The organism is Corynebacterium nasorum (assembly GCF_030229765.1).
GTDB classification, from domain to species: Bacteria; Actinomycetota; Actinomycetes; order Mycobacteriales; family Mycobacteriaceae; genus Corynebacterium; species Corynebacterium kefirresidentii.
Map to the genome: position 1 here is coordinate 1 of NZ_JASPGY010000002.1, position 115,343 is coordinate 115,343.

General features: G+C 60.6%; 103 protein-coding genes, 6 tRNA genes and 1 pseudogene (1 of these 110 running past the window's edge). 43 read left to right on the plus strand and 67 right to left on the minus strand.

Going from position 1 to position 115,343, the window contains the following annotated elements; all coding sequences use genetic code 11:
• Positions 1-134: 134 nt before the first annotated feature.
• The 5 genes from QP904_RS01940 to QP904_RS01960 form a co-directional block, all read right to left on the minus strand.
• Positions 135-207: transfer RNA gene (locus QP904_RS01940), tRNA-Phe, on the minus strand.
• Positions 208-226: 19 nt separating this feature from the next.
• Positions 227-300, minus strand: a tRNA-Asp gene (locus QP904_RS01945).
• Between the two features lie 83 nt (positions 301-383).
• Complete coding sequence (locus QP904_RS01950; RefSeq protein WP_023019852.1) at positions 384-698, minus strand: DUF4288 domain-containing protein; 315 nt, start codon at positions 696-698, stop codon at positions 384-386.
• 84 nt (positions 699-782) lie between these two features.
• Positions 783-856 (minus strand) — tRNA-Asp (locus QP904_RS01955).
• A gap of 35 nt (positions 857-891) precedes the next feature.
• Positions 892-967 (minus strand) — tRNA-Glu (locus QP904_RS01960).
• Positions 968-1,049: 82 nt separating this feature from the next.
• On the opposite strand from QP904_RS01960, the gene QP904_RS01965 reads away from it, so the two are divergent.
• Positions 1,050-1,382, plus strand: coding sequence for a metal-sensitive transcriptional regulator (locus tag QP904_RS01965; RefSeq protein WP_023019853.1), 333 nt, complete (start codon positions 1,050-1,052; stop codon positions 1,380-1,382).
• A gap of 31 nt (positions 1,383-1,413) precedes the next feature.
• Here the strand turns inward: QP904_RS01965 and QP904_RS01970 are convergent.
• Positions 1,414-1,486, minus strand: a tRNA-Lys gene (locus QP904_RS01970).
• A 108-nt stretch (positions 1,487-1,594) separates the two neighbouring features.
• On the minus strand, positions 1,595-3,097 hold the full coding sequence (gene scpC, locus QP904_RS01975) for a succinyl-CoA:acetate CoA-transferase ScpC (protein ID WP_200288676.1): 1,503 nt from the start codon (positions 3,095-3,097) through the stop codon (positions 1,595-1,597).
• A 191-nt stretch (positions 3,098-3,288) separates the two neighbouring features.
• On the opposite strand from scpC, the gene dusB reads away from it, so the two are divergent.
• Together dusB and phoU are read left to right on the plus strand one after the other, a co-directional pair.
• A complete protein-coding gene (dusB, locus tag QP904_RS01980; RefSeq protein WP_200288675.1) occupies positions 3,289-4,434 on the plus strand; it encodes a tRNA dihydrouridine synthase DusB in 1,146 nt (381 codons plus the stop codon).
• Positions 4,435-4,535: 101 nt separating this feature from the next.
• Positions 4,536-5,264, plus strand: a complete 729-nt coding sequence (gene phoU, locus QP904_RS01985) for a phosphate signaling complex protein PhoU (RefSeq protein WP_023019856.1) — start codon at positions 4,536-4,538, stop codon at positions 5,262-5,264.
• 70 nt (positions 5,265-5,334) lie between these two features.
• Here phoU and pstB read toward each other — a convergent pair whose 3' ends face one another.
• The 5 genes from pstB to mshD form a co-directional block, all read right to left on the minus strand.
• Positions 5,335-6,108, minus strand: a complete 774-nt coding sequence (pstB, locus tag QP904_RS01990) for a phosphate ABC transporter ATP-binding protein PstB (RefSeq protein ID WP_023019857.1) — start codon at positions 6,106-6,108, stop codon at positions 5,335-5,337.
• Between the two features lie 52 nt (positions 6,109-6,160).
• The gene (gene pstA, locus QP904_RS01995; protein WP_049360033.1) at positions 6,161-7,075 is read right to left on the minus strand and encodes a phosphate ABC transporter permease PstA; all 915 of its coding nucleotides are present in this window, start codon (positions 7,073-7,075) and stop codon (positions 6,161-6,163) included.
• A 14-nt stretch (positions 7,076-7,089) separates the two neighbouring features.
• The gene (pstC, locus tag QP904_RS02000; protein ID WP_023019858.1) at positions 7,090-8,136 is read right to left on the minus strand and encodes a phosphate ABC transporter permease subunit PstC; all 1,047 of its coding nucleotides are present in this window, start codon (positions 8,134-8,136) and stop codon (positions 7,090-7,092) included.
• Positions 8,137-8,257: 121 nt separating this feature from the next.
• Positions 8,258-9,361 carry a phosphate ABC transporter substrate-binding protein PstS gene (gene pstS / locus QP904_RS02005; RefSeq protein ID WP_179386949.1) on the minus strand — a complete coding sequence of 368 codons (1,104 nt, stop codon included), beginning with the start codon at positions 9,359-9,361 and terminating at the stop codon, positions 8,258-8,260.
• Positions 9,362-9,575: 214 nt separating this feature from the next.
• The gene (mshD, locus tag QP904_RS02010; RefSeq protein ID WP_284798074.1) at positions 9,576-10,493 is read right to left on the minus strand and encodes a mycothiol synthase; all 918 of its coding nucleotides are present in this window, start codon (positions 10,491-10,493) and stop codon (positions 9,576-9,578) included.
• A 33-nt stretch (positions 10,494-10,526) separates the two neighbouring features.
• Between mshD and QP904_RS02015 the strand changes: the two genes are divergently transcribed.
• Positions 10,527-11,354: an LmeA family phospholipid-binding protein gene (locus tag QP904_RS02015; protein ID WP_200288673.1), complete on the plus strand. Its 828-nt coding sequence runs from the start codon at positions 10,527-10,529 to the stop codon at positions 11,352-11,354.
• Here QP904_RS02015 and QP904_RS02020 read toward each other — a convergent pair.
• Positions 11,338-12,375 carry a diacylglycerol/lipid kinase family protein gene (locus QP904_RS02020; protein ID WP_284798069.1) on the minus strand — a complete coding sequence of 346 codons (1,038 nt, stop codon included), beginning with the start codon at positions 12,373-12,375 and terminating at the stop codon, positions 11,338-11,340. The two genes, QP904_RS02015 and QP904_RS02020, sit on opposite strands and share 17 nt — an antisense overlap.
• Before the next feature lie 53 nt (positions 12,376-12,428).
• On the opposite strand from QP904_RS02020, the gene QP904_RS02025 reads away from it, so the two are divergent.
• On the plus strand, positions 12,429-13,124 hold the full coding sequence (locus QP904_RS02025; protein ID WP_023019863.1) for a heme-binding beta-barrel domain-containing protein: 696 nt from the start codon (positions 12,429-12,431) through the stop codon (positions 13,122-13,124).
• Here QP904_RS02025 and QP904_RS02030 read toward each other — a convergent pair.
• Complete coding sequence (locus QP904_RS02030; protein ID WP_284835434.1) at positions 13,121-13,984, minus strand: aminodeoxychorismate lyase; 864 nt, start codon at positions 13,982-13,984, stop codon at positions 13,121-13,123. The two genes, QP904_RS02025 and QP904_RS02030, sit on opposite strands and share 4 nt — an antisense overlap.
• A gap of 30 nt (positions 13,985-14,014) precedes the next feature.
• On the opposite strand from QP904_RS02030, the gene ygfZ reads away from it, so the two are divergent.
• Both ygfZ and QP904_RS02040 read left to right on the plus strand, forming a co-directional pair.
• Complete coding sequence (gene ygfZ, locus QP904_RS02035) at positions 14,015-15,079, plus strand: CAF17-like 4Fe-4S cluster assembly/insertion protein YgfZ (protein WP_284835435.1); 1,065 nt, start codon at positions 14,015-14,017, stop codon at positions 15,077-15,079.
• Positions 15,080-15,219: 140 nt separating this feature from the next.
• Positions 15,220-15,414: a DUF3073 domain-containing protein gene (locus tag QP904_RS02040; RefSeq protein ID WP_023019866.1), complete on the plus strand. Its 195-nt coding sequence runs from the start codon at positions 15,220-15,222 to the stop codon at positions 15,412-15,414.
• Positions 15,415-15,500: 86 nt separating this feature from the next.
• Here QP904_RS02040 and purM read toward each other — a convergent pair whose 3' ends face one another.
• Genes purM through QP904_RS02055 form a run of 3 tightly spaced genes read right to left on the minus strand, consistent with a single transcriptional unit; the run spans position 15,501 to position 18,483 of the window.
• Positions 15,501-16,553, minus strand: a complete 1,053-nt coding sequence (gene purM / locus QP904_RS02045; protein WP_023019867.1) for a phosphoribosylformylglycinamidine cyclo-ligase — start codon at positions 16,551-16,553, stop codon at positions 15,501-15,503.
• A gap of 18 nt (positions 16,554-16,571) precedes the next feature.
• Positions 16,572-18,068, minus strand: coding sequence for an amidophosphoribosyltransferase (gene purF / locus QP904_RS02050; RefSeq protein WP_284835436.1), 1,497 nt, complete (start codon positions 18,066-18,068; stop codon positions 16,572-16,574).
• A gap of 10 nt (positions 18,069-18,078) precedes the next feature.
• Positions 18,079-18,483 carry a sterol carrier family protein gene (locus QP904_RS02055; protein ID WP_248100189.1) on the minus strand — a complete coding sequence of 135 codons (405 nt, stop codon included), beginning with the start codon at positions 18,481-18,483 and terminating at the stop codon, positions 18,079-18,081.
• A 33-nt stretch (positions 18,484-18,516) separates the two neighbouring features.
• Here QP904_RS02055 and QP904_RS02060 point away from each other — a divergent pair, with 33 nt between their 5' ends.
• Together QP904_RS02060 and QP904_RS02065 are read left to right on the plus strand one after the other, a co-directional pair.
• On the plus strand, positions 18,517-19,527 hold the full coding sequence (locus QP904_RS02060; protein WP_248100187.1) for an acyl-CoA thioesterase: 1,011 nt from the start codon (positions 18,517-18,519) through the stop codon (positions 19,525-19,527).
• A gap of 134 nt (positions 19,528-19,661) precedes the next feature.
• Complete coding sequence (locus tag QP904_RS02065) at positions 19,662-20,822, plus strand: asparaginase (protein WP_248100185.1); 1,161 nt, start codon at positions 19,662-19,664, stop codon at positions 20,820-20,822.
• Between the two features lie 56 nt (positions 20,823-20,878).
• Here the strand turns inward: QP904_RS02065 and QP904_RS02070 are convergent, their stop codons facing one another.
• Entirely contained in the window at positions 20,879-21,970 is a 1,092-nt protein-coding gene (locus QP904_RS02070; protein WP_311201252.1) for a LysR family transcriptional regulator, read from the minus strand.
• Between QP904_RS02070 and QP904_RS02075 the strand changes: the two genes are divergently transcribed.
• Entirely contained in the window at positions 21,969-22,955 is a 987-nt protein-coding gene (locus QP904_RS02075; protein WP_248100183.1) for an SLAC1 family transporter, read from the plus strand. The two genes, QP904_RS02070 and QP904_RS02075, sit on opposite strands and share 2 nt — an antisense overlap.
• Before the next feature lie 143 nt (positions 22,956-23,098).
• Here the strand turns inward: QP904_RS02075 and trhA are convergent, their stop codons facing one another.
• The 7 genes and pseudogenes from trhA to purS all read right to left on the minus strand — a co-directional run bounded on the left by trhA (position 23,099) and on the right by purS (position 30,692).
• Positions 23,099-23,809 carry a PAQR family membrane homeostasis protein TrhA gene (gene trhA / locus QP904_RS02080; protein ID WP_374048529.1) on the minus strand — a complete coding sequence of 237 codons (711 nt, stop codon included), beginning with the start codon at positions 23,807-23,809 and terminating at the stop codon, positions 23,099-23,101.
• A gap of 109 nt (positions 23,810-23,918) precedes the next feature.
• Positions 23,919-25,008: pseudogene (locus QP904_RS02085) on the minus strand (type ISP restriction/modification enzyme); the annotation flags it as partial.
• On the minus strand, positions 24,996-25,484 hold the full coding sequence (locus QP904_RS11880) for a hypothetical protein (RefSeq protein WP_396127264.1): 489 nt from the start codon (positions 25,482-25,484) through the stop codon (positions 24,996-24,998). The gene QP904_RS11880 and the pseudogene QP904_RS02085, both read right to left, overlap by 13 nt.
• 94 nt (positions 25,485-25,578) lie before the next feature.
• Positions 25,579-27,219 carry a histidine phosphatase family protein gene (locus QP904_RS02090; protein ID WP_248100181.1) on the minus strand — a complete coding sequence of 547 codons (1,641 nt, stop codon included), beginning with the start codon at positions 27,217-27,219 and terminating at the stop codon, positions 25,579-25,581.
• A 223-nt stretch (positions 27,220-27,442) separates the two neighbouring features.
• Entirely contained in the window at positions 27,443-29,752 is a 2,310-nt protein-coding gene (purL, locus tag QP904_RS02095) for a phosphoribosylformylglycinamidine synthase subunit PurL (protein ID WP_284835437.1), read from the minus strand.
• Positions 29,753-29,765: 13 nt separating this feature from the next.
• Positions 29,766-30,449 carry a phosphoribosylformylglycinamidine synthase subunit PurQ gene (gene purQ / locus QP904_RS02100; protein WP_239236715.1) on the minus strand — a complete coding sequence of 228 codons (684 nt, stop codon included), beginning with the start codon at positions 30,447-30,449 and terminating at the stop codon, positions 29,766-29,768.
• On the minus strand, positions 30,450-30,692 hold the full coding sequence (purS, locus tag QP904_RS02105) for a phosphoribosylformylglycinamidine synthase subunit PurS (RefSeq protein ID WP_049360085.1): 243 nt from the start codon (positions 30,690-30,692) through the stop codon (positions 30,450-30,452). It abuts the gene before it with no gap.
• A gap of 231 nt (positions 30,693-30,923) precedes the next feature.
• On the opposite strand from purS, the gene QP904_RS02110 reads away from it, so the two are divergent.
• Complete coding sequence (locus tag QP904_RS02110) at positions 30,924-33,689, plus strand: ExeM/NucH family extracellular endonuclease (RefSeq protein WP_284835438.1); 2,766 nt, start codon at positions 30,924-30,926, stop codon at positions 33,687-33,689.
• Positions 33,690-33,902: 213 nt separating this feature from the next.
• Here QP904_RS02110 and QP904_RS02115 read toward each other — a convergent pair whose 3' ends face one another.
• The 5 genes from QP904_RS02115 to purD all read right to left on the minus strand — a co-directional run bounded on the left by QP904_RS02115 (position 33,903) and on the right by purD (position 40,575).
• On the minus strand, positions 33,903-34,586 hold the full coding sequence (locus tag QP904_RS02115) for a DUF2334 domain-containing protein (protein WP_023019880.1): 684 nt from the start codon (positions 34,584-34,586) through the stop codon (positions 33,903-33,905).
• A 56-nt stretch (positions 34,587-34,642) separates the two neighbouring features.
• Positions 34,643-36,766: a S9 family peptidase gene (locus QP904_RS02120; RefSeq protein WP_284835439.1), complete on the minus strand. Its 2,124-nt coding sequence runs from the start codon at positions 36,764-36,766 to the stop codon at positions 34,643-34,645.
• A 52-nt stretch (positions 36,767-36,818) separates the two neighbouring features.
• Complete coding sequence (locus tag QP904_RS02125; protein ID WP_034655979.1) at positions 36,819-37,712, minus strand: phosphoribosylaminoimidazolesuccinocarboxamide synthase; 894 nt, start codon at positions 37,710-37,712, stop codon at positions 36,819-36,821.
• 116 nt (positions 37,713-37,828) lie between these two features.
• Positions 37,829-39,259: an adenylosuccinate lyase gene (gene purB, locus QP904_RS02130; protein WP_284835440.1), complete on the minus strand. Its 1,431-nt coding sequence runs from the start codon at positions 39,257-39,259 to the stop codon at positions 37,829-37,831.
• Between the two features lie 41 nt (positions 39,260-39,300).
• A complete protein-coding gene (gene purD, locus QP904_RS02135) occupies positions 39,301-40,575 on the minus strand; it encodes a phosphoribosylamine--glycine ligase (protein WP_284835441.1) in 1,275 nt (424 codons plus the stop codon).
• A 35-nt stretch (positions 40,576-40,610) separates the two neighbouring features.
• On the opposite strand from purD, the gene QP904_RS02140 reads away from it, so the two are divergent.
• Positions 40,611-41,042, plus strand: a complete 432-nt coding sequence (locus QP904_RS02140; RefSeq protein ID WP_023019885.1) for an HIT family protein — start codon at positions 40,611-40,613, stop codon at positions 41,040-41,042.
• Here QP904_RS02140 and QP904_RS02145 read toward each other — a convergent pair.
• The 3 genes from QP904_RS02145 to QP904_RS02155 all read right to left on the minus strand — a co-directional run bounded on the left by QP904_RS02145 (position 41,039) and on the right by QP904_RS02155 (position 45,193).
• Positions 41,039-42,544 carry a sensor histidine kinase gene (locus QP904_RS02145; protein WP_284798039.1) on the minus strand — a complete coding sequence of 502 codons (1,506 nt, stop codon included), beginning with the start codon at positions 42,542-42,544 and terminating at the stop codon, positions 41,039-41,041. The two genes, QP904_RS02140 and QP904_RS02145, sit on opposite strands and share 4 nt — an antisense overlap.
• Positions 42,545-42,556: 12 nt before the next feature.
• On the minus strand, positions 42,557-43,261 hold the full coding sequence (locus tag QP904_RS02150; RefSeq protein WP_023019887.1) for a response regulator transcription factor: 705 nt from the start codon (positions 43,259-43,261) through the stop codon (positions 42,557-42,559).
• 186 nt (positions 43,262-43,447) lie between these two features.
• Positions 43,448-45,193, minus strand: coding sequence for a pyruvate dehydrogenase (locus QP904_RS02155; protein WP_239205519.1), 1,746 nt, complete (start codon positions 45,191-45,193; stop codon positions 43,448-43,450).
• Between the two features lie 172 nt (positions 45,194-45,365).
• On the opposite strand from QP904_RS02155, the gene QP904_RS02160 reads away from it, so the two are divergent.
• Complete coding sequence (locus QP904_RS02160; protein WP_284835442.1) at positions 45,366-46,877, plus strand: MFS transporter; 1,512 nt, start codon at positions 45,366-45,368, stop codon at positions 46,875-46,877.
• Entirely contained in the window at positions 46,843-47,397 is a 555-nt protein-coding gene (locus tag QP904_RS02165; protein WP_284835443.1) for a TetR/AcrR family transcriptional regulator, read from the plus strand. Before QP904_RS02160 ends, QP904_RS02165 begins: the two co-directional genes overlap by 35 nt.
• A gap of 27 nt (positions 47,398-47,424) precedes the next feature.
• On the opposite strand, the gene QP904_RS02170 is transcribed toward QP904_RS02165, so the two are convergent.
• A tRNA-Thr gene (locus QP904_RS02170) sits at positions 47,425-47,497 on the minus strand.
• A gap of 151 nt (positions 47,498-47,648) precedes the next feature.
• Here QP904_RS02170 and thrE point away from each other — a divergent pair.
• The 5 genes from thrE (at position 47,649) to otsB (ending at position 52,601) form a co-directional block, all read left to right on the plus strand.
• Complete coding sequence (gene thrE / locus QP904_RS02175) at positions 47,649-49,385, plus strand: threonine/serine exporter ThrE (RefSeq protein ID WP_284835444.1); 1,737 nt, start codon at positions 47,649-47,651, stop codon at positions 49,383-49,385.
• Between the two features lie 86 nt (positions 49,386-49,471).
• On the plus strand, positions 49,472-49,831 hold the full coding sequence (locus QP904_RS02180; protein ID WP_023019892.1) for a hypothetical protein: 360 nt from the start codon (positions 49,472-49,474) through the stop codon (positions 49,829-49,831).
• A 14-nt stretch (positions 49,832-49,845) separates the two neighbouring features.
• The gene (locus tag QP904_RS02185) at positions 49,846-51,288 is read left to right on the plus strand and encodes an alpha,alpha-trehalose-phosphate synthase (UDP-forming) (protein WP_248100138.1); all 1,443 of its coding nucleotides are present in this window, start codon (positions 49,846-49,848) and stop codon (positions 51,286-51,288) included.
• Positions 51,285-51,803 carry an META domain-containing protein gene (locus QP904_RS02190; protein WP_284835445.1) on the plus strand — a complete coding sequence of 173 codons (519 nt, stop codon included), beginning with the start codon at positions 51,285-51,287 and terminating at the stop codon, positions 51,801-51,803. The genes QP904_RS02185 and QP904_RS02190 overlap by 4 nt, the downstream gene beginning before the upstream one ends.
• Positions 51,804-51,821: 18 nt before the next feature.
• Positions 51,822-52,601, plus strand: coding sequence for a trehalose-phosphatase (gene otsB / locus QP904_RS02195; RefSeq protein ID WP_284835446.1), 780 nt, complete (start codon positions 51,822-51,824; stop codon positions 52,599-52,601).
• A gap of 25 nt (positions 52,602-52,626) precedes the next feature.
• On the opposite strand, the gene QP904_RS02200 is transcribed toward otsB, so the two are convergent.
• The gene (locus QP904_RS02200; RefSeq protein WP_200288651.1) at positions 52,627-53,724 is read right to left on the minus strand and encodes a LacI family DNA-binding transcriptional regulator; all 1,098 of its coding nucleotides are present in this window, start codon (positions 53,722-53,724) and stop codon (positions 52,627-52,629) included.
• Between the two features lie 80 nt (positions 53,725-53,804).
• On the opposite strand from QP904_RS02200, the gene QP904_RS02205 reads away from it, so the two are divergent.
• The 5 genes from QP904_RS02205 (at position 53,805) to QP904_RS02225 (ending at position 58,289) form a co-directional block, all read left to right on the plus strand.
• On the plus strand, positions 53,805-54,773 hold the full coding sequence (locus QP904_RS02205) for a metal ABC transporter solute-binding protein, Zn/Mn family (protein ID WP_200288650.1): 969 nt from the start codon (positions 53,805-53,807) through the stop codon (positions 54,771-54,773).
• Positions 54,773-55,474 (plus strand): metal ABC transporter ATP-binding protein, encoded by a 702-nt coding sequence (locus QP904_RS02210; RefSeq protein ID WP_023019898.1) that lies wholly within the window; start codon positions 54,773-54,775, stop codon positions 55,472-55,474. Before QP904_RS02205 ends, QP904_RS02210 begins: the two co-directional genes overlap by 1 nt.
• Positions 55,452-56,366, plus strand: a complete 915-nt coding sequence (locus tag QP904_RS02215; protein ID WP_200288649.1) for a metal ABC transporter permease — start codon at positions 55,452-55,454, stop codon at positions 56,364-56,366. The genes QP904_RS02210 and QP904_RS02215 overlap by 23 nt, the downstream gene beginning before the upstream one ends.
• 11 nt (positions 56,367-56,377) lie before the next feature.
• Complete coding sequence (locus QP904_RS02220) at positions 56,378-57,214, plus strand: CE1 family esterase (protein WP_239208066.1); 837 nt, start codon at positions 56,378-56,380, stop codon at positions 57,212-57,214.
• A gap of 64 nt (positions 57,215-57,278) precedes the next feature.
• Complete coding sequence (locus QP904_RS02225) at positions 57,279-58,289, plus strand: HNH endonuclease signature motif containing protein (protein WP_284835447.1); 1,011 nt, start codon at positions 57,279-57,281, stop codon at positions 58,287-58,289.
• 16 nt (positions 58,290-58,305) lie between these two features.
• On the opposite strand, the gene rlmB is transcribed toward QP904_RS02225, so the two are convergent.
• The 5 genes from rlmB to QP904_RS02250 are packed head-to-tail and all read right to left on the minus strand — an operon-like array spanning position 58,306 to position 62,490.
• Complete coding sequence (gene rlmB / locus QP904_RS02230) at positions 58,306-59,253, minus strand: 23S rRNA (guanosine(2251)-2'-O)-methyltransferase RlmB (protein ID WP_023019902.1); 948 nt, start codon at positions 59,251-59,253, stop codon at positions 58,306-58,308.
• A 23-nt stretch (positions 59,254-59,276) separates the two neighbouring features.
• On the minus strand, positions 59,277-60,665 hold the full coding sequence (gene cysS / locus QP904_RS02235; RefSeq protein ID WP_284835448.1) for a cysteine--tRNA ligase: 1,389 nt from the start codon (positions 60,663-60,665) through the stop codon (positions 59,277-59,279).
• A 44-nt stretch (positions 60,666-60,709) separates the two neighbouring features.
• A complete protein-coding gene (ispF, locus tag QP904_RS02240; RefSeq protein WP_086588190.1) occupies positions 60,710-61,192 on the minus strand; it encodes a 2-C-methyl-D-erythritol 2,4-cyclodiphosphate synthase in 483 nt (160 codons plus the stop codon).
• Complete coding sequence (gene ispD, locus QP904_RS02245) at positions 61,185-61,934, minus strand: 2-C-methyl-D-erythritol 4-phosphate cytidylyltransferase (RefSeq protein ID WP_284835449.1); 750 nt, start codon at positions 61,932-61,934, stop codon at positions 61,185-61,187. Before ispD ends, ispF begins: the two co-directional genes overlap by 8 nt.
• Positions 61,906-62,490 (minus strand): CarD family transcriptional regulator, encoded by a 585-nt coding sequence (locus QP904_RS02250; RefSeq protein ID WP_005325718.1) that lies wholly within the window; start codon positions 62,488-62,490, stop codon positions 61,906-61,908. The genes ispD and QP904_RS02250 overlap by 29 nt, the downstream gene beginning before the upstream one ends.
• Positions 62,491-62,681: 191 nt before the next feature.
• Here QP904_RS02250 and QP904_RS02255 point away from each other — a divergent pair, with 191 nt between their 5' ends.
• Positions 62,682-63,269 (plus strand): hypothetical protein, encoded by a 588-nt coding sequence (locus QP904_RS02255; protein WP_200288644.1) that lies wholly within the window; start codon positions 62,682-62,684, stop codon positions 63,267-63,269.
• A 73-nt stretch (positions 63,270-63,342) separates the two neighbouring features.
• On the plus strand, positions 63,343-64,704 hold the full coding sequence (radA, locus tag QP904_RS02260) for a DNA repair protein RadA (RefSeq protein ID WP_239208070.1): 1,362 nt from the start codon (positions 63,343-63,345) through the stop codon (positions 64,702-64,704).
• Positions 64,705-64,707: 3 nt separating this feature from the next.
• Here the strand turns inward: radA and QP904_RS02265 are convergent, their stop codons facing one another.
• Both QP904_RS02265 and QP904_RS02270 read right to left on the minus strand, forming a co-directional pair.
• Positions 64,708-65,400 carry a hypothetical protein gene (locus QP904_RS02265; protein WP_284835450.1) on the minus strand — a complete coding sequence of 231 codons (693 nt, stop codon included), beginning with the start codon at positions 65,398-65,400 and terminating at the stop codon, positions 64,708-64,710.
• A gap of 63 nt (positions 65,401-65,463) precedes the next feature.
• Positions 65,464-66,078 (minus strand): carbonic anhydrase, encoded by a 615-nt coding sequence (locus QP904_RS02270; RefSeq protein ID WP_284835451.1) that lies wholly within the window; start codon positions 66,076-66,078, stop codon positions 65,464-65,466.
• 35 nt (positions 66,079-66,113) lie between these two features.
• On the opposite strand from QP904_RS02270, the gene QP904_RS02275 reads away from it, so the two are divergent.
• The gene (locus QP904_RS02275; protein ID WP_284835452.1) at positions 66,114-66,974 is read left to right on the plus strand and encodes an iron-sulfur binding domain-containing protein; all 861 of its coding nucleotides are present in this window, start codon (positions 66,114-66,116) and stop codon (positions 66,972-66,974) included.
• Between the two features lie 56 nt (positions 66,975-67,030).
• Here QP904_RS02275 and QP904_RS02280 read toward each other — a convergent pair whose 3' ends face one another.
• Positions 67,031-67,201 (minus strand): DUF4236 domain-containing protein, encoded by a 171-nt coding sequence (locus tag QP904_RS02280; RefSeq protein WP_080970400.1) that lies wholly within the window; start codon positions 67,199-67,201, stop codon positions 67,031-67,033.
• Positions 67,202-67,343: 142 nt separating this feature from the next.
• On the opposite strand from QP904_RS02280, the gene QP904_RS02285 reads away from it, so the two are divergent.
• Complete coding sequence (locus QP904_RS02285; protein ID WP_284835453.1) at positions 67,344-68,471, plus strand: lipase family protein; 1,128 nt, start codon at positions 67,344-67,346, stop codon at positions 68,469-68,471.
• Positions 68,472-68,553: 82 nt separating this feature from the next.
• Here QP904_RS02285 and QP904_RS02290 read toward each other — a convergent pair whose 3' ends face one another.
• Positions 68,554-71,289: an ATP-dependent Clp protease ATP-binding subunit gene (locus tag QP904_RS02290; protein ID WP_284835454.1), complete on the minus strand. Its 2,736-nt coding sequence runs from the start codon at positions 71,287-71,289 to the stop codon at positions 68,554-68,556.
• A gap of 222 nt (positions 71,290-71,511) precedes the next feature.
• On the opposite strand from QP904_RS02290, the gene QP904_RS02295 reads away from it, so the two are divergent.
• Positions 71,512-72,708 carry a serine/threonine protein kinase gene (locus QP904_RS02295; RefSeq protein ID WP_284835455.1) on the plus strand — a complete coding sequence of 399 codons (1,197 nt, stop codon included), beginning with the start codon at positions 71,512-71,514 and terminating at the stop codon, positions 72,706-72,708.
• Positions 72,709-72,774: 66 nt separating this feature from the next.
• On the opposite strand, the gene QP904_RS02300 is transcribed toward QP904_RS02295, so the two are convergent.
• Complete coding sequence (locus QP904_RS02300) at positions 72,775-74,196, minus strand: MDR family MFS transporter (RefSeq protein WP_239208073.1); 1,422 nt, start codon at positions 74,194-74,196, stop codon at positions 72,775-72,777.
• Positions 74,197-74,307: 111 nt separating this feature from the next.
• Between QP904_RS02300 and QP904_RS02305 the strand changes: the two genes are divergently transcribed.
• From QP904_RS02305 to crtI, 3 genes are read left to right on the plus strand one after another with little or no spacing between them, the layout of a single operon-like run.
• Positions 74,308-75,744, plus strand: coding sequence for a GuaB1 family IMP dehydrogenase-related protein (locus QP904_RS02305; protein WP_200288638.1), 1,437 nt, complete (start codon positions 74,308-74,310; stop codon positions 75,742-75,744).
• Between the two features lie 25 nt (positions 75,745-75,769).
• Positions 75,770-76,645 carry a phytoene/squalene synthase family protein gene (locus QP904_RS02310; protein WP_239205475.1) on the plus strand — a complete coding sequence of 292 codons (876 nt, stop codon included), beginning with the start codon at positions 75,770-75,772 and terminating at the stop codon, positions 76,643-76,645.
• Between the two features lie 10 nt (positions 76,646-76,655).
• Entirely contained in the window at positions 76,656-78,185 is a 1,530-nt protein-coding gene (gene crtI / locus QP904_RS02315; RefSeq protein WP_284835456.1) for a phytoene desaturase family protein, read from the plus strand.
• A 4-nt stretch (positions 78,186-78,189) separates the two neighbouring features.
• Here crtI and QP904_RS02320 read toward each other — a convergent pair whose 3' ends face one another.
• Together QP904_RS02320 and lysS are read right to left on the minus strand one after the other, a co-directional pair.
• Entirely contained in the window at positions 78,190-79,008 is an 819-nt protein-coding gene (locus tag QP904_RS02320; protein ID WP_239205471.1) for a hypothetical protein, read from the minus strand.
• A gap of 237 nt (positions 79,009-79,245) precedes the next feature.
• Positions 79,246-80,823 carry a lysine--tRNA ligase gene (gene lysS, locus QP904_RS02325; RefSeq protein ID WP_086588204.1) on the minus strand — a complete coding sequence of 526 codons (1,578 nt, stop codon included), beginning with the start codon at positions 80,821-80,823 and terminating at the stop codon, positions 79,246-79,248.
• Between the two features lie 190 nt (positions 80,824-81,013).
• On the opposite strand from lysS, the gene QP904_RS02330 reads away from it, so the two are divergent.
• The 6 genes from QP904_RS02330 to QP904_RS02355 all read left to right on the plus strand — a co-directional run bounded on the left by QP904_RS02330 (position 81,014) and on the right by QP904_RS02355 (position 88,888).
• Positions 81,014-83,116: a PhoX family protein gene (locus tag QP904_RS02330; RefSeq protein ID WP_200288635.1), complete on the plus strand. Its 2,103-nt coding sequence runs from the start codon at positions 81,014-81,016 to the stop codon at positions 83,114-83,116.
• A 221-nt stretch (positions 83,117-83,337) separates the two neighbouring features.
• On the plus strand, positions 83,338-85,050 hold the full coding sequence (locus QP904_RS02335) for a carbon starvation CstA family protein (protein ID WP_284835457.1): 1,713 nt from the start codon (positions 83,338-83,340) through the stop codon (positions 85,048-85,050).
• Positions 85,034-85,291 carry a cory-CC-star protein gene (locus tag QP904_RS02340; protein WP_239205465.1) on the plus strand — a complete coding sequence of 86 codons (258 nt, stop codon included), beginning with the start codon at positions 85,034-85,036 and terminating at the stop codon, positions 85,289-85,291. Before QP904_RS02335 ends, QP904_RS02340 begins: the two co-directional genes overlap by 17 nt.
• On the plus strand, positions 85,282-86,223 hold the full coding sequence (locus QP904_RS02345) for an ArsA family ATPase (protein WP_023019923.1): 942 nt from the start codon (positions 85,282-85,284) through the stop codon (positions 86,221-86,223). The genes QP904_RS02340 and QP904_RS02345 overlap by 10 nt, the downstream gene beginning before the upstream one ends.
• A 51-nt stretch (positions 86,224-86,274) precedes the next feature.
• Positions 86,275-87,573 carry a C1 family peptidase gene (locus QP904_RS02350; protein ID WP_284835458.1) on the plus strand — a complete coding sequence of 433 codons (1,299 nt, stop codon included), beginning with the start codon at positions 86,275-86,277 and terminating at the stop codon, positions 87,571-87,573.
• A 13-nt stretch (positions 87,574-87,586) separates the two neighbouring features.
• Positions 87,587-88,888 carry a C1 family peptidase gene (locus QP904_RS02355; RefSeq protein ID WP_239205461.1) on the plus strand — a complete coding sequence of 434 codons (1,302 nt, stop codon included), beginning with the start codon at positions 87,587-87,589 and terminating at the stop codon, positions 88,886-88,888.
• On the opposite strand, the gene QP904_RS02360 is transcribed toward QP904_RS02355, so the two are convergent.
• Genes QP904_RS02360 through dacB form a run of 13 tightly spaced genes read right to left on the minus strand, consistent with a single transcriptional unit; the run spans position 88,885 to position 100,246 of the window.
• A complete protein-coding gene (locus QP904_RS02360; RefSeq protein ID WP_284835459.1) occupies positions 88,885-89,505 on the minus strand; it encodes a GNAT family N-acetyltransferase in 621 nt (206 codons plus the stop codon). The genes QP904_RS02355 and QP904_RS02360 overlap by 4 nt on opposite strands.
• Positions 89,505-90,407 (minus strand): pantoate--beta-alanine ligase, encoded by a 903-nt coding sequence (locus tag QP904_RS02365; protein ID WP_239208082.1) that lies wholly within the window; start codon positions 90,405-90,407, stop codon positions 89,505-89,507. The genes QP904_RS02360 and QP904_RS02365 overlap by 1 nt, the downstream gene beginning before the upstream one ends.
• Positions 90,404-91,078 carry a 6PGD fold domain-containing protein gene (locus QP904_RS02370; RefSeq protein WP_239205455.1) on the minus strand — a complete coding sequence of 225 codons (675 nt, stop codon included), beginning with the start codon at positions 91,076-91,078 and terminating at the stop codon, positions 90,404-90,406. Before QP904_RS02370 ends, QP904_RS02365 begins: the two co-directional genes overlap by 4 nt.
• A complete protein-coding gene (locus QP904_RS02375) occupies positions 91,079-92,116 on the minus strand; it encodes a DUF6779 domain-containing protein (protein ID WP_239208083.1) in 1,038 nt (345 codons plus the stop codon).
• A gap of 5 nt (positions 92,117-92,121) precedes the next feature.
• Complete coding sequence (locus QP904_RS02380; protein ID WP_023019930.1) at positions 92,122-92,595, minus strand: DUF3180 domain-containing protein; 474 nt, start codon at positions 92,593-92,595, stop codon at positions 92,122-92,124.
• A complete protein-coding gene (folK, locus tag QP904_RS02385) occupies positions 92,592-93,077 on the minus strand; it encodes a 2-amino-4-hydroxy-6-hydroxymethyldihydropteridine diphosphokinase (protein WP_023019931.1) in 486 nt (161 codons plus the stop codon). The genes QP904_RS02380 and folK overlap by 4 nt, the downstream gene beginning before the upstream one ends.
• Entirely contained in the window at positions 93,077-93,457 is a 381-nt protein-coding gene (folB, locus tag QP904_RS02390) for a dihydroneopterin aldolase (protein ID WP_284835460.1), read from the minus strand. Before folB ends, folK begins: the two co-directional genes overlap by 1 nt.
• Before the next feature lie 3 nt (positions 93,458-93,460).
• Positions 93,461-94,423: a dihydropteroate synthase gene (folP, locus tag QP904_RS02395; RefSeq protein ID WP_284835461.1), complete on the minus strand. Its 963-nt coding sequence runs from the start codon at positions 94,421-94,423 to the stop codon at positions 93,461-93,463.
• A gap of 36 nt (positions 94,424-94,459) precedes the next feature.
• A complete protein-coding gene (gene folE, locus QP904_RS02400) occupies positions 94,460-95,053 on the minus strand; it encodes a GTP cyclohydrolase I FolE (RefSeq protein ID WP_023019934.1) in 594 nt (197 codons plus the stop codon).
• Positions 95,053-97,410 (minus strand): ATP-dependent zinc metalloprotease FtsH, encoded by a 2,358-nt coding sequence (ftsH, locus tag QP904_RS02405; RefSeq protein WP_284835462.1) that lies wholly within the window; start codon positions 97,408-97,410, stop codon positions 95,053-95,055. The genes folE and ftsH overlap by 1 nt, the downstream gene beginning before the upstream one ends.
• Before the next feature lie 12 nt (positions 97,411-97,422).
• Positions 97,423-98,010 (minus strand): hypoxanthine phosphoribosyltransferase, encoded by a 588-nt coding sequence (gene hpt / locus QP904_RS02410; RefSeq protein WP_284835463.1) that lies wholly within the window; start codon positions 98,008-98,010, stop codon positions 97,423-97,425.
• Positions 98,011-98,022: 12 nt separating this feature from the next.
• On the minus strand, positions 98,023-98,970 hold the full coding sequence (gene tilS / locus QP904_RS02415; protein ID WP_284835464.1) for a tRNA lysidine(34) synthetase TilS: 948 nt from the start codon (positions 98,968-98,970) through the stop codon (positions 98,023-98,025).
• Positions 98,960-100,246, minus strand: coding sequence for a D-alanyl-D-alanine carboxypeptidase/D-alanyl-D-alanine endopeptidase (dacB, locus tag QP904_RS02420; RefSeq protein WP_284835465.1), 1,287 nt, complete (start codon positions 100,244-100,246; stop codon positions 98,960-98,962). The genes tilS and dacB overlap by 11 nt, the downstream gene beginning before the upstream one ends.
• Before the next feature lie 82 nt (positions 100,247-100,328).
• Here dacB and QP904_RS02425 point away from each other — a divergent pair, with 82 nt between their 5' ends.
• From QP904_RS02425 to QP904_RS02445, 5 genes are all read left to right on the plus strand, one after another.
• On the plus strand, positions 100,329-100,802 hold the full coding sequence (locus tag QP904_RS02425) for an inorganic diphosphatase (protein WP_200289009.1): 474 nt from the start codon (positions 100,329-100,331) through the stop codon (positions 100,800-100,802).
• Positions 100,803-101,054: 252 nt separating this feature from the next.
• Positions 101,055-101,876, plus strand: a complete 822-nt coding sequence (locus QP904_RS02430) for an endonuclease domain-containing protein (protein WP_284835466.1) — start codon at positions 101,055-101,057, stop codon at positions 101,874-101,876.
• A 55-nt stretch (positions 101,877-101,931) separates the two neighbouring features.
• On the plus strand, positions 101,932-102,228 hold the full coding sequence (locus tag QP904_RS02435; protein WP_284835467.1) for a rhodanese-like domain-containing protein: 297 nt from the start codon (positions 101,932-101,934) through the stop codon (positions 102,226-102,228).
• A gap of 37 nt (positions 102,229-102,265) precedes the next feature.
• Positions 102,266-102,724, plus strand: coding sequence for a MarR family winged helix-turn-helix transcriptional regulator (locus tag QP904_RS02440; protein ID WP_284835468.1), 459 nt, complete (start codon positions 102,266-102,268; stop codon positions 102,722-102,724).
• The gene (locus QP904_RS02445; RefSeq protein ID WP_284835469.1) at positions 102,725-106,627 is read left to right on the plus strand and encodes a Pls/PosA family non-ribosomal peptide synthetase; all 3,903 of its coding nucleotides are present in this window, start codon (positions 102,725-102,727) and stop codon (positions 106,625-106,627) included. It begins immediately after the preceding gene.
• A 22-nt stretch (positions 106,628-106,649) separates the two neighbouring features.
• Here QP904_RS02445 and QP904_RS02450 read toward each other — a convergent pair whose 3' ends face one another.
• From QP904_RS02450 to QP904_RS02480, 7 genes are all read right to left on the minus strand, one after another.
• Complete coding sequence (locus QP904_RS02450; protein ID WP_239208093.1) at positions 106,650-108,296, minus strand: metallophosphoesterase family protein; 1,647 nt, start codon at positions 108,294-108,296, stop codon at positions 106,650-106,652.
• 106 nt (positions 108,297-108,402) lie between these two features.
• Positions 108,403-109,575, minus strand: coding sequence for an alpha/beta hydrolase (locus QP904_RS02455; RefSeq protein WP_284835470.1), 1,173 nt, complete (start codon positions 109,573-109,575; stop codon positions 108,403-108,405).
• A 245-nt stretch (positions 109,576-109,820) separates the two neighbouring features.
• Positions 109,821-110,720, minus strand: coding sequence for a polyphosphate kinase 2 (gene ppk2 / locus QP904_RS02460; protein ID WP_023019951.1), 900 nt, complete (start codon positions 110,718-110,720; stop codon positions 109,821-109,823).
• 171 nt (positions 110,721-110,891) lie between these two features.
• A complete protein-coding gene (locus tag QP904_RS02465; protein WP_023019952.1) occupies positions 110,892-111,026 on the minus strand; it encodes a hypothetical protein in 135 nt (44 codons plus the stop codon).
• Positions 111,027-111,070: 44 nt separating this feature from the next.
• Positions 111,071-111,244: a hypothetical protein gene (locus tag QP904_RS02470; RefSeq protein WP_284835471.1), complete on the minus strand. Its 174-nt coding sequence runs from the start codon at positions 111,242-111,244 to the stop codon at positions 111,071-111,073.
• 669 nt (positions 111,245-111,913) lie between these two features.
• Positions 111,914-113,560 (minus strand): chaperonin GroEL, encoded by a 1,647-nt coding sequence (gene groL, locus QP904_RS02475; RefSeq protein WP_086588229.1) that lies wholly within the window; start codon positions 113,558-113,560, stop codon positions 111,914-111,916.
• Positions 113,561-113,792: 232 nt separating this feature from the next.
• Positions 113,793-115,343 carry the 3' portion of an OPT family oligopeptide transporter gene (locus QP904_RS02480; RefSeq protein WP_239208097.1) on the minus strand. The gene runs 420 nt beyond the window's last position, so 1,551 of the gene's 1,971 nt are visible here — the last part of the coding sequence; its start codon lies off the right edge, out of view — the gene reads right to left on this strand; the stop codon is at positions 113,793-113,795.

Genomic DNA, 115,343 nt, shown 5'->3' on the forward strand with positions numbered 1-115,343 from the left:
CTCAATCGGCATTCAAAAAGGCCAAATCTAACCCCCGCGACACGCCGAGCCAGACACACATTTTGACCCTTAACCCGTGTTCCATGCACCTATACTAAAGCAAAAATGGCCCCTCTTAAGAGGAGCCATTATTGTGGCCAGAGCCAGGATCGAACTGGCGACCCCACACTTTTCAGGCGTGTGCTCTACCGACTGAGCTATCTGGCCAGAAACCCGAAGGTTTCCGCGACCTTGACGGGACTTGAACCCGCGACCTCCGCCGTGACAGGGCGGCGCGCTAACCAACTGCGCCACAAGGCCATTTTAAATTATGTGTGCTCTCTGGCACGGATAGTTACTTTACAGAAGACTCCCAACACTCACCAAATCAGCACGTCATAACACTATTCGGGAGCCTGAAGAGGATCGCTTCCTCCTAATTTCATCTCAAAGCGCTCATAGTCTTCCAGTGCGGCAAAGTGTCGCGAGTAAAGGTCGCAATCTCGGTCCACATAGCCATACAGGGCCGGAGCAACATCTACAATGTGGCGCAACTTCAGCTCTTCATACTCTTGCTCGTGAGCTCGGTTAGCAACTTTGTGGTGCGCCTCCTCCTCAGAATCTGCGTAGACGAGGAAGAAGTCTTCCCGGTAGAAATTCCTAAGCTCCGAATCCTGCGACACGAGCTCAAAGACGACAATCCCTACGTATGGTTCCACAGTGCTGACTCTCCTAATTCCTTAGTTGGCGCCAGCGTACCAAAACAAAAAGCAGCAATCGTAGAAACGATTGCTGCTTTTCTGCGACCTTGACGGGACTTGAACCCGCGACCTCCGCCGTGACAGGGCGGCGCGCTAACCAACTGCGCCACAAGGCCAATCGAATATTTAATTCGTACCAACACTTTCATGTTGGTACCCCCAACGGGATTCGAACCCGTGCCGCTGCCGTGAAAGGGCAGTGTCCTAGGCCGCTAGACGATGGGGGCCCGTCGCGCTATGGCGACTTCTAGAAATATACTGGAGACCTCACCTAGTTACAAAATCGCTCCCCCAGAAAGATTAGGAACCATGTCTGACCAGCATCAAACGTGCTCCTGTCACGAGCCGCACGTGCACGGATATAACGCAGATTCACAAAGTAAAGATCGCTACCTCGCACGGCTCAAACGTATTGAGGGCCAAACACGCGGCATCCATCGCATGATCGAGGAAGACCAGTATTGCATTGACATTATTACCCAGATTTCGGCCGTGAAGTCAGCGCTAGAAAATGTCTCACTCGCGCTCCTAGAAGACCATATCGAGCACTGCGTGGCCGGTGCTGCCGCCGAGGACGGCGAAGTGGCCACGGAGAAGCTAGAAGAGGCGATGCGCGCCATCAAGAAGATGGTGAAAAACTAAAAGGAGCCACCCTACCGGGTGGCTCCAGTTGTGGGCCCTGTGGGGATCGAACCCACGACCTGCGGATTAAAAGTCCGTAGCTCTACCAACTGAGCTAAAGGCCCAACGTCGTTACATCTTAGCTTGCGACATTTGCAAAGTCCTAATTAGGGGGCGTCGGCAAGCGAAAGGCGCCCAGCTCACCGCTGAGCGCCCGCCAGGACACAGTTAGATTAGCCGCGCATATCGCCCTTTTCCATGAAGTTCACCTGGAAGTCGAAGGCGGTCTTCAAATCGTGCGGGGTGTGCTGGAACTTGTTTTCCTTGGCACGCTTGAAGTAGTCCTCCAGCAGCGGACGGTAGTCCGGGTGAGCGACAGAGATAACCTTCTCCACGCGCTCCTTCGGAGCCAGTCCGCGCAGGTCAGCTGCTCCATACTCGGTAATGATGACCATGGTGTCGTGCTCGGTGTGGTCCGTGTGAGACACGAAAGGAACCAGCGCGGAAATGGCGCCATCCTTGGCCACGGACGGCGAGACGAAGGTGGAGATATAGGCGTTGCGGGTGAAGTCACCCGAGCCACCGGTGCCGTTCATGATTCGGGAGCCGGAGACGTTGGTGGAGTTGATATTGCCGTAAATATCGGCCTCAATCATGCCATTGGAAGAAATCAGGCCAACGCGGCGAATGACCTCTGGGTGATTGGAGACCTGCTGTGGGCGAAGAATGATGTGCTTGCGGTAGCGCTCTGCCTCCGCGTTCATCTTCTCGGCATACTCCGGGGAAAGGGCAAAGGAGGTAGCAGAGGCCATGGTCATCTTGCCGGCGTCAATTAGATCAAGCATGCCATCCTGGATAACCTCGGTGTAGGCTTGGATATTTTCAAACTTGGAATCCAGGAGGCCAGCCATCACGGCATTTGGCACGTTGCCCACGCCGGACTGCATGATGAACTTGTCATACTCAAGGCGGCCGGCAGCCACCTCACCCTCAAGGAACTCGATGAAGTTTGCAGCGATCTTTTCCGAGATCTCGTCCGGCTCCTTAAACGGCGCGTTGCGGTCGGGGGCATCGGTCTTGACCACTGCGACCACCTTCTCCTCCGGCACCTCCATGTAGGTGGTACCGATGCGGTCACCCGGCTTGGTGATAGGGATCGGCTGACGGTTCGGCAGCTTTTCAATGCGGTAGATATCGTGCATGCCCTCGAGGTTGATGGACTGCCACTCATTAATCTCGATGATGATCTTATCCGCAGCCTCAATGTATTCGAGGTTATTGCCCACGGCGGAGGACGGGACGACGTGGCCTTCCTCGGTGATGCGCACAGCCTCGATGATGGCTACCTGGAAATCACCGTAGAAGCCCTCCTCTACTTGCTGGCCAGAGTGAGACAGGTGAATGTCCTGGTAGAGCGCGGTTCCGTCATTGAACTGCTTACGCAAGGTGGGATCGGAGTTATAAGGAGAGCGGAAGCGAATCGCCTCAGCTTCCGCGAGGACGCCATCGCAATCCGGAGCAGTAGAGGCACCAGAGAAGACATCGATCTTAAATTCCTCGCCCTTTTCGTGCAGGGCCTTGGCCTTTTCTGCAATGGCGGTAGGCAGGCCCTTAGGGTAGCCAGCGCCGGTAAAGCCGGAAATGCCTACGCGATCACCGTGGTTTACGTGCTGAGCAGCCTCTTCTGCCGAAACTACGAGCTTTTGAAACGGGGCATACGCGATTCTTTCGGACAAGGGTAATCCTCCTTCATCGAGAGACTAGCCAAAATAACGGCCGTCCTAATTAGTTACACAGACCACATTAGCGAATCTTTGCAAGATTTCCACCACATTTGTGTGACCCCCACCCCATAAAACGGAAATAAGGAACGCCACCACTGTGGCCCTAGTTGCTATTTTGGCCCGTCAACTAGCACAATTGGGGCGTGAATTTGCGCATTGGACACTACGATCTCTCCTCCCCCGTCATCCTCGCCCCGATGGCGGGGGTAACCAACGTTGCTTTCCGCACGTTGTGCCGCGAGCAGGAATTGGCGCGCACTGGCACGGTTTCCGGCCTCTACGTCTGTGAGATGGTCACCGCCCGCGCGCTAGTAGAGCGCAATGAAAAGACGCTGCACATGACAACCTTTGCTCCGCAGGAGGATCCCCGATCACTGCAGATTTATGCGGTGGATCCGGAATATACTTACAAGGCAGCAAAGATGATCGTGGACGAGAACTTGGCGGACCACATTGATATGAACTTTGGCTGCCCGGTTCCCAAGGTGACCCGTCGCGGCGGTGGATCCGCTTTGCCTTATAAGCGACGCCTCTTTGGCAATATTGTCTCCGCCGCCGTCAAAGCTACTGAGGGCACCGACATCCCAGTAACGGTAAAGATGCGCGTAGGCATTGACGATGAACACCATACGCATCTTGATGCGGGGCGCATCGCCGTCGAATCCGGCGCCGCCGCCGTTACCTTGCATGGCCGTACCGCCGCCCAGCGCTATTCCGGTGAAGCACGGTGGGACGAGATCGCCCGACTAAAAGAGCACCTAGCAGACACTGGAGTCCCGGTTTTGGGCAATGGCGATATCTTCCGCGCCGAGGATGCGCGCCGCATGATGGAACAGACCGGTTGCGACGGCGTGCAGGTCGGGCGCGGCTGCCTCGGCCGCCCGTGGCTCTTTGCGGAGCTCGGCGCTGCCCTTCGCGGCGAGTCCATCCCAGCTGAGCCCACCCTGGGTGAGGTTACCCAGGTTATTCTCCGCCACGCAGAGCTACTCGCAGAGCACGATGGCGAGGATAATGCTTCCCGCGACATTCGCAAACACATTGGCTGGTACCTGCGCGGCTTCCCAGTCGGCGGCCAAGTACGCGCGGGCTTGGCCAAGGTGGATTCCCTCGACGCACTGCGAGAGCTCCTAGCCCCATGGGCAGATTCCGACGCCTTGGCTGCCGACGCCGACGGTGCCCGAGGCCGCCAAGGTTCGCCTTCCAAGGTGGCATTGCCAGATGGCTGGCTCGACGATCCGGAGGATGAATGCGTTCCCGTCGCCGCAGATATTATGAATTCCGGCGGTTAACCTTATTAGGGCATCAGAGCACCCTGGGGTATATAGGTATCGTGCATTTATCTTCCACTTAAGTTGCGCGGGAATGGAAAGTTTTCGCTATTATTTCTGGCATGCGTGCTGCCTACAGGGAACACTTAGACAACTTCTCCCATGACCTCATCGTCATGTGCGATACCGTGCGCACCATCATGGATAAGGCCTCACAGGCGCTAATCCAGGGCGTTTTGGAATCTGCCGAAGAAGCTCTCACTATGACTGAGGAGCTCGATGAGATCCGCACTCGATGCTCGGAGCGCGCCGTAAAACTTTTAGCACTAGAAAACCCCATGGCGCAGGATCTCCGCCAAGTTGTCTCTTCCATCTATATCGTGGAAGACCTCTACCGAATGGGAAAGCTTGCCCAACACATCGCGGATTCCGCACGCCGCCGCCACCCCGATCCCGTGGTGCCTGCGAACTACATGGGCTACTTTGAGGAGCTGTACCGTCTCACTGAAGAGATGGGTTCTGTGCTGCACAATATTCTCGTTACTCCCGACGCGGATCTATCCGTGAACCTTCGCGCCGATGACGACGCCGTGGACGATATCAACTCTCATCTTTTGCGCCTCCTGACCCAGCGCGAGTGGGAAGGATCCGTCCGAGAGGCAGTGGAGACCTCGCAGATTACGCGCTATTACGAGCGCTATGCCGACCACTGCGTTTCGGTTGCCGGCCACATTATCTATTTGATCACTGGGCTGCTGCCCCACGACTATGCCAAGAAGCTAGAAGAGAGCAAGAAGGACGCGGAGTTCGAGGCCCGTATGGCCGAGCTGGAGCGTCAGTTCCGCCGCTAAGGAATAAAAACTAAGAAACGGGGCCGGTTCGAATGAACCGGCCCGTTTTCTCGGACAATCTCTCTACTCTTTAGCCAAAGCGGCCAGAGATATAATCCTCGGTCTCCTTCTGGGAAGGATTCTCGAAGATCTTGGTGGTGTCATCGAACTCCACCAGGTGACCCGGCTTGCCGGTTGCTTCCAGGGAGAAGAAGCCGGTCTTATCGGACACACGGGCTGCCTGCTGCATATTGTGGGTCACGATGACGATGGTGAAGTTCTCCTTCAGCTCGTGGATAAGGTCCTCCACGGCGAGGGTGGAAATCGGGTCTAGGGCGGAACAAGGCTCGTCCATGAGCAGCACCTCTGGCTCCACGGCGATGGCGCGGGCGATGCACAGACGCTGCTGCTGACCACCGGAAAGGCCGCCGCCCGGCTTGTCCAGGCGGTCCTTGACCTCGTCCCACAGGTTGGCGCCGCGCAGGGACTTCTCCGCGACTTCCTTGAGCTTCTTCTTGTTCTTCTCACCGGAAAGCTTGAGGCCAGCCACGACATTGTCCTCAATGGACATCGTGGGGAACGGGTTAGCCTTCTGGAAGACCATGCCGATGGTGTTGCGTACGGATACTGGGTCAACCTTTGGTCCGTAGATATTGGTGCCATCGAGCAGGATTTCACCCTTTACCGAGGCGCCGGGAATGACCTCGTGCATACGGTTGATGGTGCGCAGCACGGTGGACTTACCGCAGCCGGAAGGGCCGATGAATGCGGTCACGGCCTGGGCCGGGATCTGCATATTCACGTTCTGCACGGCGTGGAAGTCGCCGTAGAAAATGTTCACGTCATTGAGCGCGAGCTTAGACATTTGGGAGTTTCTCCTCTAGCAAGTGTATGGCGGAATCGAGTGTTACGGCGTTTTACTTCTTAACCGAGAACTTTGCGGACACGATGCGGGCCGCAATATTGAGGACGGCGATGAGGATAACCAGCGTCAAAGCTGCACCCCAGAGCTTGTCCAGCACGGCTGGCTGAGCGCCAGCCTTGTACATATCCAGCATCATCAACGGGAGCGAGGACTGAGATCCCTTGAAAGCGTCCCAGTTGATGACGGAGGAGGAGCCAACCAAGACCAGCACCGGCGAGGACTCACCCATCACACGGGCAATCGCCAGCATGATGCCGGTGACAATGCCGGACAGGGCGGTAGGCAGAACGATACGGGCGATGGTCTTCCACTTTGGTACACCGAGCGCGTAGGACGCCTCACGCAAGTCCATTGGGACCACGCGCAGCATCTCTTCGGTATTGCGCACCACAATCGGAATCATCAGCAGTACCAGGGACAGCGCCACGGCGAAGCCGGAGCGGCCGAAACCGAAGAGGGTGATCCACATGGCGAAGATGAACAGAGCCGCAACAATGGACGGCACACCAGACAGGATGTCCACCATAAAGGTGGTGACGCGGCCAAGCCATCCACCCTTGGAGTACTCCACCAGGTAAATAGCGGTGAAGATGCCGATGGGAATGGAGATGACGGAAGCCAAAATGGTTTGCACGAAAGTACCCACGATTGCGTGGGCAGCACCGCCGCCAGCCGAGCTATTCATGATGCCGCGCTGGGAGGCGGTCCACCACTCAGGGTTGAGGATTACGCCACTACCGCGGGCGATGAGTTCCCACAGAACCCACACCAGCGGGACCATAGCCAAAATCATTGCGCCCCAGACCACTGCAGTGGCGATGTTATTGGTCATCTTGCGGGAGCCGGAGATGTCCAGGAATGTCGCGCCGCCTTGGGAGGCAGGCTTGGCATTAGTTGTCGTAGTCATTGATCCTCCCCTCCTTACTTCTTCTTCACGATGGCGCGGGCAATTGCGTTGACCACGAAGGTCAGCAAGAACAGCATGAGGCCGGCGGCGATGTAGGCACCAGCGCGCATCTCGTTACCGAACTCGGCAGATGCCAGGGCGATGGCCGTGGCGAAGGTCGTGCCGCCATCGAAAAGCGAGAAGCGGAAGTCAATCAGCGGGGAGACGACCATGTACAGCGCCATGGTCTCACCCAGCGCACGGCCCAGGCCGAGCATGGAGCCTGCGATATAGCCGGACATGCCGAATGGCAGCACGGTCATGCGGATAACTTCCCAACGGGTAGCGCCCAGCGCCAGGGCGGATTCCACCTGGCCTGGAGGGGTCTGCACGAAGACCTCGCGGGCGGTGGCCGCGATGATTGGCAGAATCATCACGGCGAGCACGATGCCACCGGTAAACAAGTTGCGGCCGGTAGCAAAAGAGGGCGAGTTATCGAAGACATGGAAGAGGAAGAAGCCGCCGGCCCAAGACTCCATCCAGGAGTAGAAGCCGGATAGCGCCGGGCCGAGAACCTGCCAGCCCCACAGACCATAAACAATGGAAGGAACCGCAGCGAGCATGTCCACCAGGAAGCCGAGAGGTTTGACCAAGCGGGCAGGCGCGTAGTTGGACAGGAAGATGGCAATGGCCAGGGCCACCGGCATAGCCAGCAGGAGGGCGAAGACGGAGATAAGGACGGTGGTACCGAACATGGTCGGGATACCGAACTTCATCGCAGAAGTATCGGTGGTCTCCCAACGGCCACCATAGGTAAAGAAACCCAAGATGCCGCCGTCGTTGACTCCCAGGGCGGGAACTGCACGCCACAGCAGGAAGGCGGCAATAGCCGCAATCATGACGGTAATAAGTGTTGCCGAAGCAGTGGACAGGAACTCAAAGACACGATCGCCTGGGCGCTTTACGCCGCTATTGGAGCTGGTGGTAGCTACTTCTTCGTGTCCGCTGGTGGAGACTCGCTCGGCAGCGGTGATATTCGCGTCCGCCTGCTCTGGAGCCGTGGTGAGATTATTGTCTGCCATGAGACTGTTAATCCTTTTCAGCGTTGAAAATGGAAAATATCGTTACATACCTGCGCCCCCAAAGCGCGAATCGTGTGCGGCAGTGGGGGCGGGAGATATTAAGCTTTTACAGCTTTAGCGCTTACTGCAAAGCGTCAACAGCAGCCTTCAGCTTGTCCAGGTGAGCACCCTCAACCGGGATGAAGCCTTGCTCAGCCAGCTGGTCGTCCTGGTGATCCAGGACGGTGGTGAAGAAGGACTTGACCAGCTTGGAGGTCTCCTCATCGTAGCCCTTGGAGCAGACGATGTTGTAGGTAGTCAGGATGAGCGGGTATGCACCCTCGTTATCGGAGGAGAACAGTGCCTCAGAGTCAACAACCATGTTGTGCTCGGAGTCGGTCTTCTTGAACTCCAGGTTTTCCAAAGCCTTGTTGACGGACTCGGTGGAGAGCTCAACTGGGCCGTGGCCGAAGTCAATCTTGGCCTTCTTAACGCCTTCGCCTTCCTTCTGGTCTGCAAAGCCAGCCTCGACGTAGGTGATAGCACCGTCGATGCTTGCAACCTGGTCAGCAACGCCGGAGGAACCGTTAGCGCCCTCACCAACAGAATCCGGGAACTGCTTGCCCTCGGAGTCCCAGTCGCCCGTAGCGGCCTTCAGGAACTTCTGGAAGTTTGCGGAGGTACCGGACTCGTCGGAACGGAAGATGACGGTGATGTCCTTGTCCGGCAGGTCGGTGCCCTCGTTGTCAGCAGCGATAGCCTTGTCGTTCCACTTCTTGATTTCGCCCTTGAAGATCTTGCCCAGGGTCTTGGTGGAAAGGTTGATCTCGGTGTCACCCAGGTTGTAGGCGATTGCAACCGGGCCGATGGTGGTTGGCAGGTGCCATGCCTCGTTGCCGTCGCAACGCTTAGCGGCAGCCTCGACCTCGCCCTCGTCTTCCTTCAGGGCGGAGTCAGAACCAGCGAAGTCAGCCTGGCCGTTGGTGAAGGCCTCAACGCCGGCGCCGGAACCGGAAGCATTGTAGGACAGGGAAGCGTCTGGGTGATCCTCGGAGAACGCGGTTTGGAAGTAAGACATTGCGTTCTGCTGGGAGGATGCACCGTCGCCGACGAGCTCGCCGGAGACGTCCTCGCCGCCAGCGGAATCGGAGGAGGAGCCAGACTCCTCAGAGCAAGCTACGAGAGCGGTAGAGGTTGCGGCTACGATGCCGAAGATTGCGGCGGTGCGCTTGAAGTTGCGAATCACGGGAAAACCCTTTCCGGTGCAGATCAGAGATTGATTGTCCGAGGAAACCGCATCTCCTAGAGAGATATTTCCCGCATCCCGCTTCGCTTTCTGGGGCGAGATGCAGGTGCGCAGGTGCGGTTAACTCACAAGGTGTAAAGCTATCCGCAGGATCTGACCAAAAGGGTGCCAATAGGTGAACACTGAGTGAACAAACACGGCTCACCCCATGACTTTAATCACATACACCCCATACGACGTGTTCTTCATCAACTTTAAAGCCCAGGCGCTCATATGCTTTCAGCGCCGGATCATTGTCCGCTTCCACATAAAGAATTACCCGCTGAGCACCCTTTTCCACCATGCGACGCAGACCAATCTGCAGCAGCGGTCCACCCAATTTCTTGCCGCGATAGTCCGCAGCCAAGCCCACCACGTAGACCTCACCGAATCCCGGGGCTTCCTCCGCATGCCATTTGGTCCAGTGGAAGCCGGCTAGGACCGGATCTCCTGCCGTATCCCACAAGAAGAGCAGGTCAGCGGGATCAAACCAATCCGCCTCCATGCCGCGGTGCAGGCGATCTATATCCCAGCCACCTTGCTCAGGGTGCCAGGAAAAAGCCTCATTATTTGCCTTGAGCCACTGCTCCTCCACAAACTCCTGCCCCCATTTTGCTACCGACTCGGAGTAATTGAGCGCCGTCAAAGGCACGTCCTCGGGACGGGCGACAGCAGCGAGCTCTTCTCCCCCAATACCCATAACCACTAGCTTACGGGTGACCTGCAGACCTCGGGAGTGTGCCAGGGCCTGTGCGGCCGGCAGGTTCCCGTGGGCCCAGGCCTGGAGATTGGGGGTTTCCGCGGCGGCGTCGTAAAGCAAGGCCCCATAGCCCTGTCCGCGGAAATCTGGGGCGATAAATAGCTCGGCGGTGGAACCATCCAGCCCAGCCACGCCGCACGGCTTCTTATCTACCCACGCCACCAAGTGGCGATGCTGCAGGCGGGAATCAGTGAGGCCATTAAGGAACTGCTCTGAAAGGGGCGCCATTCCATCCACACGTTCGGCCTGCTCAGCAAGCTCTTCTAGGCGGCTCGCCAGCTCCGGGGAGTCCGGCAGGTTTTCTTCCGTGATACTAAAGGCATTGCTAGTCATAGACCCCAGAATACGTAGGGTAAGAATGAAGGGGTGAGTGTTCTAAGAATTGACCGGCGCATCGTACACATCCTCCTCGTGGTGTGCGTATTCATTGCGGCCTGGGTGGCGGATGCCTGCGTGGCTATGCACACGGAACACAAGGTGGCACAGGCCGTAAAAGCCAATTCACGGCTGGAAAATACGCCAGATGTCTTTATCGGTGGCACCCCCTACGTGTGGGCTGCGGCCTCGAAGGAAATTCCCTATTTGGAGGTCAAGGCGCTCGACGTGGAGGTGCCCAAGCTGGGAATGGTCAATGCTTCGACCGTACTGCGCGATATTACGGTGACCCCAGAACAAGTAATGAACGGCGATATTGAGGGCGCGCCTGTTTCTACCTACTCGCGCGGCATTTCCTTAGACGGGGTGGCGTTGGGCCGCCTGCTGGGAATTACCGATCTATCCATTGCCAACCCAGACGATATCTCCCCTTCCGGTGGCACCTCCGCGGAAGCTGAGCTGACAGGCACCCTGCCTGGCGATACTCACAAGTCCACCGCCAAAGTCACCCTCCGCTTAGTCGGGCCGGAGTTTCGCATGCAGGTCTATGACACCGATGACGAGCGCCTGCAAAAGGCCTTTTCCCTCAACTTTGATACTCGCCAGCTTCCGCTTCCGGCCCAGGCTACCGCGGTAAAAATGCAGGGCGGCACCATCTCCTTCGAAATACAGCGCCGCAATATCAAGGTGCAGCTGGCCCAACTCTCTCCTCTGGAGATTGAAGGCTCGGAGCAAAAGGCCGTGGAAGAGGCAGAAAAGAAAGCCGCCGACACCAAGCACCGGGTGGGACCTGCGCCGCAGGCTAGCGCAGGCGGATAAAGTCCCGGAGCACTTCCTTCATCGTGCGCTTATGGACTTCTCTCCTATCCTGCGGGGCGAATACCTCGATGGCTTCCTTTACGGAGGCTAAGGTAACGGCATCGAAGCGCCCCTCAGATTCCCCGTCGGCCTGGAAGCGCTGCGGTTCGCGGCAGACCAGTTCGACGCGCATGGCATCGTCGAAGGCCACGGTCTTTTCTTTGGTGAGCTTATTGAGCCATCCACGTTTATCGGCACCAAAGAGGTGCAGCAGGCCGACGACGCCGCCAAGTCCGCTAAACTCCTCCAGGCCAAAAAGAGCAAGGCCCTCATCAAAAGAATTGCGCGGATTGGTCACAACCGGCAGAGGGCCTAGGAAGGTCCACGGGTTGGTATTGGAGGTAAACATGAGCGGCACATCGTCTTTGCGCAGCTGCTCGCCGATGCTGGATTCGGCCTTAACCGCAATATGCGGTGGATTCTTCCGCGCGCGGCTCCACGCCCGAATGGCAACATTGAGATAGCGCAGTGGAGTGGCAGAAAATCCTTGCTCGCGCGCCCGGTCCACGCGCGCCAAAACATCCGCATCCAAGCCGAAGCCGGCATTGACGGCAAACCAGCGATCGTTCCACGTGCCCAGGTAAATGGTGCGACGGAGGTTGCGCTCCAGCATGCGCGCCAATACGTGAGTGGCTTCCACCGGAGTGTTGGGAAAACCTAGAGCGCGCACGAAAACATTGGCAGACCCGGTAGGAATTACGGCCAACGCGGGGATGGAGTGGGGGTCGGGGCGCTGCCCATCGGCCGGGCCGAGGAGCCCGTTGACTACCTCGTTGACGGTCCCATCTCCGCCTACAGCGATAATGACGTCATAGTCATCCCTGGTCATTCCCTTGACCATCTCTTCGGCGTGGCCGGGGTGGTGCGTAAATTGCACCTTCAGGCGCAGCCCCTCCACCGCTTGTAGGCAAGGAACGATTTGGCGGAAAAGGGCGTTGGTTTGTGAGGTCGAGTTGGGATTCGAGATCATCAATGCATGCACGAGGCCCAAGTCTAGTAGTTAAATAGGCGGGTTCACGACTAGGCTGGACGCCCATGAGCGAAAATAAAAATGAAACCACTCCCGAAAACATCGAAACCACCGCGGCTTCCCACCCGGAAAATGATCCGGGAAAGCTCAACGGCAACGATGCCGTGAACCAGGCCGCCGAGCAGTGGAAAGACGCCGCTAGCCGCAATATCCCCGCTCTCGAGCTGGGCGATACCCCGGTACCGGACGATACCGCTAACCTGCGCCAGGGCCCATCGCTGCACGACGGCCTGCTAGGACTGCTCCCCCTCGTGGGCGTCTGGCAAGGCGAGGGCCAGGCACACGATACGCAGGGCCAGGAATATACCTTTGGCCAGCAGCTGGTCATCGCCCACGATGGCGAGAATTACCTCACGTTTAGCTCCCGTACCTGGAAGATTGATACCGAGGGCAAGCCGGAAGGCCCCTCCGTGCGCGAGACCGGCTTCTGGCGCATTTCTGAAAAGGATGAAATCGAGGTCACTTACACCTCTTCCAACGGCATTGTGGAAATCTTCTACGGCGAGCCGTTCAATGACCGCGCATGGCAGCTGGAGTCCGCCTCCACCATGGTCACCGAAACCGGACCGAAAAACCTGGGGCCGGGCAAGCGCATGTACGGCCTGATGCCCAATAACAACCTGGGCTGGGTAGACGAGCGCATGGTTGATGGGGAAATGCGCCCCTACATGTCCGCGGAGCTCACCCGTATCGCTGGCTAGTCCCCCAGCGCTTTATCAATAAGGTCTCGAATGACGTCCACGTTATCCGGGGCCTTTAATTTTTTGCCATTAAGCCGGGTGACCCGGGCGGCAACGCGCACCGAGGACACCAGCCACACTGAGTCCGCCTTTTCCAGATACTCCACGGTGAGCGGCTTGGCTTTGCAGCGATAGCCCTCCTTAGTGGCGTGGGCGAAAAAGGCCGCCTGCGTGGTTCCGGGAAGGATGCCGCGGCCGGCGGCGGTGCGCAGTTTCTCTCCCTTGACGGCCACCACGGTCGAGGTTGCGCCCTCGAGGATTTCTCCGGTGTCTGGGTCGGTGAGGATGAGATCCTCAAATCCCTTCTCGCGCGCCATACGCAACATCGCCATCGTGGCCGCATAGTTGAGCGTCTTGGCGGGTAATTCCTCCGCTACGTGCCACAGGCGCGGGCTGGTCATGACGGCTACGCCGTGCGCGCGCTGTTCTAGGACCCTTTCCTCGATGGGTTGAACCACGACCCAGGCGCTCGGCCTTCCCGTAGAGGCGCGCCCGCGGGTATAAGTCCAGGTGCATTTGGCATCCCCTGTCTCATCCCCGCAGAAGTCCGCAATCGCGAGACGCGTGGCTTCTTCCCACTTCTCCATAGGCGGTTCTGGCAGATTCATGGTGCGCGCTGAATCGCAGAAGCGTTGCGCGTGCCGCTGCAGGTTGGCGGCTTTTCCTCCGCGTACGAGCAGGGATTCAAAAATGCCATCGCCGCGGGTGACCGCGGCATCATCCGCATAGACGAGAGGCAGCGTGGGCATGTGCCTGCGTACCGACCCTCCAAAGGGCTCCACAACGTAGATGACCGGCTCTTTTCGCGGCGAGAACTTCATACCTTTGATTATGCCCTACCATCGGTAGTTGTGAGTTATTCTTCGCCTCTTCTGCAACGCACCGGTGCCGCGGAGCACCAGGACGCAACCGTACTCGATGCCCAAGGCGTGGCCTGGCACTATGGCAATCCGCTGGGTGAGCAACGAGCTGCCGATGGCGGCACCATAGTCATCGACCGTTCCCAACGCCGCGTCATCCGTGTCAGCGGCAAGGACGCCGCCGAGTTTCTTAATAATTTGCTTTCGCAAAAGCTGGATACCGCCCCCGTGGGCTTTAGCGCCGGCGCCCTTGACCTAGACATCCAAGGACATATCCTCCACCACATGGATATCGTCCGCACCGAAGACGCCTTTCTTATCGACGTCCCCGCGGCCCAATTCGACTCCCTTTTCAAGTTCCTCACCATGATGATCTTTTGGTCCGAGGTCACCGTAGAGGAGGCTGATATCGCCATCCTCACCCTCCTGGGTGAAACCGATATTCCCCTACCACCCATGGTGGAGTTTTCCCGCCAGGTTCAGTGGACCGGAATCAATCGCGTTGACCTGGGAGTTCCGCGCGAATCCTTGGTTGAGGCAACGAAGCTCTTGGAGGAATCCGGCGCGCGACTGGCCGGGCTTATGGCGTTTACCGCCGAGCGTGTGCGGGCCCGTGAGCCGGAGCTGGCAGCGGATCTAGATAATAAATCCATCCCCCACGAGGTACCGCAGTGGATTAGCCGTAGCGCAGATAATCCGGCCCACGTCCACCTCAATAAGGGCTGTTACCGCGGTCAGGAAACGGTAGCGCGCGTGGAAAACCTCGGCCGCTCCCCTCGCCTATTGGTGCAGCTGCACCTCGACGGCTCAGCCCCGCAACGGCCGAATGTGGGCGATGACATTACTTTCAATGGACGTAAGGTAGGCCGCATTGGCACGATTGTGGATGACTGCGATTTTGGCCCCATTGCCCTAGGCCTCGTGAAGCGCTCTGCGCTGGACGCCGGCACCCTAGAGGTGGGCGATACGGCGGCTTCCATCGATCCTTCTTCCATCCCCGAAGATGAGGGCCCCAAGGCCGGACGTGAGGCGGTAAACCGGCTGCGCGGACGTTAGATCTCCCACTAGCTAGGGGGCGGTGCGGAATTTTTTCGTCACACAGGCTATTGTGTCTTACAGGAAGATACTCAATAGACAAGTCGATGGGGCGCCCAAGAATCCCTGGCGCGCCCTACTAACCCAAGGGGGTCATGCACATGGGACGCGGACGCGCAAAGGCAAAGCAGACCAAAGTTGCACGCCAGCTCAAGTACAACTCACCCGAGATGGATATCGAGTCCCTACAACGGGAACTCGCCGCACAGCAAGAGGGTGACTCCCGCGATTATGAAGAGGATGACCCATACGCCGACTACGTCGATGAATGGGATGACGACCGCGACGAACGCTAATCTTCCGCTCGCCGCCGGATAGTTCAAGGGCCCTAGGATTTCCTAGGGCCCTTCCTCATGCCCTCCCCTGGCGGGGCAAGACACTTTTAGAAATTTGGGTGCTCGCCGTGCATGAGCACGCGCGGCTCCTCGCCAGAGGCGGAGCGAACGGTGCCCAACTCCCACGCATCGATGTGGCGCGCGGTAAGCATTGCTAGGGCGCGGTCGCGGTCTTCAGGGTTGACCACGGCAATCATGCCCACGCCCATATTGAAGGTCTTCTCCATCTCAGCCAGCTCCACCTTGCCCACTGAGGAGATGAGCTTGAAGATCTGACCCGGGGTCCACGAAGCGCGGTTGATATCGGCTGCGAGACCCTCTGGAATGACGCGCTCGAGGTTGCCAGCCAGTCCACCACCGGTGACATGGCAGAAGGTGGATACTGAGCACTCACTGGCCAAAGCCAAGCAGTCCTTGGCGTAGATGCGGGTAGGCTCCAACAACTCCTCGCCGAGGGGGCGACCAAGCTCTTCCACGTGGCCGTCGAGAGGCATGCCAGCCTGCTCCAGCAGGACGTGGCGGGCCAAAGAGTAGCCATTGGAGTGTAGGCCGGAAGACCCCATGGCGATGAGCACGTCACCATCACGGACCTTATCGGGGCCGAGCACGCCATCAGCCTCAACGACGCCCACCGCGGTGGCGGAGACATCGTATTCATTTTCTTCCATCATGCCGGGGTGTTCGGCGGTCTCGCCGCCCAATAGCGCGGCACCGGCCTGCACACACCCCTCGGCGATGCCCTTGACTACCTCGGCCACCTTTTCCGGCACGACCTTGCCCACGGCAATGTAGTCCTGCAGGAAGAGTGGCTCCGCGCCGCAGACGACGAGATCATCGACGCACATGGCGACCAAATCGATGCCGATGGTGTCGTGCTTGTCCATGGCCTGGGCCACGGCCAGCTTGGTGCCAACGCCATCGGAACCCGCGGCCAAGATGGGCTCCTTATAATCGCCGAGCTTAAACAGGCCGGCAAAGCCGCCGAGGCCGCCAAGGACCTCCGGGCGGGTGGCCCGCTTGGCGTGCGGGGCGAAAAGCTCAACGGCGCGGTCGCCCTCTTCGATGCTGACGCCGGCTGCGGCGTAGGTGTTGTCACTCATGGTTTCAAAAGTCCTTTGTTATTCGGTGCCGAGCAGGGTGCGCACGGCGTCTGCATTGGGGTTTCCGGCGGGCAGGCCGAGCGGGTACTCGCCCGAGAAGCAGGCAGTACAGAGCTCGGAACGGGGCTGCTCTGTAGCAGCCACCATTTCCTCGATGGAGACAAAGCCCAGGGAATCAGCGCCGATGGTGTCACAGATAGTGGCGCAGACGGTTTCCGGATCGTCGGAGGGGCTGGCATTGGCAATCAGCTCGCCCGGGGAGGCGAAGTCGATGCCATAGAAGCACGGCCACTTCACCGGCGGGGAGGCGATGCGCACGTGCACCTCAGCGGCGCCGGCCTCGCGCAGCATGCGGATGAGAGCGCGCTGGGTATTGCCGCGAACGATGGAATCATCCACCACGACCAGCTTCTTGCCGTTAATGACCTCGCGCAGCGGGTTGAGCTTCAAGCGGATGCCCAGCTGGCGCAGGGTCTGAGTCGGCTGGATGAAGGTGCGGCCCACGTAAGCGTTTTTGACCAAACCATGGGCGAAGGTAATGCCAGATTCGCGGGCGTAGCCCACGGCGGCTGGATTACCGGATTCGGGAACCGGGATGACGAGGTCCGCGCCCTCGGCCGGGTACTCGCGGGCTAGGCGGCGCCCGATGTCCACGCGGGAGGCATTCACGGAGCGACCCTTGATATCGCTATCTGGACGGGCCAGATAGACGTATTCGAAGACGCAACCGTGACGCTTGGCCGGCGCGAAGTTTACGGAGCGGATGCCGGCCTCATCGATGGCGACGAGTTCGCCGGGCTCAATTTCGCGGATGAACTGGGCGCCACAGATATCGAGCGCGCAGGTCTCGGAAGCTACTACCCAGCCCTTGGCCAGGCGGCCAAGGACAAGCGGGCGCACGCCGTGTGGGTCGCGGGCGGCGTACATGGTGTGCCCATCAGTAAAGGTCAAGCAGAACGCGCCCTTAACGCGCGGGAGCAGATCGCGGGCGGAGTCGAAGACGGAGGTGTCTTCATCCACGCCGTCGGCAAGCAGCATGGACAAGCACATGGAGTCAGAAACGGATTCCTCGTGCGGCTTGATGAGGCCGCGTTGCACGGCCTCCTCGCGCAGCTCCAGGTAGTTGACCAGATTGCCGTTGTGCCCAAGGGCAATGTCTACCCCGGTGGAGGAGGTAGAAAACATGGGCTGCACGTTGGACCATTCCTTGCCGCCGGCGGTGGAATAGCGCGTGTGCCCCACCGCTACGTTTCCTTGCAGGGCAGACAGGGTGGATTCATCAAAGATATTGGCCACCAGGCCCATGTCTTTGAATACGACGATGCGGTCATCATCGCCCACCGCGATGCCGGCGGCCTCCTGGCCGCGGTGTTGCAGGGCGAAGAGCCCAAAGTAGGTTAGCTTGGAGACTTCCTCCCCGGGAGCCCAAACGCCGTAGACGCCGCACTCTTCGCGGGGCTCCTGCTCATTGTGATCGTCAAGATTGGTGATACTAGGAGTATGTACTTCTACCACGGCGTTGAGTTTAGCCTGTCGCGCCGCCGGAAACTAACGGAATGAGCGGCAACCACTGCGCGATTTCGCCCGCGCGGGAGCCAGAAGCATCCACGCGACCAGTACTTACGGCCTCCTCCCAGTCCGCCAATCCGGTGGCAAGGCGCAGCCAGGTTTCCGGATCAGTCTCCACCACATTGGGTGGGGTGCCGCGGGTATGGCGGGGTCCCTCAATGCATTGCACCGCAACAAATGGGGGTACGCGCAGCTCCACGGAGTGACCCGGCGCGTCGGCTTCGAGGGTGCGAGCGGTGCGCCGGACGGCGTCGGCAAGCAGGGTCCTACCTGGCTTATCATGCTCCGCCGGGGCGGCAATCCAGTCTTTGATGGCCATGACGGCCGCGCGGGTGGCAGCGGGATCGACGGGCTTTTTCATAGCTACATCATAACTACTGTTATCTTGTTGTTTATGTCACCTACGCCTTCCGTTGCGGAAAATCAGAAATCGCCGGCGCTGACGCTGCGCTTTATGGCATCGCCAACCGACGTCACCATGGCCGGCGCCCCCGGCATCAGCGGCGGACGCGTCCTGGAATGGATTGATAAGGCCGCCTATGCCTGCGCCGTGCAGTGGTCCGGCCAATACTGCGTGACCGCATACGTGGGCCATATCCATTTCACTCGGCCGATCCCCTCCGGGCACATCGTGGAGGTACGCTCGCGCATCGCCATGACCGGCCGGTCTTCCATGCACATCGTCAATGAGGTGCTTTCGGCTGACCCGCGCGAAGGCATCTTCACTCGCGCCTGCGATTGCCTGGTCATCTTCGTAGCCAAGGACCCTGCCACTGGCAAGTCCACCCCGGTGCCGCCCTTCGTGCCGGAAACCGATGAACAGTGCCGCGTAGAAGAAGCAGCCAAGTCCCGCATTGAGCTGCGCAAGGCCATCGAGGCGGAGATGGAAGAGCAAACCTATGACGGGCCTTCCGATGCCCCGCGCATGGTCAACCGCTTCCTAGCCAAGCCCACCGACGTCAACTGGGGCGGCAAGGTCCACGGCGGCACCGCCATGCAATGGATCGATGAGGCCGGTGCGGCCTGCACCATGGAGTGGTCCGCCGAGCGCACCGTAGCTGTCTATGCCGGTGGCATCCGCTTCTACCGCCCGATTTCCATCGGCGACCTCATCGAGGTCGACGCCCGCATGATGCGTACCGATACCCGCTCGATGCAGATGTCCATCCACGTCCGCTCCGGCAACCCCCGCGGCGGCCGTGAGCACTTGCAAACCGCCATCCATGCCACCGTGGCCTATATCGCCCTCGATCATGATGGTCAGCCACAGGTGGCCCGCCCCTTCCATCCGCGTACCGAGGAAGATAAGCGCTTGGCCGAGCACGCCACCGTGCTGCGCGAGCTACGCGCCAAGTACTCGCCAAAACCTTTGGTGGTGGCGCCGACAAATCAGCACATCGATTAACTGCTCTCCCCTCGTTTCGGTGTTAGCAAGTCCATAGTGGCAGCGGCAACCCCGTCTTTATGCTTTAGATGGATTTATACGCGGACGACGGTTTCCTGCCGTCTGCTCTTATATCCACACAGAAACGAGGGAATATGCACACCCCAACTTTGCGCCGGTCGGTACGCACCGGCCTTGCCCTGATAGCTTCGGCCTGCCTCTTGGCGTCCTGCCAGAATCCGGATAACCGCCCAGCGGACGAAACTTCGGCCACCACACCCGAGTCTTCCGCCTCGCACAGCCCCACCAGTTCTGAGCCCGCGACCACAGAAGCAACCGAAACCTCCGCCACGGAAAGCGAGGGCCCACGCGCCACCGCCGAGGGACACGTGGTGGTCCTTTCTACCGGCGGCACTATCGCCAGCACACACGATAAGACTGGCGCGGTGGTGCCTACCGTTACTGGCTCCAAGTTGGTGGAACCGCTTTCTGGCACCTTTGATAACAACAAACTCACGTTAGAGGTCAAAGACATTGCTAAGCTGGATTCTTCCGCGATGACCTTGGACGATACCGATAGCATTATCACGGCCGTACACAAGGAGCTGCAGCGCAAGGACGTCGATGGTGTTGTGGTAACCCATGGCACCGATTCCATGGAAGAGACCGCCATCGCTGTCGATACCTTCCAAGACAGTGAGAAGCCGGTGGCCTTAACCGGTGCAATGCGCCCCTTTGATGATCCGAATCCAGATGGCCCGGATAACTTGGCGCTCGCGGTGAAGACCGTCACCGATCCCGCCAATAGGGGCCGCGGCACGTTTATCGCCTTTGCGGATCAGGTCATTCCTGCCCGCGGCGCTTTCAAGTCCGATACGTCCAAAGCCGATGGCTTTGCCAATAACAATGGCGAGAAGCAGCCTCAGCGCCCGAAGGCTCTGAAGTTTAAGCCACTGGGCAATACCCGCGTCGATATTATCGCCGCCTACCCCGGTGCGCCGGCTGATCTCATCCAGCGTTCCTTGGACAGCGGCGCCGAAGGCATCGTCATTGAGGGCATGGGCGCCGGCAATATCGGCGACGAGCTAGCACAGGCCGCTCAGGCCGCGGCCAAGAAGGTTCCGGTGGTGCTCACCACCCGCGTGGACCACGGCCCAGTGGAGGGAATCTACGGCGGAGCCGGTGGCGGTGCCACGCTTGCCGACGCCGGCGTTATCTCCTCTGGCACCCTGCGCGCGCCCCAAGCACGTATGCTGCTAGCCGCTGCGATTACGACCGGCACCGATGCTGAGGATCTCTTCGCTCACGCTGAATAAACACTCGCCTTGGAGCACCGGCTGGTGGAGTCACCACATTAATGAACGAGTTTTCATCAGCCACGCTTAGTTTCGACCTCGTCCCCGTCCGCATAGTCCGCCAAGAAGCGAAGAAACCGGTGAGCCGGCTCTGGGAGTCGGTTCTGCGAGCTCCACACCACACGTAGAGGCCGGTCAAACTTGATCTCAGCTACCGGAACCTCTATATACTCACCGGTGGCCAACTGCGACTCCACTGCTCGCCTGGCTATAACCCCTGGAGCGCCTAAGGCACCTATAGCAGCGCGTTGCGCCCCCAGAGATCCAAATTCTCCTGCAGGAGGAGCGAGTGACCCCAGAATGTCCTCTACTACCTCCCGCGTGCCGCTTCCCTGCTCACGCAGAACCAAAGGAGTAGTCTGCAGCTCCTCCTTAGTTACTGCAGCCATCCCCTTCAATGGTGCTGAAACTGTAGAAGTCCCAGCTTCATTTCGGTTATCCACCCGAGCCCAGTGATGGCCTGCGGGGACGACAACAACGAGTTCATCGTGTCCGGCTACACGCTGTTGCAATTCATGGGATACCCAGTTGCCTTCCACAATGGCCAATTCCGCCAATCCCTGTACTACGTAGCGCTGGGCCTCCCGGCTATTGAGCTGGCGCATACGCAGAAAAGTTTTCGGGTGAGCACGTTGAAACGCCGCAGCCCAGCGCGGGTAATCTACCTCGGCGACTGTATGCGAGACCACCAATTTAATTTCCTCGGTGACGCCTTCACCGATGGCTCTCTCAAGACCACGCGCGCAGTCGTTCAAGGCACCCTCTAGCACCTCGAGTACCCGGACAACCTGGGAGCCGACTTCCGTAGTAAAACTACCCGCAGCTCCACGCCAAAAAATGCGTTGATTTAGATGCCTTTCAAAATTGGCAATGCGATTACTCACCGACTGTTGGGAGACATTCAGGTGTATGGCGGCCTGATTCATACCCCCATACCGTGCCACAGCAAGTACGGCGTCGACTGTCTGGGCATCGGGGACAAATCCGCGCCGAACTGGTAAAAAGTCATCACTACTACCGATTCGCGAGGGGTACATATTTTCATTGTAACCCCGTCCAGAATGAACGCCCTCCCGCAATTCTGCCGTAAAGCTTAGCCTCAAGCGCATGTTAAAAATTCAGAACGAGATAGACCTTCCCCCGCTCGGCCCAGGCTGGGCCGGGGCCGTTATGGGCCTCGGAATCTCTTCTACTCTTATCGACGTACACGTAACTCCCCTATTAGGCTCGGCCCCCTCGAAAGCCATGCTTGGGGTTGTAACAATTCTTGCTATATCACTCGTATTTGGGTTTCTAAAGCACCATAATCCGGGATTTTACGCCGCCGACATGCCTGCTTGGGGCATGGTATCTATGGGCATACTTTCTTTGGGTAGCGCCTACTCCCTCATTTATGATGCCTGGTCGGTTCATACCTTGTGCTGGGCAATAGGAACGGTTCTCGGCGCGGTGACGTGCATCCGTTTTCTCGTGTTTCTCATCTGCGATCGCCCGTCAGCCCCCGCTTTCACCTGGGGACTACCGCTGGTTGCCCCCATGGTTGCGGCTACCTCCTCAGCTCAGTTGGCACCGCATGCCGGCGAGTGGGGATCGATAGTCCACAGCATTGGCGTAATCAGTTTTGCATTGGCTTGGCTTACAGGATTGCCTACATTCGCCTTCGTTTACCTGCGTACCATTCCGAAAATTCCTACCAGCTTCGCTGCCACTGCTTGGATCCCGCTCGGGCTGGTAGGCCAATCTACCGCGGGAGCACAATTGCTTGCAGGTGAACAATGGCACTTCCGCGCAATGGTCTACGGTGTAGCGATGCTCGGGCTTGGCATCCCGCTGGCCATTTACGCCATGAGCAAGCACTGGGGAGCGGCCCTAGGAAGCACCCCCATGTCTTATAACCCCACGTGGTGGGCTAGTACATTTCCCGTAGGTACCTGCTGTCTTGGTAGTCATACTTTGTCCACCCAACCTGCGGCACTGACGTTGGGCATGGGATGGATGGATACCATCAGCGCCGCCCTTCTAGTGCTGCTTCTTGTCCACGTCATGTGGGCTACTATCGGCGCAGCCGTGATCGGCTGGGCAAAAGCACGCTGAGTTTTCGAGTCTCATGACTTCTAGGTGAATACCCACCGTAGCGGCGTCAGTATGTGTACCCCCCTTCCATCTAAAAAGGAGTTTACAGGCAGTCCGGCAATTCCTGGGTGGAGGAGATAGACGTGCTAATAGTCGACCTACCCCTAGACGACGACCATCCACACCGCAACCAGGTGCACCACCGCCGCCGCAATCGTCGCGGTGTGGAAGTGCTCGTGGTAGCCGTAGTAGCGTGCGTTGCGCCCTGGCCACTTAAAGCCATAGACCAGCGCACCGAGCGAATAAACCACGCCGCCGGCAACGAGCAGCCAGACGACGGCCGCGCCGGCTTGCGTCCACAGCGTGGGCAAGAGCGGCAGCACCAACCAGCCCAGCGCTAGGTAAACCACCACGTCCAACCAGCGCGGGTGGCCAATCCACACCAGGTTCAAAATCGCGCCGAGAATCGCTCCTGCCCAGGCAACGCCTAGCATCCATGCCGCCTGTACCGGCGATAACACGATGAGGCACAGCGGCGTATACGTCGCCGCAATAAACACCGAGATGGTCGCGTGATCCGCCCGCCGCCACCACTGCACGGCACGCGCGCTCGCCCACGGATAGCGGTGGTAGAGCGCCGAAACGCCAAAAAGCCCGACCAGCCCCACGCCGTAAACAGTTACGCCAAGCCCCTGCCACCACTGCAGCGTCATCCACGCATAGGTAATGAGCACGGTGGAGGCAATCACCGACAGCAATGCTGCAATCGCATGTCCCCAGCCACGGCTTAGCGGCCTGGGACCGCGGTCGGCCATCCAGTACGTGCGCTGGACAAGGCCCGGCCCCGGCGCGCTATCCGCATGAATCTGTGCCACGAGGTACTTCCCTTCTGCTAGCCGCAACGAACCCGAACAAGAAACCTACGATACCGTAAGTCTACGGACGCAGCCGGAGGGATTCAAGGAAAATCGCCTCGAAATGCTGCTAACTTTCCACAGCAGAACCTTCCTCTACCAGCCCATCAACAATGCGTACCGTCTCCATCGCTACGCGCGTGACCTTGCCAATTAGGTCCACGATGCAGCGCGGATTGCCCACCTCATCGGCCCAATCCTTCGGGTCATTAACAATACCGGAGGCCTTGTCTTTCTTAACCTGGTAACGGTCAATCAGCCAGGCGAGAGCTGAGCGCGAGCCAAGCATATACTCATCCGCCTCCGCAGGAATACCACCGATGGTCACCTGCCTGTTGTAGATCAGCTTGGTCACGTCATTGACGTTTTTGCCTGTCTCCGGGTCCTTGCGCTTGGCCCATATCATCTTCTTAACGCGCCACGTCTCACGGTCAGACTCATCACCCTTGACCTGAATATCCAGCGGCCACGGCTCCACGGACTCGTAGTCCACGTGCAGGTCCATTAATTCTTTACCAGCCGCAGCAAACTTGTCGAACTCCGCACGCGAGGATGGCGTTTCAATATGCGGCAGCATCTTCTTCAAATCCGCCGCATTCTTCGTGCGATAGCCCGAGTCATGCAACTTTACGTACACAAAGTGGAAGATGTCATCACCGCTTTTCGAATACTACGGCTTTGGACTCCCCCTGTAACCCAAGCATCTCGGCCTGTAGCGAGGCCCAGACTATAATCCTTGAAAATAGAAATCTTGTTTGGCTTTTGCCCCCAGTACCGGCCACTTTTCAAATTCTTCAGAGTGCTGGTGCAACCAGTCACCCTCTTCATTTGGTTCAATGGACTGCCAGTCAATGGTTTCAATCGCGGAGGAGTCGACGATCCCAAGCTTTTCTTCGACTGTCAGATAGTCACTAATGTCTCGGTAGTGAAGCTGGAAACCAGTCTTTGATACCGACGGTGATAGCCACGGAGTTGCGGGAACCAGAGCCGAAGACTTTGCCGCCTTCTTTGCGGGACTGTTCGCCAGCGGTACGTTGGTTGCCGCGAAGGTTAAAAATATAAAGGTCCGTGAAATCCTCGGCCATCGATAAGCGCACACCATCACCCGTATTGCCGTCGATCCACCCGCCATTGGACACGAAGGCTACTACCTCCTGGTCGCCGATGCGGTCGGTGCCCAGCGGAAAGCTCGCAAATAGGAATCGTAGAGGGTTCGCTGAGGCGTCGCCGTGGATTTCACAGCGTAAGTCTCTGCAATGCGCTTATCCAACCCCGGGTATTTCTGGTTGGCGTTTATATCATTGGCGGACTTTTGGCCGGCGGAATATGGCGGGTTGCCAATAACTACGTTGATGGGTGCCTTCTTCTGGCGCTCAATGGTGGCGTTGTTTTCGCGGAAGACGTTGAGGTCCGGAATGTCGCCGTCTTCGTGAATTTGGAAGGTATCCGCTAGAGCGATGTTGTTAAAGGTTACGTAGTCCGGAATTGGTTCCCCGTTGCGCTGCGGACATACTTCAAGGTCGAAATCCGAAAGGACGACACACACTAGGCCCAGCCGAGCACTAAAGGCTGCAATGGCGCTAGACCTAGAGCTGTAGCGAGCCTGCTTGCGGTTCCATTGAACTATGGAAACCATATGGGAGGCTGTGCCTTTCGGAAGCCGCCACTAAGCGGTGATTCGAGGAGAGCTTCCCAGTTTGTCGCCCCCCCTCAGTAATATCTTGCCGTTACTAAAAGGGAAGTTGGATGCCGAACTTGTGTAGAAGACTTTCTATCTGCTGCCGGTTGAAATACACCGTTCCCACTGCAATAGTCAGTACACTGGCGAGGGCACCAACTACCGCCCACATCTTCGACTGTGAAGAGGCAACGCTACTTCCTGTTTGTGGCTTGTACCCGCTGTCCGCGGTGGAATCAATATGAGCTTGAGAGTGGTCAGAGACAGAACCAAGCGGCAGACAAGCGGACAGCTCATCGATGGTATAAAACGTCGAGCCCTCACTTATTGGCTCACACCCCTCCTTGAAGGGAATTTCCTTCTCGTTGTACAGCATGCGCACGAGGGTCTCGCCATTGTCATTCTGGAAGGCATCCCACTGGATATTTGCTCCCATTGGGGAGACCTCGTCACCACGCCAATCCGAGTTCTGCCAGGTGTAGAGCTCTCCTGCGGGAACTCCATTCTCTGAGCCAGGCGTTTTCAGCAATGCGGCGAGCGGAATGATGGTTTCCGCGTGACCAAACCTATATTCCGCAGCTATATCACCACCGGCCGCGCGATCCTGTACGCCCTCAATCATTTCCTCAAGCAGTGGCTCATAATTGTCGTAAGAAACAGTGCGACCCTCGATAGCCGGCCCCTTCTCATAGAAGTCTTCTACATCCAATAGGTATGCAAAGGTAGGCCCGCTCGCATCGTCCATGTACTGATCAAATATCCACCCCTCAGCAGGGGTTTTCTCCTCATGAGCAAGTGCTGGAGCAATGATGTACAGATTGTAGAACTGCAGCGCGGCGTCCACTATTCCTTCTACTGTCTTGCCATCCTTTTCACGGGCGCTAAAAGAAATGGACCCATCTTTTAGCTCATCGATAAAATCCGAGGTGAAAATCTTGGACAGCAACTCCTGCGATGCTTCTTGGGAGGCCGGCTTGGAATAAGCTTCCTGGATCTTTTCCTGTAGCTGCGGTGAGTCTTTCCACGCCGAATATTTTTCGTACGACGGTGACTTCTTATCTTTATGCGCATACATCAGGTCGGTGCGTGGCTCGATGGCGACATGCCCATCGTTGGTTCCGTCCACGAGGTTGTCAGCAAGAGTCGGAGCTTCCTTCAGCCACGCCGCACCGAAATTCCAACCAGAGTCATTAGCGCGGTCTTCACCCGAAGAGATGAATTTCACCTTGGAGTCGTCCCTGTCGATGCTGTGCATAAGCTCGGCATTGCGTTGCGCATTGCGCTGACCAATCCCCCGCAGTTCTTCCCGCCCAACTGCGGTGAGGTTTCCGTATCCGGCGTCTTGTCCGGCGCCACCGGCCAATTCCTCATTCACGGAAATCATCGCTTCTACCTGCGGAATGAGCTTTTCTCCTAAATCCGTGAGCTCACCACGCTCCTGAGCATACTCCAGCATTTGCTGTGCGAGGTCGTCATACTTAAAGCTAGACAGTCCACGCGAGCCATGCCGGTTCACCGTGGAGGTATAGATCTGTCGGAATCCTGCGGGAGCTTCGGAGTACTCCCGCCCCTGCGGTTCATAGTGCTGCTTGGTGGAGTAAGAGTAATAGGAACCATGCTCGGCGGCGGTGGCTGGCACTGTTACACCAGCACACGCAACGGCGGCAATAAGAGCGAGAGTACGAATGCGCATTGGACGTTGGCTTCCATGAGTAGTGGATATTTTGAAGAGGGACACACCCACGGTAGGCCGCTGACGTTACGGGAAGGTTGCCTGAAAGGAAAATGATTGAAAAAGAACTCGTACCGACGCTGTTCTTAGCCTTTGTCACTGCTCCTAACGAGCATAAAAGCCCGGCCGAAGCCGGGCTTTCCGCTTTGTCGCTTGGTTGCGTGTGTCCAACGCTGGGAGCGGTTTACTCCACTACGGAGTTAGCACCCACGGCATGGTCGAAGAGGTCAGGCAGGGTGGCAGACCAGGCGGAGACCAGCTGGGAGATGGCGACGGACTCGCCGCCGAGGGTGAGTGCGCCGGTTTCGGTAGTCTCACCCACGATGGCGGCTGGGATGCCGAGCTCGCCGGCGCGGGCAAGCACCTGGTCGGTGCGGTCGGCGGTGGTGGCCACCAGCACGCGGGAGGCGGACTCGGAGAAGGCGGCGACGAATTCGTCCTCGTGGACTGCGGTGAGGTCCAGGTTGAGGCCGAGGCCGGCGCCGTCGGCAGTCGCACCGGCGCGCTTGGCCATCTCAAAAGCAGCCACTGCTAGGCCGCCCTCGGACAGGTCGTGTGCGGCGGTGAGCAGCTCATTGCCGTGGAAGAACTCGGCCAGGCGCTTCTCGTTGGCCATATCCACCTGCGGCGGCAGGCCATTGAGGGAGGAAGCATCGGAAGTATCGGCACTTACCTGTTGCCAGATGGAGCCGCCGAACTCGTCCTTGGTCTCACCGAGGACAATAAGTACTTCCTTCTCAACCACGGTCCCCAGCTCGTTGCCGATGGCCTTGTGCACGTCATCGATAACACCTAGCACGCCGACCACCGGGGTGGGCAGGATTGGCTCCTCGCCGGTCTGGTTGTAGAAGGAGACGTTGCCGCCGGAAACAGGGATGGAAAGCTCCACGGCGGCGTCGGCAAGCCCATGCACCGACTCGCGGAACTGCCACATCACGTCGGGGTTTTCCGGTGAGCCGTAATTCAGGCAGTTGGTAATCGCGACGGGCTTAGCACCGGTGACGGCGACGTTGCGATAAGCCTCCGCCAGCGCGAGGCGGGCGCCCATGTTCGGATCCAGCTTGGTATAGCGGCCGGAAGCATCGGCAGAAACGGCCACGCCGCGGCCGGTCTCCTCATCGATGCGCAGCACACCGGCATCCGCATGGTGGGACTGGACGGTATTGCCGCGCACGTAGCGGTCATACTGGTTCATGATGAAGTCGCGCGAGCACAGCGACGGGGAGGAGACGAGCTTCTGCAAAGACTCAACCAAGCCACGCTTGTCGGTGCCCTGGTACTTCTGCAGCTCGTCCTGCCACTCCGGGCGGGCATAGGGGCGCTCGTAGACCGGGGCTTCGTCCGCGATGGTGCCGGCTGGGGCATCCACGACGACCTCACCCTGGTGGCGGATAACCAGGTGATTACCCTCGGTGACCTCGCCGATCTCGGCGCAGGTTACATCCCAGTGCGCGCAGATTTCGCGGAACTTCTCCACGTTCTCCGGAGACACAACGGCGCACATGCGCTCCTGGGACTCGGAGGCGAGGATCTCGGCCGCGGTCATATCCTTCGCACGCAGCGGAACATTATCGAGGTTGACCTCCATGCCGCCATCGCCGGCCGCTGCCAGCTCCGAGGTAGCACAGGCCAAGCCCGCACCGCCGAGATCCTGGATACCTACGACCACGCCGGCGTGGTAGAGATCCAGGCAGCACTCGATAAGCACCTTCTCTGCGAAGGGGTCGCCTACCTGTACGGCCGGCAGCTTGCGCTCGGCGCCGTCCTCGAAGGTATCGGAGGCTAGCACGGAAACACCGCCAATGCCGTCCAAACCGGTGCGGGAGCCGAAGAGCATGACCTTATTGCCCTTGCCGGACGCAAAGGCCAGCTTCAGGTCCTCCACCTTGAGGGTGCCCACACACAGGGCGTTGACCAGTGGGTTACCCGCGTAGGTCTCATCAAAGACGGTCTCGCCACCAATATTGGGCAGGCCCAGGGAGTTGCCGTAGCCGCCAATACCGGAGACCACGCCGGGAAGGACGCGCTTGGTATCGGGGGCGTCGGCAGGCCCAAAGCGCAGCTGGTCCATCACGGCAATCGGGCGGGCACCCATGGCCATGATGTCGCGCACGATGCCGCCCACACCGGTGGCCGCGCCCTGGTAGGGCTCCACGTAGGACGGGTGATTGTGGGACTCCACGCGGAAGGTCACCGCGTTGCCGTCTCCGATGTCCACCACGCCTGCGTTCTCACCGATGCCAGCGAGGATCTTCTCCCCCATCTCCTCGGTCATGGTCTCGCCAAAATAACGCAGGTGCGTCTTGGAGGACTTATAGGAGCAGTGCTCGGACCACATAACGGAGTACATGGTCAGCTCCGCGTCGGTAGGGCGGCGGCCCAGAATATCGTGGATGCGCTGGTACTCGTCATCCTTCAGGCCGAGCTCCGCGTAGGGCTGCTGCTCATCCGGGGTGGACTGTGCCTTTTCTACGGTGTCATTATGAACGGTCATTAAAGTGGCCTCCTTAAACCGCCGGCGCTTGGGCGACGGCCTTGATGGCGGATACGAAAAGTCCCAGTCCGTCGGTGGATGGGCCGGTCAACGTGTCAATGGCGTGCTCCGGGTGCGGCATAAGGCCCACGATGCGGCCAGACTCATCGCTGACACCGGCAATGCCGTTGACAGAGCCGTTGTAATTATCGGTATAGCGGAAGACCACGCGGCCCTCGCCTTCGATGCGGGCAATGTCATCATCGCCGGCCTGGAAGCGGCCCTCACCGTGCTTGGCCGGCACCAGAATCTTCTGTCCCTGCTCAAACTCGCTGGTCCACGCGGTAGTGGAATTTGCCACCTCGAGGTAAGTATCGGTGCAGTGGAAGTGCAGGCCCTTATTGCGGGTCAGCGCGCCCGGCAACAGGCCCGCCTCGGTCAAAATCTGGAAGCCATTGCAAATGCCAAGCACCGGCATGCCCTGCTTCGCACGGTCAATAACGGACTGCATTACCGGCGCCAGCGCGGAAATAGCCCCCGAGCGCAGGTAGTCACCATAAGAAAAACCGCCCGGCACTACGACCGCATCCACGCCGTGCAGATCACTATCTGCGTGCCAGAGGCTTTTCACCTCTGCGCCGGCGGTGCGGGCTGCGCGGGCGGCATCCACATCATCCAGGGTTCCGGGGAAAGTGATTACTCCGATTGTTGCGGTCACTTACTTGACCTCCAACCCAACAACCTCGTAATCCTCGATGACGGTATTGGCCAGCAGTGTGGCGGCTACCTTATCGAGGTCCTCTGCGGTAACAGAGTCATCGACCTCGATTTCGAAGCGCTTTCCCTGGCGCACATCGCTGACACCGGATACCCCGATGCGACCCAGCGCGCGGACGACGGCTTGGCCCTGCGGATCCAGAATTTCCGCCTTGGGCATGACATTGACAACTACACGAGCCATGAAAATATTGCCTTACTGTATGGGGCTTTGGTCTGCGCGGCTTAGTTTAGTTGGCACCCCCTGCTTTTACCTAGACTCACCCCCGCAGTGTGGGTTTCACCCCGCTTGGGCAAACTCTACGTGAACCTCAAACAACGCTCTGGCAAACTCCGGCGTGCGCTCCACCCCGCCCCGGCGCGGCGATCTACTAATAGACATCGCACACTATCGCTCTCATTTAAGGTTGAATCTATGTCTTCTCGTCGCCTAGGTGCGCTGGCGCTCGCCACCGCCTTGTCTACTGCCGCCCTTGCTGTACCCACTGCCACGGCTGCCACCGACGGCTCCGCCGCAGTCATCTCAGAGGTCTACGGGGGCGGTGGCAATAAGGGCGCTGCCTTCACCCATGACTTCATCGAGCTCTATAACCCCACCGATGCCCCGATTGACCTGAGCGGCTATACCGTGGAGTATTTCTCCGCCTCCGGCAACACGGGCGGCAAGGTAGTGCTTTCGGGCACCATCGCCCCGCATGGCTACTACCTCGTGCAGGGAGCGGCCGGCAATGGAGCGGGCGATGCACTGCCTACCCCAGATGCCGAGGGCAACCTCAACATGTCCGGTTCCAAGGGCTCCGTGCAGCTTGCCGACGCCACCGGATCCCCCATCGATGCCATCGGCTACGGCGCCGCTTCCCTCAAGGAGGGCACCGCTGCTGCGGGTCTGTCCAATGCCAAATCCGCCTCTCGCGACGCCGAGGGCACCGATACCGATGACAATGCCGCCGACTTCACCAGTGGCGCTCCCACCCCGACTAATACCGGTAATAAGGCTCCCTCCCCTCAGCCTGAGGATCCGGCCGAGCCCGAGCAGCCAGCTCCCGAAGGCGTGACCGCCATCGCGGATATCCAAGGCACCGGCGCTGAGTCCCCGCTCAAGGACCAGACCGTTACCACCGAGGGTGTTGTCACCGGCGTGTGGAGCGAGGGTGGCCTCAATGGCTTCACTATCCAGACGGGCGGGACCGGTGCCGAAGCTACCGATGCCTCCCAGGCCCTCTTCGTGTACATGGGTGATAAGCCAGCCGACCAGTACCCGGACCTCGAGGATTCCGTTGCGGTCACCGGCAAGGTCTCCGAGTTCTATGGTTCCACCCAAATCACCGCCGCCGAGGTCACGCAGCTCGATGCCCCGCTAGAGAAGGTCACCCCACTGAAGGTCGACCAGCTTCCTGATGGCAACGAGGCCCGCGAGCCCTTCGAGCACATGCTCATCCAGCCCGGCGAGCACACCGTAACCAATAACTACGCCCTCAACCAGTACGGCGAGATTGGCCTTGCCCCTGGCAAGGAGGCCTTCCGCCAGCCTTCCGATATCTTCTCCCCTTCCACGGATCCCAATTCCGATATCCAGAAGCTGACCAAGGACAACGCCGATAAACTGGTCACCTTGGACGATGGCCGCACCCGCGATTACCTCAAAACCGACCAGGAAACCCCACTGCCATATATCGCCCAGGACGATGCCCACACCATCAAATCCCTGCGCACCACCGATACCGTCTCTTTCCAGCACCCGGTCATCGTGGGCTTTTCTCACGAGCAGTGGCGCTTCCAGCCCACCACCCCGGTTACCGGCAACACCGCGGGCGCAGACCTGCCCATCTCTTGGGAGGACTCCCGCGAGGCTGAGCTGCACGCCATCGATGACGTCAAGGGCGAATACACCATCGGCGCCTTCAACGTTTTGAATTACTTCACCTCCCTGGGCGAGGAATTCGGCGGCAGCGCCTACACCGACCGCGAGGGCAATAAGGTCACGGTCAACCGCGGTAAGACCCGCGGCGCCTATACTCAGTCCGCACTCGCGGACCAGGAACGCAAGATTGTCGCGGCCATCAACGGCCTCGATGCCGATGTCATCGGCCTTTCCGAAATCGAAGATGGCTACGCTGTCACCGGTGACTTTGCCCAGCGCGATAAGGCACTCAAGCACCTGACGGAAAAGCTCAATGAGGCCGCCGGCTCCGATAAGTGGGCCTTCGTTCCTTCCCCGTCCAAGGACGCCGTACCAGACTCCCCGGATGTCATCCGCACCGCGTTTATCTACCACAAGGATGTGGTGAAGCCTGTCGGCGAGTCCCGCATCTTCCAGGACGATCGCTTCACCGGCACCGCCCGCGAGCCTCTTGCCCAGGAATTCCAACCGCTAAAGGAGGGCGAGGAGTCCTTCGTTGCCGTGGCCAACCATTTCAAGTCCAAGGGCTCGGTGGCCAAGGGCGATGTCGATTCCGGCGATGGCCAGGGCAATAACCCGAACGTGCGCAACGCGCAGGCACAGGCCGTCCTCGATGCCCTCCACAAGCAGGAAGACTGGAAGGATAAGCCGCTTTTCGCCCTAGGCGATTTCAATACCTATACTCACGAGACCGCGCTCGACGTCTTCCGCAACGATGGCTTTACCGTGCCCGCCGAAAAATATGGTGCCGATCCCTCCTACCAGTTCTCCGGCCTGCTTGGCACCTTGGACCACGTGCTGGCAAACAAGGTAGCCACCGGCACGCTTGACGACGCCCAAGTCTGGAACATCAATGCCGACGAACCCGTCGCCTTCGAGTATTCCCGCCGCAACTACAATATCGTCGACTTCTACGATGACTCCCCGTTCCGCGCCTCTGACCATGACCCAGTCAAGGTCGGTTTCACCCTCGGTGCGGACGACTCCGCCGGCCAGCCAGACGATCCTGCGGATGATCCTGCAGATGATCCGGCGGATAAGCCTTCCGATAAGCCAGAGGACAAGCCGTCAGAAAAGCCCGGTAAGCCTGGCTTCGGTTCCAACTCCAGCACTAGCTCTGTCGGCGCCGGTATCGCCGCTGCCATCGCGGCTATCGCCGGCCTCGTCGCCATCCCCGGCTTCCTCGCTGTGACCGGCAATCTCCAGAAGGCCATCCCGGCCCCGATCTGGGGCATGCTGCCGCAAGAAGTAAAGAACTTCATCACCAGCCTGCAGCGCTAATCGCCCACAGACGCAGACCCCGCTCGCTTCGGAGAAATCCTAAGCGTGCGGGGTCTTAATTTTTGCGATTTCAACGATTTCGTCCATCTAAAACACTACAACCGTTGACGGAAACAGGGTATTAGATGGACGAAATCGTGCTACCGGACATAGACACCACCAACCATCCCCGCCACTTTTGTTCGCAGAACCTCTGACGAGGGAATGCGCTCCCTAATTTGGCAGGAAGGCGCCATAATCGGCAGGGGTCGCCCCAGCGTTAATAGCCCGGTCGGCAGCTTTGACGAAGTCATGGATCACCTTGCGGTCATCTAGGTTGCGGCCGGACACGGACAGGCGAACGGTATTGCCGCGCTGCGCGGACCGCTCTGCTGCACGAATGATGTTCTTGCGCCACCACTTAGCGGAGCCAAAGCCCTCGCCAAAGGACAAGTTACGGGCCTGGTGGAATTTGCCGGAATTGATCTGCAAAACACCGCGGGTAGAGGCTGCCACCTCAAACTTAAACTGTGGCAATACCTGCAGGGTGCCGGGAGACATGCGCCAGCGCGGCGGGGCGAAAATTGTGGGTTCGAAGCCGATCTTGGCCATCTGACGGGTCGCACCCGCGAGTCGCAGCTTTGCCTCGTGGGAGTCGAGATTCGCAAACTCTGCACGACGTCCCTGCACCGAGCGGTCGAAACCGTTGAGGATGAGTATGCGGCCGGCATCGGCTTGGTCTCGGAGCCAGCTTTTGGTGTCTTTATCTTTCGCAAGGTGCCAGTTGCCGTCGATATGCGGGGCAATAAGCAGGGAAACAGGAATCTCCTCTCGATCAAGGATCGAGAGGAGCCGGCTAGCCTGCTTCCGTGTGTCATCAAAGATGCTGGAGATCGATACCAGAAGGTGGCCATTCATAAGAAAAATTATCGCACAGGAATTTAGGATTCGCGCGCTGGCCCCCTATCCGGGTTTTACTTCTCCAGACCGGTGGCCTTATTGATCGTCCACGCATACTCGAAGGCGTTTTGGCGCCACTTTTCATAACGGCCGGACACTCCACCGTGGCCTGCAGCCATTTCAGTTTTGAGCAGGAACTCACCGCCGGTGGCCGTCGCCCGCAGCTGGGCAATCCACTTGGCCGGTTCAACGTAGAGCACGCGGGTATCGTTTAGCGAGGTAATAGCCAGGATGTCCGGATAGTCCTTGACCTCGATATTCTCGTACGGCGAGTAGGACTTCATGTAGTCATAGACCTCAGGATCGTGGTACGGGTCGCCCCACTCCTCCCATTCAGGCACCGTCAGTGGAAGCTCCGGCATGAGAATGGAGGTCAGCGGATCGACAAACGGCACGACGGCCTGGATGGCGGTAAAGCGGTCTGGGGCCATATTGGCGATTGCACCCATAAGCATTCCGCCGGCCGAACCGCCCTCGGCCACCATTTGGTCTGCGGTGGTCACGCCTCGGGCGATGAGGTCATCGGCAACGGCGATGAAGTCAGTAAAGGTGTTTTTCTTTTTGAGCATTTTGCCATCGTCGTACCATGTGCGCCCCATCTCGCCGCCGCCGCGCACGTGGGCGACCGCAAAAATCATGCCGCGGTCCATCAGGGACAGGCGGGTCACGGAGAAGGCCGGATCCACGCTGACCTCGTAGGAGCCATAGCCGTAGAGCAGAGTCGGATTCGGCTGGGTGCGGTCAAGATCGGCGCGATGGACAATGGAGACGGGGATGTCGGTGCCGTCGGCAGCCGTGGTCCACACGCGGTAGGCCACATAATCATCCGGATTATAACCACCGGGAACCTCTTGCTCCTTGAGCAGGGTGTACTCGCCGGTGTCCACGCGGTAATCGAAAAGCTGGGCGGGCTGGGTAAAGGACACATAGCTTACGCGAAGCACCGGCGCTTCCCACTCCGGGTTACCAGATACGGAAACGGTGAAAAGCTCTTCGTTGAAGTTGAGCTCTTCGAATTCGCCAAAGCCGTCGTTAATGCGCATGATGGCGGCACGGCCGATGCCGCCGCGGCGGTAACCCACCACAATTTGGTCGCGGTAGGTATCCACGCCCTCGATGCGGGTGGTTTCCTTATGAGGCAGCAGCGCGGGCAGATCCCGAAGAGCGGGCAGCTCGCCGTCGGCCTTGGTATAGCCCACCTCGAAGTTGGGGCCGGTGGCATTGTGGGTGACAATCCAGTAGTCCTCGCCCTTGACGACGACGTGATCGACGTCGTAGTCCACGCCGGATTCACGCTCCCACAGCAGGCGGAAGTCGCCCTCGGGGTTGTCCTCTTCGAGCACCCATACCTCAGAGGTCACCTTGGAGCTTATGCCAAGGAAGAGGTACTTATCAGAGCGGGCGCTGCCGATGCCGACGTTGAAGTGCTCGTCATCTTCCTTAAACACCTGCACGTCCTCGGACTGCGCGGTGCCTACCTTGTGGCGCCAAATGGTATCGGGACGCCATGCATCGTCGACGGTGGTGTAGAAAATAAAGCCGTCTCCAGCCCAGGTAGCGCCGTAGAAAATGCCCTCTAGGTGGTCGTCGAGAAGCTCGCCGGTCTCTAGGTCCTTGATGTAGAGTTCAAAGCGCTCATCTCCGGCAAAATCCACCGAATAGGCTAGGTAGCGGCCAGAATCAGAGATGGAGGCGGCACCGAGCGCGAAGAAGTCCTTCCCCTCGGCCAACGCGTTGGCGTCAAGGATAATCTCTTCCCCGTCCGGGGTGCCTTCCTCCGGGATAACCGGGGCGGTCCAGGGGTCGGACCCCTCCTCTACTGGAAGGCGGCAGGAATAACCGTAGCTCTTACCTTCCTCAGTGCGGCCGTAGTACCAGTAATCGCCGCGGCGGGAGGGCACGGACATATCAGTCTGTTTGATGCGGGACTTAATCTCCTGGAAGATATTCTCCGTCATCTCCTCCAAGTGCGCGGTCTTCGCCTTGGTGTAATCATTTTCGGCGTTGAGGTAATCCAGGGTTTCCTGGGATTCCTTATCGCGCAGCCACTCGTAGTTATCCACGAACTCCCGGCCGTGGAAGGAACGGGTCACGGGGTGGACGGCGGCTACGGGGGCGGAAAGATTCTCGTTGCTCATGCCGTCCCACTGTACGCGTGGCACCCCGTGGTGCGGGAGCTTCGGCGGGGAGTTAGTCCTCGGGCGAGAGGAAATCAGCGAAATGCTTGCCGGACAGCCGCTCATAGGCCTCGATGTAGCGCAGGCGGGTGGCGGAAACGACGTCGGCAGGCAGCTGAGGTGGGGTGCCGTCGGCGGCTTGGTCCCATCCGGAGGCGTCGGAAGTCAGCCAATTGCGCACATACTGCTTGTCGAAGGATGGCTGAACCTCGCCCTCGACATAAGAATCAGCCGGCCAGTAGCGGGAGGAATCTGGGGTGAGGACCTCATCGGCCAGCACGAGCGTACCGTCCTGGTCGAGGCCGAACTCGAACTTGGTATCGGCGAGGATGATGCCCTTGTCCTCCGCAAGCGCGGCGGCCGTGGAGTAGATGCGCAAGGTGGCCGCGCGTAGCTCCTCGGCGCGCTCGGCGCCTAGCTTGTCCACCACGTAGTCGAAGGACACGTTCTCATCGTGCTCGCCCTGTTCCGCCTTGGTGGCCGGGGTGAAGATGGGCTCGGGCAGGCGGGAAGCCTCCACGAGGCCATCTGGCAGCTCGATGCCACACACGGTGCCATTGGCCTTGTACTCCTTCAAACCGGAGCCGGTGAGAAAGCCGCGGGCCACACACTCGAAGGGCAGCATGTCCAATTTCTTGACTACCATCGCGCGGCCGAGGCACTCGGCAGGGATGCGCTCATCATCGAGCGGGCCGGCCAGGTGGTTGGGAAAATCGATGGAATCGAAGAAGAACTTCGAGGTCGCGGTCAGCACGCGACCTTTATCCGGGATGGCCGGCTCTAAGGCGTGGTCGTAGGCGGAGATGCGGTCCGAAACCACCATCAGCAGGGTGTTTTCGTCCACATCGTAGATATCGCGGACCTTGCCGGAGGCAAGATGGGTATATGAAGAAAGCTCAAGACGCATGGCTTTCATTCTAGCGCCCAGGGGTGGCGAGTAGGTTTCGATCAAATAAGCCCCGAAATCCGCGCGGGATCCGGGGACTATTTGATCGAATTGCGAAGGGAGCCGGAAAATGCGGGCTAGAGGATTTCGCCCGGGGTATAGGCGGCGGCCTTGGGGTGCTCGCCTACCAAGGCGTTAATGCGGTTGAGCACCTGGTTGACCTGGGACTCGGCAGCGCCGATGAAGGCGTGCTTATCGGCCAGGGCGGCCTCGAGGTCGGACTCGTCCATGGGCAGGCGGTCATCGGCAGCAAGGCGCTGGACCAAGTCCTGCTCGCCGCCGTTTTCGCGCATATTAAGCGCAACGGCTACGGCGTTTTCCTTGATGACCTCGTGGGCAGTCTCGCGGCCCACGCCGGCACGCACGGCCGCCATGAGGATGCGGGTGGTAGCCAGGAAGGGCAGGTAGCGCTCCAATTCGCGGTCAATCATGGCGGGGAAGGCGCCGAACTCGTCGAGGACGGTGAGGAAGGTTTCGAATTGGCCGTCGAGGGCAAAGAAGGCGTCGGGAAGCGCGACGCGGCGGACGACCGAGCAGAAGACATCGCCTTCGTTCCACTGCTGGCCGGCCAGGTCTGCGGCCATGGTGAGGTAGCCGCGGAGGATGACCTGCAGGCCGCCGACGCGCTCGCAGGAGCGGGCGTTCATCTTGTGCGGCATGGCAGAAGAGCCGACCTGGCCTTCCTTGAAGCCTTCGGTGACGGTCTCATTGCCGGCCATCAGGCGGATGGTGGTGGCCAACGAGGACGGGGCGGCGCCGAGCTCCACTAGGGCGGAGATGGCGTCGAAGTCGAGGGAGCGTGGGTAGACCTGGCCCACGGAGTTGAAGATGCGGTGGAAGCCCAGGTAATCCGCGATGGCGGTCTCTAGGGAGGCAAGTTTGTCTTCGGAGCCGCCCATGAGATCGAGCATGTCCTGGGAGGTGCCCATTGGCCCCTTGATGCCGCGCAGCGGGTAGCGCGCAAGAAGCTCTTCGACGCGCTCTATGGCCAGCAACATCTCGTCGCCGGCCGTAGCAAAGCGCTTGCCCAGGGTGGTGGCCTGCGCGGCCACATTATGGGAGCGGCCGGCCATAACCAGGGACTGGTACTCGGCGGCGTGACGGCCGATGCGGGAGACCACGGCGATGGCCTTATCGCGGATGATCTCCAGCGAGGTGTGGATTTGCAGTTGTTCCACGTTCTCGGTGAGATCGCGGCTGGTCATGCCCTTGTGGATGTGCTCGTAACCGGCCAGCGCATTGAACTCCTCGATGCGGGCCTTCACATCGTGGCGGGTGACGCGCTCGCGCTCCGCGATGGACTCGAGGTTCACGTCTTCCACCACGGCCTCGTAGGCATCGATGGCTTTGGAGGGGATGTCTACGCCCAAATCCTTTTGGGCGCGCATAACCGCAATCCAGAGCTTGCGCTCTAGGATGATTTTATGCTCCGGGCTCCAGATATTGGACAGCTCTGCGGAGGCATAGCGGGAGGACAGGACGTTGGAAATCTTCTTCTTTTCAGCCACGTGGCTATTATTCCATGCCTGCCCCACCGCGGGGTGAAGGGTTAGAGAGAAATCTCACCGTCTTCTGCTCGCTTGCCGATGTCCCGGCGGACAAAACCACCCGCAAACTCGATGCCGTCGACGGTGGCGTAGGCGTCTGCTCGCGCTTCAGCCAGCGTGGATCCCTTTCCCAGCACGCTAAGCACGCGACCGCCCGCGGTGCGGTAGGCGCCATCGGTATGCACGGTGCCGGCGTGCAGGACGCGTTGCGGATCATCCAGCGCAGCTCCGGAGATGGCATCGCCCTTGCGCGGGGAGGCCGGGTAGCCTTCTGCCGCCATGACAACGATAACGGCGAAGCCATCCTCCCATTCCAGCGGCGCGAGCTCGGCCAGGGTACCAGTCGCGGTGGCGTGGAGGGCCTCGGCCAATGGCGACTTGAGAAGGGAAAGCACGGCCTGGGTCTCTGGATCGCCGAAGCGGCAGTTGAACTCGACTACGGCCGGGCCTTCTTCGCCCCACGCCAAGCCGGCATAAAGCAGGCCGGAATATGGGGTGCCGCGGCGCACCATCTCCTTGGCCACAGGGGCGCAGACCTCGTCCACGATGCGCTGCACGCCCTCCTCCGGCAGCCACGGCAACGGGGTGTACGCCCCCATGCCGCCGGTATTGGGGCCTTCGTCGTTGTCATAGGCGCGCTTGTGGTCCTGAGCTGGCAGCAGCGGGACGACGGTCTCGCCGTCAACCAGGCAGAAAAGCGAAATTTCCGGTCCATCGAGAAAAGACTCCAGCAGCACCGGATTGCCGGCGGCAAGGACGGCGTCTACGTGAGCGCGGGCAGCGGCACGGTCCGCGGTGACCACCACGCCCTTGCCACCGGCAAGGCCATCGTCTTTGACTACAAACTGTGGGCCGAAGCGGTCGAGCGCGGCCTCAATGTCTTCCTCGGCCGCACCTGGGCGTAGCTGTTCTGCGCGAGCGGTCTTGACTCCTGCCGCCTCCATAACGTTCTTGGCAAAGGCCTTGGATCCCTCGATCTGGGCTGCTTCCTTGTTAGGTCCGAAGACCGAGATGCCGGCGGCGCGCAGGGCATCTGCCACGCCAGCAACGAGCGGCACCTCGGGGCCGATGACGACGAGATCGGCGGCGATATCTCGGGCCAGTTCTACCATGCGGTCCGCATCATCTACCTGGGAGTATTCCGGGTGGACTGTGGCGAGAGTGGACATGGCCGCGCTGCCCGGCGCGGCATGGATTTCGGTGCTCTGGGGGTCGGCGGACAGGCCCTTAACAAGGGCGTGTTCACGGCCGCCCGAACCAATTACGAGAATGCGCATGCCCACCATCATAACCAGCGGGTAGCCTGGCACACATGGCTTCTGTATTTAGCAAGATCATTAACGGTGAACTACCCGCTCGCTTTGTCTACCGCGATGAGACCTGCGTGGCTTTCCTCTCCATTGAGCCGCTGCGCTACGGCCACACCTTGGTCGTTCCCATCGAGGAAGTAGATAAGTGGACCGACCTGGATCCGCAGACCTGGGCCCACCTCAACGAGGTCGCCCTGGAAATCGGCGGTGCCATCAAGACCGCGTTCAATACCCCGCGCACTGGCTACATCATCGCCGGATTCGACGTCCCGCATACCCACATCCACCTCTTCCCTACCGAAAAGATGGAAGAGTATGACTTTGCCAAGGCCTTCGACGCCGATAACACCGACGATGCCGCGATGGATGAGGCGGCCGCCCGCATCCGCCAGCACCTGGGCTGCAACGAGGAAGGCTTTCGCGAGGAGGACTAGGACTCAGAGGGGGCGTCGGCAAGCGCGGGCAGGCGCACCGTAAAGGTGGTGCCGCGGCCGAGCTCGGAGTCGACGCTAATGCTGCCATCGTGCTGTTCCACTAGGGAGTGGACGATGGCCAAGCCCAGGCCGGAACCGCCGGTATCGCGGGTGCGCGAGGTATCCGCACGGTAGAAGCGCTCGAAGATATGCGCCGCGTCCTCTTTGGACATGCCTTTGCCATCATCGATGACATCGATCAGCACGTCATTGGCTTCGCGGCGCAGGCGCAGCGTCACCGTGGCACCCTCGCCGCCGTGGCGGATGCCATTGGTTACTAGATTAAGCAGCACCTGGTGGAGGCGGCTGGCATCGCCGTTTACCACCGGAATAGATTTGGCGTCATTGGCTACCTTAATCTCGCGGCCGGGGAAGGCAGCACGCGCGGACGAGCCTACGGACAGGGCCAGCTCCAATAGATCCACCGGACGCAGGTCGAGGCGTGTGCCCTCGGCGCGGGTAAGCGCCAGCAAGTCCTCCACCAGCAGGGACATGCGCTTCGATTCATCATCGATCTTTGAAAAGACCATGTCCACGTCCTTGGTGGCACCGGAGCGATAAAGCTCGGTATAGCCGCGCAGGCTAGTAAGCGGCGTGCGCAACTCGTGTGAGGCATCGCCTACGAAGCGGCGCATCTGTTCCTCTTTGTCCTGCGCACGCACGACGGAGCGTTGCAGCTGCCCCAACATGATATTGAGCGCGGCGGCCAGCTGGCCCACCTCGGTATGCAGCGGCCACTTGGGAACGCGCTTGTCCAGGTCGCCCGCCGCGATTTCCGACGCCGTCTTTTCCACCACCCGCAGCGGCCGCAACGCCCTGCGGATAAACCAGAAACCCACGGCCGCAATGGCGGCCAAGGCGATGGCGGCGATGGTCACCTGCACCATCGCCAGGCCGTGCAGGATTTCCTTTTCATGGGTCATATCCTTAGCGATGACCGTGATGACGCCATTAGAATCCGCAAAAGCCAGCGCGCGCCACTTGGTATTGTTCTCGATGGACCCAACGGTGGTGGGATAACCGCCAAGCGGGATATTCTCCGCATTCGGTGTGGTCGAAGACGGCCCCGAATAGCGGATGGTGCCATTGGGCAGGTAGTTCAGCACCACGTATTCGGTAGGCGGGCGCTTGGTGTGATCACCGATAAAGAAGTCATTGCTGATATCGCGTGCCCACGTAGTCGATGCGGAGCGCAGCTCATCATCGACGTTATTAAAGAGCACATTGCGCATAATGGAGTTCACCGCAAAGGACGAGCCTGTAATACCCAGCCCAGAGACTACGACAAGGAGGATGACCAACCACGTTCGCAGCGGCATTGCCTGCGGAATCTGGGAAAACATCCGCCGCTTGGAGGACTTGTCCTCCCCCTCGTCTTGCCCTAGGCCTTCATGCCACATGGATTGCGGGCGCGCTGCCGCTGGCGCAGGCGCCTGGCCCTGGGTCTCCTGTGAATCTTCCATTACTACAGCACTTTAGGAGCGCGGGGTGCGCAGTACATAACCCACGCCGCGCACGGTGTGGATCAACTGGGTATCGCCCGTATCAATCTTGCGGCGCAGGTAGGAGATATAGGACTCGACCACGTTGCCATCGCCGCCGAAATCGTAGTGCCACACGTTATCCAAAATCTTGGACTTAGACAGCACCACTTCTTTGTTCTGCATGAGGTAGCGCAGCAGATTGAACTCAGTGGGGGAAAGCTCGATGAGCTCACCGGCCTTGGTGACCTCATGGGTGTCATCATTAAGCGTCAAATCTGCGTAGCTCATGGTGGCGTCGTTGGTGGATTCTTCCGCCGCACCACCGCGGCGCATGATGACACGCAGGCGGGTAATGACCTCTTCCAGGCTAAATGGCTTGGTCACATAATCATCCGCGCCGATGGTCAGGCCGTGGATGCGCTGGTCCACCCCATCCTTTGCCGTGAGGTACAGCACTGGGCCGTCCAGCCCCTCCTGACGCAGCTTTCCTAGCAGCTCGAAGCCGTCCATACCCGGCATCATCACGTCCAGGATGTAGGCATCAGGGTTTACCTCACGGGCTACGCGCAGCGCCTCGTGGCCGGAATTGGCGCTGAAGACCTCGAAGTTCTGGAACTTCAACGATACGGTGAGCAGCTCCACAATATTGGGCTCGTCATCGACGACAAGAACCTTGGCGAGTTTTTTGTCTTCCATGTTCTCCTCAGACTCCCTTAAAGGTTGCGATTTTCTATCACGCAATCATGACACGCTTGCTTCCCAGCCTACTGAAGAGTTTCTGCCTGAATCCTGTGAACATAGATGCTCGCCCTGGTCACTGCAAAAGAAAACCACGCCCCTCCTCCGTTAAGGAAGAGCGTGGTAACTAACGCGGCGCGCTACTTAGAAGTCCTGCGGGCGTGGGATGTTGCGCAGGTTGGACTTTGCCATGGTGATCATCTGGCCCACACCACCGTCCAGAACAGTGCGGGTTGCAGCCTTGGAGAAGCCCATGAGCTGCTCGATGGTCAGCGTTGGTGGCAGGGACAGGGCGTTGGGGTCAGTAACGACGTCGATAAGAGCCGGGCCGTTGTAGGCCAACGCCTTCTTGATCTGCTCCGGAGCTTCCTTCGGATCCTCGATGCGGAAGTGCTTGATACCGGAAGCCTCTGCAATCTTGGCAAAGTTGACAGACTCGTGGTCGGTCTCGTGCTCTGGCAGGCCCTGCACCAGCATCTCCAGCTTGACCATGCCCAGGGAAGAGTTATTGAACACGAACATCTTGATAGGCAGGTTGTGGAGCTTTACGGTCAGCAGCTCACCCATCAGCATGGATAGTCCGCCGTCACCAGAGAAGGTGATGACCTGACGGCCAGGGTTAGCGGCCTGTGCACCCAGCGCCTGTGGCAGGGCGTTGGCCATGGTGCCGTGGCGGAAGGAGCCAATCTGCTCGCGCTTGCCGTTGGCAGTGATGTAGCGAGCGCCCCACACGTTGCACATGCCGGTATCGACGGTGAAGATGGCATCTTCATCCGCGTTCCTATCAATGAGGTCTGCAACGTACTCTGGGTGGATCGGGGTGTGCTTATCCACGTTGGAGGTGTAGGCCTCCACGACGTGCTCCAGCTTGCCGTAGTGCTTCTTGAGCATCTTGTCCAAGAAGGAGCGGTCCTTCTTCTCATCCACGTGCGGCAGGATGTTTTCGATGGTAGCGGCTACATCGCCGGTAACCGGATAAGAAATCTTGGTGCGGCGGCCGATGTGGGAGCCGTTGATGTCCACCTGTGCCACATTGGCATCCGGCAGGAAGTCGTTATACGGGAAGTCGGTACCCAACAGGATGAGCAGGTCAGCCTCGTGGGTGGCCTCGTGTGCTGCGCCGTAGCCCAGCAGGCCGTTCATGCCCACATCGAATGGGTTCTCGTACTGGATGTACATCTTGCCACCCAGGGCGTGGCCGATAGGAGCCTTAATCTTCTCCGCCAGCTTCAGCACCTGTTCGCGGGCATCCTTGACGCCAGCGCCAACGAAGAGGGTGACAGTCTTAGCCTCGTTGATGGCCTGGGTCAGGGCCGCAGCCTCGGCTGGGTCCGGGAAGACGACTGGGCGACCAGTAGAAATCTTGGACTCCACAAAGGAGTCATCGTCGGCGTCCTGCATGGAGACGTCGCCCGGGATGACCAGGACGGAAACACCGTTGCCTGCCATAGTGGACTGGATGGCATGGTGCAGGACAACGCCGCCCTGCTCAGCGGAATTGACCATCTCGCAATAACCAGAGCACTCCTGGAAGATTGCCTCTGGGTGGGTCTCCTGGAAGAACTTGGAGCCGATCTGGCGGGATGGAATATGGGAAGCCAGTGCCAGAACCTTGGCGCCGTTGCGGTGGGCGTCATACAGGCCCTGGATGAGGTGAGTGTTGCCCGGACCGCAGGATGCAGCACATACTGCCAGCTTGCCGGTGGTCAGGGAATCTGCCTCAGCGGCGAAGGCTGCAGCCTCCTCATTGCGGACGTGAATCCACTCGATGGAGGAGCGACGAACTGCATCCACAATCGGATTCAGAGAGTCACCGACCAGGCCATAAATGCGCTCGACACCCTGCTTTTCTAGGGTGTCAACTAGCTGTTCTGCATAGTTACGTGCCATTAATTATCATCCTTAACTCTTAATTGGTGCTAATACCACTGTGCTACTTACACTGCAGGAAAGTCCACTATTCTCCTATACACTCACACACTGCGTCCAGCTGTGAGGAAGGTAATACTAACCTATCTTTGACTGTAAACTATAACGACCGTTCGGTACTGTTTACTCTGCTATGAGTATCCACCCGCCCCGCGCACGAAGCCTTACCGCTCCGGCCTCCACGGCCGCGCAGCGGTGGTCTTTCTGCGCCGTCATCTCTCTGGGGTTACTCATGGTTGGGCTGGATAATTCCATCCTCTACACCGCATTGCCGCAGCTATCGCAGCAATTGCACACCACTGATACCCAGCAGCTCTGGATTATCAACGCCTACGCGTTGGTACTCTCCGGCCTCCTTCTCGGCACCGGCACGCTAGGTGATCGCACCGGTCACCGGCGGATGTTCCTCATCGGTCTGGCCATTTTCGGCGGCGCCTCCCTACTCGCCGCCTATTCCCCCAGCGCCTGGGCGCTGGTCCTAAGCCGGGCCTTCCTTGGCTGCGGCGCCGCCATCATGATGCCATCGAGCCTTGCGCTTATCCGCCTTACCTTTCCCGATGAGGTGGAGCGCAACACGGCCATTGGCATTTGGGGTTCCGTCGCCGTCATCGGCGCGGCGGCCGGCCCCACCGTGGGCGGCTTCTTTTTGGAGCACTTCTGGTGGGGCTCAGTATTCCTACTCAATGTCCCGGTCGTGGCCCTTGCCCTCGCGTTGACCTTGCTCCTAGCTCCGCCAAACGCCCCAAATCCCCTTAAACACTGGGACTTTCCTTCGTCCCTGTATTCCCTTATCACTCTTACCAGCCTGGTACTGGCCATTAAATCCCTGCCACACGCGTGGCCGGTGAGCGTCGCTGCGGCTGCTGTCTTCGTCTGCGGCGCGCTCGCCTTTGCCCACCGCCAGACCCGCTTGGCAGATCCCCTTCTGACCTTCGACATCTTTGGTTCCCGCGTCTTCAGCGGCGGGGCCTTAGCGGCCGGCGGCGCCATGTTCGGAATGTCCGGCCTGGAGCTGCTCAGCACCCAAAAGCTGCAGCTTGTCGACGCCCTCTCCCCCCTCCACGCCGGCCTTATCATCTCCGCCATGGCGCTATCTGCCATCCCTACCTCCATCTTGGGCGGCGCCACATTGCATCGCCTGGGATTCCTCCCGCTCATAAGCGGCGGATTCCTCCTTATGGCCACCGGCATGATCCTGCTGCTCGCAACCCGAGGCGAGGCGCTTGCCCTACTCGTTGTCGCGCTCGTCCTCACCGGCCTAGGCGCGGGCCTTGCCATGTCCGTATCCTCAACCGCCATCATCAATGCCGCGCCCCTCCACCGCACCGGCATGGCCGCTGGCGTAGAGGCGGTCTCCTATGAATTTGGCACCCTGATTTCCATTGCCCTGACCGGCACCCTCGTGCCTTTACTCATGGCCCGCGAACTCCCACCTCACCTCGCAGAACTAGGAACCGACGCGCTGCATCACCCCGCTTCCCACGCGACCGCCGCCAGCGCCTACAATGCCGGGTATCTTTCCACCATCGGCGGCCTGGCTTGCTTCGCCTTACTCCTAGCCGCGATAACCGCCTGGTGCTTCCGCGATAACCCCAAATCAGGAGATCCCCATGCCGCGAATCAACAAAAAGACCGCAGCCCTTGAAGCTGCGCTCGACATCATCGCCGCCGAGGATGTCTCCGGCCTTACCTATGACTCCCTGGCGCAGGCGACCGGCATGTCCAAGTCCGGTCTCATCTACCACTTTCCTACCCGCCACAACCTGCTGGTAGATTGTCACCGCTTTTGCGCTGAGCGCTGGGAAGAAGAGCTCGAGCAACTAGCCGGCGGCCACCCTGCCAGCGAGCTCAGCTTGGCCGAGCGCTCCCGCGCCTTGGTACTCTCCATGGGCAAAAAGGATCCGCTCGTCAAGCTGCTGATGTGTGTGCACTCCCAGACTCACCCAGATTTTTCTGCCCAATGGGCAGATGTGGATGCACGGTGGATGGTGGATCCCTCCGCCGCCGAGACCGACGAGGATGACCTGCTCGTCATGTTGCTTAGTACGGGGCTGTGGGTGCACGATCACCTCAACCAGCGCAAGCTCTCCCCCGCTAACCGCCAACGCATGGTTGACCGGCTTTTTGGGCTCATTGATGCCCCCACAAAACACCACGAAGGCTAGGCCCACGCTGGACCCAGCCTCCTTTTGAGCTGGAGACGAGACTTGAACTCGCAACCTACGCATTACAAGTGCGTTGCGCTACCAATTGCGCCACTCCAGCACCGAGGGAGATATCCCGCTCGTTGCATAGTACCCGAGCACCAACGCTAAAGGGAAAGCCGGTCCCCCATCTATGCATTGACAGGGTACAGGGGCTAAAGTTCAGGCAGAATCTATCCCACTTTCTCAGCGCTTTTTCGAGGGTTATTTCCGTGTCATTTTTGTCCGCTATGCGGGAGCGCCTGCGCGCTTCCTCGGGCCAAGTAGCCATCATCGACGCGGCTAAAGCCGCACCGCCGCCATCGCCACTCGCCCCGGTCGATCTCCATGATGCCGCTCAAGTCACCGGCGTCATGGAGATCGCCGCCCGCATTGGTGAAATCCTCATCGGCGCCGGTACGGCTAACTCGGATGCCCGCGCCCAGGTACACCTGGCAGCATCTTCCTATGGCTTGCACTACTGCCACGTGGATATCTTGATGAATACCATCACCATCCACACCACCATCGGCACCGGCGAGCAGCGCCAAAACCTGCACGTCTTCCGTGTGGTGCCGAGCATTGGCGTGGATTTTTCCAAGCTCTCGGCCGTCGATAAACTCATTCGCTCTATCCACTCCGGCCAGATGCCACCGGCCATGGCGGAGCAGCGCCTCGACGAGATTGACCGCATGCCCGCGCCTTATAAGCCGTCCACGGTAATGCTCGGCTGGGGCGCGATGGGTGGCCTGATTTCCATGATGCTCGGCGGAGACCTGCTCGTCGGCGTGGTGGCCTTTGTGGTTTCCACCTTCATCATGGGATTGAACGCTTGGTTGGCCAACTATCGCTTGCCGCCCTTCTATCAGAATGTGGTCGGCGGCTTCTTCGCTGTCTTCCCGGCCGCCATTTTGTACAACGTGGCGGCCTCGTTCGGCATTAATTTCTCGCCGGCACAAATCATCGCCTCCGGCATCATCGTGCTGGTGGCGGGGCTGACCCTGGTGCAATCGCTGGTCGACGGCATCACGCGCGCCCCCGTAACCTCCTCGGCCCGCTTCTTTGAGGCGCTGCTATCTACCGGCGCCATCATCGCCGGCGTAGGCGTGGGCATCCAGCTGGCTGATTCGCTGGGCTTTAATCTTCCGCCGCTGGCCACGCTGGCTCCGCCGGTCTACCACGAGATTCCGCTGCTGGTGGTGCTCGGTGGCACCGGCTCCGCCGCCTTTGCGCTAGCCTGCGGGGCCGCCTGGATTGAGATCACCATGTCGGGGCTTACGGCCGCGGCCGGCATGATTTTCTATTACTTTGTGGTGGTGCCCTTCGGCGTCGGCCCAGTGATTGCCTCGGGTCTGTCTGCCGTCGTCGTCGGCCTGGCCGGCGGCTTGATGTCGCGCCGCTGGGGTATCCCACCGCTTATCACCATGATCGTGGGCTATACGCCGATGCTCCCCGGCCTCATGCTCTACCGCGGCATGTACGCCTCGCTTAATGAGCAGATGATTACCGGCTTTACCAACATGGCAATGGCGCTAGCCATTTCCGGCGCCCTGGCCGCCGGAGTGGTGTTAGGCGAGCGCGTGGCCCGTCGCCTGCGTCGCCCGCAGTACTTCCGCCCCTACTCCACGTTCAAGCGCATCGGCCGCTTCTCCTTCCATAAGGCCACGCACTTGGCCCGCAAGGCCCCGCGAATCCCGCGCGTGCCCATGTCCCCGTTTGCCCCGCGCGTCAATCGCCCGGAGTTACCACCCAAGCTCGGGCCGAAGCAGCCGCAGCAGCACCCGCGCCACGAGGCCCAAAACCACGGGCCGCGTACCCGCTCCGCCGCGGACCTGTGGCCGGAGGATTCTCAGTGGCCGGCGCAGCCGCAGCAGCACGAGAAGACCACCTATACCGTGCCGGGCACCGAAACGTTTCGTGCCCAAAAACCGGAGCAGCCGGGCACCGAATCCGGACCCGAGCGGTCTTAAACGCCGCCGGTAGCGTACAATATTTGCTCTGATAGCTTTTCTTGCAAGCGCTTAAGTAGTTTCCACAACGTTCAGGAGGACACGTCGTGCCACCCAAGGTCCAAGACACCCACCCACAGGCTGACCAGAATCACGCCCTTGAGGAGGAGACCTCCCGCGCAGCCCGCCGCATCGTGGCCACCTACGCCCAAGACTTCCTCGACGGCGTGACCCTGATGTCCATGCTGGGCGTGGAGCCCAAGGGCTTGGTACACAAGAAGGTTCTGGCGGAGCAGGCCGATGCCGCCCCGAAGAAGTCGACCAAGAAATCCAGCAAGAAGTCCACGAAGAAGTCGACCAAAAAGTCCACCAAGAAATCGACAAAGAAGTCGACCAAGAAGGCCACGAAGAAAGCGACGAAGAAGGCCTCTAAGAAGGCAACAAAGAAGTCTGCTAAGAAGTCTTAAGTTATTCTTGCACCATGAGTGAGCATGGCAATGACTTCGTGGTGGTGGCCAACCGCCTGCCGGTTGATCTAGAAACCCGGCCCGATGGCAGCCATACGTGGACACCCTCGCCAGGCGGACTGGTCACCGCCTTGTCCCCGGTCCTGGAGTCCCATCAGGGCTGCTGGGTAGGGTGGCCCGGCGTGACTGACACCGCACCTGAGCCCTTCCGCACCGATGCCGGCGTGCTGCTGCATCCGGTCAAGCTCACCGAGTCCGATTTCGAGGGCTTTTATGAGGGCTTTTCCAATGCCACCCTGTGGCCGCTCTACCACGATCTCATCGTCACCCCTACCTACGACCGCGATTGGTGGCACGCCTATCGCGAGGTCAACCTGCGCTTTGCAGATGAGGTAGCCGAGGTCGCCGCCGAGGGTGCCACCGTGTGGGTCCAGGACTACCAGCTACAACTTTTGCCCGGCATCCTGCGCCAAAAGCGCCCCGATCTCACCATCGGGTTCTTCTTGCACATCCCCTTCCCTTCTGCCGATCTCTTCCGTCAGCTGCCCTGGCGAGAGGAACTCGTGCGCGGGCTGCTCGGCGCGGATCTCATTGGCTTCCACTTGGAGGCCAATGCCCGCAACTTCCTGGAACTCGCCCGCCGCCACGGCCTCGACGTGGAAGGCGAGGCCAGTACCCGCGAGGTCACCGCACATATTCACCTACCGCAAGGACGCACCATCGGCGTGGGGGCTTTTCCCATCTCTATCGCCGCGAAGGACTTTGCCAGGTTCACTGCGGAGGATGAGCGGGACGTCGCCAAGCTGCGCGAAGAGCTGGGCTCGCCCCAGCGCATTATCCTGGGAGTGGATCGCCTCGATTACACCAAGGGCATCCTGCAGCGGCTGACTGCTTTTGAGGAGCTGCTGGAGTCCGGAGCACTCGACCCGGAAGAAGTAGCAATGGTGCAGCTGGCCACGCCGTCGCGCGAGCGACTTGATCATTACAAGGCCACCCGCTCCAAAGTCGAAGAAGCCGTAGGCCGCATCAACGGGCGCTTTGCCCGCGTGGGCCACCCAGTGGTGCACTATCAGCACCGGGGCGTAGCCAAGAGCCTCCTGCGCTGCTACTACCGCATGGCCGATGTCATGCTGGTCACCCCCTTCAAGGATGGCATGAATCTGGTGGCCAAGGAATACGTGGCCTGCCACGACGATGGTTCGGGCGCGCTAGTGCTCTCTGAGTTTGCCGGCGCTGCCGATGAGCTCAGCCAGGCCTACCTGTGCAATCCCTTCGATATCGAGTCCGTCAAGGCCGCCTTGCTCAATGCGCTCACCGCACTTGACGATGCCCCCTCTGCCATGTCCCAGCGCATGCTTACCATGCACCAGCAGGTCACTGAGCACGACGTACAGCTATGGTCCCAGTCCTTCCTGAGCTGCCTGCGCCATGCCGACGCCGAGGAGGCTGGCGCATGATGCCTCGCTGTAACCGCCTCATTACTCCGCTCGCCGCTGCGTGCGCCGCCACGCTGCTCGTTGCCTGCGGCTCCGGCGAAGAAGAGCCCCAGGCCCCTGGTGATGAGCAGATCCTGGATAAGCAGTGGCAGGTAGTCTCCATCAACACCACCCCGGATGCTGCCTCTACCATCCCGGAATCCATCCCGCAGGCCCCCACGTTGAGCTTTGGTGAATCTACGCTGGTAGGCACCACCGGCTGCACCCAAATGGTGGGAAAGGTGACCTATTCCGCCGATGAGGAGCGCCAAAATATCCAGGATGGCAACCGCCTGCACTTTGATGAGGTGGATTATGACGAGACCGCCCAGGATTGCCATGGCGCGTCCGTGTGGGCCGATAACCTGCTGCGCAACTTGATTTCCACTGGCCGCGATTTCCACTACACCGTCAATAGCAATAACCAGCTGGTCTTAGAGCTGGTTACAGATGAGGTGGACTCGCCGTCTATCAAATTGGTTTCCCTCGGCAATTAAATACGTAGGCTGGAAGCCATGACGCTTTCCACCACAATCAAGGCCCTTGCCGCCGCCGAGCACCTCGCGGTGGTCTCGGATTTTGACGGCACGCTCTCCCCCTTTGCCACGGCCATCTACGACGTCGAGATGAACCAAGACTCCCTACGCGCCTTGGATAAACTTGCTCACCTGCCGCATACCACCGCGGCCGTGCTGTCCGGCCGCCACCTCGCAGGCCTGCAGCGCGTGTGTCCACTGCGCGAGCCCGTGCTATTCGGCGGATCCCATGGCGCCGAATCCTCTTGGGAAGAAACGGATCTAACTCCCGCGATGCGCGAGCATCTGACCGCCAAGGAAACCGAGATCCGCGCAATTATGGAGCGCTTCCCAGGCGCGGATATCGAGGTCAAGCCCTTCCAGCGCGTACTGCACCTGCGGGCGCTCGAGGATACCGACCCAGAAGCTGCCGCCCAGGCTTATGAAGCCGGTCTCGCACTCGACCCGGGCGGCTTCCCACGCACGGCCGGTAAGTCCGTCGTGGAGTTTTCTGCCACTCAGGCCACCAAGGGCACGTGGTTAGACGAGCTACGCGAGCGTACCGGCGCCACCGCCATGGTCTTTTTGGGCGATGATGTCACCGACGAGGACGGTTTCCGCGCCCTCCATCAGCCGCCGGACGTCGGTGTCAAGGTAGGCGAGGGCGATACGGCGGCCGTAGTGCAGCTTGCCGACGTCGACGCCGTCGCCCACTTCCTCACTGAGCTTGCCACCGCCCGCGCGGCCCATATAGGTCACTCCGGCGGCGACGACGCCTAGCCGGTAAACCCCGGCCTGCCCCGACTTAACGCGGTGGTGCCACGGTCCGCCCCGCCGCGAAATTCGTCCGCAGTACCCGCCGCGACACCGCCGGCACGGCCGCCGCCGCATTATCCGCGGCGGCGATGAGGTTAGAGAGCATGTGGCCGGCGGCGGCGCCTTTGGCCTTATTGGGCTGGATGATGGTCGTCAAGCCAAGGCGCTGCGCCGCATCGATGCCGTCAAAGCCGGTGACGGAAAGCTCACTGGGAATATCGATGCCCCGTTCGCGCGCATAGGTCATCACGCCCAGCGCCATGGAGTCGGTGGTGCACAGGACTGCGGTGAGGTCAGGGTGGGCGTCGAGAAGCAACTGCGCGGCCGCCCGCGTGGTTTGCGCATCATTGATGTGCTGGGTGACCACGGGCACGGTTTCCGGCGCGATCCCCGCCTGCGCAAAGACGTCCATAGCGCCCATGACGCGGGCGTGCTGCACGTGCATATCGGCCTCTTGCAACTCCTCCCAGGAAATGGGGCCATCGTGGCGCTCGCGTTTGAGGCGAATGGCCAGCACGCCAATCTTGCGGTGGCCGGCCTCCACCAGCGCGCGGGCAGCCGGCGCAATCGCGGCTCGGTCATCGATCCCTACAAAAGGCAGGCCCGAATCCGTCGGCTGATCGCAGACCACCACCGGCAGCCCGCGCCCGCGCGCCGCCTCCAGGTAGGCATCCCCGGCCGCCACGGAATAAACCACAAAGCCATCCACGGCAGCCGAGCCGACCAGGCTGGTCGCTTCCGCTTCCCCCTCCGGGCCGGCCGGGATGAGGGTAAGCATGCTTTGCGCGCCGGCCGAGGCCTCCGCCATGCCGGCCAAGAAATCCACCGAGGCCATGTCTTCGAAGGCATAGGACAGGTGCTCAGTCAGCAGCACGCCCACCGCACCCGCACGGCGGGTGCGCAGGCTGCGAGCCGTGGGGTCCGGCCCGGGGTACCCTCGCGCTTTCGCCGCTGCCAGAATGCGCTCGCGCGTCGCGGCCGAGAGCTGGTCCGGCCGGCTATAGGCATTGGACACCGTCGTGCGCGAAACACCCAGTTCGGCGGCCAGCGAGGCCAGCGTCTTGCGGGTGGGGCTGCGTTTCACCATAGCCGTAAGCTTACCCCGCGGCCGCGTTTTCAATACATATTCAATTGACAACAATTACCATCAACAGCACACTGGGAGCTATGCATAACTCACTTCGCGCAACCGCCGCCCTCCTCGCGGCCGGCGGCCTCCTCCTCACCGCCACCGCTTGCTCCTCCTCTGACTCTCAAGACTCGGCCGCCGAGCCCGGCGCTCAGAAGAAAATCTCTATCGTCGCTTCCACTTCTATCTGGGCCGATGTTGCCCAAGCCGTGGCCGATACCGCCTCCGGCGTGGACATTGAGGTCAAGCCCATCGTGGAGGGCAATGGCGTCGACCCCCACCACTTCGAGCCTTCCGCGGCCGATATCGCCAAGGCCGAAGACGCGGACCTGCTCGTAGTCAACGGCGGCGGCTACGATTCTTGGATTTACCAGGCCGTCTCCGAGCAAGACAACATCATCTCCGCCCTGCCGCTGACCGACCACGGCAAGCTGGCCGATGACCCCAATGTCATGACCATCGACGCCGCCAAGGCCACCGCCAAGAAGGACCCAAAGAAGGTCACCAATATCGAAGGCAACGAGCACATCTGGTACGACCCAGCTGCGCTCGACGAGGTCGCCGGTAATATCGCGGACCAGATCAATGAGCTCAATACCGATGCGCACGCCAGCACCGAGCGCGTGGACTCCCACGTCAACCGCCTGCGCGACAAGCTCAAGGAGCTACCGGGCGATCTCTCCTACGCCCAGACCGAGCCGATTGCGGACTACATCATGAAGTACACCTCCGGCAAGGACGTCACCCCAGAGGGCTACCGCAAGGCCACCATTTCTGAGGGCGAGCCCACCGCGGCCGACCTTGCCGCCTTCACCAAGGCCATCAAGGACCACAAGGTGGACCTTCTCATCTTTAACCCGCAGACCGAAACCGATACCGCCGGCCGTATCAAGTCCGCCGCGGAGGATGCGGATGTCAATATCGTCGAAATCGGCGAGACCCCGCCGGATGGCAAGGAGTTCTGGACCTACTATGACGAGGTCACCGACTCCCTGGGGAAGCTCTAGTGCTCATCCAATTTCATGACGCAGCGGTTGCCCCGCTGTGGTCCAGCCTTAACCTCGCCGTTGACCGCGGCGAGTTTATCGCCGTTTTGGGCCCCAATGGCGTGGGCAAATCCACCCTGCTCGGCACTATCTTGGGCACCCGCAAACTCACGGCCGGCAGCGTCGACGTAGACTGCCGCGTCGGATTCATCCCGCAGCAGCGCATGTTCCCGGCCGACCTGCCCCTGCGCGCCCGCGACTTAGTATCGCTCTCCCTTGCGCACGGCGCTTTCCGACGCCGCCGCCCTCCCCGCCACCGCGTCGACGAGCTCCTCGCCGAGGTAGGTGCCACCGGCCTGCGCGACCGCCGCGTAGGACAGCTATCCGGCGGCCAGCAGCAACTTATCCGCCAGGCCCAAGCGCTGGCCAATGACCCAGAGCTCATCCTTGCCGATGAGCCGCTGCTCTCGCTCGACCCGGCGCGCCAGCAAGACACCGTGGAGAAGCTAGATGCGCTACGCCGCGAGCGCGGCACCTCCATCATCTTTGTCACCCATGGCATCAATCCGGTACTCGGAGTGACCGATAAGGTGCTCTACCTTGCTCCCGGCGGTCATACCTTCGGCGCGGTAGATGAGGTCATGCGCTCCGATGTCCTTTCCGAGCTCTACGGTTCCAAAGTCAACGTCTTAAACGTCGATGGGAGGCTTATCGTTGTCTAGCTTCATAGAAGACACCCAGTACCTGCTGAGCGTTGATTTTGTACAGTCCTCGCTCATCGCCTCCGCGCTGCTGGGCATTCTTTCTGGCGTGATGACCTCGCTCATCGTGCTGCGCCAGATGTCCTTTTCCGTCCACGCGACTTCCGAGCTCGCGCTCATGGGTGCCTCCGCCGCACTACTTTTCGGTCTCAACTTAGGCTTTGGCGCGGTCGCCGGGGCCATCGTGGCCGCCATCATCCTCGCCGTACTGGGCTTTAAGGGCCAGCAAGACAGCGCCATCGGCGTGGTCATGAGCTTTGGCCTAGGACTGTCGGTGCTATTTCTGCACCTCTATCCGGGCAACGCGAATACCGCGATGACGCTGCTGACCGGCCAGATCGTCGGCGTATCCTCGGCCTCGGTATGGCTTTTGGCCGCAACCACCGTGGTTATCCTCGCCGCCGTAGCCATCCTGTGGCGCCCCATGCTCTTCGCTTCGGCCGACCCAGTTATGGCCCAGGCGGCCGGCGTGCCGACCCGCTTCATCTCGGTCGCCTTCGCCGTACTCGTGGGCCTAGCGGCCGCGCAGTCGGTACAAATCGTTGGTTCACTGCTCGTCATGGCGCTGCTTATCACCCCCGGCGCAGCGGCCGTGCAGATTACTTCCTCGCCCCTGCGCGCGGTCATGTGGGCCACCATTTTCGCCGAGGTGTCGGCCGTAGGCGGCTTCATCTTATCGCTCGCGCCTGGTCTTCCGGTCTCGGTCTTCGTCACCACCATTTCCTTTGTCATCTATCTGGTGTGCCGGCTCATCGGCTGGCGGCGCAATAAAAGCGCAGTGCGCGACGAGGTCGCTGCCAAACGCTTCCACGCCGACTGCCACACCACGGCCGAGGAGCACCACGCCGACTAAACTGGGCGGCTATGCACGTACACCGCCGCACCGCGGATGTGGATTGCCGCACCCGCCGCTTCCTCGTCATCACGCCGGATAATCCCGGCCCGCATCCGGACCTGCTGCTCTTCTTCCACGGCTCGTTGCAATCCGGCAACGTGATGCGCCGCTTTACCAATGGCACCTTCGACGAGCTTGCCGATGCCACCAACACCATCCTCGTCTACCCCGACGGCGTGGATCGCCATTTCAATGATTGCCGCAGCATCCTACCGGTCACCGCCCGCACGGAGAACGTTGATGACATCGCCTTCGCCACGTATCTCGTTGAAGCTATGCAGCGCGAGTTCGGCACCGCGCGCACCTTTGCTTGCGGCTATTCCAATGGCGGTCAGATGGTGCTCCGCCTGCTTTTCGACGCTCCCTTTACCCTCACCCGCGCCTGCATCTTCGCCTCCACCTTGGGCGAGGGCGATAACCACGCGCCCAGCAACCCGGATGGCTACCGGCCCACGCCGCTGCTGTTTTTCCACGGCACCGCGGACCCATATGCGCCTTATGAAGGCGGTGTGGCCGGGCTGGACGCCGAGCGCACCCGCGGCCGCGTGCTCTCCGCGCCTGCCACCGCGGAATACTTTGCGTTGGCCAATGGCTGCCAGCCACCGCGCGACTACCACCCCGCCCCGGATGTCACCGCCACCGAATACGCCGGCGATTTTCCCGTCGAACTATGGACCATGGAGGGCCTTGGCCACGTGATTCCCTCTAGCATGAGAACCGACCCGCGCATAGGCCCCAATACAGATTCCTTCCGCGCTGTGGATAAGGTCCGCGACTTTTTCGGACTCGGCACCGCGCAGTCCTAGTTATCCACAGCGGCGCGCCTTATCCCTCGCCTCTGGTCGCGTCCCGCACCTAATGTGTGGAGCCATGAACGCGCTGCACACTTTCTTGACAGGCCTAGCCGCCGGCATGGACATCATCGCCGACTGCCACGGCCTAACTCAGCGCGCGCTAATCGAGGCCGGCTGCCCCGACACCACCGCCACCCGCCTGCTCGCCCTCGCCGATACCTACTTCGGCCCGACCGCGTTTAGCCGCCTCCAGCGCGAATCCATCGCCGCCGCTCGCACCAATGGGCACAGCCTTACCGCGCTGCTGGCCATCGAGCGCTACGCCACTCGGCTGAGAAATAAGCGTCAGGCCTGGGCGCTGCGTCGGGAGTTGTGTGAAATGAAGGGGGATGCCTCGGACGTCGAAAAGCGGGGGCGTAAACGCGTGCGCGAGATTAAAGGCCCGCCGCAGCGCACACCCGGTGTCAAGCTCTACCGCCGCGCCGAGGGCCCCTGGACTATGACGATTACCGGCAAATCCGCCGATATTGCGGATATGCATGCCGCGCTGGATAAAGATGCCCCGCTAGATTCGGTGCGCAAGATTTTCCAGGGCAAGACCGCCGCCTCCGGTGCGTCCGTGACCACCAATGTGGTGCTGCGCTTGGACGAGCTCGACCGCGTCGTCGACTGCGCGGGCGATGACGTGACACTGCAGCTCACCAATGGCGCCCGGATGACCGGCGCAGACCTCGTGCGCCGCGCATTTACCGAGCATGGCTATGTCACCCTCATCCATCCCGTTAAAGGCCCGGTGAATCTGTATCGCACGGAGCGGCTCGCCTCACCCAAGCAGCGCACCATGGCGGCCGCGGAAAATCCCACTTGTCCTTGGCCCCAGTGCAATTATCCCGCCGACGAATGCCAAGTCCACCATCTCACCGCCTGGCGCCACGGCGGCGAGACAAACCCCGAAAACCTCACCATCGCCTGCCCGTACCACAACGGCGTCAACGACGATGACCCCAACGGCCCGCCAGTTCGCGGCCGCCTGGCCCGGGTGAATGGCACCATTAGGTGGCTGCCGCCCTGGGCAGAAGGCGGCTAGAAACTCTCGCTAGAGACTACTGGGCCGCGCGGCGCTGGCGTGCGAATTCGGAAAGCACAGAACCGGCCGCGACGGAAGCATTGAGGGACTCGACCCAATCCGTCATAGGGATGGACATGATGACGTCGCAGTTTTCCCGCACGAGGCGAGAAATCCCCTTGCCCTCGGAACCGATGACGATGACCACGGGGTCCGTCGCGCCGTTATATGTATCCAGCGTGTGCTCGCCGCCGGCATCTAGGCCGACGACCTGGTAGCCGCTCTTTTGGAATTGCTGTACGGTGCGGGTGATATTCGTCGCGCGGGCGACCGGCAGGCGCGCCGCCGTGCCGGCCGAGGTACGCCACGCCACGGCAGTCACGGATGCGGAGCGGCGCTCTGGGATGATGACGCCGTCGCCACCAAAAGCTGCCACAGAGCGAATCACCGCGCCGAGGTTGCGCGGGTCGGTGATGTTATCCAAGATGACGAACATGCCCGGACGGGCACTTTCGGCCGCACGGGAGATGAGCTCATCGACATCGGCGTATTTATACGGCGGGATCTGCAGCCCGATGCCCTGGTGCATGCCGTTGCCGGTCATGCGGTCCATCTCGTGGCGCTGCACCTCGATGATGGGGATATTGCGGGTATTGCACATGGCCACGGCCTCAGACAGGCGCTTATCGTTGCGGGTACCGGCCACGATATAGAGCGTGGTGGCCGGAACCTTGGCATGCAGACACTCGATGACCGGGTTGCGGCCCACGACCATCTCGGCGGTCTCCTTCTGGTGACGGCCGGAGTTGCGGCGGTCGCGCTCCAGCTTGGCCTTGTGCTTGGCGTGGTAAATGCGGTCCTCTGCCTTGGGTGTCGGGCCCTTGCCGGCCAAGCCCTTGCGGCGCTGGCCGCCGGAGCCCTTGGTTGCGCCCTTCTTATTGGTCTTGCGGATTCCCGCGCCACCGCGGCCGTGGGTACGTGCCATAGTTTATTGTCCTTTCGGAGTGCTTAACGCTGCGCCAGCGACCAGGTCGGGCCGTCTGGGGTATCGGTGATGGTGATGCCGGCGGCCGCGAGGCGGTCACGGACGGCGTCGGCAGTAGCGAAGTCCTTGTCCGCACGCGCCTGGGTGCGCCGCTCCAGTTCAGCCTGCACCAGCGCATCCAACGCGGCATCCGCCCCGCTAGCTTGCGCTCCATCTTCCCACTCCAGCGGGTCAAAGCCAAGTACGTGTGCCATCGCCCGTACCTGGCCGGCCAGCGTGCGCGCCCCGGCCTCATCGCCGGCGGCAAGGGCCTTATTGCCGGCGCGAACGGTGGTGTGGATTTCCGCCAGCGCCTTGGGCACCGCGATATCATCATTCATCGCGTCTTCAAAGCCCTGCGTCCACTCGCCCAGCTCCAGGTCATCGAAGTGAGCGAGGAAGTCCTCGATGCGGCGGTAGCCTGCGGCGGCCTCGGTCAGCGCGGCCTCGGAATACTCCAGCACGGAGCGGTAATGCGCCGAGCCCAGGTAGTAGCGCAGCTCCACCGGACGCACCAGCTCGAGCATATTCGGAATAGAGAGCACGTTGCCCAGCGATTTCGACATCTTCTCGCCCGACATCGTCACCCAGTGGTTGTGCATCCAGTAGTTGGCAAACTTATCGCCGGCCGCGTGCGACTGAGCAATCTCGTTCTCGTGGTGCGGGAACTGCAGGTCCAGCCCGCCGCAGTGGATATCGAAATTGGAGCCCAGGTAATAGGTAGACATGGCCGAGCACTCCAGGTGCCAGCCCGGTCGGCCGTCGCCCCAGGGGGTGGGCCAGCTGGGTTCGCCCGGTTTCGCGGCCTTCCACAGGGCAAAGTCTTTGGCGCCGCGCTTGGCGGAATCTTCGCCCTCACCCTGTTCCATTTCTTCTACCTTGTTGCCGGACAGCGAACCATAATCCGAGCCTTCGGCCTTGGTCCATGCGGCAACGTCAAAGTAGACGGAGCCTTCGGCGGGGTAGGCAAAGCCGGCGTCGATAAGCCGCTGCATATAGTCGACCATCTGGGTGACAAAGCCGGTCGCGCGCGGCTCTACCGAAGGCGGAAGCACGCCCAGGGTGTTATAGGCCTTGGTGAACTCGCGCTCATACGTGGATACCCACTCCCACCAGGGGCGATTATTCTCGGCCGCCTTGGTGAGGATCTTGTCATCGATATCGGTGACGTTGCGCACCAAGGCTACGTCATAGCCTTGGGCGAGCAGCCAGCGGCGCAGGATGTCGAAAGCGACGCCGGAGCGCAGGTGCCCGATGTGCGGCTGGGCCTGCGGGGTGGCGCCGCACAGGTAAATCGAGGCATGGCCGGGGCGAATCGGCTCGAAATCGCGTTGGCTGCGGGTGGCTGTGTCATAAATGCGCAAAGTACTCACGCCACTTAGTCTAATTGACGCGTGCGCGGGGTTAGTGCGGTGGGCTAGGCGCGCCAGACGACGGCCGTAGCAACCGCCGCACGCCCCTCCTTACGGCCGGTGAACCCCAGGTGGTCCGTGGTGGTAGCAGAAACGGACACGGGGGCACCGAGGATTTCGCTCAGTACGGCCTCGGCCTCTTCGCGGCGCGGACCCATCTTGGGGGTCTGGCCGATGAGCTGGGCGGCGGCGTTGCCGATGATAAAGCCCTCGGATTCGAGCAATTCCCGACATTCGCGCAGTAGCTTCGCGCCAGAAACGCCATCGTATTCGGGGCGGCCGACGCCCACGAAGGAGCCGAGGTCACCGAGGTGGGAGGCGGATAAAAGGGCGTCGACAAGCGCGTGCGCTACAACATCCCCATCGGAGTGGCCCTCGCACCCGTCAACGCCTTCGAAGAGCAGGCCGGCGATCCAGCAATCCTTGCCGGCCTCGATTTGGTGGGCGTCGGTCGCGATTCCAACGCGCGGGATAATCGGATTAGTCATGGGTCTCCTCGGTCAGGGCGTGGGCCAGGGTGAGATCGATGGGCGTGGTGATCTTGAAAGCCAGGGTATCGCCCGGCACGGTTGCCACGCGCTCGCCGTGCCATTCCATGAGGCTGGCGTCATCCGTGGCGGTAAATTCGGGCTGCTGGGCCCAATAATCGAGGTTGGCCTGGCGCAGCGCGGACAGGCGGAAGGCCTGCGGGGTTTGCACTGCGCGCAGGCGGGAGCGATCGGGGGTGCTCAACACGGCCTCATCCGCGACTTCCTTGATGGTATCGGCCACCGGAACCACGGGCACGGCCGCGGGAGCGCCTTCCAGCACCCGCTTGGCGACGCCCCGCACCATCGCCGGCGGCGTCAACGCACGGGCCGCATCGTGGATGAGCACCACGGCATCCTCGTCCGGGATTGCTTGCAGGCCGGCCCACACGGAATCGGCGCGCTCGCTGCCACCGTGAACGAGGCGAATCGGGGCGGCGCTTGCAGCGTCAGTAGCACCAACGGCGTCGATGCGGCCGATAATGCGCGCGGCCTCAGCCTCCATGTCCGGGCTGACCAGGACGATAATTTCATCGACTACCCCGGAGGCCAGCAATGCTCGCACGGAGCGTTCCAGGAGGGTGCGGCCGCGCAGCTCGACATAAGCTTTGGCCACCTCGGCGCCGAGGCGAGTTCCCTGGCCTGCGGCCGCGATGAGCGCGATGACGCGCGGTTTAGTCTTCGTCGTCGAAGGAGAGGTCATCGAGATCGATGTCGTTGTCGATATCGGTGGTGATGGACTTATCATCTACCAATCCGGCGGCGCGGTGGCGCTCGATGGTGGCATCGATTTCTTCCATCATGGTGTCGGCCTTCTTCTCATCGACCGGCTTGGCCAGTGCGAGCTCACCTACCAGGATGGTGCGGGCCTTGCCAAGCATGCGCTTCTCGCCGGCCGAAAGGCCGCGATCCTGGTCGCGGCGCCACAGGTCACGCACGACCTCGGCGACCTTATTAATATCGCCGGAAGCCAGGCGCTCCTGGTTAGCCTTATAACGGCGGGACCAGTTGCCGGCCTCTTCGACGTCCTCGTCACGCAGCACGGAAAAGACCTTTTCTAGGCCTTCCTTGCCCACGACGTCGCGCACGCCGACGTTATCGGCGTTCTTGATGGGCACGCGGACGACCAGGTCGGACTGGTTGATGTGCAGCACCAGGTATTCGAGCGTCTCGCCACCCATTTCGCGGGTCTCGATATCCTCGATGACGGCCGCACCGTGGTGCGGGTAGACGACGACCTCGCCGACCTTATACTCCATTGCCACTCCTTGTGTTCCCGATTTATCCCGGTTGACTAAGGCCGCTATTTTATCACGCACGGCCGCCCCGACTGCGGATACCCCCGTATACCCCCACGGTCTACCCGCCCGATTTGGGACAACTGTGTACTTTATCGCGAAAGGGACTAGGCTAAAGCGTTGACAAGCCCTGTGATCGCAATTGATGGAGGATGCTCAACGTGCAGTCCCTGAAGTCCGCCGCCCGCCGCGGTGCCATTATTTCCGTTACCGCCGTCTCCGCTCTGGCGTTGGCTTCTTGCTCGGCGGGTCATGTCACCCAGACCGCTGAAAAAGTGGCTGCGGTCGATGGCGCTTCTGCAAGCACGGAAGATAATAAGGCTGCAGTTCGCGATGTCACCATCCTGGTAGAGCCGGACGGCACTGCTGCACTGAAGTTCAGCGCCATTAACCAGGGCTACGACACCGATGTCATTTCCTTGGAGTCCGTGAAGGTCGATGGCCAGCGCGTTGAGATGAAGCAGCCACAGCCGCTGCACCGCGATGAGTCCATCATCGCTGATTCTCAGAAGAACCTGGAAGCTAACCCCCAGCAGGATTCCGAAACCGTCCAGTACATCGCCACCAAGTTGAAGAATGATGACTTCGGCTACGCCGGTGACCGCCCGGTTACCTTCGAGTTCTCCAATGGCTCCATCGACGTAAACGCCACCATCGCTGCCACCCAGATGCAGTCCGGCGAGTTCGACCGCGACGTCGAGTCCTCCGAGGGCTACTCCTCCGAGGCTCCGGAGAACTAAGCCATACCACTTTCCTGCCCCGCTCCCAGCCCGCTTCGGGCTGGGAGCGTCTGTGTGTTTTAGGCTAGAAGCCATGGCCAAGAAAACCCGCCCCATCCATACCTGTTCCGAATGCGGCTACGTCTCGCCCAAATGGCTCGGGCGATGCCCGGACTGCGGTGCGTGGGGCACGCTGGAGGAAAAGGCACCGGTGGTGGCGGTGCCAGGGGCGTCGGCAAGCAAGGGCGTAGCCCCGTCGAGTCCGGCACAGCCGATTACCAAGATTGGGGCGCAGGCAACAAAGACGGTGCGCACCGGTATCGGCGAGTTGGATCGCGTGCTGGGAAGCGGCATCGTGCCGGGCTCGGTGGTGCTTATGGCCGGCGAGCCCGGCGTGGGCAAATCCACGCTACTGCTGGAAGTAGCCTCGCGGTGGGCACAGCTCGGCCGCACCGTGCTCTACGCGACGGCCGAGGAATCCGCCGGCCAGGTCCGCTCCCGCGCCGAGCGCACCGGCGCCTTGCAGGAAACTTTGTATTTGGCGGCCGAGTCCAACTTGGATGGGGTCTTCGGGCACGTCGATAAGCTGCAGCCTAGCCTCATTATCGTCGATTCGGTACAGACCATGCACGCTGTGGGCGTGGAAGGTGTATCGGGCGGCGTGGCGCAATCACGCGCGGTGACGGCCGCGCTGACCTCGCTGGCGAAGTCCACCGGCATACCGGTGCTGCTGGTCGGCCACGTCACGAAGGACGGCAACGTGGCCGGGCCACGCGTGCTGGAGCACCTTGTCGACGTCGTCTTAAACTTCGAGGGTGACCGCCAATCCAGCCTGCGCATGCTGCGCGGCATCAAAAATCGCTTTGGCGCCACCGACGAGGTGGGCTGCTTCGAGCAGACCTCCGGCGGAATTCGGGAGGTAGCGGATCCCTCCGGGCTCTTCCTCTCGCACCGCGGTGCTACGCCGGATGGCTCGGCCGTGACGGTCGCGATGGACGGGGTGCGGCCGATTCTGGCGGAGGTGCAGGCGCTGACGGTGGACCCGGTGGCGAAAAACCCGCGGCGGGTGGTTACCGGGTTAGATTCCAACCGCGTGCCGATGGTGCTCGCGGTGCTCCAGGCCCGCGCCGGCCAGCGCACCAATGATAAAGATGCCTACGTCGCCACGGTCGGCGGCATGCGCATTACGGAAACCGCGACGGATTTGGCGGTGGCGTTGGCGACGTGGTCCTCGTTGCACGAGCAACCGCTGCCGGCCAAGACGGTTGTCATTGGCGAGGTGGGCCTGGCCGGCGAGTTGCGTCCAGTGCCCAATGTGGAGCGGCGCTTAATGGAGGCCGCGCGGCTGGGTTATAAGAACGCGATTGTCCCACGCGGGGAAATCGAGCCAGTAGACGGCATTCGCGTCCACCAAGCTGGGACGCTAGGGCAGGCCATCGCTGCGGTGGCGGGCTAGCGCCTAGCGCAGCGTGAAGTCCTGCGGCGGGGAGGAGTTATCGCCGATGATGGTGTGGGCGAAGTAGGCGCCTGGTTCAGCCGTTGGGCGATTGGTGCATTCGCCCGGCTTGGAGGCTTGGCGGGACCATTCGGCCTCGAATTTTACGTCCTTGCCGGCCGGGAAAGTCTGCGAGCCGGTCTGCACGGAAGCATAGCAATCCGTATCGGACCACACGCGCTCGTTATTGGCCATCTTGTAGACCTCGAAGCGCAGCAGGTTCTTGTCTAGGTCGATCTTGCAATCTGCGGCCGTGGGGTTGGTGACTGTCATGAAGAACTTCGGCAGTTCACCCTCCGGCACAGAGTAGTTCAACATGGAAGTGCGCACCTGGAGGTCTGCCAGGTCACAGGTTTTCTTTGCTGCCTCGGAGCTCGCGGCCGCGGAGCTGGAGGGCTCGCTTTCGGCAAACTCGCTTTCCGACGCCCCCTCGGCCGACGTCTCCGCGGAGGTTGCGGAGGTTTCTGGGGCAGCAGAAGATGAGGTCTGCTCCGGCGTAGGCGCGGGTGCGGCGGTATCGGCCGGCTCATCGCTGCTGCCCCCGAAAGCAGCCACAGCCGCCCAGATCAGCACCACGACCAGCACGAGTACGATGATGAGCGCCGCTACTCGTCGGCGCTTGTAAATCTCTTCTGGTAGGGGCTTTTTCTGCGTCACGCTGTCAATTTTAAGCGGTGGGCACGGGCCGGTGCGCTAAGCCCGCGCCGCGTGTCAGGCGGGCTAGTCCACCCCGAAGGTCTGCAGGGTTTCCACGCTGGAATCTTCCAGCAGGTAGCGCGCGCCGATAACGCCCAGGGCACCCTCGTCGAGCAGACGGCGGACGTTGGGCACGCTGGCCACCAGCTGGGCGACGGTCTGGCGGGTGTGCTCCCGCTCGACGTCGTCAGTCGTGGAATTTGGGCCCGCCACCAGTGCGGAGGCGGCAACCTTCTCGATGATGGGGCGCTGCAGGCCGGTGGGCAGCTCACCGCCGGATACGAAACCGGTAGCCGCGCCCACCGCGCCGCAAGATTGATGGCCGAGGACTACCAGCAGGTTGGGTTTGAGGGCAGCAAGGGCGTAGTCGAGGGAGGCTAGGACGGCGTCGTCAAGAATGTGGCCGGCAGTGCGGATGACAAAGGCATCGCCGAAACCGATATTGAAGACGTGCTCGATAGGGGCGCGGGAGTCGGAACAGGAAATAACCACCACGCGAGGGTCCTGGCCGTGAGTTAGGCCCTCGCGGTTATAAATCTCGCGCACGTCGACGGTCTCGCCGTCCAAAACACGCTGATTTCCCGCCTTGAGGGCCTCCCATACGGCCTGCGGTTCGTGGGCAATATTACGTAAAGGCATAGGCCACATTCTAATGCCCTAGACTATCTCCCACGATGGATTCGCAAGCTCTTCTTTCCTGGTTCGATGCCAATGAACGAGACCTGCCGTGGCGCCGGCCTGGCACGAGCGCGTGGGGTGTGCTGCTCAGTGAGGTCATGAGCCAGCAGACCCCAGTCGCGCGCGTGGCTCCGGTGTGGGAGGACTGGATGCGGCGCTGGCCCACCCCGGCAGATTTTGCCCAGGCTACTCGAGCGGAGGTCTTGCGCGCCTGGGGCAAGCTGGGCTACCCGCGGCGCGCGCTGCGCCTGTGGGAGTGCGCGGCGGCTATTGGCGAGGGCGAGGTACCGGCGGACGTCGATGAATTGCTGTGCCTGCCTGGCATTGGGGATTACACCGCGCGCGCTGTGGCCTGTTTTCACTTCGGGGTAAACGTACCGGTGGTCGATACCAATGTGCGGCGGGTGTATACCCGCGCAGAAGAGGGCCGGTTCCTTGCGCCGCAGCCATCGAAGCGGGAGCTGGCGGCCGTGGCAGAGCTTTTGCCGGCCGAGAATGGGCCGCGTTTTTCGGCCGCGCTCATGGAATTGGGAGCGCTGGTGTGCACGGCGAAGAATCCTTCCTGCGAGCAGTGCCCGCTGCGCGCGAGCTGTGCGTGGCAGCTCGCTGGCCGGCCGCAGCCCAGTGCAGAGGAGCAGGCACAGGCGAAAAAGCGCGTGCAGAAATTCGTCGGCACGGACCGACAGGTGCGCGGCAAGATTCTGGACGTGCTGCGCGCGGCGGAGCGGCCGGTACCACAGTCCGAGATTGACGTGGTCTGGCCCGATGCGGCACAGCGCTCCCGCGCGTTGGCTTCGGTGCTTGCCGACGGCCTCGCCGAGCAAAACGACGCTGGCCTGTTCCACCTCCCTATTTAGGGGGTTAATAATGGCCAGCTATAATCGCAGGTCGCGATCCAGGGCGTGTGATCTGGTTAACGCCAGCGGCCACGGAAATTGAATCCGCCCGGCAGGTTCACCCACATGCCGCCGCGGGAATTAAAGGTGACCGGCCCTACCTTGGTAGACATCGACGCGCCGGATCCAGAGACGTTGATCCAGCTATTCTTGCCGGTCTTTTTTCTTGAACGATACTGAAGTCCCATAAGCATTTATTTTAGCAATTCCACTTCCACCGTTCCTACTGCGCAGTAGGTTTTGGTCATGGAAAAGATTTGTATGAGACTCCTCACAGTCTGTTCACTAATCCTCGGGTCGCTCTTTCTGCCGCCAGCTGCCAACGCGGCGGTGACTTCAGCTCACCCGGCGCCGCACCTGGCAGAATCGGCGGGCCAGGCGCAGGTGTTTACATATGACACCACCACCGATGCCGGCAAGCCGGTGCAAGCCTCGGCTACCTTGTACGAGCCCACTGCACCGTGGCGTGGCAAGGGCGAGCGCCCGACCATCGTCTTCGGACCAAGCACGCGTGGGCAGGGCGACCAATGCGCGCCGTCGCGCGCGGGCATGCAGCTGGGGTCGGTGGGCCTGAGCAAAGTGGGCTCTCCCACCATTAATGCCAGCTACGAGTACTCATTTTATATGATGGCCCTGCGCCACGGGGCACGCGTTATCGTTGCCGACCTTATTGGGTTGGGCATGCCAGGACACCACACGTATGTAAACCACATTGAAGAAGCACACGCGCTTCTCGACGCCGCCCGCTCCGGCCTAGAACTCGCGCACGCCCCGAAGGACGCCCCTATTGGCTTTGCGGGCTATTCGCAGGGCGGCGGCGCCTCGCTCTCCGCAGCCGAGTATGCCGAACGCTACGCTCCTGACCTCAACGTAGCCGGCACATACGCTGGCGCGCCGCCAACGGACCTGCCGGAGACTATGCGCAGCATTGACGGTTCAGCTATCGCCCACGTGCTGGGCTATGCCATTAATGGCTTTTCTGAGCGTAGCCCAGAATTCCGCGATGCAGTGTTGGCGGAACTCAACCCACGAGGCAAGGACTTCTTACGTTCCGCGGCCACCAGCTGCACGGGCGATTCTGTTCTCATGTGGGGCTTTACAAATACCCGAATGCTTACCCGCACCGGGGAATCCTTGTCCGGGATTGTGGAACGCAAACCTGTCGTTAAGGAAACTTTAGAGCGCCAAAACCTGGGCAAAGCGGTGCCAAATGCACCGGTAATGATGGCTAGCTCACCTAGTGATGATTTAATCTCTCATGACCAGGTACGCAGGACTGCTGGAGCGTACTGCTCTATGGGCGGAACCATCGATTTCGTAGCCGCACCCGGCACCGCAACGATTCCACGCACTGGAATCGACCACGCCGTGCCCTTGTACCTAGAGATGCCGGTCGGGTTGCAGTATCTCTTTGACCGCTTTGAGGGCAAACCGGCCCCCACTAACTGCACAGCATAAATAGATTCCTGGGCGCAAATAAAGCCGCCCAGTTCTCGCAGGGAAAGCGAGGGCTGGGCGGCTTTAAGGCGCTATAGCGCCACTACATCGGCTGGCCGGCGCCTGCTGGCGGCGGGTTATGGCCATCGTCATCGGAGTCGGAACCGGAGCCGGACTCTAGGTCGGTTCCGGCGGCGGTGGAGCCGCCATCGCCCGGAACGTCCGGGGTGATGGTGTCGGGCTCGCCGGCATCGGTGGAGTCGGCGTCGTCAAGCTGCGGCTCCTCGGTGTCCTCCGGCAGAGGCTTCGGGCGTGGGCTGAAGGTGAACTTCGCGCCAGTGTTGTCCTTGGACTCGCCGTCCCAGCCCTCGACGTCGACGGTGATGATCTCACCGGCGCCGATTTCGCCGAAGAGGATCTTCTCGGAGAGCTGATCCTCAATCTCGCGCTGGATGGTGCGGCGCAGCGGACGAGCACCCAATACTGGGTCGAAGCCACGCTTGGCCAGGAGGTTCTTGGCCTTGTCCGTAAGCTCGATGCCCATATCGCGCTCCTCCAGCTGCTTGGCCACGCGGCCGATGAGCAGCTCGACCATCTCCACAATCTGCTCCTGGGTGAGCTGGTGGAAGACAACGATGTCATCGATACGGTTCAAGAACTCCGGGCGGAAGTGCTTCTTCAGCTCGTCGTTGACCTTCTGCTTCATCCGATCGTACTGGGCATCCGCATCATTTTCGGAAGAGCCAGTAAAGCCCAAGCCCACCGGCTTCGAGATGTCCTGGGTACCCAAGTTCGACGTGAAGATGAGAACGGTGTTCTTGAAGTCAACGACGCGACCCTGGCCGTCGGTAAGCCGGCCGTCTTCCAGCACCTGCAACAAGGTGTTGTAGATCTCCTTGTGGGCCTTCTCAATCTCATCAAAAAGCACAACGGAGAACGGCTTGCGGCGAACCTTCTCGGTCAGCTGGCCACCTTCTTCGTAGCCGACGTATCCCGGAGGGGCACCGAAAAGACGAGAAGCGGTGAAGCGGTCGTGGAATTCGCCCATATCGATCTGGATGAGGTCATCATCCGAACCGAAGAGGAAGTTAGCCAGGGACTTCGATAGCTCGGTCTTACCCACACCAGACGGGCCAGCAAAGATGAAGGAGCCGGATGGACGGCGCGGGTCCTTGAGGCCTGCACGGGTACGGCGGATGGCGCGGGAGACGGACTTGACCGCCTCGTCCTGGCCAATGATGCGCTTGTGCAGCTCTTCTTCCATGTTGAGCAGACGGTTGGATTCCTTCTCCGTCAGCTTCAGTACAGGGATGCCGGTCCAGTGTGCCAGCACCTCTGCAATCTGGTCCTCGCCAACCTCGGCGATCTCCTCAAGGTCGCCGGAGCGCCACTGCTTTTCCTTCTCAGCGCGCTCCTCGCCCAGCTTGCGCTCCTTATCGCGCAGGCCAGCTGCCTTTTCGAAGTCTTGGGCATCGATGGCCGCTTCCTTTTCCTTGCGGACCTCAGCGATGCGGTCATCGACCTCGCGCAAGCCCTTTGGCGCGGTCATGCGCTTGATGCGCATGCGCGCGCCAGCCTCATCGAGAAGGTCAACGGCCTTATCCGGCAAGAAGCGGTCATTGATGTAGCGATCCGAGAGGGAAGCTGCAGCGTGCAGCGCCTCATCGGTATAAGACACGCGGTGGTGAGCCTCGTATTTATCGCGCAGGCCCTTCAAAATCAAGAAGGTGTCATCCAGGGAAGGCTCGTCTACCTTAACTGGCTGGAAACGGCGCTCGAGGGCGGCGTCCTTTTCGATGTGTTTGCGGTACTCATCCAAGGTGGTAGCACCGATGGTCTGCAGCTCGCCACGGGCCAGCTTTGGCTTGAGCAAGGAAGCTGCATCGATAGCACCTTCAGCAGCACCGGCACCGACCAAGGTGTGGATCTCATCGATGAACAAGATGATATCGCCGCGCTGGTTAATCTCCTTGAGGACCTTCTTCAAGCGTTCCTCGAAGTCACCGCGGTAACGAGAGCCGGCCACCAGGGAGCCTAGGTCAAGCGAGTAGAGCTGCTTGTCCTTGAGGGTTTCTGGGACCTTGCCGTTGACGATGTCGAGCGCCAAGCCCTCGACCACGGCGGTCTTACCAACGCCCGGCTCACCGATGAGCACCGGATTATTCTTCGTGCGGCGAGAGAGCACTTGCATGATGCGCTCTACCTCGGACTCGCGGCCAACGACAGGATCCAGCTTGCCGTCCTTGGCAGCCTGGGTGAGGTTGCGGCCGAATTGATCAAGCACCAGGGAATTGGAACGCTCGCCGGAACCGCCGGAGCCGCCACGAGCGCCGGCGCCAGCACCTGCACCGACTGGACCGGAGCCTTGGCCATTGGAGGAGCCGCCCTCCTGCTGTCCACCTTCGTAGCCGGACAGCAACTGGATAACCTGCTGGCGCACGCGTGGCAGGTCGGCGCCGAGCTTGGTCAGCACCTGCGCGGCGACGCCATCGCCCTCGCGAATGAGACCCAGCAGCAAGAACTCAGTACCGATGTACTTGTGTCCCATCTGCAGGCCCTCACGCAGGGAGAGCTCAAGAACCTTTTTGGCACGTGGAGTAAAGGGGATGTGGCCGGTGTGTGGCTGGCTACCCTGGCCGATGATTTCCTCGACCTCACGGCGGACATCCTCCAGGGAAATACCCATGGATTCCAGTGCCTTGGCAGCGACGCCTTCGCCTTCATGGATAAGGCCGAGCAAGATGTGCTCGGTGCCGATGTAATTGTGGTTAAGCATGCGTGCTTCTTCCTGCGCCAAAACGATGACGCGGCGAGCACGATCGGTAAACCTCTCGAACATGATTCCCCTATACTTTCGCTTCTAATGTGTCACCCACTCTAACGCGGCAATCCGCCGATCATTTCCGGTTTTACTCCCAGATGCCCGCAATACCGCGATAATTCCCCATCTTCGCAGCTCACACGGGTGTACGCCGGTAGCGAACAGGGGCACGGGCATGTAATCTGGAATCGTTTTATTGTTCCCCGCCCCTCTTCCGCACTGTTTAAGGAAATCTCCACCGTGCCGCAACTTCCTGAGTTCTTCGCCACCCAACACAACCTGCACGAATTGGCAGTAGTGGATGAAGCTCCTTCCTCCACGCTCTTCGCCGTGGAAGACGGGGCCACGCATCAGCCGTTGAGCGTGGAGATTTTCGCCCCAGGAATCACCGGCATGGTGGAAAAGTCCACCGCGCTACATGGATTGCATCACCCGGCTATCGCACCGCTGGTAGGCACGGGCACTACCGCCGACGGGCAAGAGTTCATTGTCCGCGAGGGGTTTGTCGGCACCCAGCTTTCGCAAGTTCCCAATAATCTCAGCCGCACGGACGCGGCGGAGATCTTTGGCCCCCTGGCCGGTGCGGTGGACTTTTTAATCTCTCGCAAACAGGCAGGCTTTGCGGTCCATGGGCTAAGGGAGGCCCGGGTAGGCGTCGACAAGCAGCGGCAGATTTCGGTTCTGGCCGCGGTCGGCCCGTCGGGTGAGGAGCACGGCGATGCGGTAGAAGCATTCGAGCAACTCGTCGCGCGCAAGTGCCCGGACTATAAGGCCACCGGCACGGCGGATAGCGCCAAGGATGTGGTGGCGCATCTGCGCCCGCAGCGAGAGTTCGATACCGCGCAGATCCCTCGCGTGCAAGCCCCCGAACCGCGCCCCCAGCAGCAATTCGCCCCGCCGCAGCCGCAGCAGCAGGCGATGGCCCAGCCCATGGGGCAACAGCCCATGGCGCCAGCGCCGCAGAAGAAGGGCAAGGGCGGTCTCATTGCGTTGATTAGCGTGTTGGCGGTGGCCGCGATTGCTGCCGCGGCGGCGCTGTGGTTCTTCTTGTCCTACCCCAGCTGGAATGACAAAGAACAAAACCTGGCGGATGCGTACCCGAACCTGGTGAGCTCCCGTAGTGGCCAGGAGGGCTTCGATGGGGCAAAGTGTTCCTCGCGTGAGCCGGAGTCTGGCCAGGAGGCCAAGATTTCCTGCGTGGGCGATGGGTTTAGCTATATCGTGACCTACTACCCCAGCATAGAAGAGCGCGATGCCATGCTTCCCGACGCCGAGCCGGTGGAGCTTTCCAATGACCAGTGCACCATCCAAAGCTATGAGACCACCGCGGATGTTCCTACTTACGTCATGGCCGTTGAAGGCACCCAATCCGCGTTCCTCGTGTGGGGCGATAAGGCTGAAAACGAGCGGCTGAACCTGCCGCTGTGCGCCTCTTAAATCGCACTCTCAGAGTTTCCGGCCCGCCGCGCATAGCGTGTGCGGGCCTTATGCCTGTCCTAGTGGCTACTCCGTCGACGGCACGCGCTTGAGGAAGGGGGCCAGCACAATAACCACCAGCGAGAGCACGCCTGCAAAAAGGAATGCCCAGTGCGCACCGTGAGCGGTGGCAGCAGCATCATTCATGCCTTGTGCCAGGCCAGCCTTGGTGCCACGGCTAAGGAACGTCATCAAAAAGGCAGTGCCGGCCGCGCCCGCCAGCTGCTGCAAAGTATTAAGGATGGCGGAGCCGTGTGAGTAGAGCTCATCCGGCAGGGAGGCCAGGGACGTCGTCATCAGTGGCGTCATCATGAGCGCAATGCCGAGGGCGAATAGGACGTGCATAGCAATGACCATCCACACAGCGCTGTCCTCAGTGAGCAGGGTCATCAGCCACGTACCCGCGGCAAGGAGAAGGGCACCTGGAATCATCAGCGGACGGGGCCCGTGGACATCATAGAGGCGGCCTACCATCGGGGAGATGCCGCCTTGCAGCAAGCCGCCGGGCATGACGACGAGCCCGGTGACCAGGGAACTTACCGCCAAAGAGGTCTGCAGGTAGATGGGCAGGACATTGACCACGCCAAGCAATAGCCCGAACATCAAAAGCATGCCGAGTACCGCCACGGTGAAGTTCGGAACCTTAAATGGTCGCATATCCAGCAGGGCGCGATTGTCTTTAGCCAGGCGCACTTGCCGGAGGGTAAAAAGCGCCAAGGCCACAAGTCCTATGGCGAGGACGAGGATGTCTATGAGGCCTTCGCCCTCCAGAATATTTTCTAGGGACGATACGGCATATACCAACCCGCCAAAGGCAAGGACGGACAAAATAACTGAGGGGAAATCCAGCGGGGTATCGCGTTTATCGCCCACGTTGACTAGGCGGAGGTAGCCGGCGACGCCGATGAGGCCGAGCAGCGGAACCATGGTCCAGAAGATAACGTGCCAGGTGAACATGCTAAGAACCAGACCGCCCACCGTAGGTCCGAGCGCTGGGGCCACGGAAATGACCACGGAGATAATGCCCATGACGCTGCCGCGACGCTGCGGCGGGACGAGGGTCATCGCCACCGTCATCAAGGTGGGGATCATCAACGCAGTACCCGCCGCTTGGAAAACGCGCCCCACCAGCAAGATGCCGAAGGCTGGGGCGAGTGCCGCAAAGACTGTACCGGCAAGGAATACACCCGCGGAGGCGAGAAAGATCTGGCGGGTGGTGAATTTATCCATGAGAAAGCCGGTGGTCGGGATGACCACGCCCATGGTGAGCAGGAAACCGGTAAGCAACCACTGGGCGGAGGTAGCCGGGATGTCAAAGTCCGCCATGATGGCAGGCAATGCCACCGAAAGGGCGGTCTCGTTCAGGATCATCACCATCGCACCAAGGACGAGGATGGTGAGGTTGATTTTTACCTCTGCGGAAATGTGCGGATCTGGTTTCTGAGACACCCAGATAGGATACTGAGGCCGCCGATATGGGGAAAGTCGGGGAGTATAATTTTAATGTCTTCCTCCGCGCGGTCAGACCGCGCCACCCGAATATATAGAGAGGCCATCCCAGTGCGTTTTCTCCAGGATTCCCGCCCGCCGTACGAATTGACCTATTCCGATGTGTTCATGGTGCCCAGCCACTCCGAGGTGGGCTCGCGCCAGTCGGTGGATCTCACCACTGAGGACGGCACTGGCAATACCATCCCGCTCATCGTGGCCAATATGACCGCCGTGGCCGGTCGCCGCATGGCCGAGACCATCGCGCGCCGCGGCGGGCTCGCTATCCTGCCACAGGACCTATCCCTGGATGCGGCCGCAGAGACCATCGCCTCCGTGAAAGCGGCTGACTTGGTCTATGACACCCCCATTATCGTGAAGCCGCACCATACCGTGGGCTATACCAGCAACCTTTTGCACAAGCGCGCTCATGGCGCGGCCATCGTGGTCGACGGGGACATGCCCATCGGCATTATCACACCGAAGGATCTGCGCGGGCAGGATAATTTCACCGCCGTCGGCCAATTGATGACCACGGATCTGGTAACGCTGCCGGTGGGCATTGACCCACAGGAGGCCTTCACCAAGCTGCGCAAAACCTCGCGGAAGTTGGCACCGGTGGTCAACCCGGATGGCACCCTGGCCGGAATCCTCACCAGGAAGGGGGCGGTGAGGGCGAAGATGTATAAGCCGGGCGTCGACAAGCAGGGCCGGTTACACATTGGTGCGGCCGTGGGCATCAACGGCGATGTGGAAGGCCGCGCCCGTGCCCTAGCGCAGGCGGGAGCCGACGTCCTAGTCATTGATACCGCACACGGGCACCAAGACAGCATGCTCAGCGCGCTGCGCAAGGTAAAAGCGCTGGACTTGGGGCTTCCCATTGCTGCCGGCAATATCGTCACAGCGGAGGGCGTGCGCGAACTGGTGGCCGCCGGCGCGGACATCATCAAGGTCGGCGTGGGCCCAGGCGCGATGTGCACCACCCGCATGCAAACGGGTGTGGGCCGCCCGCAATTCTCGGCCGTCCTGGAGTGCGCTGCGGCAGCCCGCGAGGTTGGCGCCCACGTCTGGGCCGATGGCGGCGTGCGCGACCCGCGCGATGTCGCTCTTGCTCTGGCCGCCGGTGCCTCCAATGTCATGATCGGCTCCTGGTTCGCCGGAACCTTTGAATCCCCAGGTGACCTGCACAAGGACGCCGATGGCGCCTTCTACAAGGAATCCTTTGGCATGGCTTCGCGCCGGGCAGTGCGCGGCCGCAACTCCGATACGGAGGCCTTCGAGCGCGCCCGCCGCGAGATGTTTGAAGAGGGGATTTCTACCTCTCGTATCTACCTCGACCCCGAGCACGGCGGCGTGGAGCATCTAGTGGACCGAATCATTTCTGGCGTCCGTTCCTCGTGCACTTACGCCGGCGCCAATTCCTTGGCTAGCTTCCACGAACGCGCCACTGTGGGCGTGCAGTCCGCCGCCGGGTTCGCGGAGGGGCAGCCGCGCGCCACGAACCGTTAATAGGCTGCATGCTACGTTGACAGATATGCTAACTCGCTATGACCAAGCGGCCTCCCGCGCGGCCGCACAGGTTATGGGGCGCTACTCCACCAGCTTCTCGCTGGCCACGCGGCTCTTGCGCGGGCGGGTGCGCGCCGATATCCGCCACTTATACGCGGTGGTGCGCATTGCCGATGAGCTTGTCGACGGCGCCGCTGCCCAAGCCCACACCGACCCCGCCGCCGCATTGGATGCCTACGAGAAAACCATCCTGGCCGCACCGCAGCAGCGACTGCACACGGATCTCGTGGTCCACGCTTATGCCTTGACCGCGCGTCGCTGTGGCTTCCCCCGCGAGTACCTTGCTGCCTTCTTTCACTCCATGCGCGCGGATCTTAAACAACGCGAGTATTCTTCGGCCGAGCTGCAAGACTATATCTACGGCTCGGCGGAAGTCATTGGGCTTTTGTGCCTACAGATTTTCCTAGCCGAGGAAAGCGTTTCACCCGCCGACCGCACTGCCATGGAACGCGGCGCCCGCGCGCTAGGTTCGGCATTCCAGAAGATAAACTTCCTGCGTGATTTGGGCGAGGATAGCTCTACTTTGGGGCGCACCTATTTTCAGCAGGCCCCATCCGGCCGGATTGATGAGGCCACCAAGTCCGCGCTCATCGCAGAGATCCGCCAGGAGCTTGCTACCGCCGCGCTCACCATCGACTTGCTACCTGCCTCCGCACGGGTTGGTGTGAGCGCGGCGGCGGATATCTTTGCCGAGCTGACCAATCGCCTCGCCGCAACCCCTGCTACGGACCTCGCCACCACGCGCGTATCCGTGCCCAACCACACCAAGGCTTGGTTAGCGGCCCGCGCAGTGCGCCGCCGCGGCCACAGCAAGCACGCCCCACACCCAGCCGAAGATTAAGGAGAACGTCATGCACGCCGTCGTCATCGGAGCCGGCATCGCTGGACTCGCCACCGCCGCCTTGCTCGGCCGCGAAGGATACGAGGTCACCGTGGTGGACTCGCTGGATGAGGTGGGAGGCCGCGCCGGCAGCTTTGCAGAAGACGGCTTTCGCTGGGATACGGGCCCGTCCTGGTATCTCATGCCCGAGGCTTTCGATCATTTCTTTGCGCTGTGCGGCACCTCTACCGAGGCGGAGCTAGCTCTGGTGGACCTCTCCCCCGCCTACCGTGTTTTTCATGGGGATGCGCCCGTAGACGTGCACTCCGGCATCGAGGAAGTCACCGCGCTGTTCGAGTCCTTGGAACCCGGCGCGGGAGACAAGGTCCGGCAGTACTTGGCGCAGGCCAGCGATACCTATGACATGGCACTCGAGCACTTCCTCTACACCACCTTCTCCGCGCCGCTCAATTTGGTGCACCGCGATATTCGCGCTCGGCTTTCTCGCCTCGTGGCTCTGCTTTCGGCAAACCTGCAGCAGCACGTGGGCCGTAGCTTTGCTGATGCCCGCCTGCGCCAGATTCTGAGTTATCCGGCGGTCTTTTTATCCTCCGAGCCGGCCGCCGCCCCAGCCCTATATTCCCTGATGAGCCACACCGACCTGGTGGAGGGGGTGCGCTACCCACAAGGTGGTTTCGCCGCCGTGGTCCAGGCCGTCTACCGACAAGCGAAGAAGTTTGGCGCCACCTTCCGTTTGGGCGAGGAGGTTACCTCCATCAAGGTATCTAATCGGCAGGTAACGGGCGTGCGCACGAACAAGGGCGCCATCCACGCCGATATCGTGGTCTCCGCAGCGGACTTGCACCACACCGAGACCCAGCTTTTGCCGCCGCAGCTGCGCACCTACCCGGAGCGTTACTGGGGCCGGCGCAATCCGGGCCTGGGTACCGTGCTCATCTTGGCCGGGGTGAAGGGCAAGCTGCCCGAGCTGGCACACCATACGTTGCTCTTTAGCAAGGACTGGGATCCGGATTTCCGCGCCGTCTATTCCGGCCCAGAGCCCTCCCGGCCGTTGGGGGCCTCCGAGTCCATCTACGTGTCCAAGACCTCCGCCACCGACCCAAGTGTCGCCCCCGAGGGCCACGAAAATCTCTTCATTCTGGTGCCGGTGCCGGCCGCGGAGGCGCCCGGGTTTGGCAATGCCTATCACGCTGAGGAGTCCGAGCGCGTTGCTGCGATTGCCGACGCCGCCCTCAACCGCATCGCGGCCACGGCCGGGGTGCCGGATTTGGTAGACAGGGTCGTCGTCAAACGCACGCTCGGCCCCGCCGATTTTGCCGAGCGCTACCATGCCTGGTCGGCCGGCTCCATCGGACCGGCGCACACGCTACGGCAGTCGGCGTTTTTGCGCGGACGCAATGCCTCACGCAAAGTAAACGGCCTCTACTATGCGGGGGCTACCACCGTGCCAGGCGTCGGTGTGCCAATGTGCCTGATTTCGGCCGAGAACATCATTAAGCGCCTGCGGGGCGATAAATCCACCGGCCCACTCGTGCGCTAAAAACTTAGATATCCAGGAGAACTACTCGCCCGCTGCCACTCGAATCCACGCATTTGGGCAAGCGGTTTTCCGGCTTTGCGTCATCTAAGAACTTTGGCGCGGATACATCGCACGCCCAACCTTCGAGCCTGAGGAAGCCGCGGGTATTTACTTCCTCCGGCTTAAAGTCGTGGTTCACGTAGCTATCTACGACCTGCATAGCTTTGGTGCAGTTCGTGCCATCGACTTGCACGTAGACGTTCTTTCGTCCCCATTTTGTATCCATCTGCCCACAGATAGTGCCCATTTTGGCGTTGCCATTGGAATCGGGCTTAGGTGGGAAGGTATCGGAGTAGTACTGACCGTTGTCTTTTACGGTGAAATGATGTCCCTTCGCTGTGACCGTGAACTCATCCGAGTTTGGTGCCTCGAAGGTAACGCCTTCAATTTCTACCTTCTCCCCTGCCTTGAGCTGTTTCGACGGAGTCATATCACCTGGATCCACCGCGCCAGATGGGAAGAATCCCTCCCTCTTTTTGAAGCTGACCATATTAGCCTCCCACTGCGGCTGGTTTGGGTCTGGCATTAGGGGTGGATCTGCGAACTGCACGGTGCACCACGGGCCTGCGGAGAGCTCTTTAAAGGAGCACGAAACTTTTCCATCGGGACTTTTAACTCCCCACGCCTTCGACTGCGCGTATTCGGGGCCCTTCGCCAAAAAGTCCTCGGCCGAACGCATGGTCAGCCCCGAGGAATCCACCTTCTTTTCTGATTCGGTAGTTTCTTCCGCTGTGCTCTCTGGGGAGGAAGCTTCCGCCGAGCTAGTTGCGGTGCTTTCGGTCATCCGTGGACGGAATTGGGGCGCTTCCTCGTTACTGTCAGCAGAGGAACATGACGCAAGCCCAACGGCCAATACAGGTAGGGCAAGGATAGGGAGAATTCTTTTCATGCCTCGCATTTTTCCATGCGGTGAGAAACTGCGCTGGTCTTTTGCAGCAGGGGTGCAGGAACGAACATGAGCAGGAAATAGCAAAGCCGTCAGCCCGCGCGGGCTGACGGCCAAGCGATAGGACGCTAGGTGCTACTTCTGCTCGGGTTTGACCAGCGGGAAGAGCACGGTTTCGCGGATGCCCAGGCCAGTCAAGGCCATGAGTAGACGGTCCATGCCCATGCCCGTACCGGCTGTAGGCGGCATGCCCTGCTCCATAGCCGCGAGGAAGTCCTCATCCAGCACCATGGCCTCATCATCGCCACCGGCGGCCAGGCGGGCCTGATCCTCAAAGCGCTCGCGCTGGATAACCGGGTCCACGAGCTCGGAGTAGCCGGTTGCCAGCTCGAAACCGCGCACGTAGAGGTCCCACTTTTCGGTCACGCCCGGCTCGGAACGGTGCTGGCGGGTCAACGGGGAGGTCTCAACCGGGAAATTCTTGACAAAGATAGGGCCTTCGAGCTGGTCCTCGCACAGGACCTCCCAGATTTCCTCGACCAACTTGCCGTGGCCCCAGCCGCCGTCCTTAGGGACGTCGAGACCAATGACGTCTGCAATGCCCTTGAGCGTCTCGACGTCAGTATCGATGGTGACCTCCGGCTGGCCCGGGAACTTACGCTGCAGGGCCTCATTCAGGGAGGGGTACATCTCGATTTCCGGCCATTCTTCGCCACCGAAATCGAACTCGGTGCCATCGGCAAGGGTGACGGTGGTCGAGCCGAAGACATCGCGGGCAACAGCCTGGATGGACTCACGCGTCATGCGGGCACAATCGTTGTAATCGCCCCACGCAGCGTAGGTCTCCAGCATAGCGAACTCTGGCGAGTGGGAGCGGTCAACGCCCTCATTGCGGAAGTTGCGGTTGATTTCAAAGACGCGGTCAATGCCGCCCACGACCGCGCGCTTCAAGTACAACTCTGGAGCGATGCGCAGGTAGAGGTCAATATCCAGCGCATTGGAGTGGGTGATAAACGGGCGAGCGGCTGCGCCACCGTGCAGGGTCTGCAGCATCGGGGTCTCGATTTCTACAAAGTCCTGGCTTTCCAGGTAATTGCGCAGCGCGCGCATGACCTTGACGCGAATCATGGCGTTCTTGCGGGCATCTTCGCGGATAATGAGGTCGTTATAGCGCTGGCGCACGCGGGTATCTTCAGCCATATCGGCGAAGGACACCGGCAACGGGCGCAAGGACTTAGCGGCCATGGTCCATTCGGAGACCATGATGGACAGCTCGCCGCGGCGCGAAGAAATCACGCGGCCGCGCACGGAGATGAAATCGCCCAAGTCGACGTCGGACTTCCAGGCGTCGAGACGCTCTTTGCCTACCTCTGCGAGGGAAAGCATGGCCTGCACCTGGGTGCCATCGCCATCTTGCAAGGTGGCGAAGCACAGCTTGCCGGTATTGCGCATAAAAATAAGGCGACCGGCAATGGCATGGGTGACCTCGGTTTCCTCACCAGGGGCCAGGTAGGTTACGCCCTCTTCGTTGCCAGGCTCTTCGCCTTCAGCCACGACGCGGAAATCATGGCGCAAATCCTTTAAAGAGATGGTGCGCTCAACGGTTACCGGGTAGGCCTCTACGCCGGATTCCAGCAGGCGATCGCGCTTTTCGCGGCGGATGCGCAGCTGCTCAGGGACATCGTTTACTTCATTATTCTTCTGCTCGCTCACGTTAGCCAAGGGTAGTCGATCCCCACCGCAGCACGCGATTTAGCCCACGCCACCCTCTCCCGGGAAAGGATTTACGCATAATTCACTTCACTGTCACCTCGGGGTCAACACACAGTTACGAAGATGACCTTTTATATATGACTGTCCCCATATGTAATCAATATTTTTCGACATTTTTGGAGCACTACCCATGGCGCTTAAGGGCCGCAATCTTCTCTCTAGTCTCTTCACATCCTCTCGTTCCAGCCTGACTTGCACCTACAAGTGCGGTAATGCCTGCTTTGGAGAGTGCGAGAACAAGTCCGATAACCCGTACTTCGGTGACCAGTTCTCCCGTCGTACCGCCCTGCGCGCGGGCAGCCTGTCCGTCGTAACCGTCGGCGGCGGCGCCGCGCTGGCTGCCTGCTCTAGCCCAGACGATGCTTCTACTGAGGCGTCTTCTTCCGAGGGCAAGGGCGGCAAGACCTCTGAGGCGAACGTCGAGCTAACCTCCGCAGAGGGCATGAAGTTTGACCCAGTACAGCCGAATGAAAAGGACGAAGTAGTCATCCCGGATGGCTACGAGCAGTCCGTGCTCATCGCGTGGGGCGATCCGCTGTTTAAGGACGCGCCGGAATTCGATGACAAGAATCAGACCGCCGAGGCAGCAGAGAAGCAGTTCGGATTCAACAATGACTTCGCCGGCCTCATCGAGCACCCGGACGATGACAACCGCCTTATCTACGTTTGCTCCCACGAGTACACCACCGAGCCGCAGATGTTCCCCAACTACGATGCGGACAACCCCACCGAAGAGCAGGCCAAGATTGGCTGGGCTGGCCACGGTCACTCCATCGTGGAAGTATCCAAGGTAGGAAACACCGGTGAGCTCAAGCGCGAGTTTGGCCCGCTCAACCGCCGCATTACCGCCACCACCGAATTCACCTTGGTCGGCCCGGCTGCCGGTTCCGATTTTGTAAAGACCTCCGCCGATAAGACGGGCAAGAAGGTCAAGGGCACTCTGAGTAACTGCTCCGGTGGCATCACCCCGTGGAACACCATGCTCTCCGGCGAAGAGAACTTTGACCAGTACTTTGCACACGCCAAGCTGGATGACAAGAAGGCGCAGGAGTCCCTAGAGCGCTTCGGCATGGAAGATGGCGAGTCCCAGCGCAAGTGGGAGCGCTTTGATAAGCGTTTCGACGTCTCCAAGGAGCCGAACGAGCCGAACCGCTTCGGCTGGATCGTCGAGATTAACCCACTAGATCCTAAGTCCACCCCGGTCAAGCACACCGCTCTGGGCCGATTCAAGCACGAGGCCGCCAACATCCACATCGCCTCCGATGGCACCGTGGTGTGCTACGCCGGCGATGACTCCCGCTTCGAGTACATCTACAAGTTCATCTCCACCAAGAAGTACAAAGAGGGCGACATCGAGCACAACCTCACCATCTTGGACCACGGCACCTTGTACGTAGCCAAGGTAGAGGGCAACTCCCCAGCCGACGAGATTGACGGCTCCGGCGTACTGCCCGAAGACGGTGCCTTCGACGGCGAGGGCAAGTGGATTAAGCTGCTGACCTCCGATACGGAAAACAATAAGTTCGAGTCCCACGTCGACGGCATGTCTGCAGAAGAGGTTGCGGTCTACACCCGTGAGGCCGCCGATAAGGTGGGCGCGACCAAGATGGACCGCCCTGAGGATATGCAGGTCCACCCAGACTCGGAGAAGGTCTACGTTGCCCTGACCAACAATAAGTACCGTGGCGCTACCGGCGAGAACGCCAAGAAGAACAAGGAAGAGCCTATGGAATGGGCTCCTATCAAGGAGAACAAGAACGGCCTGGTCATGGAGATTGAAGATGACCACGCTGGCGAGAAGTTCACCTGGAACCTCTTCTTGGTCTGTGGCGATCCGAAGGAGGCTAATACCTACTTCGGTGGTTTTGACAAGGAGAAGGTCTCCCCGATTTCCTGCCCGGATAACCTGGCCTTCGATAGCCACGGCAATCTGTGGATCTCCACCGACGGTAACGCGTTGGAGTCCAACGATGGCCTCTACGCGGTGACCACCGAGGGCGATACCCGCGGTGAGCTGAAGTGCTTCCTTACCGTTCCGGCAGGTGCCGAGACCTGTGGCCCCATCGTCACCGATGAGCGCGTGATGGTCAACGTCCAGCACCCAGGTGAAACCGATGATGCCACCTTTGAAAAGCAGACCTCTCACTGGCCTGACGGTGGCAAGTCCACCCCACGCCCGGCAGTGGTTGTGGTGTGGAAGAAGGACGGCAATATCGGCGTCGATAAGAAGTAACCACCACCTGGTTTAAGTACCCACCGCGCGGCCCTTGTTCCTGCTCGAGCAAGGGCCGCGCTTTCGTCTATCCACGGCGACTGAACCAAAAGTCTCCGGGTACCCTTCAAATATAAATCCACCCATCGGTCTCCCCCACAGGCAAACACATATGTGAGTTATGGCATACTATTCGCACGTGTGATGCACGCCACCTGCCCGTCTATGAGGAGACACACACTATGAACTCTCTTGTCCTCGCCGTCATCGGTATCGCGATGATGGTCGCCGGCTATCTGCTCTACTCCAAATTCCTAGGGCGAAGAATTTTCCGGCTATCCCCGAATTACTCCACCCCGGCCCACACCATGGAAGACGGCGTGGATTATGTCCCGACCAATAAATACGTCCTGTGGGGGCACCACTTCACTTCCGTAGCGGGTGCAGCACCGATCATCGGTCCTGCCGTAGCCGTTATCTGGGGCTGGGTACCGGCCTTTCTCTGGGTGACCATCGGCACCATCTTCTTCGCAGGTTTGCACGATCTCGGCGCTCTGTGGGCCTCCCAACGCCACAAGGGCCAATCCATTGGTACCTTGTCTGGGCGCTATATCGGCAAGCGCGGGCGCAACCTCTTCCTCATCGTCATTTTCCTGTTGCTTTTGATGGTGAATACTGCCTTCGCAGTGGTCATCTCCAACCTGTTGGTATCCACTCCCACGGCCGTCATTCCCACGTGGGGCGCCATCGCCGTCGCGCTACTTATCGGCCAAGCCATCTACCGCCTGAAGTGGAACCTACCGCTGGTATCTATCGTGGGTGTGATCGCGCTCTACGCGCTGATGATCATCGGTGACCGCGTTCCCGTGGTCTTGCCGGATACCGTCCTGGGGATTCCCGCCAACGGCGTGTGGATCATCTTGTTATTCATCTACGCCTTCATCGCTTCGATGCTGCCGGTATGGGTGCTGCTGCAGCCACGCGATTACATCAACGGCCTGCAGCTTTTCGTAGGTTTGGCCATCTTGTACGGGTCTTTCCTTATCACTCGGCCCTCGATTATGGCGCCAGCGTTGCGCGATAACGTACCAGACGGCACCCCGGGCATCTTTCCACTGCTCTTTGTCACCATCGCCTGCGGCGCTGTCTCCGGATTTCACGGCGTGGTGGCCTCCGGTACCTCTTCCAAGCAGGTGGATAAAGAAACCGACGTGCGCTTTGTGGGCTACTTCGGCGCGGTGGGCGAGGGCTTGCTCGCACTGGGCACCATCATCGCTACTACCGCTGGCTTCAAGACCGCCGCGCAGTGGGAAGAAATCTACTCCGAGTGGAACGCCGGCGGCGTGGACGCCTTTGTGCAAGGCGGCGGCGCGCTCATGAATGAGGGCTTGGGTATTCCTACCTCCCTTTCCGGCACCATCTTGGCCACCATGGCCGTGCTTTTTGCGGCTACCACGATGGACTCGGGTGTGCGCCTGCAGCGTTTGGTGGTCCAAGAAATCGGCGAAATCATAGGCGTACGCATCAAGGCTTTGGCCGCCACCGTCATTGCGGTGGGCTTGGCCTTTGGGCTGACCTTCTCCGCCGGCGTGGATGGCTCGGGCGGCATGACCATCTGGCCGCTATTCGGTACCACCAACCAGCTCATGGCAGGACTCTCCTTGGCCATCGTGGTAGTCATCCTCACCCACCTACGTCGGCCGACGTGGCCAGTGGTCATCCCGCTCATCTTCGTTACCGCCATGTCCCTGTGGGCCGCGCTCCTGCAGCTAAAGTCGCTATTTACTAGCCAGAACTGGCTGCTGTTCTGCATGGACGCCATCATCGTGGTCGCCACCATCTGGGTCATTGTGGAGGCCGTCGGTGCCATCTCTCGTGCCCGCAAGGAGGCCCCACTGGAGTGGTCCGATGATGATCTTGACGCCCCGCTGCCCGAGCATGCTCGACAAGCTTAGGGCGTTCGGGGCTGGTCTCAATGAGTTCTACCAGGCCCCGTACCGCGCCAGTTTTGCCAAAGCCCAGCAGCAGGAAGACGATCTCTTCATGATGCTGGTGGTCTCGGAGGCCCTGGGCATTCCCAACCCGGCCAGTTACTACACCCTGGAGCTTTTGCCGTTGGTCTATGAGGATTTCCACGCCTGGCATACGCGCATGGGAATGGAAAGATCCCCGCTGGAGAATATTCAATGTTGTTAGAGACTGCACCCATCATGTTCTTTGGGGGCAAGGGCGGGGTGGGAAAGACCACCCTGGCTACCGCCACCGCGCTGCGCCTGTCCCGCGATCACCGCGTCTGCTTGGTCTCTACGGACCCAGCGCACAACTTGGGGCACATCTTTGGCACCGCGCTTGGCGATGCCCCCGTGGCCCTCACCCCTTCCCTCTCCGCCATCGAGATCGACCCGGCGCGCGCCACGGAACAACATCTTGCGCAGGTAGGTTCTGCGATGCGCCGTTTCATGCCCGAGCATCTGCATGGCGAGGTCACAAAGCACCTGGACTTGGCCCGGCAATCGCCCGGCACGCAGGAGGCAGCACTATTGGAGCGTATCGCGGCGCTCGTCGGCGAAGAGTCCGACGTCGATTTCCTCATCTTCGATACCGCCCCGTCTGGGCATACCTCGCGGCTGATGGCTTTGCCAGAAATCATGGCCGCCTATACCGATGGCTTACTTTCCCGGCGCGAGAAATCCGATAAATTCGGCTCGCTAGTACGCGGAATGTCGCCCGGCAACAGCGCGAATAATGACCCCGTGGACCGGCGCAATCAGGAAATTCGCGCCACTCTTTTCCAGCGGCGCGAGCGCTTTTCCCAGCTGCGCGCGGCGCTGACTTCACCGCGCACGGTCTTCCATATTGTCCTTACCGCCGAGCGCCTGCCCGTACTCGAGTCAGCCGAGTTCCACGCGGACCTCACCGGAAATGGCGTGCGCGTGGGGTCCATGCTGGTTAACCGCCGTACCCCTGCCAACCAGGGAGAATTCCTCGCCGCCCGTCGCGCGGCCGAAGATGAGGCGCTCGCACTTCTCCGCGCCAAGCTCCCGCAGACCCCAGTGCGCGAGGTTCCGTGGCTGCCGGAGGAAGTGGGGACTCCGGGGGCCGTCGAAAAGCTGGCGGAATTTCTCTAGCTCTTCCCCCAACCAGCCCCATCAGGATTTCTAGTCTGCTAAAACCGAAATATGACTTTGCTCACCAAGGAATACCTGTCCCAGTTGCGCAAGGAGGCTGCGGCCGATTCACGACAGCGGCTGGCCCGCAACGCCATCACCAACGTTGGCGCGGCCAAGGCGGCGCTTGACCGCGACCGCATTACCGCCTTATACCCCACCACGGAAACCAAGCTGGATAGCTTGGATGTAACGGATCAAAAGCGTTCCGGCCGCTGCTGGATGTTCGCTGCGTTAAACGTCTTCCGCCACCGCGCTGCGCAGGAACTCAACGTAGATAATTTCGAGTTTTCCTTCACCTACCTGCAGTATTTTGACAAGCTGGAGCGGGCCAACCTGGTTCTCAATCAGCTGCTGGATAAAAAGGACGCTGGTTGGGATGAGCGCACCGTGGCCGCAGTGCTCGACCACGCTGGAGCCGACGGCGGCTGGTGGTCCTTCTTTAGCAACCTGGTGGCCAAGTACGGCGTGGTACCTGCCGAGGTCATGCCGGAGGTCCGCTCGTCTGGACATACCGCGGAAATGAACCGCGATCTCGCCACGGTGGTGCGTCGCGCCGCCGCGCTAGATGGCCCGCGCGAGGACATCCTTGCTCAGGCACGCAAAGATTTCCACCGCATCCTGGCCATCCACCTGGGCACCCCGCCCGAGGATTTTACCTGGGCGTATCGCACCAAGGACGAGCAATTCGTGCGCCTGCACTCCACCCCGCGCGAGTTTGCCAAGAAATACCTACCCCACCTCGACGAGTTCGTGGTGCTGGCTGATGACCCCCGTTCCACCAACCCCAAGCATCGCGTATTTAGCAGCGCTGATGAAAGCAATGTGCTGGGTGGCGCGCCACAAGAGTACTTAAACGTCACCGTGGAAGAGCTCAAGGAGACCGCCAAGCGCAGCCTAGCCGCCGGCGAGCCGGTGTGGTTTAGCTGCGACGTCAACCGTCAATTCTCTTTCCTCAACGGCGTATGGGACGAGGGACTGGTGGATACCGATGGCCTCTACGGCATCGATTCCACCATGACTAAGGAGGAGCGTTTTACCTCCGGCGAGACCGCGCCTACCCACGCGATGGCGCTCACCGGTGTGGATGGGGACCGAGCTTGGCGCGTGGAGAACTCTTGGGGTTCCAAGCCACCACGCAAGGAAGACGGCGAGGATGTGCCCGGCAAGGGCTTTGCCACCATGTCCGATGCCTGGTTTGACCAGAACGTCTTCCACATCGCCGTGCGCAAGGAGCACCTGAGCGATGAGCTTTCTCAGGCGCTAGATACCGAACCGATTGAGCTTCCCCTCTGGGACCGGATGAACTAAGGAGAATCGAGAAATGACCGAGATTAACCCGAACGAGGTTCATGCCGCCAATGCTGAGCTCGCCAGTGATGCCACGCTGCGCTTGGTACGCAATGGGGTGGCTCAGGAAGGCGTCGATAAGCTCAGCCTCGACCGCGAGGTACTGCACACCCTTAACCGGGTGACCAGCCATAAGCTAGATTCCTGGGGCGTGGCCGACCAGAAGGCTTCGGGCCGCTGCTGGATTTTTGCCGGCCTGAATTCCCTGCGCGGTGGGCTGATGGACAAGGCCAAGCTTAAAGATTTTGAGCTTTCCCAGACCTATATTTACTTCTTTGACAAGCTCGAGAAGGCCAATTGGTTCCTTAGCGCCATGGCTGAGCTGAAGGACCGCGATATTACGGACCGCACCGTAACCAAGCTCATGGATGATCCGATCGATGACGGCGGACAGTGGTCCATGTTTGTCGCACTGGTGGAAAAATACGGTGTAGTACCGCAGTACGCCATGCCGGAAACCGCTTCTTCGGAGGCCACGGCGATGTTGAACCGTAACCTGCAGACCGTGCTGCGCCGCGCCGCGCACCGGATCCGCAGCGGCGAAGAGGGCGCGCACAAGCAGGCGCTTGCCGACGTCTACCGTATCCTCACCGCCAACCTGGGCCTGCCGCCGGAGGACTTTGTCTGGCAATATCGCGATAAGGATGATGAGTTCCACCGCGCGGGCACCTTTACCCCGCAGGAGTTTGCCAAGGAATACCTGCCCGCAGACCTCAGTGAGTACGTGTGCGTGGTCAATGATCCCCGCAATGCCTACGGCAAGCTCTACACCGTGGAATACCTGGGCAATGTGGCCGGCGAGCGCGTAACCTATCTGAACGCGCCGGTGGAGGTGCTGCGCGATGCCGCGCGTGACTCCATCAACGATGGCCAGCCAGTGTGGTTCGGCTGCGATACTGACCAGCAATCCGATGATGAGCACGGCGTGTGGGCCAAGCACCTGCACGATTATGAGGCCTTCTACGGCGTGGAGATGGATCTGGACAAGGCACAGCGTTTGCGCCTGCACGAGTCCATGATGACCCACGCGATGGTGTTTACCGGCGCCGATATCGCCGAAGGCGGCGCAGTACAAAGCTGGCGCGTGGAGAATTCCTGGGGTCCAAAGAAGGCCGATAAGGGCTTTTGGACCATGGCCGATGACTGGTTCGACGAGTTCGTCTTCGAAATTGCCGTACACCCTTCCCGACTGCCGGAACAATACCAAGCGGCTTTGCAGTCCGAGTCCGTGACTACCCTGCCGGCCTGGGACCCGATGGGGGCCTTGGCGCGCTAGGTCTGCGGTGCGCCCAAGCGCCGCACATAGAGCATGCACACCAAGTCGCGGTCCTCGTTGACCGCGATGGTGCGCTCGCCTACCTGGTTAAAGCCGCGGCTGTCATAAAACTGGTACGTACAGCCGTCATCGGTAAACAGGTAGATATTCTTCCCGGAATGGCGGGATTCGAAGGCCTCAAGCAATGCCGTTCCCACGCCGCTTACGCCGGAGTTGGGGTCGGCGACGAGGAAACCAATCTCGCCGTCAATGGAATGCTCGCCTAGGTACTTGAGCAGCATGTCCTTATTGGCGGCGTCATAGTCATCGCGGTGTCCGCCGAGACGTAGGTTATTGAAGATTTCCACCGCGTGGACATAGGCCTTGCGCCACCACGGATAGGGCAGCGCCGGCTTGCCTTTCATGGAGGCCAAAAGCACGCCGAGAAAGCGGTCACCATCATAGGCGGCCAGAATATCGGTGGCTTTGGCGCGCTCTAAATCCCAAAAATAGCGGCCATAGGCGCGCTCGAAGCGGGGATTTTTCACAAACCAGTGCAGGTGCATGCCTTCAATGGCAAAGGAAATGGCCTGGGGTTCATCGCGCGGGTCTAGGTTGCGGATCTGGATATCGGTCATTAGTCCTCCGATAGCTGTTGGGAAGCGGCATCTTGTGCGCGCTGTTGCTCGCGTTGCTGTTCGCGTTCGAGCTCGGCCTTGGCTTCGTGTTCTTCAATATTATTAAAACCGATGCCCAGCGGCAGGCCCACATTATCGATGAGCCGGACGCCACCGATTGTCGCGGCAACAAGCAGGCGGGCATCACCTTCTACGGGAGGGGCCCCTAAATCTCGACCGCGCACCTCGAGATACTCGGGTTCAACCCCCGCGGCGCGAAGCACCTCCGCGGCAACCTCACGTACCTTCTGCGCACCGGCCTCGGCGGCGTGCGCGCCAGCGGTGAGCGCGGCAGATAGTGCCGCGGCCTGCTCGCGGGATTCGGCCGGCACGTGGGTATTGCGCAGGCTCATTACCACGCCGTCGGGCATGCGCACAGCGGGTACGCCTTGCACACGGACTCCTAGGTGGAAGTCCTGGACCGCATGGTGGATGGCAAGGAGAAGCTCGTAGTCCTTCTCGCCTAAAAGGACGTCGGTTGGCGCAAGCGTCAAAATGAGCGCGAGGTAAAGCGTGAGATCCCCGCTGAGATCCGGCTCGAGAGCGGTGGCGGCGTCGGCCGGTGCTACGGCGATGCGGCGTCCGTGTGGCCACAAGGACTCGGGCGAGTACTCCCACACGATGTCCACTCCTTCGGCCCGCAGAAGCTCAAGGTCCTCCTTCTGCGGGGACTGCAGGGCCACGACGGTAACGGCGCCCCGGATGCGCTTCGCCGCGCGCACCAGCGCGATATGACCGGCGTGCACACCGGTAGTCAGCGGCACGAAGGCGACCGGCCGGCCAGTCTTGTGAAAAGCACTACCGACCATGCGGATGCGCTCAATATCGTTGATGACGGTAGCGTTTCCCAGCTCCAGGCTCATCGGCTCTCCTCTTGTAGGGCCCACATTTCTAGCTCTTCGCGGCCGTCCACCTCTCCTAGGCGGCGGGCAACTTCCACGTAGCTGCGCCGCAAGCCGGGGTCAGTGGCGCCGCGGTAGGCGGCGATAATTTCTTCGGTGTCCATGTCCTCACCCACCAGGGGTGGCTCTTCTGAGGGCGAGAGGAAATGAGCATCAACCGCCGCAGAGATATGCAAGCGCCGCAGCATTTCGGCGTAGTAGGCGCGGGCGGCAAAGGGGGCACGTTCGGCGTCGGAAAGCGCTACGGTCTCTGCGTAAAACTCGGCGATATTAAGTTCCACCACGGTCTCGCCCAACTCATCCAGGGTGGTCACCGCCCAGCGCTTAAGTGTAAATGGGGCGAGCGCCGCGACAACGCAGCCGTGGGTTTCCAGGGGATCCAATACCTGCACTCCGCGCGAAAGGCAGGTGTGGAAGACGATTAGTCCGCGATGGACGTGTGGCTCGAGTAACTCCACGGTAGCTTCCAGACGGGCATCGCCCACGGCGATAATGAGAGTCTCGAAGGAAGAAAGCTCGGCTGGATCCGAGAGCATCTGCACCTCATGGCCGGCGCGTTCCATGGCATTGGCCAAGGTAAAACCGGCCAAGCTACGGCCAAAGAGAGCTACCCGCATGCGTGGCGGGCGCATTTATTTATCCTTCTTATTCTTTGCCTGGGCCAGCAGCTCGGCCACGGAGACCGCGCCCTCGCGCTTATCGTCGCTGCGGCGGCGGCCACGCGACTCCGGCTCCTCAGCAGCCGCGCGATGATGCGAGCGGGCCGCCTTCTGGCGTACTGGCTCGGACTTTTCTGGGGCCACGTGCTGGCCGGAGCCCGGGTACTCCGCGCGCTCATCGCGCTGCGATGCCGGCTGCTGCGGGATGTCCTGGGTCTCGTCATTGGCCGTGGTCGCAGCCTCCGGCTTACGGTGGCTGCCGTGGTGCTCGCTGGAGGCGGAAGCGTGGGTGGTCTTCAGGGAGTCATCGCCACCGGTATCCCAGCGCACGGCCTGGAAACCGCCGGTATTAAAGGTAGAGGCGCCAGAAGACTTGCCGGAGGTACGCTGCGCGCGCGTCTTTTCACTAATGATGTCATTGAGTGGGTTGGACTCAGCGTGCGCCGCGGACGGCTGGTTCCCCAGGCGGCCGGCGATAGCATCGGCGGACGGGGCGCCGGAAGAAGACTGGGTGAAGTCCACGTTGCCTTCCTCCGCATCCGGGCGCGCGGCGGCCGCGGTCTGGGCCTCCAGCTGCATGATGCGGCGGGCTTCTGCGTGTAGGGCGGCCGGCTCATAGGTGAATTCGTGGCCGGAAAGATCCTCAATCTGCTTGCGGATGGACGCCAGCTCGGTGCGGATCTCATCGAGCAGTTCCTGGTCCGGTAGGGGCTGGCCATCGGCCGCGCGGGCTTGCTTCAGCTCGGCGCGGTGGGCGCGCTCCTGCAGTTCCAGCTTGGTCACGGATTCTTCGGCCTGGCGGCGGTAGCGCATCACTAGGAAGAAGCCGAGCACAGCGGCCCATAGGGCGGCGATGAGCGCAATCTTTAGCGCTGCGGCAGAGCCGGAAATCAGCATGACGATGCTGGCTAGGACGGCCAGCACCACGAGGACGATGAGCCCGATCTGGCCCAGATCCGGCTTGGACGTCTTGGCGGAAGTAGTGTGAGAAGAAGAGCGCGGCTCAGTCATGCTCACTAATGTACCGTTTGTACCCCATCTGGTGGGGGCGGGGTCTCACAGTGTCGCTCCAGCCGCAGGCCAGCAGCGCACATGGCAAGGCCACCGAGCGCCGAGGCAATGACCCCCACCAGGTCATCGGAGGCGGCCGCAAGCGTGCCGGCGTTGGGGATAACGTAGACGGCCACGCCTGCATAGATTCCCCCCACGATGGCTCCGGTCCACGCCGAGGCCTTGCCCACCAGCATGAACTGCGTGATGGTCATGGGATTAAGCTGCGAACTATCTAGGCCGATGCCATGCTCGTCCTCGGTGGCTTGGTCCACCTTCCAGGTCAGCACTAAGCAGATGACCGCCATGAGCCACAGCGTGGCCGAAACCGTCACTGGGATGTGCAGCATGGAGCCATAAAAGCGCGTAGTGAGGATGGCCGCGGCGGCGGCAAAGAAGACCCCGGTGCCAATGAGGGCACCCAACGAGGTCCGTTTCATAGCTCCTCCATCATGCCCAACCGGCGAATATCGGCGCGCTCCTTCGGGTCGAGTGCTGCCACCCGCTTGGCGACGCCCTCCCCACTCAACCTAGCACCACCATCGGCCGCCAACCAGGGAATCAGCACGAAGGCGCGCTCGTGGGCATAAGGATGCGGGACGGTGAGCTCCGGGTCATCGGAGGTGTATCCCTCGATGTCCACGATGTCTACGTCTAACGTGCGCGGGCCCCAATGACGCACCCGCACCCGCTCCGCGGCCTCCTCGAGCTTCTGCCCGCGGCGCAGCAGTTCCTTGGGTGACTCGTCCACATCCACAATGAGCACGGCATTGAGGAATTCATCCTGGTCCGTTACTCCCCACGGCGGGGTGGCATAGACCGGCGAGGCGGCAACAATGTCGCCGGCGAATTCGTCGAATACCGTGCGCAATAGCTTCACGCGGTCATCCATATTGGATCCGATGGATAGCACCGCGCGCATTAGAGCGTCCTCGCGTGCTTGCGGGAGCGGCGGGCGACCACGGCGACATCGGCAAAAGTGCGCGGAATCGGTGCCTTCGGCTTATGAAGCGTGACCTCGACGGCGTGCAGGCCCTCGAAGATGGCCATGATGGTATCGGCCACCTCGCTAGCGACGGTCTCGATGAGGTCGCGGGCGGGGCCTTCGATGATGTTTGCAGCGACGTCGGCAAGCTCGGCGTAATTGATGGTCTTGGTCAGATCATCGGTAGCGGCGGCCTCGGCGAAATCGGACCAACAGGTGATATCCACGATGAAAGGCTGGCCGGTACGCTTTTCTTCCTCAAAGACGCCGTGGTAGCCAAAGCATTCCAGGCCGGTGAGTTCAATGCGGTCTGCCATGATTTACTCCTCAAGTTTACGTGATAGAGCCGTGGACTTCATAATTCCATTGCCATCAGCGCCATTGCTATAGCTGCCGCTGGCGTTGACCCCGCCTGTGTAGTCATTGCCGGCGTTCCAAGCGGCCGCCACATCCACGGCGTCGCGGGAGACGGCAACCTCATGCACGCGCACACCCCACGCCCCCATCTGGGCGGAAATGGCGGTTACGGCCGCGGTAGCGGGATCGGCCAGCAGCGGGCTGGACTCCACGCCGCGATCCTCCCGAATGGCGGCCAGGAAGCGTTTACGGGATGCTCCTACCAGGAGGGGGAATTCGCCGCCGAGGAACTCCGGCAGGGCCTTGAGCAACGCCCAATTATCCTGCGGGGTTTTGGCAAAGCCCAAGCCCGGATCGAGCACGATATTATCGCGGCGCACGCCGGCGTCTAGCGCGTTATTCGCCAGGCGTTCTAGGGTTTCTCGCACATCGCGCACCACATCGCCGCCGTGATCCGCGCTGCCGGCCGCGGAGCCGAATGCGCCCTCCTGCAGCGTACGCCAGTGCATGAGGCACACGGGCACGCCGGCCTCGGCCATCGCGCGATACATCTCAGGATCCGCCAGGCCACCAGAGACATCATTAATCATGTCCACGCCGGCTGCTGCCGCCGCACGTGCCACCGAGGCGCGCATCGTATCCACGGAGGTGCGGATGCCGAGCTTGCTCAAGGCCTGAATGACGGGCACCACGCGGCGCTCCTCGACGTCCGCCTCCACGCGGACCGCGCCCGGGCGGGTGGATTCGCCGCCGACGTCAATCATGTCAGCACCCTGTGCCACGAGCTCGCGGGCGTGATTAATGGCGGCATCAAAGTCCAACCACCGGCCGCCATCGGAAAAGGAATCCTCCGTAACGTTGACGATGCCCATCACTAGAGTGCGATTGCTCCTGGTGAGATCCGAAACCGAGGTTGCCTGCTGCATGGCGTGCTCCTTAAGGCTTTTAATGGTGAACCGAATTTAGCTACGAATCAGGCTGAGTACCTCTGCACGAGAGGCGGCATTATTTTTGAAGCCTCCGCGCACCGCGGAGGTGGTTGTCGTCGCACCGGGCTTGCGGATGCCGCGCATGGCCATGCACAAATGCTCGCACTCGATGACCACGATGACGGACTGCGCGCCAAGGACCTCCACCAGGGCATCCGCGACCTGCTGGGTCAGGCGCTCTTGGACCTGGGGGCGCTTGGCGTACATATCCGCTAGGCGGGCAAGCTTGCTCAAGCCGGTGACGTGGCCGTCTTTACCTGGGATATAACCAATGTGCGCCACGCCGTAGAACGGCACCAAGTGGTGCTCGCAGGTGGAATAGATAGGGATATCGCGCACCAGGACCAGTTCTTGGTGGTCCTCGGCGAAGGTCTTGTGCAAGACCTCGGTTGGGTCTTCGTGCAGGCCGGCAAAGACCTCGCGGTAGGCGCGGGCCACACGGGCCGGGGTTTCGCGCAAACCCTCGCGGTCGGGGTCCTCCCCCACTGCAAGGAGCAACTCGCGTACCGCCGCCTCCGCCCGGTCCTGGTCGAAGGGGGCACGGGCGGGAATGTGATTATCAGGCATTAGTTATCTTCTTGCTTGTCGTCCTCGCGCGCATAGGGATTCTTGCGGCGATCCTTCTCGTCCCAGCCAGGGCTAAACCACTGGCTGGTCTCAGCCTCAGCATCCGCGCCGGCATCCGGCTTGTGGTGCTTACCGCCGCCCGTAGCGGGGCGTGCGGCAGGGCGTGCCGTCGGACGTTCAGCGGGTTCGGAAGGCTGAGCCGGCTGCTCAGGCTGTGCGCCAGCTCGTTTGGTGTCTGTGGACTCCTTGCCCTGGTTTGTTGGGGTGCTTCCCAACTCGCGGGCGGTGTCCGGATCGACGTAATCGCCAGCGTGCTGGCCAAAGTTGAAGCCCACTTCACCCTTCGGTTCTTCACCGGCGAGGCGGCGCTCACGGGCGGCCCGGGAGGCATCGAGAAGCGTCATGCGCTTAGGCAGCTCCTCGCCGCGCTCCTTAGCCAGCTCGACCGGGGTCTTGACCGGCGCATAACCAATCTGGCGGGGGAAGCGATCATCCTCGCCTGGGAAAACGTCGAAGGCTTCGCGTGGCTCGATGCCATCGAAGATTCGCTCCAGGTCGGGGCGGCGCAGGGTTTCCTTCTCCAGCAAGGCCTCTGCCAGCTTATCCAGGTAGTAGCGGTTATTGCGCAGGATGTCATAGGCCTGCTCGTGCGCGCGCTCGAGCAAGTAGCGCATCTGCTCATCGATCTTGGAAGCAACCTCATCGGAGTACTCGATGGAGCCGCCGCCACCCATCTGGCTAAAGGGATCGCCCTGCTCCTTGCCGTACTTCACGGTGCCGAGCTCCGGCGAGAAACCGTACTCGGTGAGCATGGAACGAGCGATCTTGGTGGCGTTTTCGATATCGGAGGACGCACCGGTCGTCGGCGCACCGAAGACCAGTTCCTCGGCCGCGCGACCGCCCATGGCAAAGACCAGGCGGGAGAAAAGCTCATCGCGGGTGTACATGCCCTTGTCATCTTCCTGCGAAGTCATGGCGTGGCCGCCGGTGCGACCGCGGGCCAAGATGGTGACCTTGTAGACGCGCTCAATATCCTTAAGGGCCCACGCGGAAAGGGTATGCCCGCCCTCGTGATAAGCAGTGACCTTCTTCTCGTGCTCGGAGATGATCTTGCCTTGGCGGCGCGGGCCACCCACCACGCGGTCAGTGGCCTCTTCCAAAGCGTCATAAGTAATGACGTTGCCGCCGATGCGAGCGGTAAGCAGGGCGGCCTCGTTGAGCACATTGGCCAGGTCCGCGCCGGACATGCCGGCGGTGCGCTTAGCTAGCTGCGCTACGTCGACCTCTTCTGCCAGCGGCTTATTCTTCGCATGCACGCGCAAGATCTGCTCGCGGCCGGCTAGGTCGGGGTTGGTAACCGGGATCTGGCGGTCGAAGCGGCCTGGGCGCAGCAGCGCCGGATCGAGGATGTCTGGGCGGTTGGTAGCGGCGATGAGGATAACGCCCTCGCGGTCACCAAAGCCGTCCATTTCTACCAAGAGCTGGTTGAGGGTCTGCTCGCGCTCATCGTGCCCGCCGCCGGTGCCGGAACCGCGCTGGCGGCCAACGGCGTCGATCTCATCAACGAAGATAATGCAGGGGCTGTTTTCCTTCGCCTGCTTGAACAGGTCGCGCACGCGGGAGGCACCCACACCAACGAACATCTCCACAAAGTCAGAGCCGGAGATGGAGTAGAACGGTACGCCGGCCTCGCCGGCCACGGCGCGGGCAAGCAAGGTTTTACCGGTGCCGGGAGGGCCGTAGAGCAGCACGCCGCGCGGGATCTTGGCGCCTAGATCGTGGTAGCGGGTGGGGTCTTCCAGGAAGTCCTTGATTTCCTGCAACTCGTCTACGGCCTCGTCCGCGCCGGCCACGTCCTCAAAAGTATTGGTCGGCATATCCTTGGTCAGTTCCTTAGCCTTGGAACCGCCGATGCCAAACATGCCGCCTGCACCCTGCTGCATGCGGGACATGAGCCAGAAGAGCACGCCGAAGAGGATGAGCATAGGCAGCAGCATGCTGAGCATGGAGCCGAGGAAGGATTCCTGCGTGACATTGGTCTGGTACTTCTGGGCACCAGAATCCTTAACAGAGTTAAAGACCTGCTCGGAGGCGCGGGCCGGGTACTTGGCCACAATCTCCTTCACGCCTTCGCGCTCATCTACCGTGATTTCGTCCTTGAGCTTGATGCGCAAGCGCTGCTCGCGGTCATCAATTTCCACCTCATCGACGTTTTTGTCTTTAAGCTGGGTCAGTGCAACGGAGGTATCCGCTTGCACGTAGCCGCGGGCATCGTTGCTAAAGAAGGTAAAGGCGTACAGCGCGATAAGGATAAGTGCCGCTATCCCGCCGTAGCGAATAATCTTGTTGTTTTTCATTACTGCGCGATTTTAGTCGGTGGTGTAGACATCAGGGTGAAGGGTGCCCACGTAGGGCAGATCGCGGTAGCGTTCCGCATAATCTAGCCCGTAGCCGATGACGAATTCATTAGGGATATCAAAGCCCACATCCAAAAGGTCAATATCGGCCTTTACTACCTCCGGCTTGCGCAGCAGCGTGACCACATCAAGCGAGGCTGGGTTTCGCCCCTTCAGGTTCCGGATAAGCCATGACAGGGTAAGGCCGGAATCGATGATGTCTTCCACGATGAGCACGTTGCGCCCCGCAATATCGCGGTCCAGGTCCTTCAAAATGCGCACCACACCGGAAGAAGAAGTGGAGGCGCCATACGAGGACACGGCCATAAACTCCAACTCGGAAGGGATGGATAGCTTGCGCGCGAAGTCCGTAAGGAAGAAAGCCGCACCCTTGAGCACGCAGACCAAAAGCAGGTCTTGCTCAGCGTCGGTATACTTTTCAGAGACCATATCCGCGAGTTCTTGGACGCGGTTTTGCAGTTCCTCTTCTCCAATGAGGATTGCTTCTACATCGTCACCGTAGCGGTTTGCGGGAACGGCGAAGTCTTTCTTGTCGTGCACGAGTGGGCTCCTTTAATGACCAGACAACAGTGCCAGTTTGCCACCTATACGGGCTACTTCCAACCTCTGCCCCACCTGCCGCGCCGATCGCACAGCCACCGGCCCTTGCCCATGCCAGTGGGTACACAGCTTAGCGACGTCCCCCACTCCCCTCCGCGTCACCTCTACCCCTTCGCTGACTAGCCACGCCGCGATCGCTCGCCGACGCCGCGGTTCTGCCATTGCCGCCAGCTCCGCGCAGTCCGTGGTGGGTGGGGTGTAGAGGGCGGCGTCGTCAAGCGCGGCGTCGGTGGCCGCTTGCGCCAGCGCTGGCACCGCATCCCCGCCAATGATGCGGCTCAGCTGCGGGATTACCTCGCGGCGCAGCGCCACGCGGCGGAAATTCGTGTCCGCATTCTGCGGATCCTGCCACACCGAAAGCCCCAATTCCGCGCAGGTGCCCTCGGTATCGACGCGGCGCACGCCTAATAGTGGGCGCACCACGCGGGCGCCTTGCACCTCGCTGCGCTCGCTCATGCCGGTCACTCGCCCGCGCAGCGCCCCCAGCAGCAGCGTTTCCGCCTGGTCATCGGCCGTGTGCGCCACGGCTACTTCTAGCTCTTCGGCCGCACTGGCGGCGGCTAGGGCCCGGTACCGCGCCACCCGCGCGGCCGCCTCCATCGACTCTGGACCCGCCCCGCCGGCCTCAACGCTGAGCACCCGCGCCCGCGCGCCCAGTTCTCGGGCTTGCTCAGCAGCGCGCTCGGCTTGCGCCCGCGACCCCTCTTGCAAGCGGTGGTCCACGCATAATGCGAGCACGTCGTGCCCCTCAGCCACCAGCGCCGCCAGCAGCGCCAAAGAATCCGCGCCTCCGGAAAGTCCCACCGCCACGGTGCGGTTGAGGGAGGCGGCGCGCACGCCGCGTCGACAAGCTAAAAAGTGCGGTGAGACCCGCGGCCAAAAGGGCTTTTTAGAACTCATGCAGCGCAGAAGCCAACGCGTCTTGGGCCTGGCGAGCGGCCTGGATATCGCCGCCATTGACGAGGAAGGCAAAAGCATACACACGCCCCGAATTGCCCTGCGCGGTACCGGCCAGGGCCGAAACACCCGTCAGCGTGCCGGTCTTGGCACGCACATAGCCCTTGGCCGCGGAATCGCCGTAACGCTCATACAAGGTGCCATCGCCACCTGCCACCGGCAGGTAGGACACCAACGGGCGTAGGTGCGGATCCTTCACCGCCCCATTAATAAGTTGCGTCAAAAGCCCGGCCGTGAGCCGATTGTCTTCCGATAACCCGGAATTGTCCTTAATATCCACGCCCTCAACGTCGAATCCCTGCTCCCGCAGGACCTCAAGCGTGGCCTGCGTATCGCCTTCAAAGCTGGCCTCTTTACCGCGGGACACAGCCAACTCGCGGGCAATGGCCTCGGCCATGACATTATCGGAATGACGCACCATCTCCCGGGCGCGGTCCGACAGCGGCGCCGAGTCCACACTCGCTACTTCCTGCGCATTCTCGGCCACGGAGCCCATGCCTGCCTCGCTTGCGCCGAGGCGTTTGCCCAGCTGCTTAGCGACGTCCAAAGCCGGCGTATGGCTGCGCGGCACATCCCCCGTCGTCGCCCCCAAACGTCCGCCGTAGAGCATGGCCGGTTCCATCGGCGCGACGAAACCGCCGTCCACGTTTTCCGGGTCCCAGCCCGGAGCCTGCGGCTCGCCTTTCCACGCAGAGGTATCAATGAACACGCCATCGACCTGATCGATGTTCTGAGAAATCTGCTCAGCTAAGTCATCGAGCTGCTCGTGGGTCATCCATACATCACCCGCAGCCTTGATGACCACGTTCTTCTCATTCGCACCGCGGTAGACCTTAGTGGTGATTTTCTCGTTCTCATCCAGCGCCAACGTCGCCGCCGCGGTAGTGAGCACCTTCGTGGACGAGGCCGGGGTCAGCCGCTTATCCGCGTCCCGCTGCCACACCACGTCCCCGGTCTCGGTATCAATTACCTCGCCGCCGAACGTGGCAAGGTCCTTATTCTTAGAGAGCTCGTCCAGCTTCGCGCTTAGCGCATCCAGGTCCGCTTCCCCCGGCTCGGCGGTGCGCAAAGGCTCCTCAGGAGCCTGCACCGCCTGTGCTTCTCCGTGTGAGAGATCGCCGTATTCGCGCTGGAGGGTAACGCCCAGCGCAGCCGTACCTCCGACCGCTGCCGCTACCACGAGCGCGGTCGCTGACCACCAAACATGCTTTGCTTTCATTGCCTTTAACCCTAGCGCGAATCCGCAACGCGCTAGACTATGGGCAGTAATTGATACCCAATCCCCCATGGAGGACATCGCTGTGAGCGTTGAAGTAACCATTGAAATCCCGAAGGGCTCCCGCAACAAGTACGAGGTTGACCACGAGTCCGGCAAGGTCTACCTCGACCGTTACCTGTTCACCCCGATGGCCTACCCGGCTGACTACGGCTTCATCGACCACACCCTGGGCGAAGACGGCGATCCTCTCGACGCCCTAGTCATCCTGCCGGAGCCGGTCTTCCCGGGCGTTGTCGTCGAGGCCCGCATCGTCGGCGTGTTCAAGATGACCGACGAGGCCGGCGGCGACGACAAGCTGCTCGCCGTCATCGATGACCCACGCTGGGAGCGCTACCAGGACATCAACGATGTGGAGCAGCACATCAAGGACGAAATCGAGCACTTCTTCGTCCACTACAAGGACCTGGAGCCGAATAAGGAAGTTTCCGGCTCCGGCTGGGGCGACAAGGCCGAGGCAGAGAAGATTCTCGAAGAGGCAAAGGCTCGCTTCAAGTAAGCTTTTGAGCCCTGGCGCGGGGCCAGGGCCGGCCCCAGGGAGTTTCTCGGGCGTTTCGATCAATTAGCACCGCGAAAGCGGCGGTTTCCCAGACCGAATTTGATCGAAACGCCCTTTTTCCTGCTTCCCCTCCTCCGTACGCTCTCCCCGCGACACCGACCCGCCCCGGCAGTACAATTCGATCACATAGCAGGCCGAAACCATCGGCCTCGGGGACCTAAATGATCGAATTAAACGCCTAGGGGTGGGCGCATGAAAATCTTCACCACGCGCACGGCCGCGCGCCGTGCTACCAATAACCAAGCCTTGAAAATCTGCCACGGCCTCTACACCGAAAGGGAGCCTTCGCCGCGCGAACTCGCGGAAATCGTCTCTCAGCACTGGCCGGACTCGGCACTCGACGGCTACTCGTGCGCCCACCATCACCTAGGCAAAGCCCTACGCTTCCCGCTCTATTTCCTGCGCGCGGGAACCATGGCCTCCAGTCCGTATTTTCGCAGCCGCCGCGCCCGGCCGAAAGCGCTCGGCCAGCTAAATGGAATTAATGTGTGCAATCCACTACAAGCCACAGAAATCATGGCCGAAGAAGACGCTGTCGCCTTCCTGGAGGCCTACTTTTCCGGCCAGTACGGGGCTGCACAAATGGAGGGCCACATGCTCGACTTCCAGCGCTTCCCGCGACACACCCGGTGCGTAGTGGAAAACACCATCCTTGGCGCCGATAGCGTTCCGGAGCGCAGCCTCACCCGCGCGCTCCGGCGGCATGTCACCGTCCGCAATAACAGCTACATCGGCCCTTACCGCTGGGACTTACTCTTAGAGGAGCACAAGCTGGCCATAGAGGTTGACGGCTACGCCTACCACCACGGCGAGAACCGGCAACGGTTCGAGATTGACCGCCAGAAGCTTAACGACGCCGTCCAAAGAGGTTACAAGCCCCTCCACTTCACCGCCGCCACGATTGAGCACCACCTCGATGTGGCCGTCAACCAGGTACTCGCCATTGTGCGGGGGAAGGGCGAGTTCATAAACCCACCCTGGCAGTGGCACCACTACTGGCGGTTCCAGCACTAGCGCAACGACACCGCGCGGCTGATCCACAAGCACACGAGTAACTAAGGTAAATGGCATGAAAAACGTTCAACCACATGAAGTACCAGAAGGCGCACAGCTTATTGACGTCCGCGAAAATGACGAGTGGGCAGTGGAACGTGCGAAAGGCGCAACCCATATCCCGATGAGCGAGATTACGGGTCGCATCCAGGAAATCGACCCAGATAAGGATATCTACGTAATCTGCCACGCAGGCGGTCGCAGCATGCAGGTCTGCCAGTATCTAGAACATGCACTGGGCTGGGACACCATCAATGTGGATGGCGGCACGGATCAGTGGAAGGCTTCTGGGCTCCCCATCGAAACGGATTAATTGGCCTTAACCAATCTTTTGGGATTATGATGATGGTATGGCTTCCACGAATAATTCTGTAATCCCAACGACCCTGCTCGAGTCCCCGTCGTTCCAATTGGAGCGCCTCCGCCGCCGCACCCGCGATGGCGTAGAGGCTGCTTTGCAGACCAAGCAGACAACGCTGCGCGAGTACTGGGTCCTTACCTGTCTGGTCGCCGCGGATGCCGCGTCGCAGTCTTATCTGTCCGAAACCCTGGCCATTGACGCCTCTGACATGGTGCGTCTTATCGACGCCCTCGAGGACCGCGGCTGGGCAAAGCGCGAACGCGACCCAAAGGATCGCCGCCGCCAGATCGTCGCTTCCACCAAAAAGGGCACAAAGGCCCACAAGGACCTGGCGGTGCTGGTCGCTACCGCCGAGGACGAGGCATTGGATGAGTCCACCAATAAGCAGCTCAAGCATCTGCGAAAGTTGGCTAAGTCCATCATTGCCGCGGACGAAGAAGAGGCATAAATGGCGGGTCCCGAATCGCTCGTCCCACAGCAGTACCTTCTAGGAAGCGCGGCACCGCGGCCGCGCACGCTGTGGGACATCATTACCACCACCGCGGAAATGAACCCCGATGCCGCCGCGCTTGATGACGGCGAAATCATCACCTATTCCGAGCTCATCCACGAGGTCGAGGCATGGGCTGCCGAGCTGCACGCCAATGGCGTGCGCCGCGGCGATCGCATCGGCATTAGGATGACCTCCGGCAAACGCGAGCTCTACCTCGCCATTTTGGCGACCTTGGCGGCAGGCGCAGCCTATGTGCCTGTCGACGCCGATGACCCTGACGAGCGCGCCGAGATGGTTTTCGGCGAAGCCGATATCGATGGCGTTTTCACGGACGACGGATTCCGCTTCCTGCGGGACTCCGCGCGCCCGGACGCCCCTGCCGAGAAGACGAATGCTCCGCGCCCGGAGGACACCGCGTGGATCATCTTCACCTCAGGTTCGACCGGCAAGCCTAAAGGCGTGGCCGTCAGCCATCGTTCCGCGGCCGCCTTCGTGGACGCGGAAGCGAGCCTCTTTTTGGTCAACCACCCGCACGGGCCCTTAGGTCCTGAGGATCGCGTGCTCGCCGGCTTGTCCGTCGCCTTCGATGCCTCCTGCGAGGAAATGTGGCTGGCCTGGGGCCACGGCGGCTGCCTGGTCCCAGCACCGCGGTCTCTGGTGCGTTCCGGCATGGATTTGGGCCCATGGCTCATCCGCCGCGACATCACCGTCGTGTCCACCGTGCCCACCCTGGCGGGCCTCTGGCCGGCCGAGGCTCTCGACAATATCCGCCTACTCATCGTCGGCGGCGAGGCCTGCTCGCAAGAATTGGTGGACCGTTTGGCCACCGAGGACCGCGAGATGTGGAATACCTACGGCCCCACCGAGGCCACCGTCGTCGCCTGTGCGCAGCAGATGCTGCCGGGCCGGCCGGTGTCCATTGGATTGCCGCTTAACGGTTGGGACCTGGTGGTCGTCGATAAGCAGGGCATGCCCGTGGAAATGGGCGGCGTCGGCGAGCTGGTAATCGGCGGCGTGGGACTGGCGTCCTATCTGGATCCGGCCAAGGACGCGGAAAAATACGCACCGCTGGAGTCCATGGGCTGGCAGCGCGCCTATCGCACCGGTGACCACGTTCGCCTGGAAGAAGACGGGCTGTACTTCGTCGGCCGCGTGGATGACCAAGTAAAGATTGGCGGGCGCCGCATCGAGCTCGGCGAGGTCGAAGCTAATGTTGCGGCGCTAGATAACGTCTACAACTCGGCCGTGGCCGTGCAAAAGACTCCCGGCGGCGAGTCCGTTCTGGTGGGCTATGTCTCCCTCGAGGATGAGGCCAAGGGCTTCGATCACGAGGCCGCGCACGCTCGCCTGGCCGATACCATGCCGGCCGCGCTCGTCCCGCGCATCTGCGTGATGGAAGAGCTGCCGGTGCGTACCTCCGGCAAGGTGGATAAGAAGGCCCTGCCGTGGCCGCTGCCTGGAGTGGGCGTGGAATCGACCACGCTGACCGAGACCGAGAAGTGGCTCGCGGAGCTGTGGGTAGAAACGCTCGGCGTATCCGTGGAGGACGAGAACGCCGATTTCTTCTCTCTCGGCGGCACCTCGCTCGCGGCCGCGACCCTCGTGGGTCATATCAGGGAGCGCTACCCCACCGTGGCCGTGCGCGACCTCTACGACCACCCACGCTTGGGCTCGCTGGCCGAGCTCATTGCGGGAGCCGAACCGCGCCCCGCTGCTGCTGACGTCCCCATGCGCGAGGTCACCAAGGTCGGCTTCGGCACCCGCCTCGCCCAGACCTTGATTCAGATTCCGGTCATGACCCTGGCCGCATCCAGCTGGCTGGCTTGGCTTATGTTGGGCTCCACCGTGGCGGCATCACTGGGCTTCGAGTGGGCCACTGCTTTCCCGTGGTGGCTGGTCATCGCCATGCTCATTGTCTTTGTCACCCCGGTGGGGCGCATCCCCCTCGGCGGCTACGGTGCGCGGCTCATTACGGCCGGCATTAAGCCTGGAGACTACCCGCGCGGCGGTTCTACGCACCTACGCATCTGGGCGGCTGAGCGCTGGGCTAATGCCGCTGGCGCGAGCTCCCTGGCCGGTGCCACGCGCGTGAATAACTACGCCCGTGCGCTCGGAGTCAAGGTCAAGCGCGGCGTGGACCTGCACTCCCTGCCGCCAGTTACCGGCCTGCTCACCCTGGGCAAGCACGCCGCCATCGAGCCCGAGGTGGATCTTTCCGGCTACTGGCTAGACGGCGATATCTTGCACGTGGGCGCCATCGACGTGAAGGAAGGCGCCCGCGTGGGCGCGCGCTCCACGCTGCTGCCTGGCACCGTGGTGGGCAAGTACGCCCACGTGGAGGCCGGTTCCACCGTCACTGGCCGAAAGAAGATCAAGGACGGCCAGCGCTGGTCCGGCTCCCCTGCCCAAAAGGTGGGCCGCTCCAAGCACCGCTTCCCGTCCCATACGCCAAAGCGTCGGCCGTGGTGGGTGGCCATCTATGACGCCACCTCCGTCCTGCTGGCCATCCAGCCGGTCGTGGCGCTGGCGGTTGGCGCGGCCCTTGTTCTCACCCTCGTGCAGTCCACCGGCGGCGATGGCTTTATCGGCGCGATCTTCTTCGCACCTGTAGGTGCGCTGGCGGCCTTTGCCACCTATATGCTGCAGACTTGGTTGGGCGTGCGCATTCTCTCCCTCGGCATTAGCCCGGGCGTAACGCCTGTGCGTTCGGTCAAGGGCTGGCGCCTGTGGGCCATCGAACGCCTCATGGACGAGGCGCGCACCAAGCTTTTCCCGCTCTATGCCTCGCAGCTCACCCCGACGTGGCTGCGCGCGCTCGGCGCGCAGATCGGCACTAACGTGGAAATTTCCACCGCGGTGATGATCCCCAAGCTCACCGAGGTCAAAGAGGGCGCCTTCCTGGCCGATGACACCATGATCGGCGGCTACGAGCTCGGCGGCGGCTGGATGCGCACCGGCGAGACCAAGGTGGGTAAGCGCTCCTTCGTGGGCAACTCCGGCATCACCGCACCCGGCCGCAAACTATCCAAGAACTCGCTGGTTGCCGTTCTTTCTTCTACCCCGAAGAAGACGAAGGCCGGCGCTAACTGGTGGGGTGCGCCGCCAGAGCGCATGCGCCGCGTGACCGTAGAGGTGGACTCCCCCGCCAACTCGGGTGAGGCGCTGACCTATAACCCGGGCTTTGCCGTCAAGGCCGCCCGCGGCGTGGTGGAAACCATGCGCCTTTTGGCACCGATGTTTTCTGCCATGTTGCTCGCGGCAACCCTTAGCGTCTACGACTTGCTTCTCGACGCCCTCGGCTTCCCCCTGACCTGGCTCCTCTCCGGCCTCGTGCTCATGGGCATGGGTGCGGTGGCCATGGCCGTCACCGTCGCGGTGAAGTGGATCTGCGTGGGCAAGCACCGCGCGGCTGACCACCCGCTGTGGTCCGCTTTTGTCTGGCTCAATGAGCTGCAGGATACCTTCGTGGAGGTCGTCGCCGCGCCGTGGTTCTTCCAGCACACCTACGGCTCCGGCGAGATCAACCTGGGGCTGCGCGCCCTCGGCGTGGAAATCGGCCGCGGTGCGTGGATCGATTCCTACTGGTTCCCGGAAACGGACCTCATCCGCGTCGGTGAGGCCGCCACCGTGGGCCCTGGCACGGTGGTGCAAACCCACCTTTTCCAGGACCGCGTGATGAGCCTAGATACCGTCACCATCCAGGACGGCTCCACCCTGGCCGCCCACTCGGTGGCGCTGCCTGCCTCGCTCATCGGCACTGCATCCACCGTGGGTCCCGGCTCGCTGGTTATGCGCGGTGACCGCGTGCCCACCAACGCCGTATGGCAGGGCAACCCCATCGAGCCGTGGGAGCGATAGGTCGCCGGCCATAATCTGCGCCCTACCGCGCGAAGTCCTGGTATTTAATCATCTCGCCGGACTTGAAGTCCCAGGCCTCCACCCGGACACGGTCAGCAAACACCTTGACCCGCAGTCCGGTGGAGGCCTCTTCCTTTTCCTTAACAATTTTTTCGTCGTTATCGCCATCCGGTAGGTACTCATTGAGAATGGCGCCGGTGTTGACCACGGGGAAGCCGGTACGGCCAGCCTCACCAGTGCCGTCATAGCGGCGGGTTCCCCACCAGTTATTCTGACGCAGCGAAGAGTGGCTGTGGCTGCTAAACCACACGATGTTGTTGTACTTATTGACCACGTTGGATAGCGCCTCGAGGTCCTCAAAGTCATTCTGGTACCACGCCGAATGAGACATCGATACCGTCTGCGGCAGCAGCGGATGGCTAAAGACCAACGCCGGAGTGCCCTTAGCATCCCAATAAGCCAGGCGCTCATCTAGCCAATCGAGCTGCTCCTTGCTGATGCGCTGGAACGGCTCCTTGCCGTGGCGCAGAATATCGGAATAAAACTCGGTATTTACCGAAATGAGCGGCACCCCATCCACCACTTCTTCCTTCCACGGTTTATCCTGGCCGGAGTATTTGAGAAAGCGATCCAGGTAAGTCTTAGAGCCTTCCTTGCCATACATTTCGTGGTTGCCGATGGTCCACAATTCCTTGCCCGAATCGTGCGGCACCTCGCTGTGCGCGGCCAAGAAATCATCCCACTGCTGCTGCGAGCCATCGTCCACGAGGTCGCCGTTGAGCACCAGCGCCCCGGCCTTGTCCTCCATACCGTTCAACTGGCGGACCGCTTCTTTGTAGTCTTGGGGGTCGCCCTGGACGTCGGAAAGCACGTCCACGGTAGCCTGCGGCGAGCCCTGAAGCTCACCGAGCGGCTTGACGACGCCCACGTTATCCACCGCCCACCACCAGTCATCATTGCCGTTGTTGTAGCTGAAGCTAACCTGCATATTCTTCGCGCCGGCTGGCACGTCCACGCCAATGGACTCGTGCTTGGAGAAGACATCCTTATCAAAGACGGCGATTTCCTGGGCTTCCCCGCCATCGAAGGAGACAGTCACCTTGGCATTTTGCCCGTCCTTGCCCTGGCGGTAATGGTGGTCGAATTCCACATTCACCCGCTCCTGCCCCGCCACCGGGATGGCCGGGCTCTTTAGACCCGCGGTCATGGAATCGCCTTCGGCCAAGCGCTGCTGCTTGTTGTCGATGATGGCGAAGGTGTCATGCGCCTGGGTGAAATAGTGGCGCATATCGGTACCAGATGCCCAGGTCCAATGGCGCATATCGCCAAAAGTCCAGCCCTTCCAGCGGGCCTCGCCCGAGTCCACGCCGTGCACGTCGGTCTTCCACCCCTCCGGCGCGCGGTGAGTAAACCATGCCGGGGTATCCACCCCGTCGAAGCTTTCCAGCCACAGCACCCGCGATTCTGTGCCTTCCCCCGGCTGCACATCGTCTCCCGCCGAGGACCCCTCGGACGAGCTCTGGGAAGACCCCCAAGAAGAGCCTAACGATGACCCCAAAGAAGAACCAAAGGAGGAACCCGGAAGCGAGGACTGGGCCGCCGCAACAGGTGCGCCCACCATTCCGGTGAGCGCCAGGATAGATGAGAAAGCACAGAGTTTATTTTTCATAATTCAATTTCTATCCGTCCTGGGCAACGACGCGGTTACATATACGTAAACTCTTGGCAAGCACTACATGCCTGCCAAGAGTCCTCACTTTGAGGTCCGCGTGAATTTAGGCGTGGCGGTCGAGCCAGTCCACGACGGTATCGAGAGCCTGATCGGCAGCCGGCTCATTAAAGACCTCGTGCTTCTGCCCCTCCCAGGTCACGTACTCCACGTCCTTGGAGGAGATGGAGTTATACCAATCCTGGGAGAAGTACGGCGGAACGATGCCGTCTTTGGTGCCGTGCATGATGAGCGTCGGTGCGGTGAAGAGGTCCGCATTGACGGCGTCGTAATTCGCAATTGCCGCCAGCTGCAAGGCCGTGCCGGCACTGGTCTTCTGCGCAATGAGCGGGCTAGAGGCATACTCGTCCTTCACCGCTTGGTTAGTGGAGATACCATCCGTAAATGGATTAGACAGCTGAATGTCCTTGCTCCACTCCGGCGATTGTGCGCCGATTTCGGTGCGGTGCGGAATCAGGTTCTGCGCATAGTTCGCATTAAAGCTGGTGAGTTGGGCTAGCGGCAAGCGTTCAAAGATGGTGGGATCCAGCTTCTTCTGGGTCTCAGAAATATCATCCGGCGTGATGTTCTTTCCCGCAACATTCTTGCCCGAAAGGTTCAGCGGCGCGCCGCCACCGTTAGTGATGATGCCATCGACCTTGCCCGGCTCACGAATGCCATAGGCCTCCACGGTCAGCGAGCCCATCGAGTGGCCCAGCAGGAAGGTCTTTACTCCCTGATTTTCTTCCTTCGCCATGTCCACGACACGGTCGAAATCATCGAGGATGTACTGGAAATTATCGATATGCCCCATCGGTACGCTGCCGCCGGCGGATTTGCCGTGGCCGCGGTGATCTACGCGGTAGACGTTGTAGCCTGCATCGAGCAAGCGCTTGGCGACGTAATCGTAACGCCCCGAGTGCTCAGATACACCGTGCGCCAAAACCACCGCACCGCGTGGGTTTGCCACCTTCTGCTTCCGGTAGTAAATCTTTACACCCTGACCGCGCTGGCTATCGAAGTAGCCATCCTCGTCAGAAACCTGCTTGTCAGAGACGGTCGGGCGTCCCAATACATCTGGCTTCTGGTCTGCCGTTGGGGCCGGTGCCTCTTGAGCAGCTGCGCCAACTGTAAACGTTCCAGATACCGCCACTGGTGCCGCCATGACAGCAGCCGCCGTCAAGCAAGCGGTTACATGCTTCTTCATCATCACCGTCTCCTCTTTAGTGTTGTAGCTCATAGTGCTTTCCTGGATGAGATTGAGATAACAGTGATGCTAAATACGCGACGATATAAAGCACAAATAACTTCCAATTATGTAACCTACGGTTCCGTAAAATAACCGCACGGAAACGGACTTTTAGGAAGAACAAATTTTGCCAAAACTATTGCCCAAATCCACCCCCGTTACCCCCTTAATACAAAAAGCGGGAAACTCGAAGTTTCCGAGTTTCCCGCCGTCGTGATGGCTAATCCAGCTAAAGCTTAGTCACCAATCTGGTCGCGACCACGCTTAACAATATTCTCATCAACCTCGCCCACCAGCTCGTGATCCTTGTTCGTATACTCGAACTTGGACAGTACATAGCGCATAGCGTTAATGCGGGCACGCTTCTTGTCGTTGGACTTAATGGTAATCCACGGCGACTCTTCCGTATCCGTATAACGGAACTGCTCTTCCTTAGCACGGGTGTAGTCGTCCCACTTATCCAGCGAGGCCAAGTCCATCGGGGACAATTTCCACTGGCGCACTGGGTCAATCTGGCGAATAGCGAAGCGAGTGCGCTGCTCCTTACGAGTAACCGAGAACCACAGCTTGGTCAGGGAGATACCCGAGCCCAGAATCATATTCTCCAGCATCGGAACCTCGCGAAGGAATTCCGCGTGCTGACTTTCGGTACAAAAGCCCATAACCCGCTCCACCCCGGAACGGTTATACCAAGAGCGGTCAAAGAAGACGATTTCACCACCGGCCGGGAAATGCTCGATGTAACGCTGGAAGTACCACGAGGTGGACTCACGCGGCGACGGCTTTTCCAATGCCACTGTGCGGGCACCGCGCGGGTTCAGGTGTTCGTTAAAGCGCTTGATAGTGCCGCCTTTACCGGCTGCGTCGCGCCCCTCAAAGATAATAATATGACGCTGACCAGTTTCCTTGGTCCAGTTCTGCCACTTCAGCAATTCAATCTGCAGCGCACGCTTAACGGACTCGTACTCATCGCGAGTCATGCGTTCATCGTAGGGGTAATTTTCACGCCAAGTCTGAACCGGGGAACCATCCGGCATGATCAGCGAAGGGTCATCCTCATCGGTTCCGTCGACGACGTAGCCGTCTGTTTTTGCCAGGTCAATCTCGGGAAGATCGTCGTCTTTAATATCAGCCATGCATTAAGTGTAACCCGAATATAGACAGCAAGCGCGTTAAACTTTCGAAGTTATCCCTTCCCTAAGAAGTTATCCCTTCCCTAAACAGCCACCAAAACGAAAAGAAGGCCTACCGAGACGGTAGACCTTCTTGCTTCAGTGAGCTTTAAAGCTTAGAACTGGAGGATGTTCTTATACGAACATGCCGATCAGCTTGGAAGCGCCTTCAGCAATGGACAGCAGCGGAGAAAGAACCTCGTGGATAGAGTTGAACAAATTGCTGCTCAATTCTACGAAGCTGCCGAAGTTGGAGGAAAGTTCCTGCATTTTAGTGTCTCCTTATTGAAGGTTGGTTGATGGAAAGGTCTTGCCTACTTGGAGCTCAGTTCTTCCAAGCCGTCACCGAAAGTCTCGAAAGCTCCCTTCAGGGCCTCAAATCCTTCAGCGACGCCTTTCCAGTCCTGGATGCCCTGAACAATCTTGCTCCAGCCTTCCCAGGTAGTTACGAAGTTATCCAAGTGCATCTGAATGGTGGAGAGATCCATGTTTGAACTCCTAAAATAGATCCGAAGCTACTGCCGCGGAGGGGTTTGCAGTTTGCAGACACCCTCAGCGGGCGTCACAAAAGATATTTTGACACAAGTTTGAACGAAATCAAGTCAAATTTGCATAGATGCCCCTTCACGCAGGCAACTTGATAAGGATAAGTTTATGGCTTTTGGAGGCATTAAAATTTTCTACCTTAACTGAAAGGCTACTAAACTGGGCTTTTACATTACACTTTAAATAGCTAGGTTAGCTCAGGCTTAACACTGTAACGCTTCCGGAGTAACGAACGATAGGTAGGCGCAAAACCCACTCTCCGAGAGCGAAAAACCTTTTTAAATTTTAAATTCCGCCCCTTCGGCTACCCCTATACGGGGTCACTGGGGTGCATGGTTCGCATGTTAAAAGCTGTGGCGGAGAATCGCGAGCCATATAGCGCGGTGAATTTCCCAAAAGCTCTCCGATCTCCAGCCCCAATTGAAACCGACTATGACGAGCACATTCGGAAAGTCATCTCGTAAAGACGCAGCGTTCACATATCGCATCACTTAAAGAAAATGGTGCAGACACGCCGAAGCGCCCCGTTTCATGCGCTCTAAAGCACAGAAACGGGGCGCTCAGGCTGATGCTAGGCCCGTTGTTATTGGCGGCCTATGGGGTATAGGGCGTTAGAAGCCCATGCCGCCCATGGCGTCAGCGTCCGGCATGCCGTTGTTGGCTCCGGCCGGCTCAGGCTTGTCGGCAACGACGGCCTCGGTGGTCAGGAACAGAGCTGCAATGGATGCAGCATTCTGCAGGGCAGAGCGGGTGACCTTAACCGGGTCATTGATGCCAGCCTCCATGAGGTTGACGTACTCGCCGGTAGCAGCGTTCAGGCCCTCACCTGCTGGCAGCGAGGCAACCTTGTCGGCCACAACGCCCGGCTCCAGGCCAGCATTGTGTGCAATCTGCTTCAGCGGTGCGGACAGAGCCTCACGGACGATCTTGACGCCGGTAGCTTCGTCACCCTTGAGGTCATCCAGGGAATCCAGAACGGAAGCAGCCTGCAGCAGGGCTACGCCACCGCCGGCAACGATGCCCTCTTCCACGGCAGCCTTAGCATTGCGGACCGCGTCCTCGATGCGGTGCTTGCGCTCCTTGAGCTCAACCTCGGTAGCGGCACCGACCTTAAGGACGGCAACGCCGCCGGAGAGCTTAGCCAGGCGCTCCTGGAGCTTCTCACGGTCGTAATCGGAATCGGAGCTTTCGATCTCAGCGCGAATCTGCTTGATGCGGCCGTCGATCTGCTCCTGGGAGCCAGCACCCTGAACGATGGTGGTCTCATCCTTGGTGACAACGACCTTGCGTGCCTGGCCCAGGTACTCGAGCTCGGCGGTCTCGAGGGAGAGGCCGACCTCTTCGGAGATGACCTGGCCGCCAGTGAGGATGGCCATGTCCTGCAGGGTGGCCTTGCGGCGATCGCCGAAGCCAGGAGCCTTAACGGCAACGGACTTGAAGGTGCCGCGGATCTTGTTCACCACGAGGGTGGACAGGGCCTCGCCCTCAACGTCCTCGGCGATGATCAGCAGCGGCTTGCCGGACTGCATGACCTTCTCCAACAGCGGAACGAGGTCCTTGATATTGGAGATCTTGGAAGAGACCAGCAGGATATATGGGTCCTCCAGGACTGCCTCCTGGCGCTCCATATCAGTAGCGAAGTAGCCGGAGATGTAGCCCTTGTCAAAGCGCATGCCCTCGGTTACCTCGAGGTCAACACCGAAGGTATTGGACTCTTCCACGGTGATAACGGAGTCCTTGTTTACGGAGCCGTTGCCCACGGTGTACATAGCCTCGGCGATCTTCTCGCCGATGGCCGGGTCAGCAGCGGAGATGCCAGCGGTGGTAGCAATCTGCTCCTGGGTTTCTACTTCCTTGGCGGAAGACAGCAGGGAATCTACAACCTTCTTGGTTGCGGTCTCGATGCCGCGCTTGATGCCCATAGGGTTGGAACCTGCGGCTACGTTGCGCAGACCCTCGCGTACCAGAGCCTGTGCCAGCACGGTTGCGGTGGTGGTGCCGTCGCCAGCGACGTCATCGGTCTTCTTAGCTACTTCCTTGACCAGCTCGGCGCCGATCTTCTCATAAGCATCCTCGAGCTCGATTTCGCGAGCGATAGAAACACCATCGTTGGTAATGGTCGGCGCGCCCCAGGACTTTTCCAGGACGACGTTGCGGCCCTTAGGGCCGAGGGTGACCTTGACGGCGTCGGCCAGCGTGTTCAGGCCGCGCTCAAGGCCGCGGCGGGCCTCTTCATCAAAAGCGATAATCTTTGCCATTGTGTTTGTGCTCCTTGGTTTATTGAGGACGACACTCACGTCTTTCTCGCTGCGGACGCCCGCGACGGCATGGCTGGTGAGTGTGAACCAACCTCAACCACAACGATGTAGATTTATCTGGCACTCATACTGTGCGAGTGCTAACGACTATTCTGGCACTCTCCCATCGCGACTGCAAGAAAAAATGGCGCCCCCGCGAAGGGACGCCATTATATAAGGAATGGATCAGGAACTAGGAGCTCTTCACCGTGCGCTTGGTCCAGCGGTAGATGAACGTTAGCGCGATAATGAAGAGGATCACGCCTACCACGGTGGCGGAGGCACCACCCTCAAAGATTTCCAGCGGGCTCTCGCCGCCAGCGGCGGCGATGATGCCGGCATTGACCACGCCAAAGAGGGACTCACCCACGATCAAGCCGGTAGCCAGGAGGGTTCCCATGCGCTTGGCAAACTCGGGGCGGGATTGCTTCGCGGCCCACTTATCGTAGAAAGTGCCCAGGATGGCGCCGATGGGGATGACGATGGTCAGCGCGGCCGGCAGGTACATACCCATGCCAGCTGCCAGCGGGGACAATGAGTACTTATCGGTGAACTTGCGCAGGAGCTCGTCAATAATAATGAGGACAGCGCCGATGGCCATGCCGATAAAGATAAGGTCCCAATCCAGCGAGCTATCGAAGATGCCGGAGGCAACCGAAGACATCAAGGCGGCCTGTGGGGCGGCCAAGGCGTCTTCGCCCGCACCCTCCATGCCTTGGAAACCGAAACCGTTGAGCATGACCTGCAAAATCGGCGGGATGACTAGGGAGCCGAAGACCACGCCGATAATGAGCGCTACCTGCTGCTTCCACGGGGTAGCGCCAACGAGTGCGCCGGTCTTCAGGTCCTGCAGGTTGTCATTGGAAATGGTGGCAATACCAAAGACAATGGCCGCGGTAAAGAGCGTATACGCCACCAAGGACAAAGGATCAGCGCTGGTGCCGCGGGTAACGGCGGCGATGAGCAGCGAGGCAGCAAGCACGGCAATGATACCGATGGAGGAAATCGGCGAGTTAGACGCACCAATCAGGCCCGCCATGTAGCCGCACACAGAGGCGATAATGAGGCCTACCAGCAACGTAAAGAGCACGGAGACGGTAATGAGCACGGCCATATGGTCATGGATATCGGTACCCTGCACGAAGTCCCACAGCAGCAGCGCGATGGGCACCATAAACGCCACGATGGTGGTGGCAACATAGGGGAAGGGAATATCTCGCTCGGTCACATCCACGGCGGAACCGGACTTACGGGCGCGCGAGGAGGCTAGCGACTGGCGGATACCCAGCGCAATGGGCCCGGCAATCTTCAGCAGGGTCCAGATAGCGGCAATGGCCATGGTGCCCACGCCGATGAAGCGGATATCATCGGAGAAGGTGGTATCGACGACGTCGGCAAGAGCGGTGGCGCCCGAAATATCACCGGTGGTGAAAATGGGCAGCAAGATGAAATAGGAAATCACTACGCCAACCAGCATGGCGATGCCCACCGGCAGGCCCACCAAGTGGCCCACGCCGATAAGGGCGGTAGAAAGGCTCGTGCCCAGGGTGGTCGCGCCGGCGCCGAGTTTGAAATAGGCGGTGACCTCAGAGGCGGCCGCCTTCATTGCGGTCAGCAGCGCCATGACGGCCGAGGTAATACCGCCGGCGACGATGATGCGCAGACCCTTGGCATTTTCTTCCTGGCTGGCGCCGGAAGCATTTTCATCGCCCACCTTGAGGACCTCGGCCGCGGCCACGCCCTC

Bases quoted from the DNA above. Each gene is read 5' to 3' on its own strand.
- QP904_RS01965 (WP_023019853.1), top strand. From the start codon at position 1,050: ATGTCTGACCAGCATCAAACGTGCTCCTGTCACGAGCCGCACGTGCAC.
- phoU (WP_023019856.1), top strand. From the start codon at position 4,536: ATGCGTGCTGCCTACAGGGAACACTTAGACAACTTCTCCCATGACCTC.
- pstB (WP_023019857.1), bottom strand. From the start codon at position 6,108: ATGTCTAAGCTCGCGCTCAATGACGTGAACATTTTCTACGGCGACTTC.
- pstA (WP_049360033.1), bottom strand. From the start codon at position 7,075: ATGACTACGACAACTAATGCCAAGCCTGCCTCCCAAGGCGGCGCGACA.
- pstC (WP_023019858.1), bottom strand. From the start codon at position 8,136: ATGGCAGACAATAATCTCACCACGGCTCCAGAGCAGGCGGACGCGAAT.
- mshD (WP_284798074.1), bottom strand. From the start codon at position 10,493: ATGACTAGCAATGCCTTTAGTATCACGGAAGAAAACCTGCCGGACTCC.
- QP904_RS02025 (WP_023019863.1), top strand. From the start codon at position 12,429: ATGAGCGAAAATAAAAATGAAACCACTCCCGAAAACATCGAAACCACC.
- QP904_RS02030 (WP_284835434.1), bottom strand. From the start codon at position 13,984: ATGAAGTTCTCGCCGCGAAAAGAGCCGGTCATCTACGTTGTGGAGCCC.
- QP904_RS02040 (WP_023019866.1), top strand. From the start codon at position 15,220: ATGGGACGCGGACGCGCAAAGGCAAAGCAGACCAAAGTTGCACGCCAG.
- purM (WP_023019867.1), bottom strand. From the start codon at position 16,553: ATGAGTGACAACACCTACGCCGCAGCCGGCGTCAGCATCGAAGAGGGC.
- QP904_RS02055 (WP_248100189.1), bottom strand. From the start codon at position 18,483: ATGAAAAAGCCCGTCGATCCCGCTGCCACCCGCGCGGCCGTCATGGCC.
- QP904_RS02060 (WP_248100187.1), top strand. From the start codon at position 18,517: ATGTCACCTACGCCTTCCGTTGCGGAAAATCAGAAATCGCCGGCGCTG.
- QP904_RS02065 (WP_248100185.1), top strand. From the start codon at position 19,662: ATGCACACCCCAACTTTGCGCCGGTCGGTACGCACCGGCCTTGCCCTG.
- QP904_RS02075 (WP_248100183.1), top strand. From the start codon at position 21,969: ATGTTAAAAATTCAGAACGAGATAGACCTTCCCCCGCTCGGCCCAGGC.
- QP904_RS02070 (WP_311201252.1), bottom strand. From the start codon at position 21,970: ATGCGCTTGAGGCTAAGCTTTACGGCAGAATTGCGGGAGGGCGTTCAT.
- QP904_RS11880 (WP_396127264.1), bottom strand. From the start codon at position 25,484: ATGGTTTCCATAGTTCAATGGAACCGCAAGCAGGCTCGCTACAGCTCT.
- QP904_RS02090 (WP_248100181.1), bottom strand. From the start codon at position 27,219: ATGCGCATTCGTACTCTCGCTCTTATTGCCGCCGTTGCGTGTGCTGGT.
- purL (WP_284835437.1), bottom strand. From the start codon at position 29,752: ATGACCGTTCATAATGACACCGTAGAAAAGGCACAGTCCACCCCGGAT.
- purS (WP_049360085.1), bottom strand. From the start codon at position 30,692: ATGGCTCGTGTAGTTGTCAATGTCATGCCCAAGGCGGAAATTCTGGAT.
- QP904_RS02110 (WP_284835438.1), top strand. From the start codon at position 30,924: ATGTCTTCTCGTCGCCTAGGTGCGCTGGCGCTCGCCACCGCCTTGTCT.
- QP904_RS02115 (WP_023019880.1), bottom strand. From the start codon at position 34,586: ATGAATGGCCACCTTCTGGTATCGATCTCCAGCATCTTTGATGACACA.
- QP904_RS02120 (WP_284835439.1), bottom strand. From the start codon at position 36,766: ATGAGCAACGAGAATCTTTCCGCCCCCGTAGCCGCCGTCCACCCCGTG.
- QP904_RS02125 (WP_034655979.1), bottom strand. From the start codon at position 37,712: ATGCGTCTTGAGCTTTCTTCATATACCCATCTTGCCTCCGGCAAGGTC.
- purD (WP_284835441.1), bottom strand. From the start codon at position 40,575: ATGCGCATTCTCGTAATTGGTTCGGGCGGCCGTGAACACGCCCTTGTT.
- QP904_RS02140 (WP_023019885.1), top strand. From the start codon at position 40,611: ATGGCTTCTGTATTTAGCAAGATCATTAACGGTGAACTACCCGCTCGC.
- QP904_RS02145 (WP_284798039.1), bottom strand. From the start codon at position 42,544: ATGGAAGATTCACAGGAGACCCAGGGCCAGGCGCCTGCGCCAGCGGCA.
- QP904_RS02150 (WP_023019887.1), bottom strand. From the start codon at position 43,261: ATGGAAGACAAAAAACTCGCCAAGGTTCTTGTCGTCGATGACGAGCCC.
- QP904_RS02155 (WP_239205519.1), bottom strand. From the start codon at position 45,193: ATGGCACGTAACTATGCAGAACAGCTAGTTGACACCCTAGAAAAGCAG.
- QP904_RS02160 (WP_284835442.1), top strand. From the start codon at position 45,366: ATGAGTATCCACCCGCCCCGCGCACGAAGCCTTACCGCTCCGGCCTCC.
- QP904_RS02165 (WP_284835443.1), top strand. From the start codon at position 46,843: ATGCCGCGAATCAACAAAAAGACCGCAGCCCTTGAAGCTGCGCTCGAC.
- QP904_RS02185 (WP_248100138.1), top strand. From the start codon at position 49,846: ATGAGTGAGCATGGCAATGACTTCGTGGTGGTGGCCAACCGCCTGCCG.
- QP904_RS02190 (WP_284835445.1), top strand. From the start codon at position 51,285: ATGATGCCTCGCTGTAACCGCCTCATTACTCCGCTCGCCGCTGCGTGC.
- otsB (WP_284835446.1), top strand. From the start codon at position 51,822: ATGACGCTTTCCACCACAATCAAGGCCCTTGCCGCCGCCGAGCACCTC.
- QP904_RS02200 (WP_200288651.1), bottom strand. From the start codon at position 53,724: ATGGTGAAACGCAGCCCCACCCGCAAGACGCTGGCCTCGCTGGCCGCC.
- QP904_RS02205 (WP_200288650.1), top strand. From the start codon at position 53,805: ATGCATAACTCACTTCGCGCAACCGCCGCCCTCCTCGCGGCCGGCGGC.
- QP904_RS02215 (WP_200288649.1), top strand. From the start codon at position 55,452: ATGGGAGGCTTATCGTTGTCTAGCTTCATAGAAGACACCCAGTACCTG.
- QP904_RS02220 (WP_239208066.1), top strand. From the start codon at position 56,378: ATGCACGTACACCGCCGCACCGCGGATGTGGATTGCCGCACCCGCCGC.
- QP904_RS02225 (WP_284835447.1), top strand. From the start codon at position 57,279: ATGAACGCGCTGCACACTTTCTTGACAGGCCTAGCCGCCGGCATGGAC.
- rlmB (WP_023019902.1), bottom strand. From the start codon at position 59,253: ATGGCACGTACCCACGGCCGCGGTGGCGCGGGAATCCGCAAGACCAAT.
- ispF (WP_086588190.1), bottom strand. From the start codon at position 61,192: ATGACTAATCCGATTATCCCGCGCGTTGGAATCGCGACCGACGCCCAC.
- ispD (WP_284835449.1), bottom strand. From the start codon at position 61,934: ATGACCTCTCCTTCGACGACGAAGACTAAACCGCGCGTCATCGCGCTC.
- QP904_RS02250 (WP_005325718.1), bottom strand. From the start codon at position 62,490: ATGGAGTATAAGGTCGGCGAGGTCGTCGTCTACCCGCACCACGGTGCG.
- QP904_RS02255 (WP_200288644.1), top strand. From the start codon at position 62,682: ATGCTCAACGTGCAGTCCCTGAAGTCCGCCGCCCGCCGCGGTGCCATT.
- radA (WP_239208070.1), top strand. From the start codon at position 63,343: ATGGCCAAGAAAACCCGCCCCATCCATACCTGTTCCGAATGCGGCTAC.
- QP904_RS02270 (WP_284835451.1), bottom strand. From the start codon at position 66,078: ATGCCTTTACGTAATATTGCCCACGAACCGCAGGCCGTATGGGAGGCC.
- QP904_RS02275 (WP_284835452.1), top strand. From the start codon at position 66,114: ATGGATTCGCAAGCTCTTCTTTCCTGGTTCGATGCCAATGAACGAGAC.
- QP904_RS02280 (WP_080970400.1), bottom strand. From the start codon at position 67,201: ATGGGACTTCAGTATCGTTCAAGAAAAAAGACCGGCAAGAATAGCTGG.
- QP904_RS02290 (WP_284835454.1), bottom strand. From the start codon at position 71,289: ATGTTCGAGAGGTTTACCGATCGTGCTCGCCGCGTCATCGTTTTGGCG.
- QP904_RS02310 (WP_239205475.1), top strand. From the start codon at position 75,770: ATGCTAACTCGCTATGACCAAGCGGCCTCCCGCGCGGCCGCACAGGTT.
- crtI (WP_284835456.1), top strand. From the start codon at position 76,656: ATGCACGCCGTCGTCATCGGAGCCGGCATCGCTGGACTCGCCACCGCC.
- QP904_RS02320 (WP_239205471.1), bottom strand. From the start codon at position 79,008: ATGACCGAAAGCACCGCAACTAGCTCGGCGGAAGCTTCCTCCCCAGAG.
- QP904_RS02330 (WP_200288635.1), top strand. From the start codon at position 81,014: ATGGCGCTTAAGGGCCGCAATCTTCTCTCTAGTCTCTTCACATCCTCT.
- QP904_RS02335 (WP_284835457.1), top strand. From the start codon at position 83,338: ATGAACTCTCTTGTCCTCGCCGTCATCGGTATCGCGATGATGGTCGCC.
- QP904_RS02340 (WP_239205465.1), top strand. From the start codon at position 85,034: ATGCTCGACAAGCTTAGGGCGTTCGGGGCTGGTCTCAATGAGTTCTAC.
- QP904_RS02345 (WP_023019923.1), top strand. From the start codon at position 85,282: ATGTTGTTAGAGACTGCACCCATCATGTTCTTTGGGGGCAAGGGCGGG.
- QP904_RS02350 (WP_284835458.1), top strand. From the start codon at position 86,275: ATGACTTTGCTCACCAAGGAATACCTGTCCCAGTTGCGCAAGGAGGCT.
- QP904_RS02355 (WP_239205461.1), top strand. From the start codon at position 87,587: ATGACCGAGATTAACCCGAACGAGGTTCATGCCGCCAATGCTGAGCTC.
- QP904_RS02360 (WP_284835459.1), bottom strand. From the start codon at position 89,505: ATGACCGATATCCAGATCCGCAACCTAGACCCGCGCGATGAACCCCAG.
- QP904_RS02365 (WP_239208082.1), bottom strand. From the start codon at position 90,407: ATGAGCCTGGAGCTGGGAAACGCTACCGTCATCAACGATATTGAGCGC.
- QP904_RS02370 (WP_239205455.1), bottom strand. From the start codon at position 91,078: ATGCGCCCGCCACGCATGCGGGTAGCTCTCTTTGGCCGTAGCTTGGCC.
- QP904_RS02375 (WP_239208083.1), bottom strand. From the start codon at position 92,116: ATGACTGAGCCGCGCTCTTCTTCTCACACTACTTCCGCCAAGACGTCC.
- QP904_RS02380 (WP_023019930.1), bottom strand. From the start codon at position 92,595: ATGAAACGGACCTCGTTGGGTGCCCTCATTGGCACCGGGGTCTTCTTT.
- folK (WP_023019931.1), bottom strand. From the start codon at position 93,077: ATGCGCGCGGTGCTATCCATCGGATCCAATATGGATGACCGCGTGAAG.
- folB (WP_284835460.1), bottom strand. From the start codon at position 93,457: ATGGCAGACCGCATTGAACTCACCGGCCTGGAATGCTTTGGCTACCAC.
- folP (WP_284835461.1), bottom strand. From the start codon at position 94,423: ATGCAGCAGGCAACCTCGGTTTCGGATCTCACCAGGAGCAATCGCACT.
- folE (WP_023019934.1), bottom strand. From the start codon at position 95,053: ATGCCTGATAATCACATTCCCGCCCGTGCCCCCTTCGACCAGGACCGG.
- ftsH (WP_284835462.1), bottom strand. From the start codon at position 97,410: ATGAAAAACAACAAGATTATTCGCTACGGCGGGATAGCGGCACTTATC.
- tilS (WP_284835464.1), bottom strand. From the start codon at position 98,970: ATGAGTTCTAAAAAGCCCTTTTGGCCGCGGGTCTCACCGCACTTTTTA.
- dacB (WP_284835465.1), bottom strand. From the start codon at position 100,246: ATGAAAGCAAAGCATGTTTGGTGGTCAGCGACCGCGCTCGTGGTAGCG.
- QP904_RS02430 (WP_284835466.1), top strand. From the start codon at position 101,055: ATGAAAATCTTCACCACGCGCACGGCCGCGCGCCGTGCTACCAATAAC.
- QP904_RS02435 (WP_284835467.1), top strand. From the start codon at position 101,932: ATGAAAAACGTTCAACCACATGAAGTACCAGAAGGCGCACAGCTTATT.
- QP904_RS02440 (WP_284835468.1), top strand. From the start codon at position 102,266: ATGGCTTCCACGAATAATTCTGTAATCCCAACGACCCTGCTCGAGTCC.
- QP904_RS02445 (WP_284835469.1), top strand. From the start codon at position 102,725: ATGGCGGGTCCCGAATCGCTCGTCCCACAGCAGTACCTTCTAGGAAGC.
- QP904_RS02450 (WP_239208093.1), bottom strand. From the start codon at position 108,296: ATGAAAAATAAACTCTGTGCTTTCTCATCTATCCTGGCGCTCACCGGA.
- QP904_RS02455 (WP_284835470.1), bottom strand. From the start codon at position 109,575: ATGAGCTACAACACTAAAGAGGAGACGGTGATGATGAAGAAGCATGTA.
- ppk2 (WP_023019951.1), bottom strand. From the start codon at position 110,720: ATGGCTGATATTAAAGACGACGATCTTCCCGAGATTGACCTGGCAAAA.
- QP904_RS02465 (WP_023019952.1), bottom strand. From the start codon at position 111,026: ATGCAGGAACTTTCCTCCAACTTCGGCAGCTTCGTAGAATTGAGCAGC.
- QP904_RS02470 (WP_284835471.1), bottom strand. From the start codon at position 111,244: ATGGATCTCTCCACCATTCAGATGCACTTGGATAACTTCGTAACTACC.
- groL (WP_086588229.1), bottom strand. From the start codon at position 113,560: ATGGCAAAGATTATCGCTTTTGATGAAGAGGCCCGCCGCGGCCTTGAG.